The organism is Pelagerythrobacter marinus (assembly GCF_034375205.1).
GTDB classification, from domain to species: Bacteria; Pseudomonadota; Alphaproteobacteria; order Sphingomonadales; family Sphingomonadaceae; genus Pelagerythrobacter; species Pelagerythrobacter marinus.
In genome coordinates this window covers 2,352,604-2,461,506 of record NZ_CP139719.1, presented here as the reverse complement: position 1 = coordinate 2,461,506, position 108,903 = coordinate 2,352,604, and the positions used below count along the sequence as shown (strand labels likewise).

Annotated in this window: 114 protein-coding genes, 1 pseudogene and 1 riboswitch (2 of these 116 cut by a window edge); of the genes and pseudogenes, 64 read left to right on the top strand and 51 right to left on the bottom strand. The window is 69.6% G+C overall.

Translation table 11 applies throughout. The features are described from left to right. The 17 genes from fliF to T8T98_RS11990 form a co-directional block, all read left to right on the top strand. Positions 1-1,450: the 3' portion of a flagellar basal-body MS-ring/collar protein FliF gene (gene fliF / locus T8T98_RS12070; RefSeq protein ID WP_251105006.1), read on the top strand. 188 nt of this gene lie to the left of the window's left edge; 1,450 of the gene's 1,638 nt are visible here — the last part of the coding sequence; its start codon lies beyond the left edge, outside the window; the stop codon is at positions 1,448-1,450. Further along, positions 1,450-2,466, top strand: a complete 1,017-nt coding sequence (gene fliG / locus T8T98_RS12065; protein WP_160734312.1) for a flagellar motor switch protein FliG — start codon at positions 1,450-1,452, stop codon at positions 2,464-2,466. Before fliF ends, fliG begins: the two co-directional genes overlap by 1 nt. Continuing rightward, on the top strand, positions 2,459-3,070 hold the full coding sequence (locus tag T8T98_RS12060; protein WP_251105007.1) for a FliH/SctL family protein: 612 nt from the start codon (positions 2,459-2,461) through the stop codon (positions 3,068-3,070). The genes fliG and T8T98_RS12060 overlap by 8 nt, the downstream gene beginning before the upstream one ends. Next, positions 3,064-4,395, top strand: a complete 1,332-nt coding sequence (locus T8T98_RS12055) for a FliI/YscN family ATPase (protein WP_251105008.1) — start codon at positions 3,064-3,066, stop codon at positions 4,393-4,395. The genes T8T98_RS12060 and T8T98_RS12055 overlap by 7 nt, the downstream gene beginning before the upstream one ends. After that, positions 4,385-4,810, top strand: a complete 426-nt coding sequence (locus T8T98_RS12050; RefSeq protein WP_251105009.1) for a hypothetical protein — start codon at positions 4,385-4,387, stop codon at positions 4,808-4,810. Before T8T98_RS12055 ends, T8T98_RS12050 begins: the two co-directional genes overlap by 11 nt. 63 nt (positions 4,811-4,873) lie before the next feature. Further along, positions 4,874-6,169, top strand: coding sequence for a hypothetical protein (locus tag T8T98_RS12045; protein WP_322295680.1), 1,296 nt, complete (start codon positions 4,874-4,876; stop codon positions 6,167-6,169). Positions 6,170-6,205: 36 nt separating this feature from the next. Then, positions 6,206-6,787: a flagellar basal body-associated FliL family protein gene (locus tag T8T98_RS12040; protein WP_160734317.1), complete on the top strand. Its 582-nt coding sequence runs from the start codon at positions 6,206-6,208 to the stop codon at positions 6,785-6,787. Further along, positions 6,784-7,704 (top strand): FliM/FliN family flagellar motor switch protein, encoded by a 921-nt coding sequence (locus T8T98_RS12035; RefSeq protein WP_251105011.1) that lies wholly within the window; start codon positions 6,784-6,786, stop codon positions 7,702-7,704. Before T8T98_RS12040 ends, T8T98_RS12035 begins: the two co-directional genes overlap by 4 nt. Then, on the top strand, positions 7,701-8,027 hold the full coding sequence (fliN, locus tag T8T98_RS12030; RefSeq protein ID WP_251105012.1) for a flagellar motor switch protein FliN: 327 nt from the start codon (positions 7,701-7,703) through the stop codon (positions 8,025-8,027). Before T8T98_RS12035 ends, fliN begins: the two co-directional genes overlap by 4 nt. After that, positions 8,027-8,326: a flagellar biosynthetic protein FliO gene (locus T8T98_RS12025; RefSeq protein WP_251105013.1), complete on the top strand. Its 300-nt coding sequence runs from the start codon at positions 8,027-8,029 to the stop codon at positions 8,324-8,326. Before fliN ends, T8T98_RS12025 begins: the two co-directional genes overlap by 1 nt. After that, positions 8,323-9,078: a flagellar type III secretion system pore protein FliP gene (fliP, locus tag T8T98_RS12020; protein ID WP_251105014.1), complete on the top strand. Its 756-nt coding sequence runs from the start codon at positions 8,323-8,325 to the stop codon at positions 9,076-9,078. The genes T8T98_RS12025 and fliP overlap by 4 nt, the downstream gene beginning before the upstream one ends. Before the next feature lie 16 nt (positions 9,079-9,094). Continuing rightward, complete coding sequence (locus tag T8T98_RS12015; RefSeq protein ID WP_160734322.1) at positions 9,095-9,367, top strand: flagellar biosynthetic protein FliQ; 273 nt, start codon at positions 9,095-9,097, stop codon at positions 9,365-9,367. Continuing rightward, positions 9,364-10,149, top strand: a complete 786-nt coding sequence (gene fliR, locus T8T98_RS12010) for a flagellar biosynthetic protein FliR (protein WP_251105015.1) — start codon at positions 9,364-9,366, stop codon at positions 10,147-10,149. Before T8T98_RS12015 ends, fliR begins: the two co-directional genes overlap by 4 nt. Beyond that, a complete protein-coding gene (locus T8T98_RS12005; protein ID WP_251105016.1) occupies positions 10,146-11,276 on the top strand; it encodes an EscU/YscU/HrcU family type III secretion system export apparatus switch protein in 1,131 nt (376 codons plus the stop codon). The genes fliR and T8T98_RS12005 overlap by 4 nt, the downstream gene beginning before the upstream one ends. Positions 11,277-11,322: 46 nt before the next feature. Continuing rightward, the gene (gene fliD / locus T8T98_RS12000) at positions 11,323-12,741 is read left to right on the top strand and encodes a flagellar filament capping protein FliD (protein WP_160734325.1); all 1,419 of its coding nucleotides are present in this window, start codon (positions 11,323-11,325) and stop codon (positions 12,739-12,741) included. 1 nt (position 12,742) lies between these two features. Then, complete coding sequence (locus T8T98_RS11995) at positions 12,743-13,117, top strand: flagellar protein FliS (protein ID WP_160734326.1); 375 nt, start codon at positions 12,743-12,745, stop codon at positions 13,115-13,117. A 179-nt stretch (positions 13,118-13,296) separates the two neighbouring features. Continuing rightward, positions 13,297-13,929 (top strand): response regulator transcription factor, encoded by a 633-nt coding sequence (locus tag T8T98_RS11990; protein WP_160734327.1) that lies wholly within the window; start codon positions 13,297-13,299, stop codon positions 13,927-13,929. Here the strand turns inward: T8T98_RS11990 and T8T98_RS11985 are convergent. Further along, positions 13,896-14,336 carry a hypothetical protein gene (locus tag T8T98_RS11985; RefSeq protein ID WP_251105017.1) on the bottom strand — a complete coding sequence of 147 codons (441 nt, stop codon included), beginning with the start codon at positions 14,334-14,336 and terminating at the stop codon, positions 13,896-13,898. The genes T8T98_RS11990 and T8T98_RS11985 overlap by 34 nt on opposite strands. Before the next feature lie 275 nt (positions 14,337-14,611). On the opposite strand from T8T98_RS11985, the gene T8T98_RS11980 reads away from it, so the two are divergent. The 5 genes from T8T98_RS11980 to T8T98_RS11960 all read left to right on the top strand — a co-directional run bounded on the left by T8T98_RS11980 (position 14,612) and on the right by T8T98_RS11960 (position 18,278). Then, positions 14,612-15,943 carry an alkaline phosphatase PhoX gene (locus tag T8T98_RS11980; RefSeq protein ID WP_251105018.1) on the top strand — a complete coding sequence of 444 codons (1,332 nt, stop codon included), beginning with the start codon at positions 14,612-14,614 and terminating at the stop codon, positions 15,941-15,943. Between the two features lie 57 nt (positions 15,944-16,000). Further along, on the top strand, positions 16,001-16,564 hold the full coding sequence (locus T8T98_RS11975; RefSeq protein WP_251105019.1) for a hypothetical protein: 564 nt from the start codon (positions 16,001-16,003) through the stop codon (positions 16,562-16,564). Between the two features lie 101 nt (positions 16,565-16,665). Then, positions 16,666-17,127 carry a Dps family protein gene (locus T8T98_RS11970; protein WP_251105020.1) on the top strand — a complete coding sequence of 154 codons (462 nt, stop codon included), beginning with the start codon at positions 16,666-16,668 and terminating at the stop codon, positions 17,125-17,127. Between the two features lie 75 nt (positions 17,128-17,202). Next, positions 17,203-17,823: a 6-phosphogluconolactonase gene (locus T8T98_RS11965; protein WP_251105021.1), complete on the top strand. Its 621-nt coding sequence runs from the start codon at positions 17,203-17,205 to the stop codon at positions 17,821-17,823. Beyond that, the gene (locus tag T8T98_RS11960; protein WP_251105022.1) at positions 17,811-18,278 is read left to right on the top strand and encodes an NUDIX domain-containing protein; all 468 of its coding nucleotides are present in this window, start codon (positions 17,811-17,813) and stop codon (positions 18,276-18,278) included. The genes T8T98_RS11965 and T8T98_RS11960 overlap by 13 nt, the downstream gene beginning before the upstream one ends. Here the strand turns inward: T8T98_RS11960 and dinB are convergent. After that, positions 18,273-19,427 carry a DNA polymerase IV gene (dinB, locus tag T8T98_RS11955; protein WP_251105023.1) on the bottom strand — a complete coding sequence of 385 codons (1,155 nt, stop codon included), beginning with the start codon at positions 19,425-19,427 and terminating at the stop codon, positions 18,273-18,275. The two genes, T8T98_RS11960 and dinB, sit on opposite strands and share 6 nt — an antisense overlap. A gap of 64 nt (positions 19,428-19,491) precedes the next feature. On the opposite strand from dinB, the gene T8T98_RS11950 reads away from it, so the two are divergent. After that, entirely contained in the window at positions 19,492-20,766 is a 1,275-nt protein-coding gene (locus T8T98_RS11950; RefSeq protein ID WP_407675033.1) for a multidrug effflux MFS transporter, read from the top strand. 18 nt (positions 20,767-20,784) lie between these two features. On the opposite strand, the gene T8T98_RS11945 is transcribed toward T8T98_RS11950, so the two are convergent. Genes T8T98_RS11945 through crtY form a run of 5 tightly spaced genes read right to left on the bottom strand, consistent with a single transcriptional unit; the run spans position 20,785 to position 27,190 of the window. Beyond that, the gene (locus tag T8T98_RS11945; protein WP_251105024.1) at positions 20,785-22,674 is read right to left on the bottom strand and encodes an acetyl/propionyl/methylcrotonyl-CoA carboxylase subunit alpha; all 1,890 of its coding nucleotides are present in this window, start codon (positions 22,672-22,674) and stop codon (positions 20,785-20,787) included. A 48-nt stretch (positions 22,675-22,722) separates the two neighbouring features. Then, entirely contained in the window at positions 22,723-23,784 is a 1,062-nt protein-coding gene (locus tag T8T98_RS11940; RefSeq protein WP_251105949.1) for a phytoene/squalene synthase family protein, read from the bottom strand. Positions 23,785-23,824: 40 nt separating this feature from the next. Beyond that, the gene (locus T8T98_RS11935; protein WP_251105025.1) at positions 23,825-24,406 is read right to left on the bottom strand and encodes an LOG family protein; all 582 of its coding nucleotides are present in this window, start codon (positions 24,404-24,406) and stop codon (positions 23,825-23,827) included. Between the two features lie 43 nt (positions 24,407-24,449). Continuing rightward, positions 24,450-26,012, bottom strand: coding sequence for a phytoene desaturase (locus T8T98_RS11930; RefSeq protein ID WP_251105026.1), 1,563 nt, complete (start codon positions 26,010-26,012; stop codon positions 24,450-24,452). Next, on the bottom strand, positions 26,009-27,190 hold the full coding sequence (gene crtY / locus T8T98_RS11925) for a lycopene beta-cyclase CrtY (RefSeq protein WP_251105027.1): 1,182 nt from the start codon (positions 27,188-27,190) through the stop codon (positions 26,009-26,011). The genes T8T98_RS11930 and crtY overlap by 4 nt, the downstream gene beginning before the upstream one ends. Before the next feature lie 163 nt (positions 27,191-27,353). Here crtY and T8T98_RS11920 point away from each other — a divergent pair, with 163 nt between their 5' ends. After that, positions 27,354-28,214, top strand: coding sequence for a MipA/OmpV family protein (locus tag T8T98_RS11920; RefSeq protein ID WP_251105028.1), 861 nt, complete (start codon positions 27,354-27,356; stop codon positions 28,212-28,214). A 71-nt stretch (positions 28,215-28,285) separates the two neighbouring features. Here T8T98_RS11920 and T8T98_RS11915 read toward each other — a convergent pair whose 3' ends face one another. Next, positions 28,286-30,325, bottom strand: coding sequence for a S9 family peptidase (locus T8T98_RS11915; RefSeq protein WP_251105029.1), 2,040 nt, complete (start codon positions 30,323-30,325; stop codon positions 28,286-28,288). Positions 30,326-30,458: 133 nt separating this feature from the next. Here T8T98_RS11915 and T8T98_RS11910 point away from each other — a divergent pair, with 133 nt between their 5' ends. The 6 genes from T8T98_RS11910 (at position 30,459) to T8T98_RS11885 (ending at position 37,579) form a co-directional block, all read left to right on the top strand. Next, on the top strand, positions 30,459-31,739 hold the full coding sequence (locus T8T98_RS11910) for a metal-dependent hydrolase family protein (RefSeq protein WP_160734343.1): 1,281 nt from the start codon (positions 30,459-30,461) through the stop codon (positions 31,737-31,739). Between the two features lie 103 nt (positions 31,740-31,842). Then, a complete protein-coding gene (locus T8T98_RS11905) occupies positions 31,843-33,723 on the top strand; it encodes a DUF885 domain-containing protein (protein WP_251105030.1) in 1,881 nt (626 codons plus the stop codon). Between the two features lie 68 nt (positions 33,724-33,791). Then, a riboswitch (TPP riboswitch) is annotated at positions 33,792-33,903 on the top strand. A gap of 44 nt (positions 33,904-33,947) precedes the next feature. Next, complete coding sequence (thiC, locus tag T8T98_RS11900; RefSeq protein ID WP_251105031.1) at positions 33,948-35,783, top strand: phosphomethylpyrimidine synthase ThiC; 1,836 nt, start codon at positions 33,948-33,950, stop codon at positions 35,781-35,783. Positions 35,784-35,786: 3 nt separating this feature from the next. After that, positions 35,787-36,326, top strand: coding sequence for a HEPN domain-containing protein (locus tag T8T98_RS11895; protein ID WP_251105032.1), 540 nt, complete (start codon positions 35,787-35,789; stop codon positions 36,324-36,326). Position 36,327: 1 nt separating this feature from the next. Next, complete coding sequence (locus T8T98_RS11890) at positions 36,328-36,990, top strand: DUF5343 domain-containing protein (protein WP_251105033.1); 663 nt, start codon at positions 36,328-36,330, stop codon at positions 36,988-36,990. Between the two features lie 13 nt (positions 36,991-37,003). Beyond that, the gene (locus tag T8T98_RS11885; RefSeq protein ID WP_251105034.1) at positions 37,004-37,579 is read left to right on the top strand and encodes a Swt1 family HEPN domain-containing protein; all 576 of its coding nucleotides are present in this window, start codon (positions 37,004-37,006) and stop codon (positions 37,577-37,579) included. A gap of 69 nt (positions 37,580-37,648) precedes the next feature. Here the strand turns inward: T8T98_RS11885 and T8T98_RS11880 are convergent, their stop codons facing one another. Both T8T98_RS11880 and T8T98_RS11875 read right to left on the bottom strand, forming a co-directional pair. Further along, positions 37,649-38,050: a DUF2442 domain-containing protein gene (locus T8T98_RS11880; protein ID WP_251105035.1), complete on the bottom strand. Its 402-nt coding sequence runs from the start codon at positions 38,048-38,050 to the stop codon at positions 37,649-37,651. Beyond that, positions 38,043-38,213 (bottom strand): DUF4160 domain-containing protein, encoded by a 171-nt coding sequence (locus tag T8T98_RS11875; protein ID WP_251105036.1) that lies wholly within the window; start codon positions 38,211-38,213, stop codon positions 38,043-38,045. Before T8T98_RS11875 ends, T8T98_RS11880 begins: the two co-directional genes overlap by 8 nt. Before the next feature lie 116 nt (positions 38,214-38,329). Between T8T98_RS11875 and arr the strand changes: the two are divergent. Both arr and T8T98_RS11865 read left to right on the top strand, forming a co-directional pair. Next, a pseudogene (gene arr, locus T8T98_RS11870) lies at positions 38,330-38,755 on the top strand (NAD(+)--rifampin ADP-ribosyltransferase). 84 nt (positions 38,756-38,839) lie between these two features. Then, the gene (locus tag T8T98_RS11865) at positions 38,840-39,580 is read left to right on the top strand and encodes a hypothetical protein (RefSeq protein WP_251105037.1); all 741 of its coding nucleotides are present in this window, start codon (positions 38,840-38,842) and stop codon (positions 39,578-39,580) included. Between the two features lie 61 nt (positions 39,581-39,641). On the opposite strand, the gene T8T98_RS11860 is transcribed toward T8T98_RS11865, so the two are convergent. Continuing rightward, the gene (locus T8T98_RS11860; RefSeq protein ID WP_251105038.1) at positions 39,642-39,884 is read right to left on the bottom strand and encodes a DUF2061 domain-containing protein; all 243 of its coding nucleotides are present in this window, start codon (positions 39,882-39,884) and stop codon (positions 39,642-39,644) included. 218 nt (positions 39,885-40,102) lie between these two features. On the opposite strand from T8T98_RS11860, the gene T8T98_RS11855 reads away from it, so the two are divergent. Beyond that, the gene (locus T8T98_RS11855; protein WP_251105039.1) at positions 40,103-40,447 is read left to right on the top strand and encodes an HPF/RaiA family ribosome-associated protein; all 345 of its coding nucleotides are present in this window, start codon (positions 40,103-40,105) and stop codon (positions 40,445-40,447) included. A gap of 16 nt (positions 40,448-40,463) precedes the next feature. Here T8T98_RS11855 and T8T98_RS11850 read toward each other — a convergent pair whose 3' ends face one another. Next, entirely contained in the window at positions 40,464-40,919 is a 456-nt protein-coding gene (locus T8T98_RS11850) for a GFA family protein (RefSeq protein ID WP_251105040.1), read from the bottom strand. A 138-nt stretch (positions 40,920-41,057) separates the two neighbouring features. On the opposite strand from T8T98_RS11850, the gene T8T98_RS11845 reads away from it, so the two are divergent. The 4 genes from T8T98_RS11845 to T8T98_RS11830 all read left to right on the top strand — a co-directional run bounded on the left by T8T98_RS11845 (position 41,058) and on the right by T8T98_RS11830 (position 42,602). Next, positions 41,058-41,393, top strand: coding sequence for an antibiotic biosynthesis monooxygenase family protein (locus tag T8T98_RS11845; protein WP_160734351.1), 336 nt, complete (start codon positions 41,058-41,060; stop codon positions 41,391-41,393). A 54-nt stretch (positions 41,394-41,447) separates the two neighbouring features. Beyond that, entirely contained in the window at positions 41,448-41,882 is a 435-nt protein-coding gene (locus T8T98_RS11840) for a DUF6491 family protein (protein WP_251105041.1), read from the top strand. Between the two features lie 200 nt (positions 41,883-42,082). After that, entirely contained in the window at positions 42,083-42,295 is a 213-nt protein-coding gene (locus tag T8T98_RS11835; protein WP_160734353.1) for a cold-shock protein, read from the top strand. Between the two features lie 82 nt (positions 42,296-42,377). Then, positions 42,378-42,602 (top strand): hypothetical protein, encoded by a 225-nt coding sequence (locus tag T8T98_RS11830; RefSeq protein WP_160734354.1) that lies wholly within the window; start codon positions 42,378-42,380, stop codon positions 42,600-42,602. Here T8T98_RS11830 and T8T98_RS11825 read toward each other — a convergent pair. Then, entirely contained in the window at positions 42,596-42,976 is a 381-nt protein-coding gene (locus tag T8T98_RS11825) for a hypothetical protein (protein ID WP_251105042.1), read from the bottom strand. The genes T8T98_RS11830 and T8T98_RS11825 overlap by 7 nt on opposite strands. Positions 42,977-42,986: 10 nt before the next feature. Beyond that, the gene (locus T8T98_RS11820; RefSeq protein ID WP_160734356.1) at positions 42,987-43,271 is read right to left on the bottom strand and encodes a DUF3175 domain-containing protein; all 285 of its coding nucleotides are present in this window, start codon (positions 43,269-43,271) and stop codon (positions 42,987-42,989) included. A gap of 131 nt (positions 43,272-43,402) precedes the next feature. Between T8T98_RS11820 and T8T98_RS11815 the strand changes: the two genes are divergently transcribed. Continuing rightward, entirely contained in the window at positions 43,403-43,843 is a 441-nt protein-coding gene (locus T8T98_RS11815; RefSeq protein WP_251105043.1) for a COG3650 family protein, read from the top strand. Here the strand turns inward: T8T98_RS11815 and T8T98_RS11810 are convergent. Next, positions 43,821-44,165: a DUF962 domain-containing protein gene (locus tag T8T98_RS11810; RefSeq protein WP_160734358.1), complete on the bottom strand. Its 345-nt coding sequence runs from the start codon at positions 44,163-44,165 to the stop codon at positions 43,821-43,823. The two genes, T8T98_RS11815 and T8T98_RS11810, sit on opposite strands and share 23 nt — an antisense overlap. 58 nt (positions 44,166-44,223) lie before the next feature. After that, entirely contained in the window at positions 44,224-45,702 is a 1,479-nt protein-coding gene (locus tag T8T98_RS11805) for a S41 family peptidase (protein ID WP_251105044.1), read from the bottom strand. Between the two features lie 249 nt (positions 45,703-45,951). Between T8T98_RS11805 and T8T98_RS11800 the strand changes: the two genes are divergently transcribed. The 4 genes from T8T98_RS11800 to T8T98_RS11785 all read left to right on the top strand — a co-directional run bounded on the left by T8T98_RS11800 (position 45,952) and on the right by T8T98_RS11785 (position 49,069). After that, positions 45,952-46,554, top strand: a complete 603-nt coding sequence (locus tag T8T98_RS11800) for a YbhB/YbcL family Raf kinase inhibitor-like protein (protein WP_251105045.1) — start codon at positions 45,952-45,954, stop codon at positions 46,552-46,554. 33 nt (positions 46,555-46,587) lie between these two features. After that, entirely contained in the window at positions 46,588-46,839 is a 252-nt protein-coding gene (locus T8T98_RS11795) for an SWIB/MDM2 domain-containing protein (protein ID WP_160734361.1), read from the top strand. Between the two features lie 152 nt (positions 46,840-46,991). Continuing rightward, a complete protein-coding gene (locus tag T8T98_RS11790) occupies positions 46,992-47,795 on the top strand; it encodes a DUF72 domain-containing protein (RefSeq protein ID WP_251105046.1) in 804 nt (267 codons plus the stop codon). Further along, positions 47,792-49,069, top strand: coding sequence for a dipeptidase (locus T8T98_RS11785; RefSeq protein WP_251105047.1), 1,278 nt, complete (start codon positions 47,792-47,794; stop codon positions 49,067-49,069). Before T8T98_RS11790 ends, T8T98_RS11785 begins: the two co-directional genes overlap by 4 nt. 28 nt (positions 49,070-49,097) lie before the next feature. On the opposite strand, the gene T8T98_RS11780 is transcribed toward T8T98_RS11785, so the two are convergent. From T8T98_RS11780 to T8T98_RS11750, 7 genes are all read right to left on the bottom strand, one after another. Continuing rightward, the gene (locus T8T98_RS11780; RefSeq protein WP_251105048.1) at positions 49,098-49,283 is read right to left on the bottom strand and encodes a DUF3008 family protein; all 186 of its coding nucleotides are present in this window, start codon (positions 49,281-49,283) and stop codon (positions 49,098-49,100) included. 47 nt (positions 49,284-49,330) lie between these two features. Beyond that, positions 49,331-49,639, bottom strand: coding sequence for a hypothetical protein (locus T8T98_RS11775; protein WP_251105049.1), 309 nt, complete (start codon positions 49,637-49,639; stop codon positions 49,331-49,333). Between the two features lie 99 nt (positions 49,640-49,738). Next, positions 49,739-50,560, bottom strand: coding sequence for a 2,3,4,5-tetrahydropyridine-2,6-dicarboxylate N-succinyltransferase (dapD, locus tag T8T98_RS11770; RefSeq protein WP_251105050.1), 822 nt, complete (start codon positions 50,558-50,560; stop codon positions 49,739-49,741). Between the two features lie 67 nt (positions 50,561-50,627). Then, complete coding sequence (locus T8T98_RS11765) at positions 50,628-51,698, bottom strand: phosphotransferase family protein (RefSeq protein WP_322295679.1); 1,071 nt, start codon at positions 51,696-51,698, stop codon at positions 50,628-50,630. A gap of 78 nt (positions 51,699-51,776) precedes the next feature. Further along, on the bottom strand, positions 51,777-52,865 hold the full coding sequence (locus tag T8T98_RS11760; RefSeq protein ID WP_251105052.1) for a Zn-dependent alcohol dehydrogenase: 1,089 nt from the start codon (positions 52,863-52,865) through the stop codon (positions 51,777-51,779). Beyond that, the gene (locus T8T98_RS11755) at positions 52,865-54,151 is read right to left on the bottom strand and encodes an acyl-CoA dehydrogenase family protein (RefSeq protein WP_251105053.1); all 1,287 of its coding nucleotides are present in this window, start codon (positions 54,149-54,151) and stop codon (positions 52,865-52,867) included. Before T8T98_RS11755 ends, T8T98_RS11760 begins: the two co-directional genes overlap by 1 nt. Before the next feature lie 95 nt (positions 54,152-54,246). Then, positions 54,247-55,683 carry an MFS transporter gene (locus T8T98_RS11750; RefSeq protein WP_322295678.1) on the bottom strand — a complete coding sequence of 479 codons (1,437 nt, stop codon included), beginning with the start codon at positions 55,681-55,683 and terminating at the stop codon, positions 54,247-54,249. Between the two features lie 320 nt (positions 55,684-56,003). Here T8T98_RS11750 and T8T98_RS11745 point away from each other — a divergent pair, with 320 nt between their 5' ends. The 3 genes from T8T98_RS11745 (at position 56,004) to T8T98_RS11735 (ending at position 59,369) form a co-directional block, all read left to right on the top strand. Next, entirely contained in the window at positions 56,004-57,167 is a 1,164-nt protein-coding gene (locus T8T98_RS11745) for an acyl-CoA dehydrogenase family protein (protein ID WP_322295677.1), read from the top strand. 138 nt (positions 57,168-57,305) lie between these two features. Continuing rightward, positions 57,306-58,445, top strand: a complete 1,140-nt coding sequence (locus T8T98_RS11740) for an acyl-CoA dehydrogenase family protein (protein ID WP_251105055.1) — start codon at positions 57,306-57,308, stop codon at positions 58,443-58,445. Between the two features lie 126 nt (positions 58,446-58,571). Beyond that, entirely contained in the window at positions 58,572-59,369 is a 798-nt protein-coding gene (locus tag T8T98_RS11735) for an SDR family oxidoreductase (RefSeq protein WP_160734371.1), read from the top strand. Between the two features lie 1,078 nt (positions 59,370-60,447). On the opposite strand, the gene gmk is transcribed toward T8T98_RS11735, so the two are convergent. The 3 genes from gmk to T8T98_RS11720 are packed head-to-tail and all read right to left on the bottom strand — an operon-like array spanning position 60,448 to position 62,132. Further along, complete coding sequence (gene gmk / locus T8T98_RS11730; protein ID WP_160733965.1) at positions 60,448-61,083, bottom strand: guanylate kinase; 636 nt, start codon at positions 61,081-61,083, stop codon at positions 60,448-60,450. A gap of 50 nt (positions 61,084-61,133) precedes the next feature. Beyond that, positions 61,134-61,580, bottom strand: coding sequence for a hypothetical protein (locus tag T8T98_RS11725; RefSeq protein ID WP_251105056.1), 447 nt, complete (start codon positions 61,578-61,580; stop codon positions 61,134-61,136). A gap of 48 nt (positions 61,581-61,628) precedes the next feature. Next, on the bottom strand, positions 61,629-62,132 hold the full coding sequence (locus T8T98_RS11720; protein WP_251105057.1) for an SspB family protein: 504 nt from the start codon (positions 62,130-62,132) through the stop codon (positions 61,629-61,631). An 85-nt stretch (positions 62,133-62,217) separates the two neighbouring features. Here T8T98_RS11720 and hisB point away from each other — a divergent pair, with 85 nt between their 5' ends. From hisB to T8T98_RS11680, 8 genes are all read left to right on the top strand, one after another. Then, a complete protein-coding gene (gene hisB / locus T8T98_RS11715) occupies positions 62,218-62,811 on the top strand; it encodes an imidazoleglycerol-phosphate dehydratase HisB (RefSeq protein WP_251105058.1) in 594 nt (197 codons plus the stop codon). Further along, entirely contained in the window at positions 62,804-63,424 is a 621-nt protein-coding gene (hisH, locus tag T8T98_RS11710) for an imidazole glycerol phosphate synthase subunit HisH (RefSeq protein ID WP_251105059.1), read from the top strand. Before hisB ends, hisH begins: the two co-directional genes overlap by 8 nt. Beyond that, complete coding sequence (gene hisA, locus T8T98_RS11705) at positions 63,421-64,149, top strand: 1-(5-phosphoribosyl)-5-[(5-phosphoribosylamino)methylideneamino]imidazole-4-carboxamide isomerase (RefSeq protein ID WP_160733960.1); 729 nt, start codon at positions 63,421-63,423, stop codon at positions 64,147-64,149. Before hisH ends, hisA begins: the two co-directional genes overlap by 4 nt. Next, positions 64,146-64,949: an imidazole glycerol phosphate synthase subunit HisF gene (gene hisF, locus T8T98_RS11700; RefSeq protein ID WP_160733959.1), complete on the top strand. Its 804-nt coding sequence runs from the start codon at positions 64,146-64,148 to the stop codon at positions 64,947-64,949. The genes hisA and hisF overlap by 4 nt, the downstream gene beginning before the upstream one ends. A gap of 119 nt (positions 64,950-65,068) precedes the next feature. Next, positions 65,069-65,239 carry a PEP-CTERM sorting domain-containing protein gene (locus T8T98_RS11695; RefSeq protein WP_251105060.1) on the top strand — a complete coding sequence of 57 codons (171 nt, stop codon included), beginning with the start codon at positions 65,069-65,071 and terminating at the stop codon, positions 65,237-65,239. A gap of 49 nt (positions 65,240-65,288) precedes the next feature. Then, positions 65,289-65,993: a guanitoxin biosynthesis heme-dependent pre-guanitoxin N-hydroxylase GntA gene (gntA, locus tag T8T98_RS11690; RefSeq protein WP_251105061.1), complete on the top strand. Its 705-nt coding sequence runs from the start codon at positions 65,289-65,291 to the stop codon at positions 65,991-65,993. Further along, positions 65,990-66,592 (top strand): DUF1989 domain-containing protein, encoded by a 603-nt coding sequence (locus T8T98_RS11685; RefSeq protein WP_251105062.1) that lies wholly within the window; start codon positions 65,990-65,992, stop codon positions 66,590-66,592. The genes gntA and T8T98_RS11685 overlap by 4 nt, the downstream gene beginning before the upstream one ends. Positions 66,593-66,635: 43 nt before the next feature. Then, positions 66,636-66,932, top strand: a complete 297-nt coding sequence (locus tag T8T98_RS11680; protein WP_251105063.1) for a hypothetical protein — start codon at positions 66,636-66,638, stop codon at positions 66,930-66,932. Here the strand turns inward: T8T98_RS11680 and T8T98_RS11675 are convergent. Further along, positions 66,887-67,630: a Crp/Fnr family transcriptional regulator gene (locus tag T8T98_RS11675; protein ID WP_251105064.1), complete on the bottom strand. Its 744-nt coding sequence runs from the start codon at positions 67,628-67,630 to the stop codon at positions 66,887-66,889. The two genes, T8T98_RS11680 and T8T98_RS11675, sit on opposite strands and share 46 nt — an antisense overlap. Before the next feature lie 86 nt (positions 67,631-67,716). Beyond that, complete coding sequence (locus T8T98_RS11670) at positions 67,717-69,009, bottom strand: sugar MFS transporter (RefSeq protein ID WP_160733954.1); 1,293 nt, start codon at positions 69,007-69,009, stop codon at positions 67,717-67,719. Between the two features lie 149 nt (positions 69,010-69,158). Here T8T98_RS11670 and T8T98_RS11665 point away from each other — a divergent pair, with 149 nt between their 5' ends. Next, positions 69,159-71,270 carry a glycoside hydrolase family 97 protein gene (locus T8T98_RS11665; protein ID WP_322295676.1) on the top strand — a complete coding sequence of 704 codons (2,112 nt, stop codon included), beginning with the start codon at positions 69,159-69,161 and terminating at the stop codon, positions 71,268-71,270. A gap of 63 nt (positions 71,271-71,333) precedes the next feature. Here the strand turns inward: T8T98_RS11665 and T8T98_RS11660 are convergent, their stop codons facing one another. Beyond that, positions 71,334-71,795 carry an Rrf2 family transcriptional regulator gene (locus T8T98_RS11660; protein ID WP_251105950.1) on the bottom strand — a complete coding sequence of 154 codons (462 nt, stop codon included), beginning with the start codon at positions 71,793-71,795 and terminating at the stop codon, positions 71,334-71,336. Between the two features lie 74 nt (positions 71,796-71,869). On the opposite strand from T8T98_RS11660, the gene T8T98_RS11655 reads away from it, so the two are divergent. Then, positions 71,870-72,664 (top strand): class I SAM-dependent methyltransferase, encoded by a 795-nt coding sequence (locus T8T98_RS11655; RefSeq protein ID WP_251105066.1) that lies wholly within the window; start codon positions 71,870-71,872, stop codon positions 72,662-72,664. Between the two features lie 16 nt (positions 72,665-72,680). Here the strand turns inward: T8T98_RS11655 and T8T98_RS11650 are convergent, their stop codons facing one another. After that, entirely contained in the window at positions 72,681-73,688 is a 1,008-nt protein-coding gene (locus tag T8T98_RS11650) for an alpha/beta hydrolase (protein WP_322295675.1), read from the bottom strand. Positions 73,689-74,092: 404 nt separating this feature from the next. Here T8T98_RS11650 and T8T98_RS11645 point away from each other — a divergent pair, with 404 nt between their 5' ends. After that, on the top strand, positions 74,093-75,013 hold the full coding sequence (locus T8T98_RS11645; RefSeq protein ID WP_251105068.1) for an endonuclease/exonuclease/phosphatase family protein: 921 nt from the start codon (positions 74,093-74,095) through the stop codon (positions 75,011-75,013). Positions 75,014-75,143: 130 nt separating this feature from the next. On the opposite strand, the gene bglX is transcribed toward T8T98_RS11645, so the two are convergent. After that, positions 75,144-77,468, bottom strand: a complete 2,325-nt coding sequence (bglX, locus tag T8T98_RS11640) for a beta-glucosidase BglX (protein ID WP_251105069.1) — start codon at positions 77,466-77,468, stop codon at positions 75,144-75,146. A 211-nt stretch (positions 77,469-77,679) separates the two neighbouring features. Between bglX and T8T98_RS11635 the strand changes: the two genes are divergently transcribed. Continuing rightward, entirely contained in the window at positions 77,680-80,745 is a 3,066-nt protein-coding gene (locus T8T98_RS11635) for a TonB-dependent receptor (protein WP_251105070.1), read from the top strand. 80 nt (positions 80,746-80,825) lie between these two features. Continuing rightward, complete coding sequence (locus tag T8T98_RS11630; RefSeq protein ID WP_251105071.1) at positions 80,826-82,319, top strand: glucoamylase family protein; 1,494 nt, start codon at positions 80,826-80,828, stop codon at positions 82,317-82,319. A 39-nt stretch (positions 82,320-82,358) separates the two neighbouring features. On the opposite strand, the gene T8T98_RS11625 is transcribed toward T8T98_RS11630, so the two are convergent. The 15 genes from T8T98_RS11625 to T8T98_RS11555 all read right to left on the bottom strand — a co-directional run bounded on the left by T8T98_RS11625 (position 82,359) and on the right by T8T98_RS11555 (position 99,300). Then, positions 82,359-83,744 (bottom strand): GH1 family beta-glucosidase, encoded by a 1,386-nt coding sequence (locus T8T98_RS11625; protein ID WP_251105072.1) that lies wholly within the window; start codon positions 83,742-83,744, stop codon positions 82,359-82,361. After that, the gene (locus T8T98_RS11620) at positions 83,741-84,493 is read right to left on the bottom strand and encodes a carboxylesterase family protein (protein WP_251105073.1); all 753 of its coding nucleotides are present in this window, start codon (positions 84,491-84,493) and stop codon (positions 83,741-83,743) included. Before T8T98_RS11620 ends, T8T98_RS11625 begins: the two co-directional genes overlap by 4 nt. A 2-nt stretch (positions 84,494-84,495) precedes the next feature. After that, entirely contained in the window at positions 84,496-85,290 is a 795-nt protein-coding gene (locus tag T8T98_RS11615) for a carbohydrate ABC transporter permease (protein WP_251105074.1), read from the bottom strand. A 14-nt stretch (positions 85,291-85,304) separates the two neighbouring features. Continuing rightward, complete coding sequence (locus tag T8T98_RS11610; protein ID WP_251105075.1) at positions 85,305-86,246, bottom strand: carbohydrate ABC transporter permease; 942 nt, start codon at positions 86,244-86,246, stop codon at positions 85,305-85,307. Then, a complete protein-coding gene (locus T8T98_RS11605; protein WP_251105076.1) occupies positions 86,243-87,493 on the bottom strand; it encodes an extracellular solute-binding protein in 1,251 nt (416 codons plus the stop codon). The genes T8T98_RS11610 and T8T98_RS11605 overlap by 4 nt, the downstream gene beginning before the upstream one ends. After that, the gene (locus tag T8T98_RS11600) at positions 87,493-88,524 is read right to left on the bottom strand and encodes a LacI family DNA-binding transcriptional regulator (protein WP_251105077.1); all 1,032 of its coding nucleotides are present in this window, start codon (positions 88,522-88,524) and stop codon (positions 87,493-87,495) included. The genes T8T98_RS11605 and T8T98_RS11600 overlap by 1 nt, the downstream gene beginning before the upstream one ends. A 49-nt stretch (positions 88,525-88,573) precedes the next feature. After that, positions 88,574-89,686, bottom strand: coding sequence for an ABC transporter ATP-binding protein (locus T8T98_RS11595; RefSeq protein WP_251105078.1), 1,113 nt, complete (start codon positions 89,684-89,686; stop codon positions 88,574-88,576). A gap of 116 nt (positions 89,687-89,802) precedes the next feature. Then, entirely contained in the window at positions 89,803-91,161 is a 1,359-nt protein-coding gene (locus T8T98_RS11590; protein ID WP_251105079.1) for a methyl-accepting chemotaxis protein, read from the bottom strand. Beyond that, on the bottom strand, positions 91,158-92,687 hold the full coding sequence (locus T8T98_RS11585) for a putative bifunctional diguanylate cyclase/phosphodiesterase (RefSeq protein WP_251105080.1): 1,530 nt from the start codon (positions 92,685-92,687) through the stop codon (positions 91,158-91,160). The genes T8T98_RS11590 and T8T98_RS11585 overlap by 4 nt, the downstream gene beginning before the upstream one ends. A 34-nt stretch (positions 92,688-92,721) precedes the next feature. Next, positions 92,722-93,600 carry a CheR family methyltransferase gene (locus T8T98_RS11580; RefSeq protein ID WP_251105081.1) on the bottom strand — a complete coding sequence of 293 codons (879 nt, stop codon included), beginning with the start codon at positions 93,598-93,600 and terminating at the stop codon, positions 92,722-92,724. Next, positions 93,591-94,688 carry a chemotaxis-specific protein-glutamate methyltransferase CheB gene (cheB, locus tag T8T98_RS11575; RefSeq protein WP_251105082.1) on the bottom strand — a complete coding sequence of 366 codons (1,098 nt, stop codon included), beginning with the start codon at positions 94,686-94,688 and terminating at the stop codon, positions 93,591-93,593. The genes T8T98_RS11580 and cheB overlap by 10 nt, the downstream gene beginning before the upstream one ends. A gap of 7 nt (positions 94,689-94,695) precedes the next feature. After that, positions 94,696-95,061, bottom strand: coding sequence for a response regulator (locus T8T98_RS11570; RefSeq protein WP_160733944.1), 366 nt, complete (start codon positions 95,059-95,061; stop codon positions 94,696-94,698). A 55-nt stretch (positions 95,062-95,116) separates the two neighbouring features. Next, entirely contained in the window at positions 95,117-95,551 is a 435-nt protein-coding gene (locus T8T98_RS11565) for a chemotaxis protein CheW (RefSeq protein ID WP_251105083.1), read from the bottom strand. Further along, the gene (locus tag T8T98_RS11560; protein WP_251105084.1) at positions 95,551-97,896 is read right to left on the bottom strand and encodes a chemotaxis protein CheA; all 2,346 of its coding nucleotides are present in this window, start codon (positions 97,894-97,896) and stop codon (positions 95,551-95,553) included. Before T8T98_RS11560 ends, T8T98_RS11565 begins: the two co-directional genes overlap by 1 nt. A 57-nt stretch (positions 97,897-97,953) precedes the next feature. Continuing rightward, positions 97,954-99,300 carry an MATE family efflux transporter gene (locus T8T98_RS11555; RefSeq protein ID WP_251105085.1) on the bottom strand — a complete coding sequence of 449 codons (1,347 nt, stop codon included), beginning with the start codon at positions 99,298-99,300 and terminating at the stop codon, positions 97,954-97,956. Between the two features lie 103 nt (positions 99,301-99,403). On the opposite strand from T8T98_RS11555, the gene T8T98_RS11550 reads away from it, so the two are divergent. Next, positions 99,404-99,958, top strand: a complete 555-nt coding sequence (locus T8T98_RS11550; protein ID WP_160733940.1) for a (2Fe-2S)-binding protein — start codon at positions 99,404-99,406, stop codon at positions 99,956-99,958. Between the two features lie 30 nt (positions 99,959-99,988). Here the strand turns inward: T8T98_RS11550 and T8T98_RS11545 are convergent, their stop codons facing one another. Beyond that, positions 99,989-102,082, bottom strand: coding sequence for a TonB-dependent receptor (locus tag T8T98_RS11545; protein ID WP_251105086.1), 2,094 nt, complete (start codon positions 102,080-102,082; stop codon positions 99,989-99,991). Positions 102,083-102,253: 171 nt separating this feature from the next. Here T8T98_RS11545 and arsC point away from each other — a divergent pair, with 171 nt between their 5' ends. Beyond that, positions 102,254-102,598, top strand: a complete 345-nt coding sequence (gene arsC, locus T8T98_RS11540) for an arsenate reductase (glutaredoxin) (protein ID WP_251105087.1) — start codon at positions 102,254-102,256, stop codon at positions 102,596-102,598. On the opposite strand, the gene T8T98_RS11535 is transcribed toward arsC, so the two are convergent. Then, positions 102,595-103,989 carry an MFS transporter gene (locus T8T98_RS11535; protein WP_251105088.1) on the bottom strand — a complete coding sequence of 465 codons (1,395 nt, stop codon included), beginning with the start codon at positions 103,987-103,989 and terminating at the stop codon, positions 102,595-102,597. The two genes, arsC and T8T98_RS11535, sit on opposite strands and share 4 nt — an antisense overlap. Positions 103,990-104,099: 110 nt before the next feature. Between T8T98_RS11535 and T8T98_RS11530 the strand changes: the two genes are divergently transcribed. Further along, on the top strand, positions 104,100-104,735 hold the full coding sequence (locus T8T98_RS11530; RefSeq protein WP_251105089.1) for a class I SAM-dependent methyltransferase: 636 nt from the start codon (positions 104,100-104,102) through the stop codon (positions 104,733-104,735). Between the two features lie 72 nt (positions 104,736-104,807). Here T8T98_RS11530 and T8T98_RS11525 read toward each other — a convergent pair whose 3' ends face one another. Further along, the gene (locus T8T98_RS11525; RefSeq protein WP_251105090.1) at positions 104,808-105,623 is read right to left on the bottom strand and encodes a glycerophosphoryl diester phosphodiesterase membrane domain-containing protein; all 816 of its coding nucleotides are present in this window, start codon (positions 105,621-105,623) and stop codon (positions 104,808-104,810) included. Between the two features lie 67 nt (positions 105,624-105,690). Between T8T98_RS11525 and lipB the strand changes: the two genes are divergently transcribed. After that, a complete protein-coding gene (gene lipB / locus T8T98_RS11520) occupies positions 105,691-106,362 on the top strand; it encodes a lipoyl(octanoyl) transferase LipB (RefSeq protein ID WP_251105091.1) in 672 nt (223 codons plus the stop codon). A gap of 17 nt (positions 106,363-106,379) precedes the next feature. Beyond that, on the top strand, positions 106,380-106,772 hold the full coding sequence (locus tag T8T98_RS11515) for a hypothetical protein (protein ID WP_251105092.1): 393 nt from the start codon (positions 106,380-106,382) through the stop codon (positions 106,770-106,772). A gap of 2 nt (positions 106,773-106,774) precedes the next feature. Here the strand turns inward: T8T98_RS11515 and T8T98_RS11510 are convergent, their stop codons facing one another. Beyond that, the gene (locus T8T98_RS11510) at positions 106,775-107,881 is read right to left on the bottom strand and encodes an alkene reductase (protein WP_251105093.1); all 1,107 of its coding nucleotides are present in this window, start codon (positions 107,879-107,881) and stop codon (positions 106,775-106,777) included. Positions 107,882-107,933: 52 nt separating this feature from the next. Here T8T98_RS11510 and T8T98_RS11505 point away from each other — a divergent pair, with 52 nt between their 5' ends. Then, a complete protein-coding gene (locus T8T98_RS11505; protein ID WP_251105094.1) occupies positions 107,934-108,854 on the top strand; it encodes a DMT family transporter in 921 nt (306 codons plus the stop codon). Between the two features lie 6 nt (positions 108,855-108,860). Here the strand turns inward: T8T98_RS11505 and T8T98_RS11500 are convergent, their stop codons facing one another. Then, a protein-coding gene (locus tag T8T98_RS11500) for a DUF2254 domain-containing protein (protein WP_251105095.1) crosses the window boundary here: on the bottom strand, positions 108,861-108,903 show its end. The gene runs 1,277 nt beyond the window's last position; the window shows 43 of its 1,320 coding nt (coding positions 1,278-1,320); the start codon falls outside the window, past its right edge — the gene reads right to left on this strand; the stop codon is at positions 108,861-108,863.

Sequence of the window (108,903 nt, the reverse complement as noted above, 5' to 3'; positions counted from 1 at the left end):
CGCGCCGCAGCGGATGCTCTACTCCTCGCTCGGCGATGCCGAGCGTGCCGGCGTCGTCAGCGCGCTCGACGCGGCATCGATCGACTACACGATCGACAACGACACCGGGGCGCTGAGCGTCGGCGAGGACGATCTCTACCGCGCGCGCATGGTCGTCGCCTCCGACGGCGCGCTCGCGACGCCGGAGACCGGCCAGCAACTGCTCGATTCGCTGCCGATGGGGGCCAGCCGCACGCTCGAGGGCGACCGCCTGCGCGCGGCGCAGGAACGCGACCTGATGCTGACGATCAAGGAAATCGACGGGGTCGAATCGGTCCGGGTCCACCTGGCCAAGGCCGAACGCTCGGTCTTCGTGCGCGACAGCGTGCCGCCGACCGCCTCGGTCATGCTGCGCATGGCGCGCGGCCGCCAGCTTTCGGATTCGCAGGTCACCGCGATCGCCAACCTCGTCGCCGGATCGGTGCCGGGGCTGTCGATCGATTCGGTCCGCATCGTCGACCAGCACGGGCGGCTCCTGTCCGAACCGCAGGGCGGCGACAGCGACGGGCTGGAACTCCAGAGCCGGATGGAGGCGAAGCTGCGTTCGCAGATCGACCAGCTGCTGACCCCGATGATCGGGGCGGAGAACTTCTCCAGCGAGATCCAGGTCGCGCTCGACATGAACGAGGTGACCTCGGCCCGCGAAAGCTACGACAAGGACGGCGCGGTGCGCCGCGAGACGACGCAGACCTCGACCGCGGCGGCGATGGGCCCGGCGGCCGGCGTTCCCGGCGTCCTCGCCAATACCCCGCCGCCCGCGCCCGAGGCGGTCGAAGGCGCGCCCGAGGGCGGCCCGGCCCAGGGCGCGGCCAACGAGATCGGCGAAAGCCGCGCGACCCGCACCTACGAACTGGGGCGCGAGGTCGCCGTGTCGAACATCGCGCCGGGCAGCGTGAAGCGCCTGTCGGTCGCGGTCGCGCTGAACCAGGATGCGCTGAAGGATGCCAAGCCCGCGGACCTGCAGAAGTTCGAACAGCTCGTGGCCGCCGCGGTCGGCGCCAATCCCGACCGGGGCGATACCGTCGCGGTCGTCGTCCGCCCGTTCGAACCGGTCGTGGCGGAAGAAATCCCGTTCTGGGAACAGTCGTGGTTCGCGATGGTCGTGCGCAACGGCGTGGCCCTGATCGCGGTCCTCCTGGTGCTGTTCTTCGTCGTCCGTCCGATCATGCGCAGCGTGACCGGCAAGGGCGAGGGCGAAAGCGACGAGGCCCCGGCCGAGGGCGAGGACCCGACGATGATCACCCAGACGCCGCGCACCGCGCTGCCGGCCCGCCCCGATGAGCCGAGCCGCGAGGAACTGTCGGCCCAGATCGAGCTGGCCCAGCGGATCGCGCGCGAACAGCCGGACGACGCGCTGCTGGCCCTGCGCCGGATGCTGGGCGAGAACCGCAGCACCGAAGGGGTCGCGTGATGAGCGTTCCGATCGAATTCGATGGCGCCGATCGCGCCGCCGTCATGGTCATGCTGCTGGGCGAGGAAGACGCCGCCCGGCTGCTCGCCGGCCTTTCGCCCGAGGAACTGCGGACGCTGGGCGCGAAGATGTGCGAGATGGGGGAGATCGGGCCGAGCGCGATCGCCGATGCCATCGCCAGTTTCGCCAGCACCGCCGGCAATGCCGGGATCTCGGCCCATGGCCGGGTGGACGAAGTGCGCAAACTGATGACCGGCGCGCTCGGCGAAGTGAAGGCCGACAGCATCATGCGCCGCGTCGCGCCGCCGGAAAACGCCCCGCGCACCCCGGCGCTGGAAATCGCCCAGTGGCTGGAACCCGAAGTGCTGATCCCGCTGGTGCAGGACGAGCACCCGCAGGCGATCGCGGTTCTCCTGGTCCAGCTGGAGCCGGCGACCGCGGCCGCGGTCCTCGCCGGCCTGCCCGAGCCGCTCCATACCCCGGTGGTGCACCGCATCGCCAAGCTCGGCCCGGTCTCGCCCGAAGCGATTGCGATCCTCGAGGAAACGCTCGCCGCGCGCATTGCCGGCGTCCACGGGATCAAGCGCCTGGAGATGGGCGGCGTGCGCGAGGCGGCGGAAATCATCAACAGCGCCGCGCGCAGCGTCGAAAAGCGCGTGATGCCCGGCCTCAACAAGCTGGACAAGAAACTGGCCCGCGACCTGGAGAGCGAGCTGTTCAAGTTCGAGCACCTGCTGGAGCTGGACCCGCAGATGATGGGCCAGCTGCTGCGCGAGGTCGAAAGCGAACTGCTGATCGACGCGCTCAAGGGGCTGGAGGAGCCGCAGCGCGAGGTGTTCTTCGCCGCCATGTCGAGCCGCGCGGCCGATGGCCTGCGCGACGAGATCGAGGAACGCGGCCGGATCAAGCGCGCCGACGTGGAGGCCGCGCAGAAGGCGATCATCGCGGTGGCGAAGAAACTTGCCGCCGACGGCACGATCGTGTTCGGCGGCGGGGGAGACGACGACTATGTCTAGCGCCGCCGCGCTCAGGGCCACCCTGCCGCTCGACCGCTTGCGCGGCGGCGGCGGGTTCGCCCGCGATCCGCGCTTTTCCGGCCTGTTCAAGGGGCCGTCCGAGCGCGCCCAGGACCCCGCACCGGAGCCGGCGCCCGACCCGGTGGCCGAGGCCTATCGCCGCGGGTTCGAGGAAGGCCGGGCCGAGGCGGAAGCCCACGCGGCCCAGCGCGCCGCCGAGGAGGAGGGCCGGCGCGAGGCGATCGAGCTGGCTTTCGCCCGCTTCGACGCGGCCAGCGCCAATGCCCTGCGCGAACGCCTGCGCCAGACCGTCCTCGCCCTGTGCGAGGACGCGGTCCTGCCGCTGGCGATCGACCCGCAAGGGCTCGCGGCGCGGGTGGAAAAGGCCGTGGCCATGCTCCAGCGCGCGCAGGACGAACGGCGCGTGCTGCTCCATCCCGAAGACCTCGCCCTCGTCGAAAGCCGCCTGCCCGAAGGGATCGCGCTCGTGCCCGATCCCGCGATCGAACGCGGCGGCTTGCGGATCGACAGCGAGGACGGCGGGATCGAGGACGGGCCGGCGCAATGGCGCCGGATCCTGGCGGAGGCGTTCGGCGAGTGCTGACCCTGGCCGAGGCGACGCTGGGCGAGCTTTCGGCTGCGCCGCTCGATCTCTCCCCCCGACGGTTCGGGCGGGTGGCGGCCTGCGACGGCGGCCTGATCGAGGTGAGCGGCCTCTCGGTCCCGATCGGCGGCCTGTGCCGGATCGACGACGGCAAGGGCACGACGCTGACGGCGGAGGCGATCGGGTTCCGCAACGGGCGCACGATGATGATGATGCTGGGCGACAGCGTGCTGCTGCGCCCGGGCGTGGCGGTAAGGCCGGAAGGGCGGCCCGGGATGCTCCCGGTCGGCCCGGCCTACCTCGGCCGCGCGGTCGATGGGCTGGGGGAACCGATCGACGGCGGGCCGCCGCTGCACGCGGGGGCCCAGTGGCCCGCGGGGGGCAAGCGCACGGGCGCGCTGGACCGTGCCAGCGTGCGCGAACCGTTCGATACCGGCATTCGCGCGATCAATGCGCTGACGACTTTCGGCGTCGGTCAGCGGGTCGGCATCATGGCCGGTTCGGGCGTGGGCAAGTCGGTCCTGATCGACATGATCGCGCAAGGGGCGCAGGCCGACGTGGTCGTCGTCGGCCTGATCGGCGAGCGCGCGCGCGAGGTTTCCGATTTCGTCGAACGGCACATGCAGGGGGAGGCCGCGGCGCGCACCGCGGTCGTCGCCGTGCCCGCCGACCATGCCGCCAACCTGCGGCTGCGCGGGGCCCTGCTGGCCACGTCGCTGGCCGAGTATTTCCGCGCCCAGGGCCTGCGCGTCCTGCTGATCCAGGACAGCCTGACCCGCATTGCCCACGCGGCCCGCGAAATCGGCATCCTGCTGGGCGAACCGGGCGCCGCGCGCGGCTATCCCCCCTCGGCCCTGTCGACGGTGACCAAGCTGGTCGAACGCGCCGGCAATTCGGCGGAGAGCGGCGGCTCGATCACCGGCATCTATACCGTGCTGGCCGATGGCGACGACCAGAACGATCCCGTGGTCGATACCGCGCGATCGATCCTCGACGGGCATATCGTCCTCTCGCGCGATCTCGCGCAGCGCGGGCAATATCCGGCGATCGACGTCGGCGCCTCGCTCAGCCGGGTCATGTCGGACGTTGCCGATGCCGGCCACAATGCCTGCGCGCGCAAGCTGCGGGCGCTCGTTTCGGCCTATGAGAGCAATCGCGATCTCGTGCTGATGGGCGCCTATCGCGCCGGCGCCGATCCGCTGATCGACCGCGGGATCGCGCTCCAGCCGCAGATCGCGGCCTTCCTGGGGCAGGCGGTCGGCGAGCGGGTCCCGCTGGGCCGGGCGCGGGCCGAACTCGAAAAGCTGATCGGCGATGACCAGTGACGCCGCCCGCCTTCGGCGTGCCCGCCTGATCGAGCGGATGCGCTGCGCCGAGCAGCGCCAGGCCGCGGCCGAGGCGCACCGGGCGGAAGCCGTCCGGCAGAAGCTGGAGCAGCTTTCGGACCGGACGCGCACGCTGGCGCAAGTCTATGCGCTGCGCGACGGTGCGCGCGACGGGGCGGACCTGCGCAGCGCGAGCGTGCTCGGCTCGCACCTCAACGAACTGGGCGCGACGGCCGCGCGCCAGGCCGCCGATGCCCGGCGCACGGCGGACGACCGCCTGGCCCAGCTGGCGGTTGCCGACCGGCGCCTGCAACGCGCCGAAGAGGGGCGCCGCGACCTCGCCCGCGCGATCGGGGAGAAGGCGGCGCGCGACGACGTTCCCCGTGCAAGGAAAACTGGCACGCATCTTGAATAACGGCCTGCGTAGCAGACGCAGAACGGCAGGCCCATGATTTCGCAGCTCCTTTCGCAAACGCAGATGTCCGCGGGCCCGGCGGGCGGCGAACCGCGCCCCGCCGCAGGCGAGGCTCCTTCCGCGGAAGGGGGGTTTTCCGCGCTTCTCGCGATGCTCGGCACCGCGCTCGTCCCCGTCGCGCCGCAAGACGGCGAGGGGGCGGGGCAGGGCAAGGGCGAGGCCCGGGGAGAGGTTGCAGGCGGCGAGACTGCCGACGGCGGCACGGGCGGCGAATTGCCGGTTGCGCTTGCCGGCGTGCCGGCAATTGCCGGAACCGGCAAGACTTTGCCGGCCGGGGGCGGCGAGTTGCCGCCTGCCGCCTTGGCGAATACCCCGGCGACCCCGGCCAGCCCTGCCATCCCCGCCACAGCCGATGGCGTGAACCTGCATCCAGCCGGCAAGGCCACCGGGCAGACCGCCGACCAGGGCCAGCCCCAGGCAACCGGCCAGCCCGCACCCGGCCAGCCCGCATCCGCCCAGGCGCAGATCCCGGCCAGCCGCCCGATGGTTGCGCTCGAAGTCGCGCCGCGCGCGCAGGCTCCGCAGGGCGAAAGCGCGGCCGGCGGCTCTGCGACCGGCCCGGCCAACGGCGCATCGGTTCAGGCCAAGACGCTCGCCGCCGACACGGCGGGCGGGCGCGAGGCGGGTCAGCGCGATGGCGCCGGCCATGCCCGGGCCGCGCAGGGCGAAGCGCCTGTCGCCGCGCCCCGCGCCGCCGCCGAGGCAAGCGCCTTCGCCGCCGCCGCCCCTGCCGCACCGGCCGGCGCGACCACCGCCGTCCAGCCGCTTTCGCCCATGGCCGCGCCCGCCGCGCCGGGCGAGGGCGCGACCCCGTTTTCCGCCGACAAGCCGGCGATCGAGACCCAGCTCGCCCGTGAACTGGGCCGGATCGTCGACAGCCTCGCCTCCGCGCGCGAGGCGGTGACCGCGAAGGCGGCCACGCTGGCGCTCGACCATGCCGAGTTCGGCGACCTGTCGCTGCGGTTCGACCAGCGCCGCGACGGGCAGCTCTCGGTCCAGCTTTCCGCCGCCGATCCGGAGGCGCACCGGGCAATCGCCGCCGCGGTGGCCGAGCGCCCGGCGCCGGCTTTCGCCCAGGGCGACGGCGCGCCGGCCAACGGCACCGGCCAGGCCGGCAGCGGCCCATCCGCCCGTGCCGGGGCGGAGCGCGAGGGCAACGCCGACGGCCACGGGCCCGACGGCAATCCCGCCGAGGGCAATGGCCGCGACCGCCGCGACGGCGGGCGCGATGCCGGGCCCGACGGCGGCAGCCAGCCCGGCACGCCGCGCAGCGACGGGCGCGCGGCGGTCTACGCCTGAACCCGAACAGACAGCCAGAACCGAGGAACCGAAGGAATGAGTGACAAGAAGGCAAAACAGGACAAGCCCGCCAGGGGCCGCGGCGTGATGAAGTTCGCGCTGCTCGGCCTGGCGCTGGTCGGCGCCGGGGGCGGCACCGTGTTCGGCCTGATGGCCGCGGGCGTGATCCAGACCGCCGATGCCACCGCGCGCGAGGCCGGGCCGCAGTTCGTGCTGAAGGGGGAGAAAGACCCCTATGCCCTGCCGGCCGCCAAGGGGAAGGACGCGGTCGAGCTGGTCCACGGCGAAGGCGGCACGAAGTACCGCACCGCCTATTTCAGCTTCGCGGAGGATTTCACCTCCAACCTCAAGGATACCAGCGGGCTGATCCAGGTCAGCCTGGCCGCTTCCACCCGCCGCGACGGGCGCGTGCTGATGTGGCTGCACGAACACCAGCTCGCGATCCGCTCGCGCATCCTCGTCGAACTGGCCGACACGCCGGAAGAAGAGGTGATTTCGAGCGCCGGCAAGGTGCGCCTGCAGAAGCGGCTGACCGACGCGGTCAACGAAGTCCTGGTCGAGCAGGAAGGCTTCGGCGGCGTCGACAACATCTATTTCCGCACTTTCATCGTCCAATGAGCAAGGCCGCGCCTTCCCCCTCCGCGCGCCGCGCGGCGAGCCATTGCGACGCGCTGCTGAGCCAGCGCGAGCCGATCGCCGACCTCGGCCCGGAGTTCGAGCGTTTCGGCGCCCGCCTGTGCGGGGCGCTGCATTCCTGCGTCGCCGAACTGGCCGAGGATGCCGGCGTGCGGATCGCCTCGCTCGGATCGCAGGCGATCGAGGGGGCGCAGCTGGCCGCGCAGTGCCCGCCGCTCGCGGCGATCAGCCGCCACCGCTTCGGCGTGGCCGGCCACGTCCTGGCCCTGGCGGTGGACGGGCGCGCGATCCTGGAACAGCTCGATCGCACGTTCGGCGGCCCGGGCCAGATCGGCGAGGAACTGCCGCCTGCCCTGCCGCATACCGCGCGCCTGCTGTCGCGCCGGTTCGAACGCAAGGTGATCGCCGCCGTGGCCGGGGAACTGGCCGGGCTGGAGTTCAAGGCCGAGGACGACGCCTCGCCCGCCGACCTGCTCGCGCCGTTCGCGCCGGAGGCGGAACTGACCGCGCTGACCCTGGCCGTCACCGGCTCCGACGGGCGCGAATGGCGGCTGGTCCTCGCGCTCGAGACCGCCGCGCTCGCCTCGCTCCTGCCCAAGCGCGCCTCGGCCCGCCGGGCCCCGGTTTCGCGCCGCAAGCGCGGGATCGACGAGGCGCCGTTCTGCGACCTGCCGCTGGCCGCCAGCGCGCGGCTGGTGGACATGCAGATGCCGCTCCACCGCGTCGCCGCGATCCAGCCGGGCACCGTCCTGCCGATCATGGTCGCGCGCAACGTGCCGCTGCAGATCGGCGAAGCGGTGATCGCGCGCGGCACCGTGGGCGAAGTGGACGACCAGGTCGCCCTGCAGATTACCCAGACTTTCACCGGCCAGATAACCCCCGGAAAGGATTCCCAATGACCGATGCAAACCAGGGCTTCGGCCTGATCCAGGACATCGACGTCCGCCTCACCGTCGAACTCGGCCGCACGCAGATGAACCTGCGCGAAGTGCTCGACCTGGCGGAAGAAAGCGTCGTCATGCTCGACCGCCTGACCGACGAACCGCTCGACGTGCTGGTGAACGGCAAGATGATCGCCAAGGGCGAAGTCGTGGCCGAGGGCAACCGGTTCGGCCTGCGGATCCTCGAACTGGTCGGCGAAGGGCGCGGCGGCGCTCCGCGCGAACGGCGCGCGCCGCCGATCGAGGTCACGCCCCGCCAGCCGGAGGGGAGCGCGGCCTGATGGGCTGGTACATCCTCAAGCTGCTGATCCTGCTGCCGCTGATCGGCCTGATGATCTGGGGCAGCCTGAAGCTCGCCCAGAAGATGCAGGGCCAGTTCGGCGCGCCGCAGGGCGGGGGCGCCAAGGCCGTGCGCGTGGTGGAAACGACGATGCTGTCGCCGACGATGCGCCTCGCGGTGATCGAGTTCCACGGGCGCGAGATCCTCGTCTCCACCTCGCGCGCCGGGCTGACCCGCCTGGCCGAGGCGCCGGCCCGCCAGTCGCCTGAAGGCCCGGCGATCGCGGAGAATGGCAAATGAAGCGTCTCCCGGCGATTGCCGCCGCGCTGGCGGCCCTCGCGCTGCCGGCCGCCGCGCGGGCCCAGGCGGCCGTTCCCGGCGCGCTCGACCGGGCTTTCGGCGAACTCGGCGGGGCCGGCGGCGAACCGCTGAGCATGTCGCTCCAACTGCTCCTGGTCATGGGGCTGCTGACGATCCTGCCCGCGCTGGTCCTGATGATGACCAGCTTCACCCGGATCATCGTCGTCCTCGCGATCCTGCGCCAGGCGCTGGGCCTGCAGCAATCGCCGCCCAACCAGGTCCTGATCGGCCTGTCGCTGTTCCTGTCGCTGTTCGTCATGGCGCCGACGCTGGAACGGGTGAACGAGGCCGCGATCGCGCCCTATGCCGCCGGCCAGGTCAACGCCGAGGAGGCGATCGAGCTGGCGGGCGACGAGTTTCACGCCTTCATGATCCGCCAGACGCGCGAGCGCGACCTGCAGATGTTCGCCGACATTGCCGATGCACCGCAGTTCGCCAGCCCGGCGGACGTGCCGTTCTCGATCCTGCTGCCGGCTTTCGTCACCAGCGAGCTGAAGACCGCGTTCCAGATCGGCTTCATGCTGTTCCTGCCGTTCCTCGTCATCGATCTCGTGGTGTCGAGCGTGCTGATGAGCCTGGGCATGATGATGATGAGCCCGATGCTCGTCTCCCTGCCGTTCAAGCTGCTGCTGTTCGTCCTCGTCGACGGGTGGGCCCTGCTGATGGGCTCGCTGGCATCGAGCTTCGTCTAGCGGGGAGGGCGATACGATGGACGAAATGCCCCTTCTCCTGGCGCTGGCGGACCGGATGCTGTGGATCACCGCGCTGGTCGCCGCCCCGGTCCTGCTTGCCAGCCTCGCGATCGGCCTCGTCGTCGGGCTGATCCAGGCGGCGACCTCGGTCAACGAACAGACGCTGACCTTCGTGCCCAAGCTGGCCGCGGTGGCGCTGGTGCTGGTCCTGTTCGGCGCCTCGATGATGGCGCTGCTGGGCGACTTCATGCAGGAAATCTTCTTGGAAATCGCCAGGATCGGGCGGTGATCGCACTCGATCTCGGCCTTGGCGCGATAGAGCAGGATTTCTGGCGCATCGTGTTCCTGATGACGCGCATCGGCGCCGGCCTGCTGGCCGCTCCGTTCTTCGGCGCCGCCTCGGTCCCGATGACGGTGCGCGTGTGCCTTACCGGCGCGCTGGCGATCTTCGTCGGGGTCTGGATGCCCGCGGTCGAGCCGCCCGCGGCGCTGCTGTCGGCCGAAGGGATGCTGGCGGTGGCGGGCGAGGTCGCGATCGGCCTCGCGCTCGGCTTCGTCCTGCAGATCGCCTTTGCCGCCCCGGCGATCGCGGCCGAGGTGATCGGCGGCGCGATGGGGATGAGCATGGCGATGGCGGCCGATCCCAACGGCGGCGGGCAGACCACCGCCTTCGGCCAGTATTTCACCATCGTCCTGACCCTGATCTTCCTCGCGCTGGGCGCGCACCTGCAATGGATCGCGCTGCTCGCGGAAAGCTATCGCACGTTCCCGCCGGGTGACACCTGGATGGGGGCGGACGGTTTCGCCCAGGTCGCGGGCTTCGCCGGGGCCATGTTCGAAACCGCGGTGCGGATCGCGCTGCCGGTCACGCTCGTCCTCCTGCTGGTGCAGATGGTGACCGGCGTGCTCAGCCGCTCGGCCCCTTCGCTCAACCTCTTCGCGCTCGGCCTGCCGGCCGGCGTCCTGGCGGGGATCGCCGCGCTGATCATCGCTGCGCCGATGATCTACGACCAGTTCGGCGACATCGTGCAGATGTCGATCGACCAGACGACCGGGGTGCTTGTGCGATGAGCGAGACCGCCGGCGAGAAGAGCTTCGCCCCGACCGACAAGCGCAAGCGCGACGCCGCGCGCAAGGGCGACGTCCTGCGCTCGCGCGAGATCACGACCGCCGCGGCGATCCTGTTCGGCGGTGCCTGGCTGATGTTCGGCGGCCCCTGGCTGCTGGAGGAAATGACCGGCATCGTGCGCGATGCGCTGGTGTTCGACCGGGGGGAGATGATCGATTTCCAGCCGGGCCAGATGATGCTGACCGGCCTGCTCGCCGCGCTGCCCCCGATCCTCACCATTGCCGGGCCGATGATCCTGATCGCGCTCGTCACCCAGTTGGGGCCGAGCGCGGACGGGCGCTGGGTGAACGAGAACCTCAACTTCAAGGGATCGCGCATCAACCCGCTTTCGGGGCTGAAGCGGATGTTCGGCCCCAACGGCTGGATCGAGATGGGCAAGGGCATCCTGAAGGTCGCGCTGCTGGGCGCTATCGCCTGGCTCTGGGCGCGCAACTGGCTCGACACGATCGTCGGGCTGGGCGGGGGCAACCTGTCGCAGCAGCTTTCCGCCGCCTGGGGCGCGGTGATCTCGCTCCTCCTCGCGCTGGGCGGGGGGCTGGTGGTGATCGCGCTGGTCGATGCCCCGATCCAGTGGGTGCGCCGCAACCAGCGGCTGAAGATGAGCCACCAGGAAATGCGCGACGAGCACAAGGAAGCCGAAGGCTCGCCCGAGGCGCGCGCGCATCGCCGCCAGCGCCAGCGCGAGATTGCCGCCGGCGGGGTCGCCCACGCCATGCGCGAGGCGCAGTTCGTGTTGACCAACCCGACCCATTTCGCGGTCGCCATGGTCTACGATCCCGACAAGGCGGCGGCGCCGCTGGTCCTGGCCAAGGGGCGCGGGGACAAGGCCCAGGCGATGAAGGAGCTGGCGCGCGAATACGGCGTGCCGATGCTCGAATACCCGCAGCTCGCCCGCTCCGTCTATTTCACCACGCGCGAGAACCAGACCATTCGCGAAGAGCTCTATGCCGCGCTGGCGGCGGTGCTGGCCTTCGTCTTCTCGCTCAAGCGCGGGGAGGAGCGGCCCGCCCCCGCGATCGAGGTGCCGGTGGAGCTGCGCTTCGACGCCCAGGGGCGGCGCGCGCCGTGAGTCCCGGGGGGCTTAACACCGGCCACTGGCGGCCGTTCTGGTCGGCATGAGCGAAGTATCGTCCATCATCGCCGGCCTCGGCGCGGGCAGCGGCGTCGACATGGTCAAGCTGGCCAGCGACCTTGCCGACGCGCAGTTCGCGCTGCGCAACGACCGCCTCGCGGCACGCAGCGAGGAGCTGGAACGGCAGATCTCGGCCGCGTCGTCGCTCAAGAACACGCTCTCGCTGCTGGCCAGCGCGCTGGGCGACCGCGTGCGCGCGGGCGACCTGGCGGTCCGGCCGCAGATCGCCAATCCCGCGGTGGCGACGGCGAGCAGCCCCGCCGGGACGATGGGATCGGGGTCCTACAGCCTCGAAGTCACCGCGCTGGCGCGCCGGCAGACGCTGGCCAGCCCGGCTTTCGCCGACCCGGCGGCCGCGGTCGGTTCAGGCACGCTGACGATCCGCTTTGGCGAAACCGACGGCACCGCCTTCACCGCCGACGCGGGGCGGGCGGCGCTGGACATCGAGATCGCAAGCGGGGCGACGCTGGACGACGTGGCCGGCGCGATCAACGCGCAGAAGGCGGGCCTGACCGCCTATGTCGCGCAGACCGACCAGGGCGCGCAGCTCGTCGTCAAGGGCCCCGAGGGCGCGCAGAGCGGCTTCGTGATCGAGGCGACCGAAACGCCGGGCGAGGAAGGGCTTGCCGCACTGGCCTGGGACCCGGGCGCAGGGGGCGACCCGGCGCGCCTGCTGGCCGCTTCGGCCGATGCCGAGTTCCGGCTCGACGGGCTGGCGATGACGAGCGCGACCAACGATGTCGGCACGGTCGCACCGGGCCTGTCGCTCAAGCTTACGGGCACCAATGCCGGCGCGCCGACGACGATCGACTTTCCCAGCCCGGTGGGCACGATCGCCAGTGCGATGCAGGACATTGTCAGCGCGCTGAACGAAGTCGTGACCGAGCTGAATGCGGCGACCGATCCGCTGTCGGGCGATCTCGCGCGCGACAGCGGCGCGCGCACGCTGAAGAAGACGCTGTCCGGCCTCGCCGGGATGGAGATCATGCCCAATGCGCCCGAAGGGGCGCCGCGCACCCTGTCGGACCTGGGGCTGGCGATCGAGCGCGACGGCACGTTCCGCCTCGACACGACCCGCCTCGACGCCACGCTCGCGCGCGATCCCGGCGGGGTCGCGGCGATGTTCACCACCGGCCTCTACGGCGTCTACGCGACGGTGGACAAGATCTCGCGCGCGGCCTCGCGCACCGGCGATCCCGGTTCGCTCGCCGGGTCGATCGCGCGCTACCAGTCGCAGTCGTCCGACATCTCGGACCAGGCGACCAAGCTGGCCGACCAGCAGGAACGCCTGCGGGCCAACATGATTGCGCGCTTCGCCAAGGCCGACACGCGCATCGCCTCGTCGCAATCGACGCTGTCGTTCCTGCAGTCGCAGATCGACGCCTGGAACGCGCGCGATTGACATGCTGGCGCTGACCGATCCGCACGAGGCCTATCGCCGCAGCGCCTTCGACGCGCGCGTCCAGGGCGGGGATTCGGCCGCGCTGGTCCAGCTGTGCCTGGAACAGGCGATCGCCGGGCTCGGCTCCGCGCTTTTCGCGCAGGAACGCGGCGATGCCTCGCTGCGCAGCAAGGCGCTGACGCGCACGCTGACCGCGATCACCGCGCTGGAGATGGGGGTCGATCGCAACGCTCCGCTCGCGCAGGCGCTGCTCCAGGTCTACGGCGCGGCGCGCAAGGCCGTGCTCGACAGCGTGACCGATTTCAACGCGGACCTGCTGCAATCGGTGCGGCAGGATTTCCTCGACATCGAATCCGCGCTGCGCCCCGCCGGGTGACGACAGAAAGTTACCGATCCGGACGATGAAACGATTGCGGCTTACTTACCGTTGGGTTAATTAACCCCGCGTTGGACGGGGTTCGATCGGGCTTGGGGGCACAGACCTGCCTATCTTCCTCATATAACAATGCGTCGCATTATCTGTGCGGGAACTGGGATCGATCAGTGAAGCCGGCAATGCAAGTGACCGACGCGGCGAGCGGGGGCCTCGTCCATGTGATTGACCGCGATTCGCGGCGCCGGGCGGAGGTGTCGCGCGAATTGCTGGCGCTGGGCGTCCATGCCGAGATTTACGAGGATGCGGGCGAGTTCCTGCGCATGCTGCCCACGCGCGGCGCGGTCCTGATGGTCGAATCCGACGAAGGCACGCTGCCCGAATTCATGGGCCGGCTGCGCGCGCGGCAACGCTATTACCCGGTCTCGCTCTATGCCGAGGCGCCAAGCCCCGACCGGGTCGTGCGCGCGATGCGCGAAGGGGCGATGGACTATCTCGCCTGGCCGTTCGAGCCGGGCCTGTTCCAGGACACGCTTCGCCGCCTGAGCGAGGAAGGCGACCGGCAGCGCCGGATCGAGCGCGCGCGCGCCGATGCACGGGGTCGGGTGGAACAGTTGACCGGGCGCGAACGCGACGTTCTGGTCGCCCTGCTGGACGGCAATTCGAACAAGCAGATCGCCGCGCTGCTCGACCTCAGCCCGCGCACGGTCGAGATCTACCGCAAGAACGTGATGCGCAAGTTCGACGCCAAGTCCACGTCCGAAGCCGTGCGGATCGGCATCTATGCCGACTTGTGGGAGGCGCCGCCGGGCTGACCCGTCCCCCCGGGGGCGAGGTTCAGCAGGAAGGCGCACCAGGCCAGCGCCAGCGCCCGCGCGGGTGACGAGGCGCGCACGCGCGCTTCGCCCGATTGCCCTTCCAGCCACACCCGCGCGCCGGCTTCGCGCGCGCCGCGGGCCACGATCTCGTGCCGCAGCGTCCCGCCGACCAGCGCCGCCGCGGCCGTTTCCCATGCCCCGCGCTCCAGCAGTTGCTCGAAAGCCTCCTCGTCCATCGGGCAGGCGGTCAGCCGGTCGAACGGGGGCGGGGTCAGGGCGGCGAGATGGAACGCGTGGCGCAGGCAGTTTTCCAGCCGGGCCTCGCCCTCCATGCGGGCGGACAGGCGGGCGATGCCGTCGAACCACGTCGCCGCGTCGAGGCGGGCATTATCGTACGCTTCCATCAGGGCAGGCCCCTTCCGGCTTGGAATCGAACATACACCGATAGGGGGGCGAGGGTTAGCGTTCTGTTTCGGGCGGAGTTGCGGGCGCATTCCGGGTGGAATCCCCCAGGCGGCCCAATGTTCCCGAAAAGCGCGGCGTTTCCGCAAGGCGCGGCGAAAATCTGTTCATGGCCCTCCCCAAAGCCCGCAAAACGCTGTTCGGCGCATTGCTGTCACATGGCGTTCATGCTGCTAGGGCAGTCCTGTCCGCAACGCCACGCAGGATAACTTTACTTATGTCATATTCCGCCAGCCGCCGCACGTTCCTCGCCGCCACCGGTTCCGCCTTCGCCGGGCTCCTGGCATCGGGCTGCACGACCACCGGCGCCCGCGCCGGGGGCGCCGCCATGGCCGCCGGCTACGGGCCGCTGCGCCCCGATCCGGCCGGGGTGATGGACCTGCCCGAAGGCTTCACCTACCGCGTGATCTCCAGCTTGGGGGATGCGATGGACGACGGCTTCACCGTGCCCGACGCGGCCGACGGCATGGGCTGTTTCGACCTCGGCGGCGGCAGGCTCGCGCTCGTGCGCAACCACGAGCTGGTGCCGGGCAAGGACGGGGGCGGGGTCGCGGGCCCGGCCTTCGACACCGTGGGCAGGAGCCTGGTGCCCCTGCCGGGCGGCACGACCACGCTGGTCCTCGATGCCGAAACCCTGGCGGTCGAGCGGCAGTATCGCTCGCTCGCCGGGACGATCCGCAACTGCGCCGGCGGGATCACGCCCTGGGGCAGCTGGCTGACGTGCGAGGAGGCGCCGGCGCGCGCCGGCGGGCGGATAAACCAGGATCACGGGTGGACGTTCGAAGTGCCCGCCGATGCGCCCGGGCTGGTCGACCCGGTGCCGCTGAAGGCCATGGGTCGCTTCAACCACGAGGCGGCCTGCGTCGATCCGGCGACCGGCATAGTCTACCAGACCGAGGATCGCGACGACAGCCTGCTCTATCGCTTCATCCCGAACGTGCCGGGCAAGCTGGCCGAGGGCGGGCGGCTCCAGGCGCTGGCGATCGTCGGCGCACCGGCGGACACGCGCAATTGGGCCGACGCAGGCGCGCCCTGGCCCACCGGTAGCTGGGCCGATGCGCGCTGGATCGACCTCGACGACGTGGAATCGCCCGAAGACGATCTGCGCCGGCGCGGCGCGGCGGACGGCGCGGCATTGTTCGCGCGCGGCGAAGGCATCCACATGGGCGATGGCGAGCTCTATTTCTGCTGCACCAGCGGCGGCGCGGCCCGGCTGGGCCAGATCTTCCGCCTCGTCCCCGGGCGCGGCGGGGCGGCCGACCGGCTGCAGCTGTTCTTCGAATCGACCAGCCCCGACCAGTTCAACTACGGCGACAACCTGACCGTGGGCCCGAACGGCCACTTGGTCGTGTGCGAGGACCAGTACACCGAGGTCGTGACCAACCACCTGCGCGGGATCACGCCCGAGGGCACGGCCTATCCGCTCGCGCTGCTGCACATGCAGACCGAGTGGGCGGGGGCCTGTTTCTCGCCCGACGGGCGGACGCTGTTCGTCAATGCCTACAGCCCCACGCGCACGTTCGCGATCACCGGCCCCTGGATAGCCTGATCCTCGATTCGGCGCGGTGGCTTGCCACTGCCGCGCCGCCCCCGCATGACGGGCGCCATGTCCTCGCTGTTCTTCGGTTTCATCGCGGTTCTCCTGGGCACGATCGGCGCGCGCGACCAGCTGACGGTGGCGCAGGTTTCCGCCGTTTCGCGGCGCGGGCCCGGCGTGCTGGCCGCGGCGGCGATCAGCGCGACCGTTTCGGCCATGGCCATGGCGCTCGCGGGCCAGGCGATGTCCGGCCTCCTGCCCGCGGCGGGCAAGACGATGCTGGTCGCCTTCGCGCTCGGCTTCGCCGCGATCGAGCTGGCGCTGCCGGTGCACCTGGCACGGGCGCGCGAGCCGACCCGGTCGGTCGCGGCGATCGCGATCGTCCTCTTCGCCCGGCAACTGGGCGACGCGGCGCGTTTCATCGTCTTCGCCATCGCGGCCGCGACCGGGGCGCCGCTCTGGGCCGGGGTCGGCGGAGCGCTCGGCGGGATACTGGCGCTGGCCGCCGGCTGGGCCGCGGGCGAGGGCGGTCTCGCCGCGCTGCCCCTGCGCGCGATGCGGCTGGCGCTGGGGGCTATCGTCCTCGCCGCGGCGGTTGCCATCGGCCTCGGCGCGAGGGGGATCATCGGTTGATCGACCCACTCGATCACACAGAGCGGCCGACCTCGCGAAACCGTTTGCCGATCCGGCCGTTGGGATAACAAGTATCAACGCGAAGGAGGGATATTCTTGCAATGAGCACGACGGGCGACAATTCGAAGAAGGCGCTGGTGAGCGCGCTGAACGGCGCGCTGGCGGACACGCTGGCGCTCTACGTCAAGACCAAGAACTTCCACTGGCACGTCGCGGGCCCGCGCTTTCGCGACCTGCACCTGCTGTTTGACGAGCAGGCGGCCCAGCTGATCGGCACGGTGGACCTGATCGGCGAGCGGGTGCGGAAGAACGGCGCGCCGACGCTGACCTCGATCGGCTCGATCGGCAATGCCACCGGCGTATCCGATCAGGACGATACCTCGCTGGAAGCCGATGCGATGGTGAAGGAACTGCGCGACGACAACCGCAAGCTCCACGACCGGCTGAACGAAGTAAAGGAAGCGGCCGAGGAAGCCGGCGACAATGCCACCAGCGGGATCGTGGACGACTGGATCGACCAGGCCGAAGAACGGATCTGGTTCCTTTCGCAGACGCTGAAGTAACGCCTGCCCCTTTTTTGCGATGAAGCCCGCACGCGGCGCTTGGCCGCGGCGGGCTTTATGCTATTTGCTGCGGCCGTGAAGAACGCGAACGTGATCGAGGGGGCCGGCGATGCGCGCGTGGCCGAGTGGCTGGGCGAGAGGCTCGACGCCGCGCTGGGCGCCACCGCCGGGACCGTGGCGGTTACCCTGCCCGGCGGATCGACCCCCTTTCCCATTCTCGAACGGCTGCAGGAACGCGCGATCGACTGGTCGCGGGTGGAGGTCTGGCCCGGCGACGACCGGATCGTTCCCGAAGATCACCCGGCCAGCAACACCGGCCGCATCCGCGCCGCGCTGGAGCCGCTGGGCGCGCGGATCGTCCCGCTGGAAGAAGACGCCGCGCCGCCGCGCTTCGCGATCGCCTGGCTGGGCATGGGGGCGGACGGGCACATCGCCTCGCTGTTTCCCAATACCGATCCGCGGCCCGACGATCCGCGCCCGGTGCGCCGCCTGACGCCTGACCCCCTGCCGCCGGAGGCGCCTTTCGACCGGATCACGCTGACGATCCCGGCGCTGCTGGCGAGCGAGGAGATCATGTTCGTCATCCGCGGGGCGGACAAGCGGGCGGTGTTCGACGGCGCCCTGCACGGCGAGCACGACCTGCCCGTGGCGCGCCTGCTGGCCGCGGCCGGGCAACCCGTTACGTGCTTCGCCTGATCCCCCCCCCGGCGCACCGCCTCGCGCTGCGCCTGGCCCATGCCGTGCGCAAGCGCTGGTGGCGCCTGACCCGGCCGACGCTGGAAAGCTGCGCGGTGATCGCCTGCGATATCGAGGGGCGGCTGCTGCTCGTGCGGCTCAGCTACGGCACCGGCAACTGGTCGTTGCCGATCGGCGGGGTGAAGCGGCGCGAGACGCCCGAGGAAGCGGCCCGGCGCGAACTGCGCGAGGAAACCGGGGTCGAGGCCCATGCCATGGCCCTGCTCGGCGTGCGGAACGAGGAACTGCACGGCGCGGTCCACCGGCTGCACATCTTCGCCACCCAGGTCGCCGGGCATCCCCGGCCCGACCGGCGCGAAGTGCTGGAGGCGCGGTTCTTCCCCCCGCATTCGCTGCCCGAGCCGCTCGACGAGCGCACCCGCCTCAAGATCGCGCTCTGGCGCCAGCGATCATAGCAGCGACAGCTGGGCGCTGTCGCGCGCGGCCTCTTCCTCCGGCATCCCGGGCCGGTCGAGGCCGGACAGGGTCAGCCCCATCAGCCGGATCGGCAGCGGCAGGGGCAGCAGGTTGTCGAGCAGCTCGTGCCCGATCCGGGCGAACTCGCGCTTGTCCGCGACGTCGCGCGGCAGGCTGCGCGAACGGGTCACGATGCGGAAATCGGTATATTTCATCTTCAGCGTGACCGTGCGCCCGCGCGCCTCGGCCCGCTCGATCCTGTCCCACACGATATCGACGATCCCGTCCAGCGCCGCGCGCAGGGCATGGCCGGTCGAAATGTCCTCGCGGTACGTCCGCTCTCCGCCCACCGACTTGCGGATGCGGTTGGTCCGCACCGGGCGCAGGTCCACCCCGCGCGCCGCGCGATAGAGGTAATCGGCGAAGCTGCCGAAATGCGCGCGCAGGAAGGCGATGTCCTTCGCCGCCAGGTCGGCCCCGGTCTCGATCCCCAGCCGGGCCATCTTCTCCGCCCCCTTGGGCCCGACCCCGTGGAACCGGCGCACCGGCAGGCGCGCGACGAAGGCCGCCCCTTCGCCCGGGCGAATCACGCACAGGCCGTCGGGCTTGTTCTGGTCGCTGGCGATCTTGGCCAGGAACTTGTTGTACGAAACGCCGGCACTGGCGGTGAGGCCCGTTTCCTCGCGGATCGCGGCGCGGATCATCTGCGCGATCCGGGTCGCCGAACCGATGCCGTGCAGGTCCTCGGTCACGTCGAGATAGGCCTCGTCCAGGCTCAGCGGTTCGACCAGCGGGGTATGGTGGCGGAAGATCGCCCGGATCTGCTGCGAAACCTGCTTGTAGACGTCGAACCGGTGGCGCACGAAGACCAGGCCCGGGCACAGCCGCCGCGCGGTGACCGACGGCATGGCGCTGCGCACGCCGAACTTGCGCGCCTCGTAACTGGCGGCCGCGACCACGCCCCGGCCGCCCGCGCCGCCGACGGCGACCGGCTTGCCGCGCAGTTCCGGGTGGTCGCGCTGCTCGACGCTGGCGAAGAAGGCATCCATGTCGACGTGGATAATCTTGCGCAGCCCCGCGGCCTCGTCGGATTCGGGCTCCTGCCCGTCGGGCCCGTCGCCGGCCGGATTGTCGATCGCGTGATCCATCCGTTCCGGATTACTTCACCGGGTTGCAAAGCGGAACCGTTCGCCGCACAGGCCACCTGTGCAGATGCGGAATCGAACCCTGGCCGGCGAAGAGCACGAGGTCCGACGCCATTCCAGCCTGGCCGGGCGGCCCCCGATCGGGGAACGCGAGCTGATCTGCATGATGGCCCTGCTGATGGCGCTCAACGCGTTCGGCATCGATGCCATCCTGCCCGCGCTCGACGATCTCGGCGGCGACCTGGGCGCGGCGGGCAACGACCGGCAGTTCGTGGTCGGCGTCTACCTGCTCGCCAGCGGCGTCGGCACGGTGCTGCCCGGCAGTTTCGCCGACCGTTTCGGCCGCCGCCCGGTCCTGTTCGTGGCGCTCGGGGCCTATATCCTCCTCTCGGTCGCCTGCGCGCTGGCCAGCTCGTTCACGATGCTGGTGGCGCTGCGCGCGGTGCAGGGCATCTTCGCCGCCGGGATCATCGCGCTGCCGCCGGCCATCATCCGCGACCGCGTGGGCGGCGACCGCATGGCTCGGATGATGAGCCTGATCTTCGTCATCTTCCTGCTGGTCCCGGCGATCGCGCCCAGCATCGGGCAGGGGATCATGGCGGTCATGGGCGGCTGGCGCTGGATCTTCGCCGCGATGGCCGCGCTGGGGCTGGGGATGACGGCCTGGGTCTACCTGCGGCTGCCGGAAACGCTCCACGCCGCCGACCGGCAGGAAATCCGCCTGCGGCCGATCGTGCGCAACATGACCAGCGCGCTGACCCTGCGCGAGACGATCGGCTACACGCTGGGCAGCGCGTTGGTGTTCGGCGGTCTGTTCGGCTTCATCAATTCCAGCCAGCAACTGATCGGCGAGGCTTTCGGCGCCGGCGACGACTTCCCGCTGATATTCGCCATCTGCGCGGGCTGCATGGCGATATCGAACTGGTCCAATTCGCGCATCGTCGAACGCTTCGGCGCGCGCCGGGTCAGCCACGTCGCCCTGTTCGCCTTCATCGCCGTGGCCGCGGCGCAGCTGTGGTTCGCCAGCCAGCCGGACGAGAGCCTGTGGACTTTCGTGCCGCTGATGGCCGCGAACATGAGCCTGCTCGGCTTCATCGGGGCCAATTTCGGTTCGATCGCGATGCAGCCGTTCGGCCATATCGCCGGGGCCGCGGCATCCGCGCAAGGCTTCGTGCGCATGACCAGCGGCGCCGCGCTGGGCGGGTTCATCGGCTATGCCTACGACGGAACGGCGCGGCCGCTGGCGCTCGCCCTGCTGGCGACCGCGGTGCTGAGCCTGCTGTTCGTGCTCTTCAGCGAGAAGGGCGAGCTGTTCGGCCCGCCGGTGCGCGACACCGACTGAGCGGCGCGGGGCCGCGCGCTATGCCTCGCGCGGCTCGACGATCGCCAGCACCGCCTCCACCTGCACTTGCGCGCCCTGGCTGGCGGCGAGTTCGGTCACCGTCCCGTCGAACGGGGCGGTCAGGGCATGTTCCATCTTCATCGCTTCCAGCACCATCAGCCGCTGGCCGGCGGCGACCGCGTCCCCCTCGGCCACGTCGAGCGCGATGACCTTGCCCGGCATCGGCGCCAGGATCGCGCCGTCGGCGGCCGAAGCCGCCCCGGCGGCCGGGCGCGGCAGGTCGAAGCGCAGGGCATGGCCGGCTTCGAACACGACCAGGCCGCCGTCCATCGCCGCCCATTCGAGGAACTGCACGTCCGCGTCGTCCTGGTCGGCGCAGATATCGACCACGTGGACCGCCCCCTCGTGGGCCAGCGCGACCGGCGAGCGATGCGGCGCGTTGAGCCGGAACCCCTCGAGGCCGAACCAGGTCGGGTGGTGATAGCTGCCGTCGATCTCGTCGCGGGCCATGGCCGCGGTATAGAGCGCGGACGGCGAAGGTTCGCCCTTGCGGACCAGTTCGTCGATATGGTCGCCGATGAAGCCCGTGGTCAGCGCGCCGGCGCGGAAATCCTGCGCCAGCAAGCATTCGCGCAGGAAGGCGGCGTTGGTCTTCACCGGCCAGACCTGCGCGCTGTCGAGCGCCTCGGTCAGTTCCTCGATCGCGGCCATCCGGTCGGGCGCGGTGGCGATGACCTTGGCGATCATCGGGTCGTAGAACGGCTGGACCGTGTCGTCGGTGGTGACGCCGGTATCGACGCGCACGTCCTCGGGCAGGTTGAACACCCGCAGCCGGCCGATGCTCGGCAGGAAGCCGCTGGCCGGATCTTCGGCATAGAGCCGCGCCTCGATCGCGTGGCCTTCGATGCGCAGCTCCTCCTGCGCCAGCGGGATCGGCTCGCCCCCGGCGACGCGCAGCTGCCATTCGACCAGGTCCACCCCGGTGATCTCCTCGGTCACCGGGTGTTCGACTTGCAGGCGGGTGTTCATCTCCATGAAGAAGATCCGGTCGGCGCGCAGCCCTTCGCTGGCATCGGCGATGAACTCGATCGTGCCCGCGCCTTCGTAATCGACCGCTTTCGCCGCGCGCACGGCGGCGGCGCAGATCTCCGCGCGCGTGCTCTCGTCCATGCCGGGGGCGGGGGCTTCCTCGATCACTTTCTGGTGGCGCCGCTGGAGCGAGCAGTCGCGTTCGAACAGGTGAACGACGTTGCCGTGGCTGTCGCCGAAGACCTGGACCTCGATATGGCGGGGGGAGGTGATCCACTTTTCCAGCAGGACCTCGTCGTTGGAGAAGCTGGCCCGGGCCTCGCGCCGGCAGGATTCGAGCGCGGCCTCGAAATCGGCCGCGGCATCGACCTTGCGCATCCCCTTGCCGCCGCCGCCCGCGACCGCCTTGATCAGCACCGGATAGCCGATCGCGTCGGCTTCGCGCTTCAGCCGTTCGGGCGACTGGTCTTCCCCCTCGTAGCCCGGCGTCACCGGGACGCCGGCCTCGCGCATCAGCTTCTTGGCCGCATCCTTCAGGCCCATCGCCTCGATGCTCGACGGTTTGGGCCCGACCCAGGTCAGCCCCGCGTCGATCACCGCCTGCGCGAAGCCGGCGTTCTCCGACAGGAAGCCGTAGCCGGGGTGGATCGCCCCGGCCCCGGTCTGCCGCGCGGCGGCGATGATCTTCTCGCCGACGAGGTAGCTCTCGGCCGCGGGGGCGGGGCCGATGTGCACCGCCTCGTCCGCCGCGCGCACGTGCAGCGCCCGCGCGTCGGCGTCGGAATAGACCGCGACCGTGGCAATTCCCATGGCGCGCGCGGTGCGGATGATACGACAGGCGATCTCGCCGCGATTGGCGATCAGGAGCTTGGTGATCATGGCGCGAGGGCTAGCCCAAAATCCAGGCCATGGCGAGGGCGCGAGAGATCAGCTTTCGTCGGGCAGCGGGTCCATCGGCGGCTTCGCCACCGGGCCGGCCATGCGCACGTCGATCAGGATCGACCCGCGGGTCCATTCGGGCATCGGGTCGGGCCGGGGCGGGCGGTTCTTCACCGCTTCCCAGAAGGCGGCGGCGATGTGGCGCGCCTTCTCGCGCCGGCCGATCGCGACCCGCCGGTCCCACGCGGCGGTGCCGCGGGCGCGCACCTCGCGCCCGATCGCGCCGTAGATCCGCGCCGCCGCCAGCACGGCCCAGCGGCGGCGGAAGGGCAGGCGCGCCGCGCCCAGCCGGGCGGCGGCCTCGTGTCGTTCCATCCGCTCGACCAGCTGCGTCGCCATTGCCGCCAGCTCGCGCCGGTGGTGCGGCTTCATGTGCTGGCCCGGCTCGATATCCTGTTCGACCAGCCAGTCCACCGGGAGGTAGCACCGCTCGGCAGCGTCGTCCTCCCCGATGTCGCGGGCGATATTGGCAAGCTGGAACGCGATGCCGAGGTCGCAGGCCCGGTCGAGCGTCTCGCCGTCGTCGCGCGCGACCCCCATGACGACGGCCATCATCACGCCCACCGCGCCCGCGACGTGGTAGCAGTAGCGGGCAAGGTCGGCCTCGGTCCGCGGGCGCCAGCCGGTCGCGTCCAGCTCGAAGCCCATGATCACGTCCTCGGCCATTTCGCGCGTCAGCCCGCTTTCGCGCGCGACGAGGCCGAAGGCGTCGAAGGCCGGGTCCGCCGTAGGCAGCCCCTCGAACGCGCGCTCGGTCAGCAGGCGAATGGCGCGCAGGCGCCGCTCCGCCCCGGCCCGGCCCTCGGGCGCGGGGCCTTCGGCCGGGCGGCCGTGGTCCTGCCCGTCGGCCAGGTCGTCGCACCGCCGGCACCAGGCATAGAGCAGCCAGGCCTTCTCGCGCGCGGGGCGGTCGAACAGCAGGCTGGCCGCGTGGAAGCTGCGCGATCCTTCCTCGATCGCCTCGCGCGCGCGTTCGACCAGCGCCTCGCGGCTGCGGCCGCCGCCCGCCTGGGCCGGCGTCGTGCGCAGGATGCGCGACGGCGCCAGCATTCGCGGGACTATGCGACGCGCCCGTGCCATCAGCCGCCCTTCACAGCTCGCTCGCCTTCATGCGGAAGATTGGCGTGTGCGGGCGATAGGCGGCCATGCGGTCGAGCAGGCCGGGCAGGGTGCTTTCGGCGATCACGATGTTCTGGTGCGCGGGCCGCACGAAGCCCACTTCGGCCATGTGGCGGTTGAACGCGATCAGGTGGTCGTAGAACCCGAAGGCGTTGAGCAGGCCGACCGGCTTGGTGTGATAGCCGAGCTGCGCCCAGCTGACCGCTTCCCACAGCTCGTCCATCGTGCCGACGCCGCCCGGGATCGTGACGAACCCGTCCGAAAGGTCGGTGAAGCGCTGCTTGCGCTCGTGCATCCCGCCCACGGTGTGCAGCTCGGTGCAGTCGGTATTGGCAACCTCGCTGCCGGCCAGCGCCTCGGGGATGATCCCGATCACTTCGCCCCCGGCCTCGAGCGCGGCGCCGGCCACGGCCCCCATCAGGCCCAGCCGGCCGCCGCCGTAGACGACCCCGATCCCGCGCTGCGCCAGCGCGGCGCCGACGTCGCGGGCAAGTTCCATGTAACGCGGATCGGCGGGGGTCGCGGACCCGCAATAGACAGCAAGACGTTTCATCCGCGCCCCTTTGGCGGCAAGCGCGTTCCGGGGCAATCCGCTATCACGCGCTGAGGTCCGCGATCATCAGCCCGGCGGTGGCCTTGGCACTGCCGACGACGCCGGGAATGCCCGCCCCGGGGTGGGTGCCCGCGCCCACCAGGTAGAGGTTGGCGATCGCGTCGTCGCGGTTGTGGGCGCGGAACCAGGCGCTCTGCGTCAGGATCGGTTCGAGGCTGAAGGCGCTGCCGAGATGGGCGTTGAGGTCGAGCGCGAAATCGCGCGGGGCGTAATGGAAACTGGTCACGATCCGGTCGTGGATGTCGGGGATCAGCCGCCGGCCCACTTCGTCGAGAATGCGCCGTTCCAGCATCGGGCCGACCTGGTCCCAGTCCACCGCCAGCTTGCCCTGGTGGGCCACGGGGACGAGCGCGTAGAAGGTCGATCGGCCCGGTGGCGCCATCGCCGGGTCGGTAACGGTCGGGTGGTGCAGGTAGATCGAGAAATCGGCCGGCAGGACGCCGTTCTCGTAGATGTCGTCGAGCAGCCCCTTGTAACGCGGGCCGAACAGGATCGTGTGATGCGGGATTCCCGGCCAGGTCCCTTCCAGCCCGAAGTGGACGACGAAGAGGCTGGGGCTGAACCGCTTGCGCGCCAGCGAACGCGCCCGGGCCGGCCCGCGCTTCGTGCCGCGCAGCAGGTCGCGATAGGTATGGACGATGTCGGCATTGCTCGCCACGGCGTCGAACGTCTCGCGCCAGCCGCCGGCGGTTTCGACTTCGGTCGCGCGGTTGCCGACGGTGTGGACCCGGCATACCGCCTCGCCCAGCCGCACCGTCCCGCCGAGCCGTTCGAAATGACGCACCATCCCGGCGACGAGCCGGTTGGTCCCCCCGCGCGCCCACCAGACGCCGCCGTCCTTTTCCAGCTTGTGGATCAGGGCGTAGATCGCGCTGGTCTTCATCGGGTTGCCGCCCACCAGCAGGGTGTGGAAGCTGAACGCCTCGCGCAGGCGCTCGTCCTCGATATAGCGCGAGACCATCGAATAGACCGAGCGCCAGGCCTGGTGCTGCAGCAGGGCCGGCGCGGCGCGGATCATGGCCCGGAAATCGAGGAACGGCACGCTGCCCAGCCGCAGGTAGCCTTCGCGATGGACGGCTTCCGAATAGGCGAGGAATTCCTGGTAACCGGCGACGTCGGCCGGGTTGAGGCGCGCGATCTCGGCATTGAGCTGCGTCTCGTCGTTCGAATAGTCGAACACCGTCCCGTCGGGCCAGTTGAGGCGATAGAACGGCGCCACCGGCATCAGCTCGACATCGGCGTCCATGTCGCTGTCGCTCAGCGCCCACAGCTCGCGCAGGCAGGCGGGATCGGTGATCACGGTCGGGCCGGCATCGAAGGTGAACCCGTCGCGTTCCCAGTAATAGGCCCGGCCGCCGGGCTTGTCGCGCGCCTCGACCACCGTCGTCGTGATGCCCGCCGATTGCAGCCGGATGGCGAGCGCCAGCCCGCCGATTCCGGCCCCGATCACGCAGGCGCGCTTGCCGGTCGCCGGTTCCGCCGTGCCCGGCGGGGCGGGGGCGGGTTCCTGCTCGAGGAAGGAGGTCTGCCGGTCGCTGTCGATCATTGCCCCGGACCCTGCAACGGCGGGCCGGCCCGCGCAAGCGCGCCGAGCGCGCGCAGCACCGGAACCGGCGGTTTTCCCACCAGGACGCGGGCCTTGTCGCGCGCGGTCGAACGCGCGGCGTAGAACCGCTCGATCAACCCTTCGTCGAGGCGATAGAACCGCTCGAACACGCGATATCGCGTTTCCGGGGCGGCCGCGCCGAACAGCATCGCGCCCAACCGCCGGTAGAACCGCGTGCGCCGCCAGGCCTGCCGCGCGCGGGTGGCGAGCAGCGCGGCGAGCTGGTCGCCCGGCAGGTCGGCCTCGGCGGCGACGGCCAGCGCCGTCTCGACCGCGAAGGGCAGGGTATAGCTGGTCAGCGGGTGAAAGAACCCGCCCCCCGCGCCGGCCCGGGCAACGCCCTCGATCGCGCCGGCGCGCTGCCATCGGGCGAAGTCGCCCCCGGTCACGACCGGCAGGACGCCCGCCTCGCGGCCGAGGATGTCCCCTTCCAGGCCGTGCCGAGTGCAATAGTGGTCGATCCGGCCCGACAGGGCCCCGCGGTCGAGCGTCGGGCGATCCTGGTAATAGGTATCCTCGACGAAGATCTCGTCCGCCCCCAGCGGCAGCAGGTAGACGAAGCGATAGCCGCCATGCTGGGCGACCGCGGCGTCCATGATCACCGGCCGCGCGATGCCGTGCGGGCGCGGGGTCCGCAGGTGGCGACCGAGGAAGACCTGCCAGCCGCCGGTGAGCGCGCCTTCCGCCGCGAAGCCGCGGCAGTCGATCACCGCGCGGGCCGAAATCCGTTCGCCCCCGTCCAGCGTCACGCCGCCCCCGTCGAGCGCGGCGACCGCGCGGCCGGCGACGATCGAGGCGGCCGGCAGCTCGCGCCGCAGCCCGGCGTCGAAGTCGGTCGAGGCGAGCGAGGCATAAGTGCTGCCCAGCCGGCGGCGATAGGCGGGGAAACGCACCTCGTACCCGTCCCACGCGGTCGTGCGGAACCGGCCCAGCAGCTCGCCGCCGCCCGGGGGCAGGTCGCTGGCGAACCAGCTCCACCGGTGGTTGCCGCCCAGCACCGCGTTGCGCTCGATCAGCAGGGTCGCGACGTCGGGCCGGGCGCGGTGCAGCGCCAGCGCGAGCAGCCCCCCGGCCAGCCCGCCGCCCACGATCGCGATTTCGACACGGCGCCCGCTCATGCGGCCAAGCGGTACGGGCAAATCACCCGCCCGGCAATCGCGCCCGGGGCCTGCACGGCGCACCGGGTCGGGCGCAACCGGTTCGGGGGCACCGGCCCGCGCGCGGAACATGCGCCGCCCCCGCACGTTCGGGGAACAACAATCGCGGGGGATATCTCACGTCATGAAATCGCTTATCACGCTTGCCGGTGCGGGCCTTGCCGCGCTGGCCGCCGGCCCGGTGCTGGCGCAGGAGGGCGAGGCCGCCGGCCCGCCCGAGATCGAGGACAGCGTCTATTCGGGCGACTGGATCACCGTCGGCGGGGGCGCCGTCTATTCGGCCAGCTACGACGGTTCGGACGATTACGTCGTCTTCCCGATCCCGATGGTCATGGGCAAAGTCGGCCCGGTCAGCATCTCGCCGCGCGCGGGCGGGATCGCGCTCGATTTCGTCGAGAACCCGCCCGACCGCGTGGGGCTGGACCTGGGGCTGGTCGCCGGCCTCAATTCCAACCGCGCCAGCAGGATAGAAGACCCGGTGGTCAAGGCCGCGGGCAAGCTCGACCGCGCGGTGGAGATCGGGCCGACCGCGGGGCTGAGCTTCCCCGGCGTGCTCAATCCCTACGACCGGGTCTCGATCGGCGTCGATGCCCGGTGGGATGTCGCGGGCGCGCACGAAGGCATGGTGGCGAGCCCCAGCGTGTCCTACTTCACCCCGCTCAGCCGCGGCATGGTCGGCCTGCTCTCGCTCAGCGCCGAATATGCCGACGACGACTATGCCGATTACTACTACTCGGTCTCCCCCGGCCAGGCCGCGGCCAGCGGGCTGCCGCTCTACCAGGCGGACGGCGGCTTCACCAAGGCCGGGGCGACCGTGCTCCTCGGGGCCGATCTCGACGGCAATCTCGCCAATGGCGGCTTCGCGCTATACGCGCTGGGCGGCTATTCGCGGATGCTCGGCGACGCCAGGGACACGCCCTATACCAGCGTGCGCGGCGACGCGGACCAGTGGTTCGCCGCGCTCGGCGTCGGCTACACGTTCTGAACCGCCTCGCGGGGCGGGGGGCCAGCCATGCAGGCGGGGGCGCGGGCTGAACGCCGCGCCCCCGTGCGCCGTCAGTCCTCGCCCTCGGCGATCTTGAGCTCCGGCCGCGGCGGCGGCAGCGGCGCGTCGCGGTCGCCCGGCTTCAGGTAGGTGTCGAACCACTCCATCATCCGCACGCTGTAATCGTAGCGCGCGGCGGCCTTCTGGTTGCCGTGCCCCTCGCCCGGGTAGAGCACGAGGCGCACCGGCGTTTCGGGCTTGCGCGTCTTCATGTGGCGATAGAGCTCGTAGCTCTGCGTCGGCGAGACGCGCGTGTCGGCATCGCCGTGCATGATCAGCAGCGGGGTTTCGGCCTTGTCCACGTGGTAGATCGGGCTGCGTTCCATCAGGTGGCCCCATTCCTCCCACGGCCACTTGCGCTCGTGGACGAGATACATCTCGTTGGGAATGTCGGTCGTGCCGAACTTGCTGATATTGTTGGAAATGCCGACGAACATCACGCCCGCGGCGAATTCCTGCGAGTAGTAAGTGGAGCCCCAGGCGGTGGCGAAGCCGCCGTAGGAACCGCCGGTCAGGCCCACGCGGTCGGGATCGGCGATCCCGGCTTCGACCAGCGCGCGCTTGCCATCGACCAGGTCGTCGAACTCCTTGCCCGCGTAATCGCCCTGGTGCTGCTTCGAAAAGGCCGTGCCATAGCCGGTCGAGCCGCGGTAATTGGGCAGGAACACGGCATAGCCGCGCCCCGCCGCGACCTGGCCGGGGGAGCTGTAATAGGTCTGCCAGCCGTTCGATTCGTGCGCTTCCGGCCCGCCGTGGACGTCGAAGATCACCGGCGCGCCGCCGCGCGGGATATCGCCGACCGGCTCGATCAGCACGCCTTCGATTTCCTGCCCGTCGCGCGCGGTATAGGTGAAGGTGCGCTGGGCGCCCATGTCGATCTCGGCCAGCCAGGGGTTGTGCCGGGTCCAGCGCGTGAACTGGCCGTCCGACACGACGTAGAGCTCCGGCGGATGCTCGGGCGAATGGGCCTCGACCGCGATCGTGCCGCCGCCCACTTCCAGGTCGCTGAGGATCAGCGCGCCCGGATCGTGCTCTTCCAGCACCTCGCCTTCGGCCGAATAGATCCGCAGCACGCTCTGCGCGCCGACATCGACGATCGCCGCCAGCCGGCCGTCGGGCAGGAACTCGGCGTCGCTCGTCGCCTCGGGCGCGTCGGCGTTGAGCGCGCGATAGGCGCCGGTCGCGACATCGGCCAGGTGCAGCGTGGTCGCCGCCGGGTCGTTCGCGTCGACCGCCGCGATCAGCGACAGGCGGCTGCCGTCGGGCGAGATCTCGACATCGCCGAGCTTGCCCGGCGTTTCGACCGCGCGCAGCACGCGCCCGCGGGCAAGGTCCACGACATGGACCCGCTTCGACGTGTAGCTGTCGTCCACCAGCGGGCTGGGCGCGCTCTCGACGATCGCGGTCGTCCCGTCGGGCGCGACCTGGATATTGCTGACGTGACCGGGCACCTCGATCGCGCGCGGCGATTCGTCGATCCCGGCGCCGACGCGCGCCGCGAAGAGGCGGTTCAGCCGCGCCTCTTCCTCGTAGACCACCGCGTCGAAGCCGGCCTTCTTGCGCTTGTCGAGCGCCTCGTCGGGCGCGGCCCCGGCGAGGAGGTAGAGGCTCGCGCCGTCGGGCGACCAGGCATAGCCGCGCACGTCGCCGTCCTCGATCGCGGCCAGCTTGCGGTGGCCGCCGCCGTCCACCGGGATCCCCCAGACCGCGCGCTTTTCGTCGTCGGCCTTGTAGAGGAAGCTGACCATGCGCCCGTCGGGCGAGAAGCGGACCGCCGAAACGTCGATGTCGTCGGGCAGGAAATCGCGCGCGCTGTCGGGGCCGTAGGCAAGCTTGAGCTGGTCGGTGCTGCGCCCGTCCTTCTCCCCCTCGGTGACGTCGGGCCAGCGCGAAGTGGTATAGGCGACGCGGTTGCCATCGGGCGAAACCGCCAGTTCGCCGACCGTTTCCAGCTTGGCGACATCCTCGGCCGTCATCGGCCGCGCGGCGGCCGTGGCGGCGAGCGAGACCGATGCGAGCAGGGTCGCGGCGCTAACCAGTGTCCGGGTCATGGAAATCCTTTCGAATGAAACTGCCTGCACGGTCATACAGCCTGTGGCGCGCAGGGCAAACGGCGGGCCGTGCCCCCCTTGCGCCGGGCGGCGCGCGCGGGCATCACCCCCGGCCAAGAGGGAGGATTGCTCGATGACGTTCAAGGTTCCGCTGGCGGCCGCCGCCGCTTTCGCCGCCGTGCTGGGTGCCGCGCCGGCGCTCGCCCAGACGATCGTGATCCACGCCGGCGCGGTCGTGACCGATGCCCTGAGCGACCCGCGCGGCCCCTCCACGATCACGGTCGCCGACGGGCGGATCGTCTCGATCGAGGGAGGGCACCAGCCCGCGCCCGAAGGGGCCGAGGCGGTGGACCTGTCGGACCGCACCGTCCTGCCCGGCCTGATCGACCTGCACGTCCACCTGACCGGCGATCCGGGCGGCGATTTCTGGAAGGAAGCGGTCGAGCCCGACGAATGGGGCGTCGTGGTCGGGGCCAAGAACGCGCGGCTGACCGCGCTCGCCGGGTTCACCACCGTGCGCGAAGCGGGCAGCGCGCAGCACACCGCCTTCGCGCTGCGCCGCGGGACCGAAGAAGGCATGATCCCCGGGCCGCGGATCGTCGCCGCCGGCCCCGCGCTCGCGATCGTCGGCGGCCATGGCGACGTTTCGGGCTTCCGCCCGGAGATCAACCACGTCCTCGCCTCCGGCTATGCCTGCACCGGCGCGGTCGAGTGCGCGGAGAAAGTCCGCCGCGCGAGCCAGAACGGGGCGGACTGGATCAAGATCACCGCGACCGGCGGCGTGCTGAGCCAGCAGGGCCGCGGGCTCGACGCGCACTTCACCAGCGCGGAGATGCAGGCGATCGCCGACACCGCGCATTCGCTGGGCCTCAAGGTCATGGCCCATGCCCACGGCGCGCGCGGGGTCGAGGCGGCGAGCGCGGCCGGGATCGACACGATCGAGCACGGCACTTACCTCGACGACGGCGCGATTGCGGCAATGAAGAAGAACGGCACCGTGCTCGTGCCCACGCTGATGGCGTTCCAGGGCATTTCCGAAAGGCTCGGCACCGGCACTTATACCCCGGTGGTGGAGGCGAAAGTGCGCGCGGTGGCCGATGCCGCGCGCGTGTTCATGGGCAAGGCCTACCGCGAAGGGGTGCGGATCGCCTTCGGCACCGATGCCGGCGTGTTCGAACACGGCCGCAACGCGGGCGAGTTCCGCCTGATGATCGGGCAGGGCATGTCGAGCCGCGAGGCCCTGGCCAGCGCGACCACGGTGGCCGCCGAAGTGCTGGAGATGGAGGGGGAGATCGGCCGCCTCGCCCCCGGCTATTCGGCCGACATCATCGCGGTCGCCGGCAACCCGCTGGACGATGCGACCGTGCTGGAGCACGTCGACTGGGTCATGGCCCGCGGGCGCGTGATCGAATAGCCTTGCCCAACACCGGTCGAGCCGTGGGGCCGGCTCGTCGAAGCGGGCCCCACCCGGGCGCGGCCGGGCCTAGAGTGACGTGCCTGTCCAGGGGAGTTTACGCATGACCAGCCTTCGCCTCGCGCTTGCCGCGACCGCCGCCGCCACCGTCGTCGCCACCGTCGCACTCGCCGCGCCCGCCGCCGCGCACACTGCCGCGAACACTGCCGCGAACACCGGCACCCAGCCGCCCGCCTCGCCCGGGGCGGCCGCCGGCGCCGCGCAGGCGGCGCAGAGCGAGCACGACAAGCTCTTCGCCCTGTTCGCCGCGGCGGACGAGAAGGACATGCAGCTCAACCCGATCATGGCGCTGTTCCGCGGCGACATGCGCTATGCCGACCGGCTGGGCGATTACCTGACCGACGATTACAACGCGCGCACGCTGGCCAATGCGCGCGACAACCTGGCCGCGCTGGCGCGGATCGACCGCTCGGCGCTCAGCCCGACCGACCGGCTGGCCTACGACGTGTTCGAATACAACCAGCGCAACACGCTGAAGGACTACGCGCCGGAGATCCTCGCGCTGACCGAAGTGCGCCCGATCAACCATTTTTCCGGCTTCCACACGTTCTACCCGACGTTCGCCAGCGGGCAGGGCGCGGCCCCGTTCAAGACGGTCGAGGATTACGAGAACAACCTCAGCCGCCATGCCGACTACGTCGAACTGATCGACCGCTCGATCGCCAGGTTCCGCGAAGGGCAGGCCAGCGGCGTCTATGCCACCCGGCTGACGATCGGCAACGTGATCGAACAGCTCGATACCCAGCTGGCCATGCCGATCGAGGAATCGCCGCTCTGGGGCCCGGTGACGATGCTGCCCGACAGCTTCGACGCGGCCGAGAAGGACCGCCTGACGCGCGAGCACCGGGCCGCGGTCGAGGCGATCTACGCCGCGCACACGCGCCTGCGCGATTACTTGCGCGACGAGTACCTGCCCCAAGCGCGCGAAACGGTCGGCCTGTCGCAGATGAAGGGCGGCGACCGGCTCTACGCCCGGCTGATCGAGGGGACGACCACGCTGCCGCTGTCTGCCGATTACCTGCACGACCTGGGCCTGGCCGAAGTCGCCCGGATCAAGGCGGAGCTGGAGAAGATCCGCCGCGAAGTCGGCTTCGAGGGCACGCTGAACGCGTTCTTCGACCATGTCCGCACCGATCCGCAGTTCAAGCCCGAAAGCCGCGAGGCGCTGACGCAGAGCTATTACGACATCGGCGAGGAAGTCGATGCGAAGATCGGCGAATACTTCTCGCTCGTCCCCGAGACCCCGCTGGAGATCAAGCCCTACGAACCCTTCCGCGAGAAGTTCGAGGCCGGCGGCTCCTACATGCCCGGCGCGCCCGACGGATCGCGCCCCGGCACGTTCTATTTCAACGCCTACGACCTGCCCAGCCGGCTGACGACGGGCAATGTCACGCTCTACCTCCACGAAGGGGCGCCGGGGCACCATTTCCAGATCAGCCTGGCGCAGGAGAACGAGGCGCTGCCCGCCTTCATGCGCTTCGGCGGCAATACCGCCTATGTCGAGGGCTGGGCGCTCTATTCCGAGACGCTGGGTTACGAGATGGGGTTCTTCGACGACCCCTGGAACCGCTACGGCACCTTGCAGGACGAACAGCTGCGGGCGATGCGGCTGGTGGTCGATACCGGCCTCCACGCCAAGGGCTGGACGCGCGAGCAGGCGATCGACTTCATGCTCGAGAACTCCGGCATGACGCGGACCGAGGTGGTTGCCGAAGTCGAGCGCTATATCGCGATTCCCAGCCAGGCCCTGGCTTACAAGACCGGCGCGCTGAAGATCCAGGAACTGCGCGAGAAGGCCGAGGCCGCGCTGGGCGAGGATTTCGACATCCGCGCCTTCCACGCGCAAGTGCTGGGCACCGGCGCGCTGCCGCTGCCCGTGCTGGAGGAGAAGATCGACCGCTGGATCGCCGCCGGCGGGCAATAGGCTTCTCCGGTGCCGGCCGGGCCATGCGACAGTGCGCTGGACGGCGTGCGGCGGATGGCCTAGACACCGGGCCATCCCCGGGGAGCCTGTCGCGCGATCGCAGGTTGAGAGCGGAATATGCCGCGACCCGTCGAACCTGATCCCGGTAATACGGGCGGAGGGAGGGAACGGCTTTCGCTCCAGGAATCCGTGGCCTCGCTCCGACTGAATGGAGAGCGAGTTTCATGGCCGACATCAATTCCCAGTTCGAAATCGGCGTCACCACCGGTCCGATCCGCGGCAGCCGCAAGATCCACGTCGGCCCGCGCAAGGTCGCCATGCGCGAGATCGACCTGGAGGGGGGCGAGCCGCCGGTGCGGGTTTACGACACCTCCGGCCCCTATACCGACCCGGCGGCGCAGATCGACATTCGCCAGGGCCTGCCCGCGCTGCGCCGCGAATGGCAGCTTTCGCGCGGCGACGTGGAGGAATACGAGCCGCGCGAGGTGAAGCCGGAAGACAACGGCCAGCTCGGCCCCGACCGCAGCGGCGGCGTGCCCGCCTTCCCCACCGCGCTGCGCAAGCCGCTGCGCGCGAAAGCCGGCGGCAACATCAGCCAGATGCACTATGCCCGCCGCGGCATCATCACGCCCGAGATGGAATACGTGGCGGAGCGGGAGAACCTCGGCCGCGAGCGCCTGCGCCAGGAGCGCGACGGGCAGGACTGGGGCGCATCGATCCCCGAATACGTCACCCCCGAATTCGTGCGCGACGAAGTGGCGCGGGGCAGGGCGATCATCCCCAGCAACGTCAACCACCCGGAAAGCGAGCCGATGGCGATCGGGCGCAATTTCCTGGTCAAGATCAACGCCAATATCGGCAACAGCGCCGTGGCCTCCGACGTCGCGAGCGAAGTGGACAAGATGGTCTGGTCGATCCGCTGGGGGGCGGACACGGTCATGGACCTCAGCACGGGGCGCAACATTCACGACACGCGCGAATGGATCATCCGCAACAGCCCCGTCCCCATCGGTACCGTGCCGATCTACCAGGCGCTGGAGAAAGTCGGCGGCATTGCCGAGGACCTGACCTGGGAGATCTTCCGCGACACGCTGATCGAACAGGCCGAACAGGGCGTCGACTATTTCACCATCCACGCCGGCGTGCGCCTGCCCTATGTCCCGATGACCGCGAAACGCGTCACCGGCATCGTGTCGCGCGGCGGCTCGATCATGGCGAAATGGTGCCTCGCGCATCACAAGGAGAGCTTCCTTTACGAGCGCTTCGACGAGATCACCGAGATCATGAAGGCCTACGATATCGCCTACAGCCTCGGCGACGGCCTGCGCCCCGGCTCGATCGCCGACGCCAATGACGAAGCGCAATTCGCCGAACTCTACACGCTGGGCGAGCTGACCAGGCGCGCCTGGGAGCAGGACGTGCAGGTGATGATCGAAGGCCCCGGCCACGTGCCGATGCACAAGATCAAGGAGAACATGGACAAGCAGCTCGAAGCCTGCGGCGAAGCGCCGTTCTACACGCTCGGGCCGCTCGTCACCGACATCGCGCCCGGTTACGACCATATCACCAGCGGCATCGGCGCGGCGCAGATCGGCTGGTACGGCACGGCGATGCTCTGTTACGTCACGCCCAAGGAACATCTCGGCCTGCCCGACCGCGACGACGTGAAGGTGGGCGTGGTGACCTACAAACTCGCCGCCCACGCCGCCGACCTCGCCAAGGGCCACCCCGCCGCCAAGGTCCGCGACGACGCGCTCTCCAAGGCGCGCTTCGAATTCCGCTGGCGCGACCAGTTCAACCTCAGCCTCGACCCCGACACCGCCGAGCAATACCACGACCAGACCCTGCCGGCGGAAGGCGCCAAGACCGCGCATTTCTGCTCGATGTGCGGCCCGAAGTTCTGCTCGATGAAGATCACGCAGGAGGTGCGGGATTTCGCGGCGCGGCAGAATTCCGGGGCGGAGACGTTCGTGGCGGCTGAGGAAGCGGAGAAGGGGATGGAGGAGATGGCGGAGAGGTATCGCAACGGCGGGGACCTCTACGTATCTGCGGAGGACTGAGATTTGGCCGACCTCGTCTTGACCTTCGTCGACGAAGTGATCGAAGTGCGTAAGGAGAAGCATGGCGGCAGGAGGGGTGCCCCATACGTTCGAGATGACGGGTCGAGAGAGGGGCAAGCGCTCAACCGAGCAGCCATCGCGCTACTTTCTGCGACTCTCCAAACATTCTGTGAAGATGTCTTTTTCGAGACCTCAAGAGCCGTCTTGAATATGACAGACCAACAACTCGAGGATTATCGAAGCCTGTATGATCGATGGGGCAACCCTGGTTCAGGAAATATAAAAACTCATTTTAGGCGATTGGGCATACCCGACGTCATAGACGGTCTCAGTTGGCAAAAGAGCAGCTCAGAAACCATTAAGAGGAAGCTTGATGACTTGAATCAGTTGAGGAACGGCATTGCGCATGGTCGTGAGCAACTGGTTATCAGAGGTTCGAACGTATCCCTGTCTCTCGCCATAGTGATCAACTACCGCAACTTTGTTGACCAATTCGGCCGGAGGTTCCAAGCTCATGTCAATCTGAAAGCGGGGGTGCCGTGAAATGGAGAAGCTTCCACCGTTCATGAATTCGACGGGGCTGGTGACAAAGATCTTTGGCAAGATTCAGGAAGCCAAGGAACCAGATGATCGTTACACGCAAAATTTCCAAGAAGCGGTTCTGGGATATGGGAGTGGTCCTGCTAAGACATTCATCCCCTTCCTGAAGCGTTTAGGATTCCTTGAATCCGACGGACGGCCCACGAAGTTGTATCGCCAGTTCCGAAATCCGGATAGCTCTGGAGCCGCGATGGCTGAAGCCATGCGCATCGGATATCATGATGTATTTGCTAGAAATGAATATGCTCAAAATCTTAGCGACGAGAAGCTGAGGAACCTTCTGGTTGAGATGACGGGAAAGGACAAGAACGCGTCCTCTATTCAGAAAATTGTCGCGACTTGGAAAGCGTGTAAGGCCTTTGCCAACTTTGAAGAAAGGTTAGATAACGACTACGGCCAAGACGACTCGGAAACGGGTGGTGCCGATCAGCCTCTGCCGCATCCACAGGAAATGTCTACTGAGCACCTCCCGGCTAGACGCCAATTACCGCCGTCCGTGGGGATGTCGTTCGGCTACAACATTCATCTGAACCTTCCAGCGACAAGCGACCCCAAGGTATACAACGCAATCTTCTCTGCGTTGCAGCAGACATTGCTGAAGGAGTGATGTCGTGACTCCGATGAGCCAAGTGAAGAGATTTGGATCGAACAATCTATTGATTGAGGCGGCCATCGCGCAGGTTCAGAATGAGCTCAAAATTCGCTTATCAGAAACCGTCTCTGTAGAGGAGGTGTTGGACGAAACGTACTATCCACAGTTTGACGAGCGGGTCAGGGAAGAAGCAGCCTCGATGGCTGCAAATTTTCGCATCTTCTATTGCTTAGAAAATTCCATTCGGGAACTGATCGAAGATGCGCTCAGAGAAGCGTTTGACGACGAATGGTGGAAAGAAGGCGTTCCTGAAGACATCGGCAAAGAAGCTGAGAAACTAAGGCAAAGGGAGATTGATGCTGGCGCCGTGCCTAGATCGGAAAATCTTCTCGACTACACGACGTTCGGTCAACTTGCACAGATCATCGAGCAGCGCAAAGATGCTTTCGAAGGCAAGTTCACGAGCTTTAAGGCTGTTAACCGAGTACTTTGGCAATTAAATATGCTTCGCGGGCCAATTGCGCACTGCAAGCCGCTGGCCGAGGATGAAGTAATGAGGCTTCACCTCACGCTTAGAGATTGGTTCCGCGCGCAGGGCGAGTAGGCTCGCGGGAAGTCGCGTGAACTCCGCGAACTCCGGGGACAGGGGAATTCCGGGGACAGTATACTCAATTCACCCCGTCTTCCTCGGCCTCCCGCCTTTCGCCCCGTTCGCCCGCGCCGCCGCCGCCTTGGCCGCGGAGGTTGTCCGTCCCGCCTTGGCCGCCATCCAGCGCGCCGTGTCGAACACGCCATTGACCAGCCCGGGCACGGTGTAGTCGAGGTCGAGCGCCTCCCAGTGCAGGCCATAGCCGCCGCCGATCACTTCCACTGCGGCGATCTCTTCGGGGCTCGCATCGTGCAGCCCTTCGACCAGGCGGGGCGGGAAGGCGAAGGTGGCGCCGTTGGTCAGCTCCACGACCACGCGCTCCGTCTTCGCGTCGTAGCGCGCCGCTTTGGCATGCGGCTGCGTCTCGCGAACGATCCGTCCGCGCTCGTTCGCCGCCCTGATCTGCTCGCTCGTCAGTTCACCCATGAATGTCTTCCCGTCGCTGAAGCATCGTCGCCCGCCGCTCGGCCACGATCCGCATTGCTTTCCTGAGATCGCCAGCCTTCAGGCCGCTATTGCTGACCAGTTCGGGCTTGCCGTCCGATCCGATCAGGTTGATCTTCGCATCGCCGTCACCGACCACATGCACATGCGCGGGCTCGTGATCGTCGGTATAGATGACAACCTCAGCCCGGCTTCGCGATGCGCCGTTACCATTGCCTCACTTAACCTATCATGTTGGGTTTTTCAAGCCTCGGAGCCTCCATGACCTACGCCAAAGACGCCACCGGCCCCTTCTACCACGGCACCCGCGCCGATCTCGCGCCGGGCGACCTGCTTACGCCCGGCTTCACCTCCAACTACGCCGACCGCAAGCTGTCGTGGATCTACTTCTCCGGCACGCTCGACGCGGCGATCTGAGGGTGTGAGCTGGCGAAGGGTCCCAAAGGAAATGAGAACGCGCGGGAGCGCATCTATATCGTCGAGCCGACCGGGGCGTTCGAGGACCATCCGAATCTCACCGACAAGCGCTTCCCCGGCAACCCGACCGAATCGTACCGCTCGCGCGAACCGCTCCGCATCGTGGGCGAGGTCGAGACGTGGGAGCCGCATCCGCCCGAGCGGCTGACGGAGATGAAGGCCGCGCTCGCGCGGATGGAGGCCGAGGGCGGGCCCGAAATCATCGACTGAGGCGTCCCACCGCCTCCACCCGCCACGCCCCCCAAACTAAAAACCATTTTCCTACAGGCCCCCATCTGTGCCTTATCCTGCGCGATGAGCACGCGTCCCGATCCGTCCGCCTTCGCCGCTGGTGCCGCCAGTGCGCCGGACCGCGGCGACAGTTCCTCCGCCTCGCCTGCCGGCGCGCGCCCTCGCGGGGCCGGTGACGCCAGCGGGGCCGGTGAGACCGGCAGGTCCGGCAGGGCCACCCGCCACGATGGCTGGTCGCTCGACAAGCAGGTCGCTTTCCTGCGCGCGCTGTCGGCCACGCATTCGGTCAGCGCCGCGGCCCGCTCGGTCGGGATGAGCCGCCAGTCGGCCTATCGCCTGCGCTCGCGCATGAAGGGCAAGGCGTTCGACCTCGCGTGGGAAGTCGCCTTCCACCACAGTTACGACGTGCTCGCCCATGCCGCGCTCGAACGCGCGCTCAACGGGGTGGAGATGCCGGTCTATTACCAGGGCGAGCAGGTCGGCTCCTACCGCCGGTACGACGAGCGGCTGACGGTCGCGCTGCTCAACCGCTTCACGCTCGGCGGCAACCCGGTCTTCGGGCGGCTCGGCCCGCGCGCCGAGCTGCACGCGCGCGATTTCGAGGCGCTGCTGGCGCGGATCGGCGCGGGCGAGGCGGTCGATACCGGCGCCCCGGGGCCGGGCGATCCGGGCGAGCTGGAGACGATCCTGCGCCAGAGCAGCGCGAAGGCGACATTCCGCCCCGCCGCCCCCTGTCCGTCCGCGCCCGGCGACGAGGAGATTATCGCGGCCCTTCAGGCGCTTGCGGAGGAAACGGAAAAGTGACGCCCTGTCACTTTCGTCACCCGCGCCCCGGCGGTCGAGGGACACGGTCGGGCAGGCGCGGTCAGGCTGGGGCCGAGCGTTCCTGCGCCCCCCGGCGATGGAGCAGGACGTCGAGCGGCGCGGGGCGGCTTTCCCGGCGCCAGGCGCGCTCGTGGAAGAAGAACACCACCGCGTTCACCAGCGGCTCGACCAGCGCGATCCCGCCGGCGATCATGATCGAGCCGGTGAACAGGTACGCGACCGAAAAGCCCACCAGCAGGTGGAGGGCGAGGAAGCTGCACGTCTTGGTCAGATCGCGTTTCATCGGGCCGGCCTAGGCGCGGCCGATGATCGTGCAAAGCGATGAAAAGCGGGCAGTGTGATCGGTTTTGTCTTTCGTGGCCGCGCTTCCGGGCGGCCGGGGGCGAGCGGGCCGGGGCGGTGCCGGGCCGGATTATCGCGCGGCCCGTCGCGCAGGGCGGGAAATCGCGGCGGGTTCGCTCGTTGTTGTCGCACGGTCAATCAAACGAGAGGGCAATTCCCATGCAGGTCCAGTTCAATTCCGACTCCTCGGTCATGGGCACGGAGAACGTCGCCGAGCGGATCGAGGCAAGCGTGCGCGAGAAGCTGGCGCGGTTCGACGAGCGGCTCACCCGGGTCGAGATCCACGTCCGCGACGAGAACGCGCGCAAGGGCGGGGCGGACGACAAGGCCTGCACGATCGAGGCCCGCCCGCGCGGCGGCCGCGCGATCGGGGTGACCGGGCGCGCCGACAAGGTGGACGATGCCGCGCGCCGCGCCGCGAGCACGCTGGCCCAGCGGCTGGAGCGGCATTTCGGGAAGGAATCGCGCCACGGCCACGATCCGCGGCCCGAAAAGGTGCTGTGAGCCGCGGCGCCGGTGCTCAGTCGAAGCTGAAGCCGGCGGCCCTGGCTTCCGCGATCACTTCGGCGCCGGTCTTCTTCGGGGTGTCCGCCGCCAGCGCGTTGTGCGGCGGCATCTCGTCGATGAAGATCTGCTCGTCCAGCGGCCAGCTTGCGGGCAGGTCGAACAGGCCGGCCATGAACGAGAACGTGCCGGCCGGCCGGAAACTGTACCACAGCGCGCTGCCGCACCGCGCGCAGCTCGCCCGTTCGGCCCAGTCGGACGAGGCATAGCGGTTCACCGCGTCCTCGCCCGAAAGGGTGAAGGCGTCGGGCGCGACGCCGTGGAGCGAGAAGAACGTGCCCCCGGTCCACCGGCGGCACATGTCGCAGTGGCAGGCCTCGATCCCGGGCTTCGCCTCGCGCAGACTGACGGTGACCGCGCCGCACAGGCAGCGCCCTTCGAGCGGCGGGTCGAGCGGGACGGGGTCGGCCATGGCAGGCTCCTCGGCTGGAAAGGGGAATCGGATGGCCGCGCAGGATAGCGCCGCGCGTGCCCGGCCCAAAGCGCTTTCCCCGCCGGCGGAACGGCGGCGCGCGGCGCGGGTTGGTGGGGGGAAGAGGAGGACTGGCCGATGTTCGTCGCCGCCTACTGGTGGAAAGTGCACCCGGGCAAGGAAGAGCAGTTCCGTGCCGCCTGGCGGCGCGGGACCGAGCTGATCGCGCGCAAGTACGGCTCGCTCGGCTCCCGCCTGCACTGGGACGATGACAACGCGCGTTTCGTCGGCGTGGCCGAATGGCCCGACCGCGACACCTGGCAGGCGGCCTACGATGCGAAGATGGCATACGACGAGCCGGAAACCCGGCGCGCCTTCACCGACGCGATCGCCGACACGGCCGACGATCCCCTGCTGTTGATGGAGGTGACCGACGATCTCCTGGCAAGGCCGGCGGCGAGCGGCGCCGTCTGACAAGGGCCTTCTGAAAGGGCCGTCTGACAAGGAAAGAGCGAACGGAGGTTTCGAATGACCGGTTCCCACAACCCCATCCCCGCCGCGCTGGGCGCCTTCGGCCTCGCGCTGATCGCGGGGTGCACCCCGCCGGCCGATGGCCCGGGCGGGGCCGAAAGCGCGTCCGCCGCCGGGCGCGAGTGCTTCAGCGCGCGCTCCGTCACCGGCTATCGCTCCGCGCCGCGCGATCCGGGCGCGGGGGAAAGGATCTACGTCGATGTCGGCGCGCGCGACACCTACCTGTTCGAGACGTTCGGCGCCTGTCCGGAACTCGATTTCTCGTGGCGGATCGGGCTGCGCGACCGGGGGATCGGGCGGATCTGCCGCGGGGTCGACGTGGACCTGGTCGTGCCCCACCCTGCCTTCGGCACGCAGGTCTGCCCGGTGCGGATGATCCGCAAGCTCGGCCCCGGGGAAGAGGGCGCGCGGCGCAGTCGCAGCGAGGATTAGGTGAATCGGCGCAGGCGTGCTACATGGCCTGCGCTGACGTCGAAAATTGCGACGGACTTCGGCTTTTGACGACCGCCTCGCCGCCTCCGCGCGGCTTCGGCGCAACCCAGACGGCGACTTCCTTTCATTTGACGACCCGACGCACGACCGGCGGGCAATTCCGTCCGCGGGCAATATCGTTTCTTGAAAGGAAACACCGCATGGCCAAGACTGGCACCGTGAAATTCTTCAACGCCGACAAGGGCTACGGCTTCATCCAGCCCGACGACGGTTCGTCCGACAGCTTCGTCCACATCACCGCCGTCCAGGCGGCCGGGATGCAGTCGCTGGACAAGGACCAGCGCCTCAACTTCGAAGTGGAGCGCGGGCGCAACGGCAAGGAAAGCGCCGTCAACCTGTCGGCTGCCGACTGATCCGGCCGGCCGGGCGCTGCCCCCGCGGTGGCGCCCGGCCCGTCACCCGCCCTGTCATCCGCCTCGCTGCAAGGAACGATCCATGAGCCAGGGTTTCGAATTCTACCAGGCACGGGCCGAGGAATCCGCCGCAGAGGCGCGCGCCGCCGTGCTCGACAACGTGCGCGACCGGGCGCTGCGCTCCGAGGCGACCTGGCGGGCCCTGGCAGACCAGGCGCGCGCCGTCGCGAAGGAACGCCTGCGGGTCGAGAACGAGAAGGCCGTCCGCCGTGCGGAAGAGGCCGCCGAAGCCGCCGCGCTTCAATAGGGCCAGCGCGCCGCTGTCAGGCGAAACCGCTCGTCCTCCCGCTCCAGCGGCTGCCAGCCGCGGGCGGCAATCACCTCGTTGCTTTCGCGCGCTTCGCGCCCGGGGGCCAGCGACCAGGTGACGTGGTACGTCCCGCCGGTCGGCCTGTCGGTCGATCCGTCGATCGCGACGACCATCGCCTCCACCCCTTCGCCGTCATCCGCGCGGCCGACGATCCGGGCCGACGACGCCCGGGGCATGTCTTCGCTCTCCCCGGCCGGGCCGAAGGTCACGTGATCGGCCACCGGGCGGGCATAGCGCGGCGGATGGCGCCCCAGCAGCGCCTCGCGCTCGTCGCGGTCGAGCTTCCACCCGCACCAGAGCTGCCGCGTCATGCCGGTGCCCTCAGTCGTCCTGCGGTTCGCGGTCGTAGAGCTTGCGCAACTCGTCCTTCGCGTCTTCGAGCACCTGTTTCTGATCGGAATCGAGATCCTTGCCCGCGCGGTTGATGTAGAATGTCAGCATCGACATCGCGGAACGGTAGGGATCGGTCTTGCGCCGGTCGCTCGCCTCGGCGGACCGCTTGAGGGACTTGGCGACCTCGCGCGGGTCGTCCTTGGTGAAGACGCCGTCCTCCAGGTCGAGCGCATCGGAATTGTCGGTAACGTCCTGCGACCATTTCTCGCTCATGCCAGGCTCCTTTCATCCGACCAATCGCGAGCGGGGGCGCCCGTTCCCGCTGCCCGCGCAGCCGGTTCGGCCGTGGCCACCGCCCCCGTACCCACTGGCAATCGGGCGGCCGATGGCATAGAATGCCCGCCATGACGCGCACGACGATCGCCGCTGCCGCCCTGCTTTCCCTCGCCGCCTGCCAGTCCGGCCCCGAGGGGCCCGGCGGCACGTCGAGCGAGGCGCCGGGGACGGCCTTTTCCGCCATCGCGATGGACGAGACGGTGAACTTCACCGGTACCGAGCCGTTCTGGGGCGGCGAAGTGACCGGCGAGACGCTGACTTATTCGACGCCCGAAAATATCGAAGGCACGACGATCCGGGTGGAACGTTTCGCCGGCAACAACGGTCTCGGCTATTCCGGCACCCTCGACGGGGAGTCGTTCGACATGACCGTCACGCCCGGCGAATGCTCCGACGGGATGAGCGACCGCACCTATCCGTTCACCGTCACGCTGCAGATCGGGGCGGAGCAGCGTAACGGCTGCGCCTGGAGCGAACGAACCCCGTTCAGCGGTCCGGAGAGCCCCTGACCCCGGCCCGCTCCAGCTCGGGCGCGAGCCGCCCGGTCAGCCACAGCCACCACATCCGGAAGTCCGCGGCGAGGCTCCAGAGCGGATAGGTGAACGTCGCCGGGCGGTTCTTCTCGACCCCGAAATGGGCGATCCAGGCGAAGAAATATCCCGCCAGCGGCAGCGCCAGCAGCCACCACCAGCGCCCGGTCGCGAGCGCGAAGGCGGCGATCAGGACGACGAGCGTGGTGCCGACGTAATGCAGGGCGCGCGTGCGCGGTTTCGAATGTTCGCGCAGATAGAACGGCCAGAACTCGGCAAAAGTCGAATAGGCGCGGGTCATGGCGGCGAATATGCCATGCGCGGCAGGTGCAGGCAATTCGCCGCCGTTCGCCGGCCGGTCAGAACAGGCCGGGCGTTTCGCGCTGCGCAGGGGTCGGCCGTGCGGGCTGCAACACCTCGCGCCGGGCAGTGATCGCGCGGCTGGTCGGGTCGCGCCGCATGGCGGTGGCGTCCCGGCCGCTGATCGGGCTGCACACGCCCGCCCCGCCGCGCAGGAAGGCCAGCGCCTGGGCGATCGACGATTCGGCCGGATCGCCAAGTTGGGTGCTGATGTCGTCGGAGGCGCGGCAGGTGACCGGCACGACGCTGGCGAGCCCAGTGTAGTACTCGCCCTGGCGATCGGCGTTTTCGGTCTTGAAGGTTACCGCACGCAGCCGCAGGTCGCATTCTTCCTCGGGATGATCGAACCCGTACTGACCCACCGGCTTGCCGTAGGTGTTGGTCCCGACCAGAGCCATGTTCGTGTCGAGGTAGGGAATAAAAGCATTGGTGACCAACTCGCTAGCGGAAGCCGTGCCGCCCGTGCCGATGAAGGCGATCTTGGTCGGGGCGATGGCCTGGGATTGGCTGCCGAACAGGTCGGTCTCGTTCCTGTCCGACTTGGACGGGCGCAGGGTCGTGTGGCTGAAGACCTGCCCGACATAGGCCCGTCCCATCAGGTCGCCCATCAGTTCCGCGATCCGGACCAGCCCGCCGCCGTTGTAGCGGAAATCGACGATCACCTCGCTCACGCCCTGCGCGCGGAAATCGTCGAAGGCTTCGCGCAAGTCGGTCTCGGCCGGGCCGATGAAGGTCCGCAAGTTGAGGTAGCCGACCTTCTTGCCGCCGTCGTCGATGATCTTCGCGCCGTAGCGGTCGGAAACAGGGTCGAGCGGATACTCGGCCTTGGTCACCGTGACCTGGCGCTCCGTCCCGCCGAGTTCGCGAATGCGGAAGACGCGCTGCACGCCCGGGTCCGAGGGGCCGAGCGCCTGGATCACCGCCTGCGGCCCGCCGGTGGCCATCAGGGTGGCGATGTCCTGCATCGAGGACGCGGTCGGCCCGACGGCCAGCAGTTCGACCCCGCGATCGAGCCCTTGCGGCAGGCCGGGGCCACCCTCGAACCCCTCGATCACGAAGACGCGGTTGCTGCCGGTGTCGTAGCCGAGCCGAATGCCGAAGCCGGCGTTGGAGCCGGAGTTGTAGTAGGCTTCTTCCTCCGCGATCGAGGTGACGTAGGTGAAGAAGCGATCCTTCGACTGCGCGCGCGCCGGCGCGACCAGCGCGTCGATATAGGATTGCAGGTCGTTGTAATTGCCCTGGTTGACCGAAGTGTCCAGCAGGTCGGGGAACAGGTACCATTCGTCCAGCACCGCGCGGACGAAATCCTGCCGCGCCGGGAGCGAGCATTCCGACGAGCTCGGCGGCGGCGTGGGGGTCGGCGTCGGCGTCGGGTTGCCGCCGATCGGCCCCCCGCCGCCCGAATTGCTCCCCCCGCCGCCGCAGGCGACGAGCGATCCCGCCAATACGATGCTGAGTGCGGTGCGACCTCGACCCATTTTCCTGTCCCCCCCGTGGCCCCGGCGCGGCGCCGGGGCGATGCCGTGATGACGGCAAAATGCCGCGCCCCGGCAGGGCGCGCAAGCGCGATGGGACGGGCCGAGGGGGAAAATTGGCACGGTTTTCGGGGTGAATCGGCCCTGTCGGGCCGTCAGAGCGGTGGAAAACCCGGGATTTGCGCCCCCGCGCCCTCGCGGGCGCCTGCCGATCGCCCTAGATTGCCCGGCTCGAAACAACAGGAGTTCCACGTGCCGAATACCGTACCGTCCTGGCTTTCCGGAGCGCTCAAGGGCACGGGTCCGGGCGACGGGCGGCTGACGGTGGCCCGCCTGGCCGACGAACGCACGCTGGGCCGGGGCGGCTTCGCGCTGACGAGCCCGGCCTTCGGCGACGGCGAGGCGCTGGACCCCTGCTTTACTGCCGACGAGGAAGACGCGGTCGCGCCGCCGCTCGAATGGTCCGCGCCCCCGCCCGGGACGCAGGAACTGGCCCTGGTCGTCGAAGATGCGGATGCCGGCGAGGAGCCGGTCTGTCACTGGCTGGTGTGGGGGCTGGCCGGCCAGCGGGGGAAGCTGCTGGAAGGCGAGGTTCCGCCGCGGGTGGGGAAGAATGCCCACCGCAACTCCGAATGGCTCCTGCCGGAGCCTCCGCCCGAGGACGAGGCCCATAGATACGTGTTCCAGCTTTTCGCGCTGGACCTGCCGCTGACCCTGATGCCCGGCGCGAGCCGGGAAGACCTGGTGAAGACGATGGAAAACCACGTCGTCGCCGCGGCGGTCCTGACCGGGAAGTACAAGCGCCAGCCGGAGGATGCAGGGGAAGGGGCTTGGGACGAAGACGATTTCGTGTAACCAGCAACAAGCCAAGAAGGAAAGGACCTTAAAATGGCTGGCAAGAACAATGCACTGCAGAAGCCGGTGAATCTCTCATCGGACCTTGAGAACGTGGTCGGCAAGGGGCCGATGACGCGCGCCCAGGTCACCTCCAAGGTGTGGGACTACATCAAGGCCAACAACCTGCAGGATTCGCAGGACAAGCGGATGATCAATCCCGACGCCAAGCTGGGCGCGGTGATCGGCAATTCGCAGATCTCCATGTTCAAGATGACGGCCGCGGTGTCGAAGCACCTCAGCTGATCGCGTTTGCCGGCGGCGCGGCGCCTTCGTCGCGCGCGCCGCCGGATTGCCGCGCGGGGGCGCCCCCCGCGCGCGAGGGGCCGGGGCGATCGTGCCCGGCCGATCCCCGTCGCGGCATACGCGGCGCCCCGGCGGGAAGCGGGCGAGGGCCTATGACGATCCGGACCGGCATCGGCGGCTGGACATATCCCGACTGGCGCAAGGGCGCCTTCTATCCCGACGGGCTGCGCCAGGCGGACGAGCTTTCCCATGCCGCGCGGCGGGTGGGCGCGATCGAGATCAACGGCACGTTCTACCGCCTGCAGAAACCGGAAAGCTTCGCCCGCTGGCGCGAGGAGACCCCGCCCGGCTTCGTCTTCGCGATCAAGGGATCGCGCTACGTCACCAATCGCAAGGACTTGTCGCAGGCCGGGGAATCGGTCGACACGTTCGTCGCCCAGGGCATCGCCGAACTGGGCGACCGCCTGGGCCCCGTGCTGTGGCAACTGGCGAAGACCAAGCGGTTCGACCGCGACGAGATCGCCGCCTTCCTCGCCCTCCTGCCCCGCGAGACCGCGGGGCTGCCGCTGCGCCACGCGATCGAGGCAGGGCACGAGAGCTTCGCCTGCCCGGCCTTCGTCGATCTCGCGCGCGACGCCGGGGTCGCGATCGTCTGGTCGGAAGACGAGGGGCGGCCCCGGATCGCCGACCGCACGGCGGACTTCGCCTACCTGCGATGCCAGCAGATGCGGAGCGAGATCGCGACCGGGTACGACGAGGCCGGGCTGGAACGGATCGCCGCGATGTGCCGCGCCTGGTCGGAAGGCGCGGCGCCCGAGGGGTTGCCATATGCAGGCGATCCGGGCGACAGCGCCGGCGGTGGCGGGGATGTCTTCGCCTTCATGATCAACGGCGCGAAGGAACGCGCACCGGCGGCCGCCATGGCACTCGCCGAAAGAGTGGAAGGATCGGAATGAAACTGTTGTCTTCGCTGCGCCCGAATACCCTGGTCCCCGGCACGCTGGCCTTCGCCGCGATGGCCCTCGCGCCCGCGGCGCTGGCGCAGACGCCCGAACAGGTCGCCGAGGCCGCGCTGGAGGCCGCGCCCGTGTTCGACGGGCACAACGACGTGCCGATCCAGCTGCGCGCGCGCCTGCAGAACATGATCGCCGATTTCGACTTCGTCGACACGACCGATACCGGCGCCGAGGACGGGAGCACGATGCATACCGACCTCACGCGCCTGCGCGAAGGCAAGGTCGGGGCGCAGTTCTGGTCGGTCTACGTCTCGCCCGCGATGGAGGAGCCGGAAGCCGTCCAGGCGACGATCGAGCAGATCGACGTCACCCGCCGGCTGATCGATCGCTATCCCGACGACCTGGCGCTGGCGCTGACCGCCGACGACGTCGAGCGCGCGGTGCGCGAAGGGCGGATCGCGTCGCTGATGGGGATGGAAGGCGGCCATTCGATCGGCTCCAGCCTGGCCGTCCTGCGCCAGATGTACGCGATCGGCGCGCGCTACCTGACGCTCACCCATTCGCGCAACACGCCCTGGGCGGACAGCGCCACCGACGATCCCGAGCACGGCGGGCTGACCGATTTCGGCCGCCAGGTCGTGCGCGAGATGAACCGGCTCGGCATGCTGGTCGATCTCAGCCACGTCAGCGAAGCGACGATGGCCGACGTGCTCGATATCGCGAGCGCGCCGGTGATCTTCAGCCACTCGGGCGCGCGGGCGATCAACGGCCACGCGCGCAACGTGCCCGATTCGATCCTCCGTCGCCTGCCGGAAAACGGCGGCGTGGTCATGGTCGTCGGCCTGCCGGGTTACCTGAGCGAGGACATGCGGCAGTGGAACGCCCGCCGGCAGGCGGAGCGGGCGCGGCTGGAATCGCTCTGGCAGGGGCAGCCGGACAGCGCCGCCGCCGCGCTCGAGGCATGGGACGCGGCGAACCCCGCGCCGACCGCGACGATCGCCGACATGGCCGATCATATCGATCACGTCCGCCAGGTGGCGGGGATCGACCATATCGGCATCGGCGGCGATTACGACGGGATGCCCACCGGCCCGCAGGGGATGGAGGACGTTTCGGGATACCCGGCGCTGTTCGTCGAACTGGCGCGCCGCGGCTATAGCCAGGCGGACCTGGAAAAGATCGCGATGGGCAATGTCCTGCGCGCGATGCGGCAGGCCGAAGCGGTCGCCGCGGCCCAGGCGGACATGGACCCGATCGAAACCCCGGCATCGTAACCGCCGGGCGAGGGCGGCAGCGCGAGGGTCAGTCGGACTTCCTGTCGGGCAGGCCCTCGCGATCGGTTTCCGCGAGCTCTTCCAGTTCGCTCTCGCTCATCGAATCGTACATCTGTTTCGACGCGCCCTGCAGGTCGGACACTTTCGTCTCCCCGCGCTTGGCGGAAAGCGCGGCACCGGCCGCCTTCTGCTGGGCTTTCGATTGGGCGGGCATGGCCAGCTCCTCCTGTAATCGGGCCGGGGGTCGGCCCCCGGCGCGGATCAGGTGCCGACGCGGCCCGGGTCGTCCGCCGGGCTGTCGTTGCCTTCTACCGCGCCCTCGATATCCTCGAAGCGATCGTCGACGATGCTGTCGGTGTCGGTGTCGCGTTCCTGGGCCTCGATCCGGCCGCTGACATTGCCCTCGCTCTCGACGTCGCCCTGGGTCAGGGCGCCGGTGACCCAGATCACGGTGAGCGCCGCAATCGCGAGGAAAGTGCCGACGATCAGGACCCAGCGCACGACGCCTTCCTTCGAGCCGCCGCTCGCCTCGGTTTCGTTCATGTGAACTTCGTCGCCCCGTCGTTCCATCGTTCTTGCTCCCGTAAACGCGACCCAGATGGGCCAACTACGCACGGGAAGGGCGAATGTTCCTGTTCCGTGCGCGGGGGCGTGCCCCGCGCCGGGGCGTCAGTCGCGCAGCAGGTCGTTGATCCCGGTCTTCGCGCGGGTCTGCGCGTCGACGGTCTTCACGATCACCGCGCAGGCCAGCGACGGGCCGCCGTCGGGATCGGGCAGGGTGCCGGGCACGACGACCGAGTAGGGCGGGATCGCGCCGCGGGTGATCCGGCCGGTCGCGCGGTCCACGATCTTGGTCGACTGGGTGATGAACACGCCCATCGCGACCACGCTGCCTTCGCCGACGATGACCCCTTCGACGATTTCGGAGCGCGCGCCGATGAAGCAGTTGTCGCCGATGATGGTCGGGTTCGCCTGCAGCGGCTCGAGCACGCCGCCGATTCCGGCGCCGGCGGAAATGTGGCAATTGCTGCCCACTTGCGCGCAGCTGCCGACCGATGCCCAGGTATCGACCATCGTGCCGTCGCCGACATAGGCCCCGATGTTGACGAAGCTGGGCATCAGCACCACGCCCTTGCCGATATGGCTGCCGCGGCGCACGATCGCGCCGGGCACGACGCGGAAGCCGCCGGCGGCGAAGCGGCCTTCGTCCCAGCCATCGAACTTGCTCGGCACCTTGTCGTAGGCGGGCGCGCCCACCGCGCCTTCGATCACCGCGTTGTCGCGCAGGCGGAAGCTGAGGAGGACGGCCTTCTTCAGCCACTGGTTGACCTTCCAGCCGCCTTCCCCGTCAGGCTCCGCCACGCGGGCCTTGCCGCTGTCGATCAGCTCGATCGCGGCTTCGACCCGGTCGCGGATGGCGGTCGAGCCGGGGCCGACCTCGGCGCGGTTTTCCCAGGCGGCTTCGATGGCGGATTCGAGTTCGGCGGACATGGCGGCGCTCCGGTCGGTTGCAGTTGGCCCCGGCTGCTAGCGGCCCCGCGTCCGCGCGGCAAGAAAGCTAATCCAGGCCCGCTGCTTGCGCGAATTGATAGGCGCGATCGACCAGCGGCCCGACGCGTTCGGACATCGTCTTCGCATGGGCGGAGGAGGCCGTGCCGTCGATCACGCGCTTCTTGATCCCCTGCATGATCCCCGCCAGCCGGAACAGGTTGTAGGCGAAGTACCAGTCCATCGGCGGAACCGGGTAGCCGGTGCGCGCGACATAGCGATCGACCGCCTGATCGACCGTGGGAATGCCCAGCGCCGCGAGGTCAAGCCCGCCCAGGCCCGCCCGCCCGTCGGCCGGGCTGTACCAGTTGAGCATGAGGTAGGCGAAGTCGGCCACCGGGTCGCCCAGCGTCGAAAGCTCCCAGTCGAGCACGGCGATCACGCGGTTTTCGGTCTTGTGGAAGATCATGTTGTCGAGCCGGTAGTCGCCGTGGACCACGCTCGATTCATGCTGCGGCGGGACGGTCTGCGGCAGCCATTCGATCAGCCGGTCCATCTTGGGCAGCGGCTCGGTTTCCGAAAGGCGATACTGCTTGGTCCAGCGGGCGATCTGGCGCGCGCAGTAATCGGCCGGCTTGCCGAAATCGCCCATGCCGATGGCCTGCGGGTCCTTCAGGTGGAGATCGGCGATCGTGTCGATCATCGCGTGGTAGATCTCGCGCCGCTGGTCCGGCGTGCAGCCGGGCAGCGCCCCGTTCCACAAGGAACGGCCATCGGCGAGATCCATCACGAAGAACTTCGACCCGATCACCTCCGGGTCTTCGCACAGGCCGTAAGTCCGCGGCACGGGGAAGCCGGTGGGCCCCAGCGAGGACATGGCCTTGTATTCGCGGTCCACCGCGTGCGCGCTGGGCAGGAGCTTGCCGAACGGCTGGCGCCGCAGGACGTAAGACCGCCCCGGCGTGTCCACGCGGTAGGTCGGGTTCGACTGGCCGCCCTTGAACTTGGACAGCGAAACCGGCCCGGCGAAGCCGGCGACGTTCGCCTCCATCCACGCGGTCAGCGCGGCCTCGTCCAGCCGGTCGCGCTCGGGCACGGCGATCGTGCCCACCATTTCCTTCTCGTAATCGATTTCGGCCATTTCACCTCGTCCCTTGGGGCGGGGCGGCGGAACCTGCCGCCGCCCCGCCGGGTCTTTTCGCCGCCTTGGCGTTCGCCGCTAGTCGAACACGATCACGCTGCGGGCGCTGTGCCCGGCGCGCATCTTGTCGAACCCGGCGTTGATCTCCTCCAGCGGGATGCGCTCGGCAATGATCGTGTCGAGATCCAGCAGCCCGCGCATGTAGAAATCGACCAGCCGCGGCAGGTCCACCGGGAAGTGGTTCATCCCCATGATCGCGCCTTGCAGCTTCTTGCCCGAGAGCAGGTCCATCGCGCCGAGGCCGACCTTGCAGTCGAGCGGCATCATGCCGAGGATCGTCGCCGTCCCGCCGCGCCGCAGGACCTTGACCGCGAGATCGGCGCTCGCCTGGCGCCCGACCGCCTCGATCGCGTGATCGACGCCGTCGCCCGAAATGCGCACGACCTGTTCGGCCGCGTCGTCGGCCAGGGCATCGACCGTGTGCGTCGCGCCCAGCGTTTCGGCCAGCGCGCGCTTTTCGGGCAGGGGATCGACCGCGATCACTTTCCCCGCCCCGGCGATCCGGGCGGCGTTGACCGTCGCCAGGCCCACGCCGCCGCAGCCGATCACCGCGACCGTTTCGCCCGGCACCAGCTTGCAGGCGTTGAACACCGCGCCCGCGCCGGTCGTGACCGCGCAGCCGATCACCGCGGCGCGATCGAGCGGCATGTCCTTGTCGATCGCGACGCAGGCGTGCTCGTGGATCAGCATCTGTTCGGCGAAGGCGGACAGGTTCAGCAACTGCATCACCGGCTCCCCCCCGTCGCGGGTCAGGCGCGGGGCCTGCCCTTTCCCGCGCCGGGTATCGCCGCCCAGGCACAGCGCCATGCGCCCGGTCACGCAGAATTCGCAGTGGCCGCAGAAGGCGCTGAGGCAGGTGACCACGTGATCGCCCGGCTTCACCGTCTTCACCTCGCTGCCGACCGCGCGCACCACGCCGGCCGCCTCGTGCCCGGGCACGAGCGGCAGGGCGTGGGGATAGGCGCCGTCGATGAAGTGCAGGTCCGAATGGCACAGGCCGCAGGCCCGCGTGTCGATCAGCACCTCGTGCGGCAGCGGGTCGGCCACCGCGATCTCGCCGATCACCAGCCCTTCGCCGGGCTTTTCGAGGATTGCCGCCTTCGCCATCAGCGCGTGGCCCCCATGTCGCCCGAGCTGACCGCGTCGCTGGCCGGCTGGGGGGAGTGCTTGGCGAACTCCATCCGCGCGATCGACCGCGCGTGGACTTCGTCCGGCCCGTCCGCCAGGCGCAGCGTGCGCTGGTGGGCATAGGCCTTGGCGAGGCCGAAGTCGTTCGACACCCCGCCGCCGCCGTGGGCCTGGATCGCGTCGTCGATGATCTTCAGCGCCATGTTCGGCGCCTGGACCTTGATCATGGCGATTTCCTGCTTGGCGGTCTTGTTGCCGACCTTGTCCATCATGTCCGCCGCCTTCAGGCACAGCAGGCGCGTCATCTCGATGTCGATCCGCGCGCGGGCGACCCGCTCTTCCCAGACCGAGTGCTTGTAGATCGGCTTGCCGAACGCCTCGCGCGCCTGCAGCCGCTCGCACATCCGGGCCAGCGCCTCTTCCGCGACCCCGATCGTGCGCATGCAGTGGTGGATGCGGCCCGGGCCGAGGCGGCCCTGCGCGATCTCGAACCCGCGCCCTTCGCCCAGCAGCAGGTTTTCCGCCGGCACGCGCACGTTTTCCAGCGCGATTTCCATGTGGCCGTGGGGCGCATCGTCGTAACCGAACACCGGCAGGTGGCGCTCGATCGTGACTCCTTCGGCATCGAGCGGCATGACGATCATCGATTGCTGCGCGTGGCGCTGGGCGTTGAAATCGGTCTTGCCCATGACGATCGCGACCTTGCAGCGCGGGTCGCCTGCGCCCGAGGACCACCACTTGCGCCCGTTGATCACGTAGTGATCGCCGTCGCGTTCGATCCGGGTTTCGATATTGGTCGCGTCGGAACTGGCAACGCCGGGCTCGGTCATCAGGAAGGCGGAGCGGATTTCCCCCTCCATCAGCGGCTTGAGCCACTGGTCCTTCTGCGCCCGCGTGCCGTAGCGGTGGAACACTTCCATGTTGCCGGTATCGGGGGCGGAGCAGTTGAACACTTCGCTGGCCCAACCGATCCGGCCCATTTCCTCGGCGCAGAGCGCATATTCGAGGTTGGTCAGGCCCGGGCCGTCGAACTCGAACGTGTCGTCCACGTGGCTCAGCTGGCCCTGCGGGGGCATGAACAGGTTCCAGATGCCCTGCGCCTTGGCCTTGGCCTTCATGTCTTCGACGATCGGGATCACTTTCCAGCGATCGCCCTCGGCATCCTGGCGGGCGTAAGTCTCGGCATTGGGGCGCACGTTCGTCTCGATGAAGTCGCGCACGCGGTCGCGCCAGTACTGCTGCCTCTCGGTGGGTTCGAAGTCCATCTTGCTAGCCGTTCCTCTCTAGGATCTCGTTTCGTTGCGGTGTGAAACTGGCAGAGGCGCGTGCCCGCGCCAAGCTGCAATCGCGGGTGACCGGGTCATGGCGTGCCGCCCCCGGCCTCGGGATCGGCGCGCGCCGCGGCGTCGAGCGCGGCCAGCCGCGCCTCGTGATCGGCGCGGTCGATCGGGAAACGGGCCAGCCACCAGGCGGAGAAGGCGCCGAGCAGGGCGATCATCACGCAATATTGCACGATCACCGCGTCGATCACCGGCTCGGCCACGCTGCCGGGGGTGGCGTCGGTCGGCAGGCCGGAGAGCGAGACGATGATCCCGGCGCTGAGAATGCCCAGGCCCGTCGCGCATTTCTGCACGAACCAGTTGCCCGAATAGAACGCCCCTTCCGCCCGGCGGCCGGTGCGTTCTTCGAACGCTTCGACGATTTCGGCGACCATCGACGATGCCGAAACCAGCACCATCACCGTGAAACAGTTGCTGACCAGAACGAACGCGAACAGCATCGCGGTGGACGCGGTGCCGCCGACTTCGGGCCACATCCCGGCCAGCCGCAGGCCGTAGGGGATCAGCCAGAACGCCGCGCCCAGGATCGTCGCGCCCGAAGCCACGCGGATCTTGCCGAACCGGCGATGAAGCGCGCCCAGCGACAGGAACACGACGATGACGCTGGCGAGAAGCACGAAAGGATAGATCGCCAGCGCGCTCTCGGTGAACTCCCACACGAAATAGAACAGGTAATTGGACAGCGCGAACGTCATCCCCTGGGTGATGTAGGCGGCGACGGCCCCCAGCGCGAAGATCAGGAAGGCGCGCTCGGAGAACGATTCGGCGATCTCGGCGAAGGCGGTCCGCAGGTGGAAGCGCGGCGGCCGCGCGTCGGGATAGCGGGCGACGAACTTGTGCTGGCCCAGCGCGGAAAGCAGGGTGGTGACGACGATCACGACCGCCCCGACGAGGCCGTAGGTGCGATAGCCGTCGCGGTCGAGCAGGCTCTCGCTCAGGAACACGCTGTAGGTCAGGAACAGCAGGGCGAGCCCGCCGGTCCAGCCGAACAGGTAGCGATAGCGGAACAGCGTCGTGCGTTCGTCGTAATCGCGCGTCAGCTCGGGCACGAGCGCGGCCGAGGGGACTTCGCAGGCGGACAGCAGCAGGCGGATCACGATCGCCATGCCCAGCAGGAGGGCGAAGCTGGGCGGCCCGTCGACCGGCGGCGACCACAGCACGTACCAGGCGATGCCCAGCGGCAGCGGGGCGAGGTAGAGCCAGGGCAGGCGCCGGCCCCAGCGCGAATAAGTGCGGTCCGACAGGTTGCCCAGCAGCGGATCGACGAAGGCATCGACGATCAGCGCCAGGACCAGCGCGAGGCTGACCAGCCAGGCCTCCATCCCCAGGACGAGGTTGTAGAACGTCAGCAGGAAGACGGAAAAACCGTTGTCCTTCACCCCGAAGGCGATCGAGCCGACGCCGTTCGCCAGCTTGATCCGCATCGGCAGCGGGCCGCTCCTTGCCGGCGCGCTCATGCCCGCGACGCCGCCCGTCGCGTGCCCGAGAACCGGGCCGCGGGTTGGGCCGGGATCGGGGCCGCGATTGGCGCAGGGGTGCGGGCCGCACGGGGCGTCGCGGGGCCCGTCAGGGCTCGATCGATCATGCAGGCCTCTCCTCCCGATTTCGGCCCCTGAGCTTACGGGAAGGTAAACTTGCGTCAACGCGCTTGTGATGACGTTACGGCATGGCGGAACGGCACGATCGCGCTTGCGGTCCGGGGCCGAATCACCTTAACCTGCACGTAAAGCTGGCGGCATTCGACCGTCCCCGTTTTCCCGAGAGGAGCATGCCTGAAATGTCGGATCTGGACACCTTTCGCGCCGAGACGCGCGCCTGGCTCGAAGCCAATTGCCCGCCCGAGATGCGCGAGCCCGTGCAGGGCGAGGACGACGTGTACTGGGGCGGCCGCAAGGCCACGTTCAAGAGCGAGGCGCAGAAGGCCTGGTTCGAGGCCTGCCGCGACAAGGGCTATACCGTCCCGGCCTGGCCGCGCGAATATGGCGGGGCGGGGCTCTCCCCGGCCGAGGCCAAGGTCCTGCGCGAGGAAATGGCGCGCATCAACGCCCGCCCGCCGCTGTCGAGCTTCGGCATCTGGATGCTCGGCCCGGCGCTGCTGAAATTCGGCACCGAGGAACAGAAGCGCAAGTACCTGAACGAGATCGCCCGCGGCGAGATCCGCTGGTGCCAGGGCTATTCGGAGCCGGGCTCGGGCTCCGACCTCGTCAGCCTGCAGACGTTTGGCGAGGACAAGGGCGATCACTGGGTCGTCAACGGCCAGAAGATCTGGACCAGCTATGCCGACAAGGCGGACTGGATCTTCTGCCTCGTCCGCACCGACAAGACGAACAAGTACCAGGGCATCACCTTCATGCTGTTCGACATGGAGTCGCCCGGCGTCTCGACCAAGCCGATCCTGCTGATCAGCGGCAACAGCCCGTTCTGCGAGACGTTCTTCGACGACGTGAAGGTGCCGAAGGACCAGTACGTTGGCGAGATCAACCGCGGCTGGGACGTGGCCAAGTACCTGCTGGGGCACGAGCGCGAGATGATTTCGGGCGCCGACAACTCCGAACGCGGCGCGGGCATCGGCGCGATGCTGAAGCGCCAGGCGGGCGAGCCGGACCCGGTCCTGCGCGCAGAGCTGGCGATGTTCGACGTCGACGCCCTGGCCTTTTCCGCGATGGGGGAGAAGTTCCTCGACGAGATCAAGGTCGGCAAGGCGCACCCGGCGCAGCCGAACATGATGAAATACGCCGGGACCGAGCTGAACAAGCGCCGGCACGAGCTTCTGATGGCGGCCGGCGGGTCGGCCGCGCTCGAATGGGACAGCGAGGAATCGCGCGGCGGCGCGGCCGCGCGGTCGTGGCTGCGGACCAAGGCCAATTCGATCGAGGGCGGGACGAGCGAAGTCATGCTCAACGTCATCGCCAAGCGTATTCTGGAGCTGCCGGGGGCTTGAACCGATTTCCCCTCCCGCCTGCGGGAGGGGCCGGGGGTGGGCCTCGGCCAGCAAGCCCACCCCGCCGCTATCAGGGCTTGCTGCGCAAGCGCAGGTCTCGCTCCCCCACGCAGGTGGGAGGGGGCCAGGGAGAAAGAAATGCCGCTCTATCACGATGACGATCAGACGATGCTCGCCGATACCGCCAGCCAGTTCATGGCCGAGGAAGGCGCGATCGCGAAGCAGCTGCGCCACTGGCGCGACCGCGAATGCAAGGACGGCTTCGGCCACGCGCTGTGGAAGCAGATGGCCGAAATGGGTTTCACCGGCATCCTCGTGCCCGAGGCCGACGGCGGCCTGGGCATGGGCCATGTCGAGGCGGGCATCGTGCTGGAGGAGATCGGCCGCAACCTCACGCCGTCGCCGTTCCTGACCAGCTCGGTCGTCGCCGCGACCGCGCTGGGCCAGGCGGGCGACGACTTGCGCGGCCGCTACCTGCCCGGGCTGATCGCGGGCGAGAGCGTGTTCGCCGTCGCGATCGACGAAGGCGCGAAGCACCGGCCCGAACGGATCGCGACCCGGGCCGAGAAATCGGGCAACGGCTTCCGCCTCTCGGGCCGCAAGGACTTCGTCGTCCAGGGCGCGAGCGCGGACATGATCGTCGTCGCCGCGCGCACTTCGGGCGCCGACGACGATGCCGACGGCGTGACCCTGTTCGCGGTGCCGAAGGACGCGGCCGGGCTGAACCACGATTCGGTGCGGCTGGTGGACAGCGCGATGGCGAGCCACCTGACGCTCGACGGGGTGGAGCTCGACGGCGATGCCGTGATCGGCGAAGTCGACGGCGGGCGCGAAGTGCTCAACCGGATGCTCGACGCCGGGCGCGTGGGCGCCGCTGCCGAGGGGGTCGGCGTGGCCCGCGGCGCGATGGACATGACGGTCGATTACCTCAAGCAGCGCAAGCAGTTCGGCAAGCTGATCGGCGAGTTCCAGGCGTTGCAGCACCGCGCCGCGCACCTCTATTCCGAGGTCGAGATTGCCCGAGCGGTGACGATCAAGGCGCAGCAGCTGCTCGATGCCGGGGCGCAGAACGCCTCGCTGATGGCCTCGGTCGCCAAGGCCAAGGTGGGCAAGGCCGCCGGCCTTGCGGTGAAGGAAGGGGTGCAGATGCACGGCGGCATCGGCATGACCGACGAATACGACATCGGCCTCTACATGAAGCGCGACCGCGCGCTGGCCGAATTCCTCGGCGACGTGCACTACCACGCGGGCCGCGTGGCGGAGCTGTCGGGCTACTGATACCATCCCCTCCCGATCGCGGGAGGGGCCGGGGCAGGGCCGGCCGGCCCGCCCCGCCGCGACCGGGCAGGCTGCCCGGCCTCGCTCCCCGCCCGCAGGCGGGAGCGGCAACCAGGAGAGACATTCATGACCCTCGAAGACCTGTTCAGCCTCAAGGGGCGTATCGCGCTGGTGACCGGCGGCAGCCGCGGGATCGGCCGGATGATCGTCGAAGGCTTCCTCGCCGCCGGGATCGACAAGGTTTACATCACCGCGCGCAAGGGCGGCGAGCTGCACGAAGCGGCGGAGCAGATGGGCGAGAAAGTCGTGCCGATCCAGGGCGACATCTCGACGATGGAAGGGATCGAGGAACTGGTGGCCGAGATCGCGGGCCGCGAGAGCAGGCTCGACATCCTCGTCAACAATGCCGGCGCGGCCTGGGGCGCGGACTATACCGAGTTCCCCGAAAGCGGGTGGGACAAGGTGATGGACCTGAACGTCAAGACGCCGTTCTTCCTGACCCAGAAGCTGCACGGCCTGCTGACCGCGGCGGCCAGCGCGGAGCGCCCGGCGAAGGTGATCAACATCACCTCGATCGACGGGCAGCGGGTGAACCCGTGGGAAACCTATCCCTACCAGGCATCGAAGGCGGCGCTGATCCACCTGACCCGGCGCATGGCCGCGCGGCTGGTGCGGGATCACGTCTATGTCACCAGTCTCGCGCCCGGGGCCTTCCCCTCGAACATGAACCGCGCCGCGCGCGACCACGAGGAGGAATCGGCCGCCGGCATTCCCAGCCGGCGCGTGGGCGACAAGTTCGACATGGGCGGCACCGCGGTCTACCTCGCCAGCCGCGCGGGCGACTACACGATCGGCGAAACGCTGACGGTCGACGGCGGCATCGTCAACGCGCTGCTGCCCAGCCACTTCGCCCAGCCCGGCTGAGCTGTCGGGGCAGGTCCGAACGCTCGAAACGCCGTCACCCTGAACGTGGTTCGGGGGGGGCATTCCTCCTCCCGCACCGGCGGTGCCGGGCGGCGCGATGGATGCTGAAACACGTTCAGCATGACGGGTGGGGGCGGCGGGACGGCACGCTCCCCGCAAAGCGAGCTCCTGCGAAAGCAGGAGCCCAGGCCGGCGGGCGCTGGGGCTGGGGCTGGGTTCCTGCTTTCGCAGGAACTCGGGAGGGTCGAGCCATCGTCCTGGCAGGCAGGGAGCGGCATCCCGTTCCCCTCTCCGCGCAACGCGAGCTCCTGCGAAAGCAGGAGCCCAGGATAGCGGGCGCTGGGGCTGGGGCTGGGTTCCTGCTTTCGCAGGAACTCGGGAGGGTTGAGCCATCGTCCTGGCAGGCAAGCGGGCGGCACCCCGTTCCATCTTCCCCGCAACGCGAGCTCCTGCGAAAGCAGGAGCCCAGGACGGCGGGCGCTGGGGCTGGGGCTGGGTTCCTGCTTTCGCAGGAACTCACGGGTGGAGTATCTTCCCCTGCGGAGGGTGCCCACGCCCGGTCATCCGCTGGCGCGTGCGGACGGTTACGCCGGGAGGAAAGGCAAGCGGACGGAACCGGCCGGTGCCGCCTGGGCATCACAGGATTGCCACCTGGGCGTCACAGGGTTGCCTTGGCAACATCCTTGCGAGTGGCGGGAGGGGTTGCCTTCAACCTCCCGCTCGGCCCTTCGAGGAATGCGAGGCGCGGACAGGGCCAGGGCTCGCGCTTGCCCTGTCCGCCAGAGGCTATCCCGGGAGCGTCCCCTGGAAAGGCTCGCGGCGTTGAGGTCCGCCGCGGGCCGGGCAAGGGACATGCCCCGTTACGAATAGTCCTCGCATTCCGGCACAGGGGTGCTTTATCGAGCGGTCACTAGCCCCCCGAGGCACCGGCCGTATGGACGAAGCGGCCAGACGTGACGCGTACACGCTTTGCCCCCGTCGCTGTAGCCAGCCTGGACTGGCCCTCACCACATAACCAAAACGGTTATAAATGTCAAGGAAAATGTGCCAGAGGCGGGTCGCCGCCGCGATCCGCGCGCTAGTTCATCAGTTCGCGGACGAAGCCGATCAGCCCGGTCTGGCGGGCGCGTTTCATGCGCTCGGCGTGGAGGATCTCGCGCACCTTGGCAAAGCACTGGTCCACGTCGTCGTTGACCACGACGTAGTCATAGCCGTCCCAGTGGCTGATTTCCGCCCGGGCGCGTTCCATCCGCCCGTCGATCACTTCGTCGCTGTCGGTCGCGCGGGCCTTGAGCCGGCGGTGCAGCTCGTCGAGGCTGGGCGGCAGGATGAAGACGCGCACGACGTCCTGCTGGTCCTTCTGGTAAAGTTGCTGCGTGCCCTGCCAGTCGATGTCGAACAGGAAATCCTGCCCTTCCTTCAGCCCGGCGCGGATATGGCCCTTGGGCGTGCCGTAGCGGTGATCGAAGACATGCGCCCACTCGTAGAAGTCGTCTTCCTCGATCATGCGATCGAACGCGGCATCGGACACGAAGTGGTAATGGACCCCGTCGATCTCCCCCGGGCGCATCGGCCGCGTGGTGGCGGAGACCGAGAGGCGGATCTCGTCGTCGGCTTCCAGCAGCATGCGCGATATCGTCGTCTTCCCCGCGCCCGAGGGAGAGGAGAGGATGAACATGAGTCCGCGGCGGTGGAGCGTGTCGTGATCGGCCATGCGCGCTCATGCGCCGAGCGATGGCGCGAAATCAAGCCCGCGGGGGGAGATCAGTCCTCTTTCGCCTGTTCGCGCAGCGCCCGGTCGCCCTTGCGCCGTGCGCCGTGGCGCGACTGGCGCCGATCGAGCAGGGTCTTGGCGACGAGGCCCCCGCCGACGACGATGGCCCCGGGGATCGAACGGGTCGCGAGCCGCGCGATCGCGAATGTCGCCAGGGTCTGCACCATCGTGCGGTTTTCGACCATCTGCTTGGCCTGCGATCCGCCGTAACGGTTGCTGAGCAGGCCCTTCTCCAGCCCGAGCCGCAGGAGGCGGCCGCCGCTGCGCAGCAGGACATCGTGGATGAGGAGGTTGGTCGCGGGGTTGGGGCTGGGGCCGGCCACTTCGCGGTTGCCGGGATTCATCCGGTCGCCGGCCGCGTCGATCGCCGCGCCCAGCCGGTCGGTCGCGTGCTTCCCGCCCGACGCTTTCGTACCAGATCCGTTGGTTCTTGCCATGTCCTTGCGCCCTTTCACCGCGGCCGGGTGGAAGGTGGCCCGGTCGCCTTACTTCTTGCGGCCGAAATCGACCGTGACGACGTTGGAGCCGTCCTCGCTACCGGTAACGGCCGGCTCGTCGCGCTGTTCCGGGCCGTCGTTCTCGGCATCGTCGTGCGCCTCGGGCGCCATGTCGGCCACGCTGGCCTGGAACTGGAGGCCGAAATCGACCGCCGGATCGACGAAGGCCGTGATCGCGGAGAAGGGAATGTCGAGCTTGGCCGGGACCTGGTTGAAGCTGAGCCCGACGGTAAAGCCGGCCTCGTCCACCGCGAGATCCCAGAACTTGTTCTGCAGGACGATCGTCATCTCGTCGGGGAACCGTTCGCGCAAGTGGGCCGGGATCGTCACGCCGGGCGCATGGGTCTTGAACGTGATGTAGAAATGGTGGTTGCCGGGCAGCTCGCCGCCGCCGGCCTGGATCTCGCCCAGCACGCGGCCGACCACGGCACGCAGCGCCTCCTGGACGATCTCGTCGTAAGGGATCAGGCTGTCGGGTGTTTCGTCGCTCATCTTGCCCGCTTGGTGGCGGCCCTCGGCCCGCCGGTCAAGCGCCAATGCTTGCGCCGTGCCCAGCCTTGCGTATAGCGCCGCTGGCATGCGTACTGGCAGGATCGAGCGGAAGACGGCGGAAACCGCCATCGAGATCGAGGTGAACCTCGACGGGACGGGCACCTATGCGGTGTCCACGGGGATCGGGTTCCTCGATCACATGGTCGAACAGTTCGCCAAGCATTCGCTGATCGACGTGACGATGAAGGTCGCCGGCGACCTGCACGTGGACCAGCACCACACGACCGAGGACAGCGCGATCGCGCTGGGCCAGGCGCTCGCCCAGGCGCTGGGCGACAAGGCGGGGATCGCGCGATACGGCCATGCCTATTCGCCGATGGACGAGACGCTGGCGCGGGTCGCGCTCGACATTTCCGGGCGGCCCTACCTCGCCTGGCGGGCCGGTTTCACCCAGCAGCGGCTGGGCGAATGGGATACCGAGCTGATCGAACACTGGTTCCAGTCGGTCGCCCAGGCGGCGGGCCTCACCCTGCATGTCGAGCTGCTCTACGGCCAGAACAACCACCATATCTGCGAGGCGATCTACAAGGGCTTCGCCCGGGCCATGCGCGCCGCGGTCGAGGTCGATCCGCGCAAGGGCGGGGCGGTCCCCAGCACCAAGGGCATTCTCGGTGGCTGAATCGGTCGCGCTGATCGATTACGGCGCCGGCAACCTGCACTCGGTCGAAAACGCGCTGCGCACCGTCGGCGCGCGGGTCCGGGTGACGGCGGAGCCGGACGCGGTGCGCGCGGCGGACCGGGTGGTCCTGCCCGGCGTCGGCTCGTTCGCCGCCTGCGCTGGCGGGCTGCGCGCGATTCCCGGCCTGGTCGATGCGCTGGAAGAGCGCGTCCGGGCGGGAGGCGTGCCGTTCCTGGGGGTCTGCGTCGGGATGCAGCTGCTGGCCGATCGCGGGCTGGAACACGGCACGACCGTGGGACTGGGCTGGATCGCGGGCGAAGTGCGCGCGATCGAGCAGACCGACCCGGCGATCAAGGTCCCGCACATGGGCTGGAACGACGTCGCCCCCACGGCCCATGCAGGCCCGGTGATCGAGGCGGGCGAGGCCTATTTCCTCCATTCCTATCACTTCGCCGCCGACGATCCGCAGGCGATTGCCGCGATGACCGACCACGGCGGCGGGATCGTCGCCGCGGTCGCGCGCGACAACCTGCTGGGCGTGCAGTTCCATCCCGAAAAGAGCCAGGCCTACGGGCTGGCCCTGCTGACCCGTTTCCTGGAGTGGCGCCCGTGATCGTATTTCCCGCAATCGACCTCAAGGCCGGCCAGGTCGTGCGCCTGGCCGAAGGCGACATGGACCGCGCCACCGTCTACGGCGACGATCCGGCCGCGCAGGCCATGCTGTTCGCCGAGGCGGGGGCGCAGCATCTCCACGTCGTCGACCTCGACGGGTCGTTCGCCGGCCGGGCCGAAAACCGCGAGGCGGTGGAAGCGATCGTCGCCGCCTTTCCCGGGTACGTCCAGCTCGGCGGCGGCATCCGCACGCGCGAGGCGGTCGCGGGCTGGTTCGATCTGGGCGTGGCGCGCATCGTCATGGGCACGGCCGCGCTGAAAGACCCGCAGTTCGTGAAGGACATGGCGGCCGAATTTCCCGGCGGGATCGTGGTCGCGGTCGACGCGCGCGACGGCATGGTCGCGACCGAGGGCTGGGCCGCGGTGTCGGACGTGCCGATGGTCGATCTCGCCCGCCGGTTCGAGGATGCCGGGGTCGCGAGCCTGCTGTTCACCGACATCGGGCGCGACGGGCTGCTGAAAGGCTGCAACATCGATGCCACGGTCGATCTGGCGCGCCGGGTCGATATCCCGGTGATCGCCAGCGGCGGGGTCAAGGGGCTCGACGATATCCACCTCCTCGCGCTCCACGCGCATGAGGGGATCGAGGGCGTGATCACCGGCCGCGCGCTTTACGACGGGCGGCTGGACCTCGCCGCCGCGATCGCGATGGCGAACCGCGCATGACCGTTCGCGTACGCGTGATCCCCTGCCTCGACGTGGCCGACGGCCGCGTGGTCAAGGGCGTGAACTTCGTCGACCTGAAGGATGCCGGCGACCCGGTCGAGCAGGCCCAGGCCTACGACGCGGCGGGCGCGGACGAGCTGTGCTTCCTCGACATCTCGGCCAGCCACGAAGGGCGCGGGACCCTGCTCGACATCGTGCGCCGCACGGCGCAGGTGTGCTTCATGCCCTTCACCGTCGGCGGCGGGGTCCGCACGGTGGAGGATGCCCGCGCGCTCCTGCTCGCGGGCGCGGACAAGGTCGCGGTCAACTCGGCCGCGGTCGCCCGGCCCGAGCTGGTCGGGGAAATCGCCGCGCGGTTCGGCAGCCAGTGCTGCGTCGCCTCGGTCGATGCGCGCCGCGTGGGCGAGGGGGCGACCGAATCCGGCTGGGAAGTCTTCACCCACGGCGGCCGTCGGGCGACCGGGATCGATGCCGTCGCCCATGCCCGCCGCCTGGCCGAACTGGGCGCTGGCGAGCTGCTCGTCACCTCGATGGACGGCGACGGGACGCAGGCCGGATACGACCTCGCGCTGACCCGCGCGATCGCCGATTCGGTCAGCGTGCCGGTCGTCGCCAGCGGCGGGGTCGGCACGCTCGACCACCTGGTCGAAGGGGTGAGGCAGGGCCATGCCAGCGCGGTCCTGGCGGCCTCTATCTTCCATTTCGGCACGCACTCGATCGCGGAAGCCCAGGCCGCCTTGCGCGCCGCGGGGATTCCCGCCCGCGGGCAGTCCGGCGAAGGCTGGCGCCGGCCGCGGTAGGAGCCAGCCCCGGACGGGCCGGTTCCGATTCGGCCAGTTCCAAACCGGCCAGTTCCACTTCGGGACGCAGCCGATCGCGCGCTTGCCAGCCGGCGCGGGGCGGGCAAGGGGCAGGATCGATGCGCCTTCCCGCCGCCTTCCTGCTGTTCCTCGCCACACCGGCCGCCGCGGCGGAGGCCGTTGCGTTGCCCGAACCTTCCGGCCTGTCGCTCTTCGGCCTGGGCCTGGCCTGCCTCGCCATGGGCCGCTGGCTGGGAATGCGCGCGCGCGGCAGGGGTTCGCGCGACTGATAAAAATCGGCCGGCGGAACCCGGCGCGCTTCCTGCGAGTAGTTAGGGCATGTCCCTGACCCTCGATTTCGATCGACCCCTCATCCCCCTGGACGCCGCGCGCCTCGAAGATTCGCTCCGCGAACATGTCGCGGCATCGGACTTCCCCTGCGTCGGCGCGAAGTCGGCGCTGGCCAAGGGAACCTTGCAGATCGAGCCGGCCTGGTCGCTCGTCAGCGCCTGGGACGACTTGCGCATTCACCGCAGGCTGCTGGAATGGAGCGCCGACTACAGCCGCGATCCGCAGGGGCTGCGCAGTTTCGCGGTCGTCTTTTCCGAACCCGGCGACCTCAGCGAACGGGCGTTCGAGCGGGCGATGTGGGAACGGCTCCAGTCGCTTTCCGACAAGGACGGCTGGATCGGGCACCCTTACGACGACAGCGTCAGCAGCGATCCCGACGATCCGCACTTCTCGCTCTCGTTCGGCAAGCAGGCCTATTTCGTGGTCGGGATGCATCCCAATGCCTCGCGGCCCGCGCGCCGTACCCCGCACCCGACGCTGGTGTTCAACCTCCACGACCAGTTCGAGCAGTTGCGTGCCGCCAACCGCTATGAACGGATGCGCGAGCGGATCCTCGCCCGCGACGAGGAACTGGCCGGGTCGATCAACCCGATGCTCGCGCGGCACGGCGAAGGCAGCGAGGCGCGCCAGTATTCGGGCCGCCAGGTGGACGAGGACTGGCAGTGCCCGTTCCGCGATCCGCGCTCGGCATGACGGAGCGTATCGCGCCCCGCAGCGGCACGGCCTTCGTCCTCGACCAGGGGGACGAACTGGTCGTGATCGACCCCGATGGCGGCCAGGTCAGCGACCTGCTCGCCTATGCCCGCGACGACGTGCGCGAGGCGATCTCGAACGGCCGCACCTTCGATTACGAGGAAACGATCAGCCTGACGACCGGCAATGTCCTGTGGTCCAATCGGTCGCGCAGGATGCTGGAGATCGTCGAGGACACCGCCGGGCGGCACGATTTCCTCCTCACCCCCTGTTCGGTCGATACTTTCCGGCATTTCTATCCCGACAAGCCCGAACATCGCGGGTGCTTCGGCAACCTGGCCGAGGCGCTGGCCCCTTACGGGATCGGCGAAGAGGCGATCCCGACCGCGTTCAACGTGTTCATGAACGTGCCGGTGGAGCCCGAAAGCGGGCGCATCGCCGTCCTGCCGCCGACGACCGAGCGGGGCGACCGCATCCGGCTGCGCGCGCTGATGCCGCTGGTGATCGGGCTGACCGCCTGTTCGGCCTATGCCTCCAACGGGGGGACGTTCAAGCCGATCGACTACCGGATCGAGAAGCCTTCGGGGCCGGCGCGGTGATCGGCCGGTATTGCCCCGCCCGCGGCGCGCGGAGATAGGGCGCGTGTTCGTCCAGTTGCAGACCCCGCTGCCCGTCCACGTGATCGAACGCGGGCCGGGCCTGGCCTTCGCGGTGATCGATTACGGCCCGGAACACGACCTGATCTGGGTCACCGCGCTCGACGCGTCTGGGGAGATCTGGTGCGCGCCCAACCCGAAAGTGCGCCTGGCCCGCAACTGGACGATGGGGCGCGGGCCGGACCCGGCGGCGGCCAACGGGGCCGGGGGGGATGGGGCCGGGCGGCCCGGTCCGCATCACGCGTCGTCGAGCGCGCCCGGGGCAAGGTCCCCTTCGCCGTAGAGATAGGACGCGTCGAACTGCGCCACTTCGCGCAGGCCCGCCTCGTCGTGGATGTCGAGCTGGCCGTCGCCCAGCGGGGAGAGGAGCCCGCGTTCCTTGAGGATGCGGAAACTGCGATTGGCGTGGACCGGGGTGATGCCGCATGCCTCGGCATAGTCGCGCTGGAGCAGGGGCACCGTCAGCACCCGGCCGTCGAACAGGTCCACGAAACGCAACCGGTCGAGCAGCTCGCAGATCAGGTGCGCGATCCGCCCTTCGGCATTGAGCCGCCCGAGGCGGAAGATCCATTCGCGGTGCATCGCCGCGTCGAGCAGCGTGGAAAACCACAGCGCGCGCGCCAGGTGCGGATGGGCGGCCACCAGCGCGGTGATCGCCGTGTGCGGGACGGTCGCCAGCGTCGTCGCGGTCAGCGTCGAGATGCTGTGGTCGAGCCGCTTCATCGGATAACCGTGCAGGTCCACGAAATCGCCCGCGATGTTGACCCCGACCAGCTGCCGTTCGCCGCGCCGGTCGTCGAGATGGCGCAGCACCGCGCCTTCGACGACATAGTAACTGCGATCCAGCCGGTCGCCGCGCGCGACGATCCGCGTGCGCGCCGGCACCTCGATCGTGCCGGAAACCGCCTCGTCCAGCGCCCGCTTCTCGGCATCGTCGAGGTCGTGCCGCAGGCGGCCTTTCAGGAACAGGTCGGTCAGCAAGAACAATCCCCCTTCGCAAGCCCGGGGGTACCGCCTTCGCCGCCCCCGGTCAAAGCCGGGGGCGGGGCGCACGAGCCGGGCGGGCGCTAGGCCGGGCGGCGGGCGAAAATGCCGAAGCCGGCGATGATCGCGTAGCACGCGGCCGGCAGGGCCAGGGCCATGGCGAGGCTGCCGGTTAGGTCGGCCAGCGCGCCGAAGGCCACCGGCACGACCGCGCCGCCGAAGATCGCGACGTTGATGATCCCCGACCCGTCGGCCGCGCGCGGGCCCAGCTTCTCGCAGGCGAGCGAGAAGATCGTCGGGAACATGATCGAGTTCATCAGGCCCACGGCGAGCAGGCTGTAGCCGGCGAGCGCGCCGTCGGTATTGGCCGAGACCAGGATCAGCAGGATCGCGCCGGTGGCGTTGAAGGCGAGGATCTTGCCCGGGCTGAACACGCGCAGCGCGGCCGAACCGATGAAGCGGCCGACCATCGCGCCGAACCAGTAGATGCCGACCATCCAGCCGATCGCGCTTTCCGGCTGGCCGAGCACGCGTTCCTGCGCGAGGTAGTTGATGACGATCGACCCGATCGCGACTTCGGCGCCGACGTAGAGGAAGATCGACAGCGCGCCATAGCCGAAGCGCGGCCGCTTGAGCAGGTCGAACCCGCCGAGGCCCGAGGACGGGGCGTGTTCTTCCCCCTTCAGCCGGTTGCGGAACAGCCACACGGCGAGCGCGACCAGCGCGATCAGCGCGGCGACGCCGAGGTAACCCTGCCAGATCGCCTCGCTTTCCGCCTGGCGATAGGCGAGCAGTTCGGCGCCCGAAAGCTCGTCCGCCGTGACATTGGCCAGGCTGCCGAGGATCACGATCGAGCCGACGATCGGGAAGACGGTCGTGCCCAGCGAGTTGAAGGCCTGGGCGAAAGTCAGCCGGCTGTGCGCGGTGCGCGGCGGGCCGAGCAGGCTGATCAGCGGATTGGCGACGACCTGGACGATCACCACCCCGCTCGCCAGGATGAACAGCGCGAACAGGAACAGCGCATATGTCGCGGTCTGGCTGGCCGGAATGAACAGCAGGCAGCCGACCATCATCGTCAGCAGGCCCGCGACGGCGCCGCGCATGTAGCCGATCCGCTTGACCAGCTTGGCCCCGGGAATGCCGACCAGCAGGTAGGCGGTGAAGAAGCAGAACTGGACCAGCATGGCCTGGGTGTAGTTGAGCGTGAACAGCTCCTTCAGCTTGGGGATGATCACGTCGTTGAGGCTGGTGATCCCGCCGAAGATGAAGAACAGGCCGAAGACGAAGTACTGCAGGCCCGGCGCATCCACCGGCGGCGCGTTGTCTTCCACCGGGTTCGGATCGGTGCTCGATGCGGTTTCGGGTACCACGGCCATGTCTCTCTCACTCCCCAGGGTCCAAGCGGTTTTGCGGCGGCTTAACCGATCATGTAACCGGTTGCACGAGGTTTCTTCTTCGCGCACAAGCCATGCCACGGAATCGGCCCGGCGGCGACCCGCAACGGTCGCGCGGCGGGCAGGGAGAGATGAGGACCATGGACCACGACAGCCCCCGCCATCCGTTCGCGCGCCTCGCCATCCTCGCGCTGGGCCTCGCGCTGGGCCTCGCGCTGGGCCTCGCGCTCGGGCTCGCGCTGCCGCTCGCCGCGGCGCGGGCGCAGGAACCGGTCGCGCACCGCGCCTGTTCGCCCGACGCGCGCACCTGCTTCGCGCTGACCACCCGCGACGGCGTGCCGACCTACAGCGTGACGCGCGACGGGCAGCCGGTGATCGCGCCGTCCACGTTCGGCTTCATGCTGCGCGGCGCGGGCAAGTGGCAGCACGGCGTCGAACTGGGCGCGGCCAGCCGCGCCAGCCACAGCGACACCTGGGAACAGCCGTGGGGCGAAAGCCGGCTGGTCACCAACGATTACAACGAACTGCGCGTGCCGATGGTCGAGCGGGTGCGCGATCGCCGCACGATCGAGCTGGTCGCGCGGGTCTTCGACGCGGGCGTCGGCTTCCGCTTCGTCTTTCCCCGGCAGGAAAGCCTTGCCGATGTCAGGATCGACGAGGAACTGACCGAGTTCAACCTCGCCGCCGCGGGGGGCGAGGTTGAGGCATGGTGGATCCCGGGCGGCGAGTGGAACCGCTACGAATACCTCTATCGCCGCACGCCCGCGCGCGAGGTCGGCACGGCGCACAGCCCGATCACCTTCCGCCGCGCCGACGGGTTGCACGTCGCGATCCACGAGGCGGCGCTGGTCGATTACGCGGCCTTCTGGCTCCAGCGGATCGAAGGGCAGCGCTTCCGCACCCGGCTTGCCCCTTCGTCGCAGCCGTGGAAGGTGCGGCGCACAGCGCCATTCGCGACCCCCTGGCGCACGATCCTGATCGGGGAAGACGCGCCCGCGCTCCATGCCGCGTCGGACCTGATCCTCAACCTCAACGCGCCGAGCCGGATCGCCGACATGAGCTGGTTCACCCCGCACAAGTACATCGGGATCTGGTGGGGGATGCACCTCGACACCTGGAGCTGGAACGACGGGCCGAAGCACGGCGCGACGACCGAGAACGCGCTGCGCTACATCGACTTCGCGGCCGAACACGGCTTCGGATCGGTCCTGGTCGAAGGCTGGAACAAGGGGTGGTGGAGCGAGAGCGGCCGCAATTTCCGCTTCGCCGAGGCCTATCCCGATTTCGACATCGAACGGGTCGCCGCTTACGCCCGGGCGCGCGGGGTCGAGATCATGGGCCACCACGAGACCGCGGGCAACGCCGGCCTCTACGAACGCCAGCTCGAGGAAGCGCTCGATTACTACGCGCGCCACGGCATCCACGCGGTCAAGACCGGCTATGTCGCCGATGCCGGCATGGTCCTGCGCGAGGATGCGGACGGCAGCGAGCAGTGGGAATACCACGACGGGCAGTTCATGGTGCGCCACCACGCGCTGGTCGCCGAGCGGGCGGCCGCGCACCGGATCGCGATCAACGCGCACGAACCGGTCAAGGACACCGGCCTGCGCCGCACCTGGCCCAACCTCGTCACGCGCGAGGGGGCGCGGGGCAGCGAGTACATGGCCTGGGGCGAGCCGCCCAACCCGCCCGAGCACGAGCCGACCCTGCTGTTCACCCGGATGCTGTCGGGTCCGTTCGACCTGACGCCCGGCATCGTGAGCCTCGAGGGGCGCGACGGGCGGCCGCTGCCCAATACGCTGGCGCGGCAGCTCGCCGCCTATGTCGTGATCTATTCGCCGCTGCAGATGGCGGCCGACCTGCCGGAGAACTACGCCCGGTTCCCCGATGCGCTGGCCTTCATCGAACAGGTCCCGGTGGACTGGGAGCGGACCCGCGTCCTCGCCGGCGAGATCGGCGAATACGCGGTCGTCGCGCGCCAGCGCCGCGACGGGCGCGACTGGTGGATCGGCGGGGTGACCGACAGCGCGCGGCGCACGATCGCGATCGACCTCGGCTTCCTGCCCGCCGGACGCAGCTACCGCGCGGAGATCTGGCGCGACGGCGACGGCGGGGGGATCGACGGCGACCGCTTCGCCATGGTCCGCGAGACGCGGACCGTCCGCGCGGGGGACCGCCTCTCGCTGACGATGGAGGCCGGGGGCGGCTTCGCCCTGTCGCTGCGCCCGGTCGAGGCCCGGTGACAGGGCCGCGACCGGGCCGGCGACCGGCCCCGGGCACGTCCCCCGCGCGAACGCGGCGGGCCGTTAGCCGGTCGGTTCGCGCTCGGCGCACTGGCCGGGCAGGGCGCCCATGCGCCGGTCGAACCGCCGCGCCAGTTCGGCCAGGCTGACTTGCGCCAGCCGCGCGGTCAGCAGGGCCTCCGCCTGGCGCATGGCATCGTCGAGCGTCTCGTTGACGACTTTCTCCACCAGGCAATCGGGGTGCGGGTGCTCGTTGCCCATCGCGAAGACGCGCGGGCCGCCGACCGCGCGGTGGACATCGAGCAGCGAGATCGTCGCCAGGTCCACCGCGATCGACCAGCCGCCGCCGTGGCCCTTGGCCGATCGGACGTAGCCAGCCTCGCGCAGGCCGGCCATCGTGCGGCGCACGACGACGGCATTGGTGCCCAGCATCCGCGCGATCGCTTCCGACGTCATCGGCTCGTCGCGCCGTGCCATGTGGAGCAGGACGTGGAGCATACGGGAAAGGCGGCTGTCGTTGCGCACGGCGGCCATCTTCGGCCGCGCGGAAGCGATTGGCAACAGGCGCGCTTCATGTAATATACAAAGTTACATGATTCGTGGAGAGCCTCACCGTGTCCGCTTTCGAACAGCCCGCCCACTGGGACGATGCCGCGTTGCAATACGAGCGCACCGCGCACCGTTTCACCTCGCTCTATGCCGAAGATGCCGCCGCCATGGTGCCGCTGGGGCCGCGGTCCACCGTGCTCGACGTGGCCGCGGGCACCGGGGCGCTGGCCTTCGTCGCGGCGCGGAAGGGCGCGCGCGTGCTCGCGACCGACTTCGCGCCGGGAATGGTCGCGCGGATCGCCGCCGCCGCCGTTCCCGGGGTCGAGGCGCGCGTGATGGACGGCCAGGCGCTCGACCTGCCCGACGCGCATTACGATGCGGTCTTCTCGCTCTTCGGCGTCATCATGTTCGCCGACTGGCGCAAGGGGCTGGCGGAGATGGCGCGCGTCACGCGGCCGGGCGGACACGGCGTCGTGGGCACGTGGGCGGACCGCGGGGCGGCGACGTTCCTCCTCCTCGGCGAGGTGCGGCGCAAGCTGTTCCCCGGGCGCGCGGAGATGGCGATGCCCCCGGCGATCGCGGCGCTTTCCACGCCCGAGGGCTTCGTGCGCGAACTGCGCGCCGCCGGATACCGCAGCGCGGAGGTGCGCAGGGTGACCCACGATTTCGCGCTGGAAACCGCGGCCCTCGACCAGCCGGACACGCTGTTCGGCATGTCGCCCGACTGGAAGGACTTGTCCGCCGCCGAACAGGCGGCCGTGATCGCCGAGGTGCGCCGCATGGCCGCCGGGCGGCCGGTCCTGCCGGTCCCTTCGACCGCGCTGATCGGCCTCGCCCGGCGCTGATCGCGGCCGCGCCCGCTCAGTTGCGCGACGCGCGCGGCGGGCTGCCGGCGTGGCGGTGAGCGAAGGCCGCCATCCGCTCCAGCGCCTCGGCCCCGGCGGGGTCGTCGAGGTTGAACTGATATTCGTGCGGCAGTTCGGGCCGGCGGCCGGCGGCAAAGAACAGCGTTTCCACCGCCACGCCCTCGCCGCGCAGGCGCTGCGCGAGGCGGCGCGCCTGCGGCTCCAGCGGGTCGCCGTTGCCCGAGGAGACGAAGCTCGGCGGAAAGGCCGGGCCGACATGGTCGGTGACCGAGGCGAGGGCGAAGCGTTCGTCCTCCAGGAAATCGCGGCTGCCCGAATAGGCCCAGAGCACGCTGCGCACGAACCAGCCGTAGTCGCCTTCGAGATCGACCGAGCCGAGATCGTAGGCGCCCGAGAGCAGCAGCAGCGCCCGGATCGCCCCGCGATCGACCTGCGGCGCAATGCCCAGCGCCCGGGCATAGCGATCGTCGGTGGTCAGCAGCGCAACCTGGGCCGCGATCTGCGCCCCGGCCGAATCGCCGGCGAGGACGATCCCGTCCGGATCGATCCCCAGCGCGCCGGCATTGGCGACAATGTGGCCGAGCGCGCGGTTCACCTGTTCCACCGGGCGGGGATAGCGCGATCCGCGCCCGGTCGAATATTCCACCGCCACGGTCGTGAACCCGCAGCCCGCCAGCACTTTCATGTAATTGGCGATCCCGTCCTTGCTCCCGGCGATCCAGGCCCCGCCATGGACCCACACGATCGCCGGCTGCGGCCCCGGGGATTGCGCCCTGCGATTGATATCGAAGCGCTCGTCGCGCCCCGGACCGTAGGCGAGGTCGCGGCGGGTCTCGATCCCCGGCGGGACGTGGCGGGCCAGCGCGGCCTCGGACACGCGCTCCCCGTCGGAGAAGGCATAGGCGATCACCGCGACCGAGGGCCACGGGCTGAACCGGAAGGCGAGGAAGGTCGCGAGCGCCAGCAGCGCCAGGGCGATCGCGATGCGTTTCAGCCAGCGCATCGCGCCTGCCGCCCTGCCCCATGCCCCTCGCTCGCCGGTGCTGCCATTCGTCCCCCGCTCGCGCGCCGTGGCGCCTTCGGTGCCGTCCCGTCGCGCATCCTATCGCGGGCGCCGCGGGCGAGGAAGGGCTGAGGGGCCGAACGCTTGAAACGGGCGGGCGCTCGTGTTTTCCTGCGCGCCGCAGCGGCAAGCGCAACGGCAGGGAGTAAAAGCCTATCTCCGGCGATCGCGACCAGGCACGGCAGCGGGGCGGCACGGCCCGCGGCGCGGCGCGCCTCGGGCTGGCGGCGGCATCGGCGCTGGCGCTCGCCGCCTGCGGCACCGCGCCGCCGCTGCGGATCGCGAGCTGCGAGGCGAGCCCGCGCCCGGCGATCGAGCTGTCGGAAGACGGCCGGACCGCGCGGATGGAGCTGTCCGTCCTCACCTACAATATCGAGGGGCTGGGCTGGCCGGCGCGGGTTTCGCGCGCGGGCGACCTGGCCGCGATCGGGGAGACGCTGGCCCGGATGCGCGCGGCGGGGACGGCGCCCGACGTGGTCCTGTTCCAGGAAATGTTCAGCGGCCCGGCCAAGCGGGCAGTGCTCGCCAGCGGCTACCCGGCCGTCGTCAGCGGGCCGCGCCGCACGACCCGCCCGCAGGGCTCGACGCGCAGCGCGCTGCCGGGCAAGTCCAATATCCGGCGCGGCGAGATCGGGATGCACCTGACGGGCAGCGGCATCGCGGTCGCCTCGCGCTATCCGGTCACCCATGTCGATCACCGCGCCTTCGGGCGCCGTTCCTGCGCCGGGATCGACTGCCTTGCCAACAAGGGCGTGATGCTGGCCCGGATCGCCATTCCCGGCGTCCCCGTGCCGGTCGATCTCTACAACACGCACATGAACTCGCGCCGCGCGGCGAAGGTACCGGAAGAACGAAGCCTCGTCGCCCATGGCCGGCAGGCGCTCGAAGCGTCCGAGTTCGTCGATCGCACGCACGACGATCGCTTCCCGGTCGTGTTCGGGGGCGATTTCAACATGCGCCACTCGGAAGATCGCTGGGCCCATTTCTCGCGCTACCAGCCGCTGACGCTGGTTCACCGGGTCTGCGCCGATCCGGCTTCGGGCTGCGAGGTGCGGATGTCGTGGGACGGCGACGAGCCCTGGGTCGATACGCAGGACCTGCAGTTCTTCGCCGACGGCGGGCTGGTCAAGATCCGCCCGATCCGGGTGGAGGCGATGTTCGACGGCAGCCACGCGATGCCGCGGCTGTCCGATCACGATGGTTTCGCGGTCACGTACGAGCTGCGCTGGCCGGCAGGCACGGTGCGCGACGGCGGCTGCCCCTGACCGGCGCCCGGTGCGGCCCGCAGGGGGGGGCGGCCCGCTCGCACCCCGCCGGGCGGTTTCAGCCGCCGGCAGGGCGCTCGCGGGCAGCGCGGCGAGGGCGGCGCAGGCGGCCGGCGGCCGGCCCGTCGCCTCACTCGGTCAGCGTGAAGGTGACCGGCGTGCTCGCCTTCGCGCCCGAGGACGGGGCGATCCACAGCTGGAATTCGCCCGGCTCCCACCCGTGCGACATGTCGGCGCGGGTGAACGCCAGGTCCCGCGGGGTCAGGGTGAAGCTGACCGTGCGCGATTCGCCGGGTTCGAGCATGATCTTCTCGAACCCCTTCAGTTCCTGCACCGGGCGGGTGACCGAGCCCACGAGGTCGCGGACGTAGAGCTGGACGACTTCCTCGCCCGCGCGGTCGCCGGTATTGGTGATCGTCGCGCTGGCGGTGATCGATCCGCCCGGCCCCATCGAAGCGGCCGAGAGCGTCGCCGGCGAATAGGCGAAAGTCGTGTAGCTGAGGCCGTAACCGAAGCGGTAGAGCGGGTCGTTCGGCGTGTCGAGATAGCGCGAGACGTACTTCGCGCCCGGCGCGCCCAGTTCGATCGGGCGCCCGGTGTTCTTCATGTCGTAATGGATCGGCACCTGGCCGACATTGCGCGGGAAGGTGACCGGCAGCTTGCCCGAGGGATTGTAGTCGCCGAACAGCACGTCGGCCACCGCGTGGCCGCCCTGCGTGCCCGGGTACCAGGCGTGGAGGATCGCCGGAACGTTCTCGTCCGCCCAGGCAATCGCGTTCGGCCGCCCGCTGAGCAGGACGAGGACGACCGGCTTGCCGGTCGCCACCAGCGCCTCGAGCAGGGCCTGCTGGTTTCCGGGCAGGTCGAGCGTGGTGCGGCTGGCGGCCTCGCCGGTCATGTCCCATTTCTCGCCCATCGCCGCGACAATGACGTCGGAGCGCTCGGCCAGGGCCAGCGCCTCGGCGAAGCCGTCGGTCTTGCCGGCGTCGGCGAACTCGTAGCTCGCGCCCTTCGCGTGTTCGACGCTGACGCCGTTGCCCGCGCGCGCCGCGATCCCTTCGAACACGGTGACCGGGCGCGTCTCGCGGTCGCCGCCGGCGGCCCAGCTGCCGATCATGTCGGCCTTGCTGTCGGCCAGCGGGCCGATCACGGCGATCCGCCCGGCGTCGGCGGCAAGCGGCAGGACATTGCCCTCGTTCTTGAGCAGGACCATCGACTTGCGCGCCACGTCGCGCGCGGCCTCGAGGAACTCGGGCTTGTAGAGCGTGGCCTTCTCGCGCGCCGCGTCGACATAGCGATAGGGATCGTCGAACAGGCCGAGGCGGTATTTCATTTCCAGCACCCGGCGCACGGCCCGGTCGATCTTCGCGGTGTCCACCCGCCCTTCCTCGACCGAGCGCGCCAGGTTCTCCATGAAGACAGCGCCCTGCATGTCCATGTCCACGCCCGCGTTCAGCGCCTGCTCCCCCGCCTGCGCGAGGTCGCGGGAATAGCCGTGGGGCACCATCTCGTTGATCGACGTGTAATCGGTTACCACGAACCCGTCGAAGCCCCATTCGTGCCGCAGCACGTCGGTCAGCAGGAACTTGCTGCCGCTGGCGGGCACGCCGTCGTACTCGTTGAACGCGGTCATGAAGGTCGCCACGCCCTCGTCCACCGCGGCCTTGAACGGCGGCAGGTACACGTCGCGCAGCGTGCGTTCGGAAATGTCCACCGTGTGATAGTCGCGCCCGGCCTGGGCCGCGCCATAGGCGGCGAAGTGCTTGGCGGTGGCGAGCATCGTGTCGACCGCGCCGAGGTCTTCGCCCTGGTAACCGCGCACCCGCGCGCGGGCGATCTCGCTGCCGAGGAACACGTCCTCGCCCGCGCCTTCGGACATGCGGCCCCAGCGCGCATCGCGCGAGACGTCGACCATCGGCGAGAAGGTCCAGTGGATCCCCTCGGCCGTCGCCTCCTGCGCGGAAACGCGGGCCGACGTCTCGATCGCGTCGAGATCCCAGCTCGCCGCTTCGCCGAGCGAGATCGGGAAGATCGTGCGATGGCCGTGGATCACGTCGTAGCCGAAAAGGAGCGGGATCTTCAGCCGCGTCCCCTCGACCGCCATCTCCTGCAGCTCGCGCGTGTAGGCGGCGGTATAGGCGTTGAAGATCGCGCCGACGCGGCCCGCGGCGATATCCTGCTTGTAGCCTTCGCGCATCGTCGGGCCGGTCGATTCCCAGTCGCTGGTGAGCAGGGTGAGCTGGCCGATCTTCTCCTGCAGCGTCATGCGCGCCAACAGGTCGTCGATGAAGGCGTCCATCTGCGCGTCGGGGCGGGCCCAGTCGGGCTCCGCCGGGGCAACCGGGACCTGCGTCTGCGGGCTGGTCTGCGCGGCGGCGGCGGAAGCATGGGCGGTGCCGCTCGCGAAGGCGAGCGCGGCAGCGCCGGCGAGCAGGACTCTGGCGGATCTGGTCATGTTTCTCTCCCTGCGCCCGGCCGCGGTGCGGCGCGGGCAGTAAAACGGCTGTGCCGGATTCGGCAACGTGGTGCAGGCTATACAGGCCATATGAAACCGGTTACAAGACCCCAGATCGAGTTGATTCGGCGGCTCGGGCGACAAGGCCCGCCGTCACGCAGGCAGCTTTTCGGATCGACCCTCAAGGGGCGGCCGACGTGGGGAGGAAACCATGACCAAGTTCGAATCTCGCAATCCGTTCACCCAGACCCGCCTGGCCCGCAGGCTCGCCGCCGCGCTGGCGATCGGCGTTGCCGGCGGGGCCATGTCGGTCGCGCTCGTCGAGCCTGCCCACGCGCAGGAATCGACCGCCTCGCTGCGCGGGCAGGTGACCGGCGCGCAAGGCATCAGCGAGGTGACCGCGGTGGAAGTGAACACCGGGGTGCGCCGCACCGTCGCCGCCGGGGCCGGGGGCAATTACAACTTCGCCTCGCTGCGCCCGGGCACCTATCGGCTGGAAGTGACCACGGCCGACGGCGTGCGCACGACCGATTCCTTCACCTTGCGCGTGGCGCAGAACGCCGTGCTCGATTTCGACCTCGGCCCGCAGCAGGCCGGCGCCGGGCAGCCGGCGGCCGGCGCGCCGGCCGGCGGAAACGAGATCGTCGTCGTCGCCGATCGCATCCGCACGATGGAAGGGGGCGAAGTCGGCGCCAATATCTCGCTGCGCCAGATCGAGACGCTGCCACAGAACAACCGCAACTTCCTCGCCTTCGCCGATCTCGCGCCCGGCGTGCAGTTCGTCACCGGGGCGAACGGCCAGTCGCGCCTGCAGGGCGGCGCGCAGGACAGCCGCACGGTCAACATCTTCATCGATGGCGTCGGCCAGAAGGACTATGTCCTCAAGAACGGCGTGACCGGGCAGGATTCGACCCAGGGCAACCCGTTCCCGCAGATGGCGATCGGCGAATACCGGGTGATCTCGTCGAACTACAAGGCGGAGTTCGACCAGGTCAGCTCGGTCGCGATCACCGCGGTCACCCGTTCGGGGACCAACGAGTTCCACGGCCAGGGCTTCATCGACTATACCGACCAGAGCATGCGCGCCGCGACGCCGCTCGAGCTTTACGGCAGCAATCCGGGCAAGGTGGAAACGAAGGACTTCCAGTTCGGCGGCGCGCTGGGCGGGCCGATCATCAAGGACGTGATGCATTTCTTCGTCACGTACGAAGGGAAGCGCCAGGAACGCCCGGTCGAGATCACGCCCGGCCTGGCGCTGCCGGTCTCGTTCTTCCCGGCCGAGTACCAGGACGAGTTCGGGCCGACCAATTCGACTTTCAATGAAGACCTCTATTTCGGGAAGATCGATTTCGTCCCGAGCAACAGCGACCTGTTCGAGGTCTCGGCCAAGTACCGCGACGAAAGCGGCGAGTTCCTGGGCAGCGGGATCAACGCCCGCTCCACGATCAGCTCGCAGGATGTCGAGGAACTGCGCCTGACGGGCCGGTGGGAGCACACGACCGACAACTGGATCAACGATCTCAAGCTTACTTACGAAGATGTGAAGTGGGCGCCGACCCCGGTCGAGTTCTCCAACGCCTCGCTCTTCGCCTATGCCGGCCCCTCGCCGACCGATCCCCAGCCGGGCGAGGTCGTGCGCGACAACCTGCTGCGGATCGGCGGGGGCGGCAATTACCAGGACAAGGGCCAGAAGGGCTGGGCGATCCAGAACGATTTCACCTGGACCGGCTTCGAAGGCCACACCATAAAGCTGGGGGTGAAGAGCAAGTGGGTGGAGCTGAACACGCTCGAGCTCAACAACTTCAACCCGGTCTATACCTATAACGTCGCCTACAACCCGGGCGGCGGCACGTTCAACGACACGATCCCCTATCGCGTGCAGTTCGGCGCTCAGACCGGGACCGGCAGCCCGATCGTCAATTCGAAGAACTGGCAGTTCGGGATCTACGCCCAGGACGACTGGGAAGTGACCGACCGGCTGACGCTGAACATTGGCGTGCGCTGGGATTACGAGGAAACGCCGGCCTTCTTCGATTTCGTCCACCCGCAGGACGCGGTCGAGGCGGTTTCGCCCGAGAACTATCCCAACCTCGTCAACGCGAACTACGACATCAACGACTACATCTCGACCGGGACCGAGCGGAAGGCCTTCACCGGTGCGATCCAGCCGCGTCTCGGCTTCACCTACGAACTCGACGAGGACGGCCGTTTCGCCCTGTTCGGCGGCTATGGCCGGTCCTACGATCGCAACCAGTTCGATTTCCTCCAGCAGGAAATCAGCGTCGGATCCTACACCACGCGCACGTTCAACTTCATCACCGGCGATCCGAACAACACCTGCGACCCGAGCCCGACTTGCGTGCCGTGGGACCCGGTCTACCTGACCGAGGAAGGGCGCCAGCAGCTCCTGGCCCAGGCCGGGACCGGCGGCGGGCGCGAGTTGCGCTTCATCGATAACGACCTGAAGATGCCCTATTCGGACCAGTTCAGCCTGGGCCTGCGGGGGCGGCTGACGTCGAACTTCGACGCCGAAGTCGGCTTCAGCCATATCGAGAGCAAGGACGGTTTCGCCTACCTGCTCGGCAATCGGCGCCCCGACGGTTCGTTCTTCGAGCCGGCACCGGCCGCGCCCAATTCGCCCTGGGGCTTCGCGCCGGCGGGCTATGGCTCGATCATCATCGGGACCAACGGGCTCGAGACGAGCGCCGATTCGGCCTACCTCAAGCTGAACAAGAACTACACGCCCGCCTCGCCCTGGAGCCTCTCGGCGACCTATACCTACACCGAGGCGGAGGAGAACCGGAACTTCGGCGAAGTCTTCGCGCTCGACTTCCCCTCGCTGGAGGATTACCCGGTCACCCGTTCGAGCGGGGTGCGCAAGCATCGCCTGGTGATGACCGGCTCGGTCGACCTGCCGATCGACATGGTCCTTTCGGGCAAGTTCCAGATCGCCTCGCCGCCCTATCTCAAGAGCTTCATTTCCACCGGCGGGCCGAACCCGTCGCGCGACGTGATTGCGAACGAGGCGAATGCGAACGGCGATCGCTGGGGCTTCCGCCAGATGGACCTGGCGGTGACCAAGTACCTCTCGCTGCCCTTCGTCACCGACGAAACGCGCATCTGGATCCGCGCGGACGTGATCAACCTGTTCAACGATCGCAACTACGTCGATTATAACGCCGATCCCGCTTCGCCCGATTACCTGACCATCTCGGGCCTGGGCGTGGGCGGGAATCCGCCGCGCACCATCAAGGTGTCGGCCGGTTTCGAATTCTGACCGGTCACGATCGGGCGCCTGGCCACCCCATCTCCCCCCTCCCCCGGGGTGGCCAGGCGTCCTTTGCCCTGGGAGCTGAAATGTCCGTCCGCTTCGCCGCTTTCACCCTGCCGCTGCTCGCGCTGGCCGCCTGCACGGCCGGGTCGCCGCCGCCTGCGCCCGCCGGCCAGGCCGGCCATTCGCCCGCCGCGCAGGCCGCCTTCGCCGAAGACCTGTCGCAGCGCACCTTCCGCTATTTCTGGGAAACCACCGATACCCGGCGCTGCCTCGCGCCCGACCGGTGGCCCAGCAACCCGTTCTCCTCGATCGCGGCGACCGGCTTTGCGCTCACCGCCTACGGCATCGGGGCGGAGCGCGGCTACGTCTCGCGCGCCGAGGCTGCCGCGCGCACGCGCGACTGCCTGGACTTCTACTGGAACGCGCCGCAAGGGCCGGCGGTGTCGGGCACGGCCGGGCACAAGGGCTTCTTCTACCACTTCCTCAACAACGAGGACGGCACCCGCCGCGGCCGGACCGAGCTGTCGACGGTCGATACCGCGCTGCTGCTGGGCGGCGTGCTGTTCGCGCAAAGCTACTTCGATCGCGACGACGCGGTCGAGGCGGAAATCCGCGCGCTGGCGGAGAAGATCTACCGCCGCGTGGACTGGACTTTCGTCCAGCGCGAAAACAGCACGATCCCGTCGGCCAACGGCGGCAGCGGCAAGGCGATCGTGATGGGCTGGTATCCCGAGCGGGGCGAGGGGGGCGATTTCGGCACCCACGACTGGGTCGGCTACAACGAGGCGATGCTGGTCTACGTCCTCGCCGCCGGCTCGCCCACGCACCCGGTCGGCAAGGATGCCTGGGACACCGGCTGGGCCGCCCACCTCGAGGAGGACTGGGGCGATTACTACGGCTACGAGCACCTGCAGTTCGAGCCGCTCTTCGGCCACCAGTACAGCCATGTCTGGATCGATTTCCGCGGCATTCGCGACGATTTCATGCGCGCCAAGGGCATCGACTATTTCGAGAACAGCCGCCGCGCGACCTTGAGCCAGCGCGCCTATGGCGCGGACAATCCGAACGACTGGACCGGCTATTCCGCCGATATCTGGGGCTGGACCGCTTCCGACGGGCCGACCGGCGCGGCCAGCGGGCGCGAGGTGAACGGCCGCCCGCGCGAATTCATGGGCTATTCGGCGCGCGGCGTCAGCGCCGAACGGGTGGTGGACGACGGCACGATCGTGCCGACCGCGGCCGGCGGGTCGATTCCCTTCGCCCCCGAGGTAACGATCCCCGCGCTGATGAACATGCGCGCCGCCTACGGCGAAGCGCTCTATACCCGTTACGGGTTCAAGGACGCGTTCAACCCCAGCTACACCTTCACCGATGCCGGCAGCGATACCGGCACGGTCGATCCCGAACGCGGCTGGATCGCGGGCGACCACCTGGGCATCGACCAGGGGCCGATCCTCGCGATGCTGGAAAACCACCGCAGCGGCCTCGTCTGGCGCACGATGCGCAAGAACCCGCATGTCCGGCGCGGGCTGGAACGGCTCGGCTTCGCCGGGGGCTGGCTGGACGAGGGCGAGTAACGGCCTGCCGGCCCGGCGCCGGTGCGCGCCGGGCCGCCGTCAACCCGCCCCGGATATTTTCGACGCGCTGCTCGATACGTCGCCGATCGCCGCTCCGTTGCTCTCGACGATGCGGCGATAGAGATCGGCCGATTTCTTCGGCGTGCGTGCCAGCGTGTCGTAATCGACGTGAACGATCCCGAAGCGCTTGGCATAGCCGAGCGCCCATTCGAGGTTGTCGAACAGCGACCATACCATGTAGCCGCGCACGTCCACGCCGGCCGCGATCGCATCATGGACGGCGCCGATGTGCGCGGCGAGATAGCGGCACCGGTCCTCGTCGGCGATCGGGCCGTCGGCGCTGCTCGCCGGGTCGGCGAAGGCGGCGCCGTTTTCCATGATGTAGAGCGGGATCTCGCCGTAGCGTTCGCGGAACCACAGCAGGGTGCGCGTCATCGCCGGGGGGAAGACTTCCCAGCCGGTTTCGGTGTGCTGCGCCCCTTCCTGCACCACCGCCTCCGCCCGCAGCGGCCAGGCGCTCTCGCTGGCCCGCACGACCGAGCGGGTGTAGTAGTTGATGCCGACGAAATCGACCGGCTGGCACGCCAGGGCAAGGTCGTCGGCGGACCAGTCCTCCCACGCCTCGCCATAGACGTCGCGCAGTTCGGGCGGGCAAGCGCCCAGCAGGGCCGGGTCGGCATACTGGCGGTTCATGTAGGCATCGGCGCGCGCGGCGGCGGCGACGTCTTCCGGCCGGTCGCTGGCCGGGTACTTGGGCTCGATATTGAAGACCACGCCGACTTCGTGCCGCCCCGTTTCGCGATAGGCCTGCACCGCCCGGCCGTGGGCGCGCATCAGGTTGCGGCTGGCGATCGCGCATTCGAAGATGCTGCGATGGCCCGGCGCGAGCACGCCGTTGAGATAGCCGCCGTCGGCCACGACCCACGGTTCGTTCAGCGTCGCCCAGCGGCGGACCTCGCCGTCGAGCGCGCGGTACATGACGGCGGCATATTCGCCGAACCATTCGGCCACGTCGCGGTTGAGCCAGCCCCCGCGGTCGTCGAGCGCGGCGGGAAGATCCCAGTGGTAGAGCGTGGGCAGCGGCACGATCCCCGCATCGTTCAGCCGATCGACCAGGCGACGATAGAAGTCGAGCCCGGCCTGGTTCACCCGCCCCGTGCCCTCGGGCAGAATCCGGCTCCACGAAATGCTGAAGCGATAGGCCTGCAGGCCCAGCTGCTTCATCAGTTCGACGTCGCCTTCCATCCGGTTGTAGTGGTCGCAGGCGACGTCCCCGGTGTCGCCGCTGGCGATCATCAGGCGCGGATCGTGGGTGAAGCGGTGCCAGATGCTGGCCCCGGCCCCGTCGGCCAGCGGCGAGCCCTCGACCTGGTAGGCGGCGGTCGCCGCGCCCCACAGGAACCGGTCGGGAAAGGTCCGGCTCATCGTGCGCCTCCCTCGATCCGGTGGGACAGGAGCCAGAGATAGAGCGCCGGGTCGTCGTAGGCCGGGTCCCAGGCGTTATGCCCCAGGTCGGGGTAGATCGTCAGGCGGCTGCTGCGCCCGCCGCAGGCGCGGATCGCACGGGCCATGGCGAAGCTGCCTTCGGGCGTGACGACATCGTCGCGGTCGCCGTGGAAGGCCCAGGTGGGGGTATCCGTCAAGGCGCAGGCGCTGGCGGGATCGCCGCGCCCGGCAACCGGGGCAATCGCGGCGAAACGCCCCGGTTCCGCCGCGGCCCAGCGCCACGTGGCATGGCCGCCGCGGCTGAGGCCGGTGAGGTAGATCCGCGCCGGATCGACCGGCAGCGTGGCCAGGGCATGATCCAGCAGCGCGTCGAGCCGGGCGAGGTCCCAGTCCTCCCCGGCCGGGAGCTGGGGGGACACCAGGATGAAGGGGAAGGCAGGGTCGCACTCGGCGATCCTGGGCGGGCCATGGACCTTGACCCGCGCGATGTCGCTGCCCCGTTCGCCCGAGCCGTGGAGGAAGATCATCAGCGGCCAGCGCGGGCCCCCGTCCTCGTCCGCGCGCGCCGCGCCCGGCGGCAGGTGGAGCTGGTATTCGTAGCCGCCCGGCGCGACCGGGGGCCGGGGATGCTGCCCGGCCTGCAATGCCGGCGCGCGCGCATGAAGGGGGCCGGGCGCGGTGCAGGCCGCGGCGCAACAGGCAAGAGCGAGAGGGATCAGTCGTTTCATCGTCATCCTTTGACACTTCCGGCCAGGAGGCCGCCGACGAACTGGCGCTGAAGCGCCAGGAACAGGACGAGGACGGGGACGGTGGTGACCACCGATCCGGCCATCATCAGCTCGATATCCTGCGAACGTTCGCGCCCGAGCGCGGCGAGCGCGACCGGCAGGGTGTAGAGGTCGTGATCGGACAGGACGATCAGCGGCCAGAGAAAGTCGTTCCAGCTGCCGAGGAACACGAACAGCGCGAGCGTCGCGATCGCCGGGCGCATGACCGGCAGGGCGACGTGGCGGAAGATGCGCCACTCGCTCGCGCCGTCGATCCGCGCGGCCTCGACCAGGTCGAGCGGGATGGCGAGGGCATATTGCCGCACGAGGAATATGCCGACGATCCCCGCCAGCCAGGGCACCAGGACCCCGGCGTAGGAGTTGACCAGCCCCAGCGCCTTCAGTTCCAGGAACAGCGGCAGCATCCCGATCTGCCCGGGAACCAGCAGCAGCGCCAGAAGCACCCGCACCGTCGTGTCGCGACCCGGGTAGCGCAGGCGGGCGAAGGCATAGCCGGCCGGCAGCGTGAAGATCAGCGCGAGGACGGTGGCGAGGGTAGAGATCGCGAGGCTGTTGAGCAGGAACAGGCCCATGCCCTGGTCCGCGAACAGCGCGCGGTAATGGGCGAGAGTCGGATCGGCGGGCACCAGCGGCGGCGGGAACCGGCCCGCCTCGCCCGGCTGCATCAGGCTGACCGCCACCATCCACAGCAGCGGCGCGAGGGTGATCGCGGCGAACAGCGCCGCGAGCGCGGTCATGGCAAGGCGCGCCTTCATCCGCCGCGCCCGCGAAAGAGCCGCAGCGCGGCCGCCGGGGCGAGCGCGGCGACGAGGATGCAGCCGAACAGGACCACGGCCACTGCCGCCCCCAGGCCCAGGCTCCACCACTGGAACCCCTGGTCGAACATCAGATAGAGCACGGTGATCGTCGATTGCGCCGGCCCGCCTTCGGTCATCACGTATGGCTCTGCGAAAAGCTGGAACATCGACACCACGGCGAGCACGGCGACGAGGCCCGCCGCCGGGGCGATCGCGGGCAGGGTGACGTGGCGCAGGCGCGACCACCAGCCGGCGCCGTCGATCCGGGCGGCTTCCTCCAGCTCGCGCGGGACGGTCTGCAGCGCGGCGAGGAAGATCAGCATCGAGTAGCCGAAGCTCTTCCACACGACGAACAGGGTGATCGCGGGAATCGCCCAGCGCGGGTCTCCCAGCCAGTCCACAGGCGGCAGGCCGATGGCCGCCAGCGCGTGGTTGAGCAGGCCGTAGCGCGCGTGGAGCAGGTATTTCCACACGACCGCCGCGGCGACCAGGGTGGCGACATAGGGGGCGAAGAAGACCGCGCGCCAGAGCGGCCGCCAGGCGACGAGCCGCTCGTTCACCAGCACCGCGGCGGCAAAGGCGACGAGCATGATCGCCGGGACGCCGAGGGCGACGAACCACAGCGTGTTGCGCAGCGCGGTCCAGAACAGCGGGTCGCCCAGGAGGGCGGAATAGTTGGCCAGCCCGACGAAACGCAGATTGCCGATGTCGGCCAGGGCATAGATGTCGAAATCGGTCAGGCTGAGCGCGAGCGAGGCGATCGTCGGCAGGACGAAGAACAGCGCGATCGCGAGCAGCGCGGGCGCGCTGAACAGCCAGCCGGCGCGCCGCTCCGCCCGCGTCGCCGCGGCGACGGTCGTGGCAGCGGCAGTGCCTGGCCCCGCGCCTGCGCTCACGCCTTGCCCCTCTCGGCCATCCAGCGGCGCTTGGCCAGGATGCGATCGACCCGCCGGTCCATCTCGCGCGCCGCGCCGCGAACGGTGAACTCTCCGCGCACCATGCGCTCTGCGACGACCTGCATCTCGGTGACGATCCGTTCCCACTCCGGCACCTTGGGCAGGGGCCGCGCGTGGTCGATCTGGCGGGCGAAGGGGGCGACGACCGGGTCCGCCGCGAGCGCGCCGCCGGTCCAGGCCGAACGCATTGCCGGCAGGTCGCCGGTCGCGCGGTGCAGGGCGAGCTGGGCATCGGGGCGCAGCAGGCGGCGCACGACGTCCCATGCCTCGCGCTGGCGCGCGCCGCCGGCGAAGACGACCAGGCTCGATCCGCCCGGGGCCGAGGCGCCGATCCCATCGGGGCCGGGATGGGGGGCGGTCGCCCACTTGCCCTGCATGGCCGGCGGCAGCCGTTCGCGCATCTCGCCGATCATCCACGGGCCGGAGGGATAGACCGCGAACCAGCCGCGGGCGAACTCGGCCCAGCGGTTGGCGATCTGCGCGCCGGTGACGACGGGGGCGAGACCATCGTCGAACAGCGACTTGTAGAAACCCAGCGCCTCGACGAACTCGGGCGCGCCGAAGGCCCCGCGCGTGCACCCCTCGCGCAGGAAGCCGGCACCGGCGGAGAGCGCGAAAGTCTGCAGGTGCTCGAACTCGTCGAGCGGGAGGAGGACGCCGAACGTCTCGCCCCCGGCCAGCGCGCGGACCCGGACGAGCGCGCGCTTCCAGGCCGCCCATTCCAGCGGCGGGGCCGCGTAGCCGGCGCGCGCGAACAGGTCGCTGCGATAGAACTGCACGCGGGTATCGACATACCACGGCACTGCGATCAGCCGCCCGGCAATGCGATTGCTGCCGATCACCGCGGGGAAGGGGTCGCTGTCGCCGGTGACATCGCCGGGGGCAGGGGCGAGCGCGCCGATCGCGTCGAGTTCGCCCAGCCAGCTGTTTCCCACCTGGGCCAGGTCGGGCAGGGATTCGCCCACGAAGCCGGTCAACAGCTTCTGGTGCGCGCCAGACCAGGGAAGGGGCTGCACCCGGACGGTGCCGAGGCCGTGGCGATCGAGCAGCGCGGGCAGCGCGGCGGCCTCGTTGCCGATGGCCCAGAAGGTCAGCGCATCGGACCGTCCGCAGCCGCCCAGCGCGAGCGCGGCCGACCCGGCGGCGACCGAGGCGAGCAGGCGGCGGCGCGAAAGCCCGGGCCCCATTACCCGCGTCCGGCGGACGATCTGGCGGTGCCCGCTTCGGGGCCGAGGGTCGATTCGCGGCCGGCGAGGCTGGGCGACAGGACGACCCCGTGCGCCATGCCCAGCTGTTCGCCGCGCAACATGCGCAGGAGCAGCATGGCCGCGGTGGAGCCGAGCTGCGCCATGTTCGATTGCATCGTGGTCAGCCGCGGCGTGATATGGCGGGCGAGCGGGATGTCGTCGAAACCGGCGACGAGCATGTCGCGCCCGATCGCCACGCCCGCTTCGTCGAGCACGGAGATCAGGCCCACCGCCATGACGTCGTTCGACGCGAAGACCGCGTCGGCCGGCACCTGCCCCGCCAGCAGCAGGCGCGCCGCCTCGCGCCCCGCGCCCTCGGTGAAATCGCCGGGAAGGACGACCGGCTGCGTTTCACCGGCCTTTTCGCGCATGGCATCGGTGAAGCCGCGCAGCCGCTCGCGCGCGTCGCGGTTGTGCTTGGGCCCGGCGATGTGGACGATCCGCCTGCGCCCGCAATCGATCAGGTGTTCGGTGATCGTGCGCGCGCCGTGATAGTTGTCGACCGCGACGAAGGGCACGTCGCTGCCGCCCGCCTGGGCGTTGAGGAGCACGGTCGGCATCCCCGGGTCGAGGTGATCGGTCAGCAGCTCGGCCGTCGAATCGGGCGGCATCAGCAGCAGCCCGTCGACCCGCCCGCGCATGGCCCGGATCGCGCTGGTCGTTTCGTGCGAGCTGCCGTGCATGTTGCCCAGCAGCAGGTGCTTGCCCGCGCCGTGGGCGATCATGTCGATCCCCCGGATGATCTCGGAGAAGAATTCCCCGAACAGGTCGGGCAGGATCACGCCGATCGTGTCGGTCTGGCGAATCGTCAGGCTGCGCGCGCCCGAATGGGGCACGAAGTTGAGCGCCTTGGCCGCGGCCTCGATCGCCTCGCGCGTTTCCTTGGTAACGTTGGTATGGCCGTTGAGCGCGCGGGAAACGGTGGCAACCGAAACGCCCGCTTCCTTCGCAACATCCCGAATCGTGACCATGCCACCCCTCTCCGGCACCAACCCTCTCCGGCGCCAAGTGTAACCGTTTTCACACACGGGGCAATGGCGCGCTCGCCATTGCCTGCCCGTCGGGCGCGAAGACCAGGACGTCGTGCGCCTCGGCCCAGAGGGTGACGGCGGCCCCGGTTTCGGGCGCCGGGCCGCCCATCGCGCGCCACGTGAGCGCGCCGTCGCCCGTGCCCAGGCCCACGTGCCGTTCGCCCCCGAACCACTCGGCATAGGCGACGGCGCGCGGGGCGAAGCGGACCCGGCCGTCCCCCGGCGCGGCGGCCAGTGCCTCGGGCCGGACGGCCAGGGTCACGCGGCTGCCGGCCGGCAGGGGGCCGGCGGCGCGCGGCGGCAGGACCAGGCGTTCCCCCTCGTGCCCGGTCGCCACTTCCATCCCCTCCGCGGCCGCCTGCACAACGCGCGCGGGCAGGGCGTTGATCGCAGGCTGGCCGAAGAACCGCGCGGCGAAGAGCGATGCCGGGCGATGATAGAGCTCCTCCGGTGTGCCGTGCTGTTCGATCCCCCCGTCGCGCAGCAGGACGATCCGGTCGGCCAGCGCCATCGCCTCGGCCTGGTCGTGGGTGACGTAGATCGTGGTCGTGCCCAAGCGCGCGTGAAGTTCGGCGAATTCGCGCCGCATCCGCGCGCGCAGGCCGGCATCGAGGTTGGAAAGCGGCTCGTCGAACAGGAACAGGTCCGGCTCGCGCACGATCGCGCGGCCGATCGCCACCCGTTGCCGCTGGCCGCCCGAAAGCTGGGCCGGGCGCCGCCCGGCGAGGTCGGACAGGCCGAGCATGTCGCAGGCGCGTGCGACCGCGCGTTCGATCGCCGCGCGCGGCCGGCCCGCCATGCGCAGGGGGAAGCCGATGTTCTGGGCCACCGTCATCTGCGGGTAGAGGGCGTAGGACTGGAACACCATCGCCACCCCCCGCTCGCCGGGAGGCAGCCGGTCGATCCGCCGCGCGCCGATGTGGATCGTGCCCTCGTCCGGGCTTTCCAGCCCGGCGACCAGGCGCAGGAGGGTGGACTTGCCGCAGCCCGACGGCCCGACGACGACCACGAACTCGCCGTCGCCGACCGAGAGGTCGAAGCCGTCGAACAGCTGCACCGCGCCGAAACGCTTGCCGATCCGGGTTAGGGTTGCCCCCGGCACGTCTCTCTCCCCGTCCGCGGGCATCGCCGTGCCCGGTCGGGGTCACATAGCGCCGCGATGCGCGCGGCAGCAATCTCTAGTTGCGGCCGGCCTTTGCCGGCGGGGCGGGCGGCGCGTCAGTTGCGCTTCTGCACCGCATCGAGCACGCGGGCGACCTGTTCGCGCAAGGTCGAGGCCTGGCCTTCGAGCTCGGTCGCGGAACTGAGCACCTGCGAGGCGGCGGCCCCGGTCGAGAGCGCGGTTTCGCGGATCTGCTCGACATTGGAGCGCACTTCGCTGGTCCCGCGCGCGGCGAGATCGATATTGCGCGCCAGTTCCTGCCCGGCGACCGATTGCTGGTCCACGGCCGAGGCGATCGAGATCGCCGTCGATTCGAGCTGCTGGACCTGTTCGGCGACCGCGTGGAGCGCGCCCACGCTGGCCCCGGTCGAATCCTGGATCGCCTGGATCTGCCGGGCGACCTGCTCGGTCGCGCGCCCGGTCTGGGCGGCCAGTTCCTTCACTTCGGAAGCGACGACGGCGAACCCGCGCCCCGCCTCGCCCCCGCGGGCCGCCTCGATCGAGGCGTTGAGCGCCAGCAGGTTGGTGCGCTGCGCGATGGTGGAGATCAGTTCCACGACCTGGCCGATTTCCTCCGCGGTCTTCGACAGGGCGGAAATCGTGTCGTTGGCCTTCTGCGTGGAGCCCGTGGCCTCGCGCGCCAGCTCGGCCGACTGGGCCGCCTGGCGGCTGATCTCGCCGATCGACATCGCGAATTCGTCCGACGCGGCCGCGGCGGCGGTGACGCCGGAAGACGCCTCGGCCATGGCCTGGGCCACGCGCGAGGTCTGCCCCGCGCCGCGCTCCGCGGCCTCGGCCATCGAGCTGGCCGTCTGCTTCAGTTGCACCGATGCCGTGCTGACGCCGTTGACGACGTGGCCGACGTTCGATTCGAACGACCGGATGAGCGCGCGCATCTCCTCGCGCCGGCGCCTGCGTTCGGCGCGGCGGGTTTCGAACATCTCGTCGAGCTTGCGGCCCGACTTGACGAAGACCTCGAACGCGCGGGCGATCTCGCCCACTTCGTCCTGCCGCTCGGTGCCCTTGATGGTGAAGTCGCGGTGGCCGGCGGCGAGCGCGGTCATGTCGCCCGCCAGCTTGCGCAATGCGTTCGACGTGCCCGCCAGGACCAGGCGTATCGCGACGATGCCGAGCACGATCAGCACGGCCGTGACCGCGACGATGACCCACCGCAGGCTGGCCGCGGTCCCGGGATCGTTCGTGCCCAGCGCCACCCAGGCCAGCCCCGCGATAGCGGCGAGCGCGGCCAGCGGCACGCCGCTGAGCAGCGCGAGCTTGCGGCCCAGCGACTGGTCGTTGAGCCGCCGGAAGAGGGCCGAGCGCACAGGCCGCGCCGGGCCCGCGTGATCGAGCACGACCTGCTCGATCTCCTCGCGCATTTCGTCGGGGACGATGATCTTTGTCTGGGCGGTCATGCTACTTTCCTTCCCGGCCTTTTCCGGGCGCCGTTTGCTGAAGCTGGGCGTGAGAGATGGGGCGCAATGTCGCGCGCGGGCATCGGCGCGAAGTAGAGCCAGCCCTGCAGGTGGTCGCAGCCCGCGCTGCGGACCATGGTTGCCTGGTCTTCGGTCTCGACCCCCTCGGCCGTGACGCGCATGGCGAGCGCGCGCGCCATCGAGATGGAGGAGAGCATCATCGCGCGCGAGCTTTCGTCGCTGGCGGCATCGACCACCAGCGACCTGTCGAGCTTGAGCTTTTCGAACCGGAACTGGCGCAGGAACCCGATCGACGCATAGCCGGTGCCGAAATCGTCGAGCACGACATCGACGCCGAGCCCGCGCACGAGGTCGAGCGTGCGCTCCGCCACCACCGGGTCGAGCACGAGGCAGGTCTCGGTGATCTCCAGCTCCAGCCGCTCGGGCGGCAGGCCCGTTTCCTCCAGGATCTGGCCGAGCTGGAATGGGAATTCCGGGTTGCGCAGCTGCGCGGCGGATATGTTGACCGACAGCTGGATGTCCCACGACAGCGCATCGGTGCAGGCCCGGCGCAGGACCCACTGGCCGATCGAGTTGATCAGCCCCGATTCTTCCGCCACCGGCACGAAGACGTCGGGGCCGATCTCGCGCCCGTCGGGCCGCGCCCAGCGCAGCAGCGCCTCGACCGCGACGATCTCGTGCGTGCGCGCATCGACCAGCGGCTGGTAATGAACCTCGAACTCGTTGTTGAGCAGGCCGGCGCGCAGCTCGTTGTCGAGATCGCGCAGCGCCTCCAGGCTATGGTCGAACTCGGGCTTGAACCAGGTGCAGCGCATCTTCCCGTCGCGCTTCGAAACGTACATCGCGACGTCGGCGCGGCGCAGGAGCTCGGACGAATCGAGCGGCTCCCCGGCGGTGCAGCGGGCCAGCCCGACGCTCGCCCCCACCGGGATCTTCTTGCCTGCCACCCCGACCGGGTGGGTCAGCGTTTCGAGGAACCCGCGGCAGATCCCCTCCAGCAGCGTGCCGGCGAGCGGGCCGATCAGGCTGATCGCGAACTCGTCTCCGCCCAGGCGATAGGCGACCGCGTCCTCGCCGCACAGCTGGCGCAGGTTGGCGGCCACTTCCTTGATCAGCTGGTCGCCCATCCCGTGGCCATAGAGGTCGTTGATCGTCTTGAACCCGTCGAGATCGATCAGGGCGACGGCGATTTCCTGGTTCGGCCCCGAACCCGAGGCGATGTTGCGGTGGAGCGCGCGGCGATTGGGCAGCTGGCTGAGGCTGTCGGTGATCCCCAGCCGTTCGAGCCGGGCGACATGCGCGAAGCCGAACCGCAGCAGCAGAAGCACGGCGATCGCGTAGATCGCGCTGCCGCCCAGGATCAGGTGCGATGTCCGGGCAAAGCCGTAGTCGTCGCCGAGCAGGAGGGCGAGGCAGATCGCGGCGTAGATCGCGGTCAGCACCACCAGGGGCACGATGACCAGCAAACGCGGTGCGAAGCCGTGCTGTTCTGCCTCCAGTGTCACCGCCTGTGCCCCAACCCCTCTTATCGCGAACGCTTTAGCCGCGCTGCACTAACGAAGCGTTAAACGCGGGTTTACCTTGCTGTTCGGCGGCCAGGTGCCCGGCGCGGCGATAGAGGCCCTGGACCTCGGTCGCGGATTCGAACAGGTCGGACCGGCCGCCCACGCTTTCGCCGGAACCGAGCATCAGCCACCCGTCGCCGCGCAGGCTCGAAGCCAGCCGTGCGAACGCGGTGTCGCGCGTCGCGTGGTCGAAATAGAGCAGGACGTTGCGGCACAGGACCAGGTCGAAGCGTTCCGGCCGGGCCTGCTCGTCGAGGATATTGCCGACGCGGTAGCGGATCGGCGCGAGCAGCGCCGGGTCCGGTTCCCACCCGTGGGCGGTTTCGCGGAAATGCTTGAGCATCTGCACGACGCCGAGCCCGCGCTGGATCTCGAACTGGCTGTAGCGCGCGCGGCGGGCGGCGGAAATCGCCTGGGCGGAGATGTCGGTGCCGAGGATGTCGATCGTCCAGCCGCGCCAGGCCTGGGGCCGCTCGGCGAAGATCATCGCCAGCGACAGCGCCTCCTGCCCGGTCGAGCAGCCGGCGGACCAGATCGACAGGCGGCGCGTGGCGGCCCGCGACCGGGCGAGATCGGGCAGGACCGTCTCGGTCAGCTGCTGGAACAGCTGGCGGTCGCGAAAGAAATAAGTCTCGTTGTTGAGCAGGGCCTCGACCACGCGCCGGGCCAGCGCGTCGGCGTCGGGGCCGTCGAGCAGGCAGACCAGCTGGTCGGCATTGGCGATCCCGTATTCGCGGAACAGGCCGGCCAGTGCGCTCTCGATCCGCCATTCGCGGCCGCTCGTCAGCTGCTGGCCCGTCCGCCGCATCAGCAGCTCCGCGATGATCCGGTGCGATGCCCGCGTCACTTCCACGCCGCATCTCCGGCATGGACCGCGATCCTGAGGGCGATCTTGTCGGGCGGCAGGATGGCCGAGGCCAGCCCGCTTTCCGCGACCGCGCGCGGCATGCCCCAGACGGAGGAGCTGGCTTCGTCCTGGGCGATGATATTGCCCCCCGCATCGACCAGGCTCCGCGCGCCCAGCGCGCCGTCGCGGCCCATGCCCGACAGGACGATCCCGAGCGCGCCGGCCCCCGTCGTTTCGGCCATGCTCTCGAACATCGGGTCGACCGAGGGCAGGCAGCCGCTGGGGGCGCGGAAGCTGGCCGGGTCTGCGACGAGCCGGTCCTCCTCCCGCCGCAGGACGAGATGGGCATCGCCCGGGGCGATCACGATGCAGCCCGGCCGCAAGGCCATCGGGCCGGCGAGGACCCGCGCGCTGCGGCCGCTGGCCAGTTCCAGCTGGTGTGCGAAAACGGCCATGAAATTGGCCGGCAGGTGCTGCGTCACCAGGATCGGGGCCGCCAGCTGCCGCGGCAGGTTGCGCAGCAGGACGCAGAGCGCGTGGATGCCCCCGGTGGAGGCGCCGATGCCGATCACTTCGAGCGGCCCCGCGCGGTTGCGCGAACGCAGCGTCGGCGGCGCCGGCCGCGGTGCTTCCGCACCGGGATGGCCGCGCCGGCCCAGCACGCGGATGCGCTGGAGCAGCGCCTGGCGATAGGCCTCGTCGAATTCGCCGCTGCGCGGCTTCAGCATCGTGTCCGCCGCGCCGGTGGAAAGCGCGGCCAGCGTGTGTTCGGCCCCCGCCCTGGTCAGCGAGGAGACGACCAGCACCCGGCAGCCCGGGCAGATCGAGAGGATCCGCGGCAGGGCGTGGAGACCGCCCATTCCCGGCATTTCCAGGTCCAGCAGCACGACGTCGGCAGGCGTGCGGGCGAGGCTTGCCAGCGCGGTTTCCGCGCTGCCCGTCTTTCCCACCACGGCCATGTCGCGTTCGGCCGAGATGATCTTGGAAAGGACGGTGCGCACGATCAGCGAATCGTCGACGATCATCACCCTGGTGGGCGATGCCGCGCCGTCCGCGCCCCCGTGCGAGGCCGTGATCGTGCCCTGCGCCGTCATGGCCCCGTCAGGCCATGCCGACGAGCTGGAGCTTGATCTGCAGCGTTTCGTGGTCGAACGGCTTCATCACGTATTCGTCCGCACCCGCGCCGATCGCCTCGCGGATATGTGCGACGTCGTTCTCGGTCGTGCAGAAAACCACCTTCGGCTTGTCGCCCCCCGGCATCTGGCGCAGGTGGTTGATGAACTCGATGCCGTTCATGATCGGCATGTTCCAGTCGAGCAGGATCAGGTCCGGCATGCCCGATTCGCACTGGGCGGCCGCCGCCTGGCCGTTTTCGGCTTCCTCGACGGCGAAGCCCAGCGATTCCAGGATATGGCGCGATACCTTTCGGATCACGCGGGAATCGTCGACGATCAGGCAGGTCTTCATTGGTGCGATCCTTAGTTTGCGGTTTGCCGGTTATACCGTCCGGGTAACCATGAGTTTAAGCGGCGGCCTTCTGCGGGCCGGTTATCAGGGCGGGCACGTCGATCACGATCGCGGGCCCGGCGGCAGTTTCGACCATGCCCTGGGCGCAGGCGCTCCAGCGCGGGCCGAGGGTGGGGCCGACCGGCGAGAGCGCGCCGACCCCGGCGACCACGTCGGCCACCTTGTCGACCAGTAGGGCGTAGGAATGGCCGGCGATGTCCACCACCGGGCTGCGGTCGTCGGCGCTGTCGCGACCGCCCCGGGCGCCGAGGATCCGGCGCGCGTCGATCACGGTCAGCGCGCGGCTGCGCAGGGCGGTGATCCCGGCGACGAAATCGGGCGCGCGCGGCACCGGGGTGATCGTGCCGAGTTCGATGATCGAGCGCACGTCCACCGCGCGAAAGGCGGCCGGGCGCCCGGCGATCCGGGTGAGGAGGAGGAGATCGTCCATCAGGCGCCTTTCGCGTGCGTGCCGGCGAGGGCGGAGAGCAGGCCGTCGCGGTCGTATCGATAGATGCTGTCGGGCGCGTCGTTCGACGGTTCCGGGCGCGAACGCAGCCGCAGGATGCGGCCCGCGGCGGCCCCCGGCGCGCTTTCGTCGAGAACCACCGCGACATCGGCCGGCCGCGGATCGCCGTCGCCCAGGACGTCGTAGCCGGCGCCCTGCAGCAGCGGGGCGAGGAAGCCGGTCGCCCAAGCATCGCCGGCGGGAATGCGGCAGGTCGGTCGCCGCGTGGTGACGGCCCTGCGCCCGTGGCGGGCGAAGAGCCGGTGGGTATCGACGAGGCCGACGATCCGGCCTTCCACCAGCACGCTGCCTTCGAGCGCGTTGTCGCCGTCGAGCGGGACGACGTCTTCGCCCAGTTCTACCGTGTCGACGATCGCGCGCGCGGCGTGGAGCAATTCCGCCTCTCCGTCGCTCAGGCGAAGCGCGATGATGGTCTCGCGCTCCTGCGGAACGGCGTCGATCCCGGTCAGCGGCAGGATCGCCCCATCCACGTTGGCCAGCATGGCCGAACCGGTGCGCTCGATCGCCGACACCGGGACCGTGTGGATGTGCCGGATCGGCTGCATCCGCAGGCCGAGACGGCGCCCGTCGAACCCTTCGAACACGACGATGTGCTGCGCCTGCGCCTGGATCGGCGCCTGCGCCGGTTCCTCCACTTTCGCGCGCACCCGCCCGGGGCCCGCCAGTCCGTGCCGTTCGGCCAGGGCGGGCACGTCGAGCTTCAGGATCGGCTGCCCGTCGTCGAGCAGGGCGGTTCCCCCGAACAGCCCGATTTCCTCCAGCGCCGGGGGCAGGGGCTTGAGAACGAAATCCTCGTTGTCGAGCACCCGGTCCACCGCCAGCGCGAACAGGTCGCCGCTGACGAGCCGCAGGAAGACGAACGTCGCGCGTTCGAGGTCCACCGGCGCATCGAGGTCGAGCACTTCGGCGAGGTCGAGGCACGGCACGCGCTGGTCGCGGAAGGTCAGGAAGATCCCGTCGCCCAGGCGATCGACCGAGATCGCGCGCGAGACGCTGCGCGCGATCTCGACGATATAGGATCGCGGCAGGCCCAGCGTGTGCTCGCCGACGCGGACCGTCAGCCCCTCGACGATGCTGAGCGTCAGCGGGACGTAGAGATAGACGATCGTGCCCTGGCCGGCCTTGCTGGACACGGTGACCGAGCCCCCGATCCGCTCGATATTGGCGCGCACCACGTCCATGCCCACGCCGCGGCCGGACACCTGGCTGACCGCGTCGGCGGTGGAGAAACCCGGCGCGAAGATGAGGTCGAGCGTCGCCTCCTCGCCCAGGGCCGCGGCCTCGGCCTGGCCAAGGATGCCGGCGGCCACCGCCTTCTCGCGCAGCCGGTCGAGCGCGATGCCCCGGCCGTCGTCGCTGACGGCGACGACGATCCGGTTGCCCGTGCGGCGCGCGGAAACGGTGATCGTGCCGATCTCGCGCTTGCCGGCGGCGATCCGTTCGGACGGCGGCTCTATCCCGTGGTCGATGGCATTGCGCAGGATGTGGGTCAGCGGATCGCGGACCGATTCGATCATCTCGCGGTCCAGCTCGACGTCGCCGCCGTCGAGATCGATCATCACCTGCTTGCCCAGTTCGGCCGAGAGGTCGCGCACCATGCGCGGCAGCGTGCCGAAGAGATGCTCCAGCCGCTGCATCCGCATCCGCGTGGCGCCTTCGCGCACGCTGTCGAGGATCGAGGACAGGCGTTCGAAGGGCGCCTCCAGCGCGGGATCGGCCCCCTGTTCGCGCAGCCTGCGCGCCAGCTCGTTGCGGGCCAGGACCATGTCCGAAACCCCCACCATCATCCGGTCGAGCAGTTCCACCGGCAGGCGGATCGAGCGGGTTCCGCTGGCCGCGCGGGCCGCGCGCTGGCCGGTTTCCCCCTCGCTGCGCAGGGCCTCGCTGTCCGGTTCCTCGCCGTTCGGCTCCAGCGCGGCGACCAGCAGTTCGTCACCCCCTTCGGGCAGGGGCTCGCCGGCATCGATCGCCTCCACCATGTCGCCGATGCGATCGATGACCGCCAGGACCCCGCTGACCAGGCCGGAACTGGCCTTGCGCTGGCCCGCGCGCACTTCGGACAGCGCGCTTTCGGCCGCGTGGCTGAGTTTTTCCAGGCGCGGAAAGTCGAAGAAGCCGCAGTTTCCCTTGACCGTGTGGACGAATCGGAAAATCGCGTCGAGCCGCTCGCGGTCCGCGGGATCGGCTTCCCACGCCACGATCTCGCCCTCGATCGCTTGAAGCATCTCGCGGGTTTCGGCCACGAAATCTGCCAGCAGGTCGTCCATCTAAGTCCATGCCCCCGATATCGCCCGGGGGTATGGCCAATGATGGTTAACGAAGCGTCACCCGCGGCCGCTAAAGTTCCGCAGGGCGTGCATGACGACGAGCGCGGCGATCGCGCCGCCGATCACGTTCGCGGCCAGCTCCGCGGCATAGATCGCCGGCGCGCCCCAGGCCGGCCGCAGCAGCCAGCCGAACGGCAGCATGATCAGGAACACCCGGGCGAAGCTCTGCGCCATCGCCCAGCTCGCCCGGTCCACGGCGTTGAGCGCGCCGTTGGCCACGATCAGCAGGCCGAACCCGGCAAAGCCCCAGGCGGCGATCCGCAAGTAGCGATCGAACTCGGCCACCACCGCCGGATCGTCGGTGAAGAACCCGGCGAACCATTGCCCCGCGGCAAACAGGACCAGCGCCAGCGCGAGGCCGTAGAGCAGGCAGAAGGCCCCCGCCTCGCGCATGGCGCGGCGGGCCCGGTCGGGCCGCCCGGCGCCCCAGTTCTGGCCCACGATGGCGCCGATCGAACCCGACAGGCCCAGCAGCGGGACGACCGCGAAGCTCTGCAGCCGGCCCGCGGCGCCGAACCCGGCGACCGCCGCTTCCCCCTGCGAGGCGAGCAGGGCGGTCAGGATCGACAGGCCGATCGGGTTGATCGCGTTGGAAAAGGCGGCCGGCGCGGCCACGCGCGAAATGGCGCGCGCCGATTCGGCGAAGCGGCACTGGCGGATCAGCCCCGGGCGGATCGGCAGGGCGGTGCGCCCGATCAGGCCCAGCGCGACGACGATCGCCAGGCCGTAACCCGCCAGCGAGGCATAGGCCGCACCCGCAATGCCGAAGCCGGCAAACCCGAAAGCGCCCGAGATCAGCGGCGGATCGAGCGCCCAGTTCGCGGCGGCATAAGTCAGCGAGACGAGGAAGGTCTTGCGCGCTTCCCCCTGGCCGCGCAGCACCCCGTTGAGCGCCATCTGCAGCAGCAGGACCGGCATCCCGAGCGAGAACGGCGCCATGTAGGCGCGGATCAGGGGCAGCAGCCGGTCGCTCGCCTGCATCAGGCGGAACAGCGGGTCGAGCAGGGCGAAGAGCGCCAGCCCGAGCGCGAGGCCCAGCGCCACCGCGAAGACGACGCCGAAATTCGCCCGCCGCGCCGCCCGCTCGACATCGCCTTCGCCCAGCGCGCGGGCGATCACGGCGTTGACGCCGACCATGACCCCGACGCCGAGGCTGGAAAGCGCGATCGTGACCGGGAATACGAAGGCGACGGCCGCCAGCTGCGCGCTGCCGAGCTGCCCGATGAAATAGGCATCGACCAGCCCGACCGACATGATCGCCGCCACGCCCACCGTCATCGGCAATGTCTGGTGCACGAGATGGCCGCGGATCGAACCGCGCGTCAGCTTTGCCGCCTCGCTCATGCCCCGGCCGATAGCCGCCCGATCGCGATCTGCCTAGCGCCAAGCTTGTGCCCGTGGCCCGCTGTGCGATAACGGCGGGCATGGACCTGGCCCCGGACACCGAATGACTGCGCTTACCGTCAACGACCGGCCCGTCGAATTCGCGATGGACCCCGAAACCCCGCTGCTGTGGGCCCTGCGCGACGCGGCCAACCTGACGGGGACCAAGTACGGCTGCGGCGTGGGCGACTGCGGGGCCTGCATGGTGATCGTCGACGGGGAGGCGCTGCGAAGCTGCCTGATCACGCTGGCCGAGGCGGAAGGCCGCTTCGTGACCACGATCGAGGGGCTCAGCCGCGATCGCTCGCACCCGGTGCAGCAGGCGCTGGTCGCCGAACAGGCGATCCAGTGCGGGTTCTGCACCCCGGGGATCGCGATGGCCGCCGCCGCGCTGATCGGGCGCAACCCGGACCCTTCGGACGAAGAGATCGCGGCCGCCGTTCCCAACTTGTGCCGCTGCGGCGTCCAGCCGCGCCTCGTCCGCGCGATCCGGCGGGCCGGCCGGGTCGCGCGGCGGGTCGAACGGATCAGCGCCGCCCCGGCGCCCGGGATCAGCGCCGAAGACGCGGCGAAGGACGTGCCGGCCCTGGCCGCGCCCGGCCCCCCGGAAGGGGACTGAGCGCCGCCCGGCGGCCCGGACGCCCCCGGCCTAGAACGCGAAGCGCAGGCCGATCCGCGCGCTGAACGGCTCGGCCGGCTGGATGTTGTTGTTGCCGTGGGCGCTGGGATAGTAAGACTCGTCGAACAGGTTTTCGACGTTCAGCTGGACGGAGAGATTGTCGCTGACCGTGTAGTAGGCCGCGGCATCGACGCGCCAGTAGGCGGGCAGCACGACCGTGTTCGAGAAGCTGGCATACTGCTTCGACTGGTGGACGACGCCCAGCCCGAAACCGAGGCTGGGGTTGATGTCGAAGCGGTTCCAGGCGGCGACCTGGTGGCGCGGAAGCTGCTGCAGCCGCGCGCCCGCCGGGCCGAAGCTGGACGTCGTCAGCAGTTCGCCGTCGAGATAGGTATAGCCCAGGTTCGCCTGCCAGAAATCGGTCACCGCGCCGGCGGCGCCGATCTCGAACCCTTCGACCCGGCTTTCGCCCGCGAGGACGACGAGGCCCGGCTGGTCGGGATCGGGCGCGCGAGTGTTCGTCCGGTCGAGGCGGAACGCTGCCGCGGTGACCAGCACGTCCTCCACCGGCGCCCACTTCAGGCCGATCTCGTAATTGGTGAACTTTTCCGGCTCGAACTCGCTGTCGCCCGGGCTCAGGATCAGGAACTGGTCGCCGGCCTGGGGCAGGAAGCTTTCGGCAAAGCTGGCATAGAGCGACAGGCCGGTGACCGGCTTGACGATCAGGCCCAGGCGGGGGCTGACTTTCTCGTCCACCCGGCCGCCCGGGGTGCCGCCGATCAGGTCGCGCGTGTCGAGATCGAACCGGTCCCAGCGCAGCCCGGCGACCAGTTCCACGTGATCGCCGATGCGCAGCTGTTCCTGCAGGTAGGCGGACAGCGTTTCGAGCTGGCTGTCGCGCGAGCGGCTGGCAGGGGCGAGGGTGTAGGGCGGCACGACGATGCGGTCGGCCAGCGGGGTCTCGTTCGTGTCGTCGAAGGCCACCGTGCGGCGGGCGTTCTGCGTGTCCTGCCGGACCGCCTCGACGCCGATCAGCAGGGTCGAGCCGATACCCTCGCCGCCGGCCTGCCAGACGAGGTTGGCCTGGCCGATCACGTTCTCGCGCGCGGTCGTGTCCTGGTATCCGCCGAGGGTGACCGTCTCGCCGTCGGTCCCCGAGGGGACGATATTGGCGTAGATCTTGTCGTAATCGGCATATTGCACCGTGGCATTGGCGGTGAGGCCGGCGCCGAACGCGTGGTCCAGCCGCAGTTTCGCGATGTGGACTTTCGCCCGCGCGCGGTTGAAGTCCGGATCGCCGAAGAACGTCTCGTCATGGCCGCGCAGCGGGCCGCCCTGGAACGAGGGGACGCCGCGGTCGGTCACGCGCCGGTCGTCGTCGTAGCTGTAGCTGGCGGTCACCCGCGTCTGCGGCGCCAGCTGCGCGGTCAGGGTGGGGGCGATGCCGATGAAGCGCCCTTCGTAGAAGTCGCGGTGGCTGTCGAATTCCTCGTAAGTGCCGTTGATCCGCAGCGCGACGTCGCCCGAAAGCGGCTGGTTCAGATCGCCGAGGAGGGCGAAGGCGCCGAACGTATCGACCGAGGCCTGTCCGCGCGCGAAGACCTCGCCCGGGCGGGCGGTCTTGCTGACGCGGTTGATCGCGCCGCCGCCCGCGCCGCGCCCGAAGATCAGGGCATTGGCGCCCTTGAGCACCTCGACCCGCTCGATGTTGTAGAGCGAGCGATAGTACTGTGCATCGTCGCGCAGGCCGTCGAGGTAGAAGTCGGCCGTCGTCTCCTGGCCGCGAATGAAGACCTCGTCGCGGTGCCCTTCGCCCGTCTCCATGCTCACGCCCGGGACATAGCGCAGGGCCTCGTTCAGCTGGCGGATCGACTGGTCTTCCAGCTGGTCGGCGGTGAGGAAGCTCACGCCCTGGGGCACGTCGATCAGCGGGGTCGGCGTCCTGGTCGCGCTCGACCCGTCTTCGAGGCCGTAGCCGTCGGCCGCGCCGGTCACGACGATTTCGCGGGGCAGATAGTCGCGCTCGCCCGCAGGATCGCCGTCGGCGGCATCGGAGGCGAGGGCGGGGGCGGCCATGCCCGCTGCGCCGGCCAGGAGCGCGATGCGCAGTGTCAGGTGGGTCATCGATCGGTTGTCCTGTGCTGAATAATCCCGGCCGCGCCGCTATTGCAACAAAGTCGCATTTGCAATGAGCATGGTCCGGCAAACCGGTCGGAAAGGGCGGCGCTGTGGCTTTTCGGCCACCCCTCAGCACGTTAGAGGCAGGGCGAACCGACCGAAGCGGAGACGAGAACGATGAAGGCGACGATCTGGCACAACCCCAAGTGCGGCACTTCGCGCAACACGCTGGCCATCCTCGAGGCGCGCGACGGCGTCGAGGTGAGCGTGGTCGAATACCTGAAGGAGCCGCCTTCGCGCGAGAAGCTGGCGCAGCTCTATCGCGATGCCGGTATCTCCCCGCGCGAGGGCCTGCGCCTGCGCGGCACCGACGCGGCCGAGCGCGGCCTGACCGAGGCGAGCGACGATGAGGTGCTCGATGCCATGGCCGCCGAGCCGAAGCTGATCGAGCGGCCCCTGGTCGAGACCGCCAAAGGCGTCAGGCTTTGCCGCCCGAAGGAGAAAGTCGAGGAAATCCTCTAGCCATCGTCGGGCGCGCGCCCTTCCAGCACGGCATCGGCATCGAGCGAGCGCCAGCCAAGGACGAAGACGGCCGCGCAGAGCAGGCAGATCGCGGCGAAGCCGATCCACTGGTGGTGGCCGTAGAGCCAGACGCCCACCGCCGGCGCGATGACATAGGCCGCGCCGTTGATCGAGGCGACGATGCCGCCGATCTGCCCCTGTTCCTTGCGCGTCACGGCGAGCGAGGCCCCGGCGGTGAACCCGGGGCGGTAGAGCCCGAAGCCGAGCGAGGCGACCGCGAAGCCCAGGGCGATCGCGTGAAGATCCTGCGCCAGCGAGAAGCCGAGCACGCCGACGATCGCCAGCGCCATGCCCCACAGCGTGGACGCGCGCGGCCCCAGCCTGAGCATCGGGATCAGGCCCCATTGCGCGAGCAGGGTGGCGATCGCGCCGCACATCAGGATCAGCCCGATCGGGCCGGTGCCGGCCGCCGGGTCGCTGCGCAGGCCCAGCCGGTCGAGGATGAAGAAGCCGATGATCCCCAGCGTCGCGGCCTGGGCGTGCCCGCCCAGAAGCCCGGCGATGACCCAGGGGCGAAGCCGCCGGTCGCGCCAGGTGAGGTCGGGGATCGTTTCCGGGTCGATCGCCTTTTCGCCGGCCGCGCCGACGGCTTCGCCCTCGTCGCTCTCGTCCCGCTCGACGCTGGGATTGGAATTGGCGCTGAACGGCGCGGCCACGACGTCGCCGCGCGCGGCGAAGCTGGGCGCATCGTTGGGCAGGCGCAGGCGCAGGGCGACGAGCACCGCGACCCCGACCGCGGCGAAGGCGAAGAACGGGCCGACCAGGCCGGTCGCGGGGAAGATCAGCAGCGGGGCCAGCGCCGGCCCGATAACGGTGCCGAGGCCGAAGCTGGAGGCGATGAGGGCCATCGCCTTGGTCCGCTCGCTGCGCGGGGTCCGGCTGGCGACATAGGCCTGGACCGCGGGCGGCGCGGCCGAGCCGAACCCGCCGTAGAGGCTGCGCGCGGCGGCGAAGAAGATCAGCGTGGCCGCCGCGGGGATCAGCCCGGCCAGCCCGAACATCAGCACGAGACCGCACAGCGCGAACGAGGCGATGAAACCGGCAAGCCCGATGGCCATCATCGCCTTGCGCCCGCGCCGGTCGGACCGGCGGGCCCAGATCGGCGCGCAGATCACCCACAGGAGCGCCGACCAGGTATAGGCGATGGAGATCCACACGTCGGCCACGCCCAGCGCCGTCCCGATCGAGGGCATGACCGATTGCATCGCGGTATTGCCGGCGGCCGTCACCAGCATGACCAGGAACAGCAGCACCATCCGCCCGCGCGAAATGCCGAGCGGCGGGGCCGGCTGGAATATCTGCGGGGCGGGGTCGGGTTCGCGGTCGGCCATCGCGACTTGCGCTAGGCCGGGCGCGCGACGCTTGCAATATCGCGGTCGATTTGCAAACGGCGCGCGATTGCGGCAGCTTGGCACCAACGCAATCGAGCGAGGCACTTTTCTTGTCGAACAGTAACGATCTGGCGGTTACCCGCCGCACCCGGCTCCGCGACCACGTCGGCCGCCTGCTCGGGCAATGGGGCGTGTTCTTTCGGGGCTTTGTCGAACATCCCAGGATGGTCGGGTCGATCATCCCCTCTTCGCGCTTCACCATCCGCAAGATGCTGGCCCCGGTGAAATGGGAAGAATGCAAGCTGTTCGTCGAATACGGCCCCGGCGTCGGCACGTTCTGCCGCCCGGTGCTGGAGCGCCTCCCGCGCGACGGCAAGCTGCTGGTGATCGATACCAACCCGCTTTACATCGATTACCTGAAGCGCACGATCACCGACAGCCGCTTCGTCGCGGTCCACGGCTCGGCCGCCGACGTGGAGGAAATCGTCCGCGCGATCGGGTATGAAGAGGCGGACTACGTCCTTTCGGGCCTGCCCTTTTCCACCCTGCCCGAAGGGGTCGGCCCGGCGATCGCGAAGGCGACGCACGATGTCCTGCGGCCCGGCGGCGCTTTCCTGGTCTACCAGTTCAGCGCCAGGGCGCGCGAATACATGACGCCGCACTTCGCGCGCATAGAGCAGGGGTTCGAGCTGTGGAACGTCCTGCCCTGCCAGCTCTTCTGGGGCTGGAAGGACGAAGCGGCCTGATCCCGCCGGGGGACCGGGCCGCTCCGCGTTCGCGATCGGGCGCCGGGCGCCCCGCCCTTTCGGGGCAGATCCCTACTCGAAAGTCTCGCTGACCGCCTCGGTCGAGGGGCCGGACAGCTGCCGGTAAACGGCCGCCAGAACGCAGACGAACACGACGCTCCAGATCGTCGTGAGAATGCCGTTCAGCACGCCCCCGACCAGCAGGCCGGCCGTGGTCTCGCCCAGCATGGCGACGAACAGGCCGATCACCATGGTGATCACCATCGCCGCGATGACGATCGCGATCAGCAGCAGCAGGTAGAAGGCGAAAAGCCGCAGGCTGTTGCCCTTGGTCAGCTGCCACGAATCGCGCAGGGCCCGCACGGGATTGAGCGTATTGCCAAGGACCATGACCGGCGAAACGAGCGACACCTTGACCATGACGTAGATCGCCACGACGACCGCGAGAAGGCTCAGCACCACGGCTGCGGTCGTGCCGCCCAGGAAGCCCGCAACGCCGATCGGAACGCCCAGGGCGATCGCGAGACCGATGACCAGCAGCACCTGCGCCGCGAAATAGGGCAGCAGGACGATCAGGCCTGTGCGGATCGCCTCGCCCACCGTGGGCCGCCGATCGTGCAGCAGCGCCAGCAGCGACAGCGTGCCGATCGACTGGACGATCGCGACGAGGAAGAACCAGAGGCCATTGGCGGCATAGAAACCCTGGACCGCCGCCATCGGGTCTTCCGGGTCGAGCGCGGCCGGGCCCTCCATCGCTTCCGGCACGAACAGGGCCAGGGCAAGGTTGGGCAGGAAGATGAAGATCCCGGCGATGACCGCGAGGAGTTCCTTGTTCGCGCTCAGCAGCGAAACGGCTTCGCTCCAGGCGCGCCCCATGTCGAATTTCATTGATCTGCCCCTCTCGTTTTACGCTGCCCCCTTGATAAGCCCGGCAAGGCGCGCCACGCAATCGGCAATGTCGGGAAATCTGGACCACGATATCGAATGGCGCCGCGAAGGGGGGCAGGTCCCCTATCGCGCCGCGCTCGCCGAGATGGAGGCGCGCAATCGGGCCATTGCCGCGGGCGAGGCGCGCGAACTCGTCTGGTCGCTCGAACATCCGCCGGTCTATACGGCGGGGACGAGCGCCGCCCCGGCCGAGATGCTCGACCCCCGGTTCGAAGTGGTCGAAACGGGGCGCGGCGGGCGCTACACCTATCACGGCCCGGGCCAGCGGGTCGGCTACGTCCTGCTCGACCTCAACCGGCGGGGCAGGGACGTGCGCTGTTTCGTCCATGCGATCGAGGGGTGGGTGATCGACACCCTGGCCGATTTCGGGGTCGAGGCCTGGCGCGCGGAAGGGCGCATCGGCATCTGGACGCGCGATATCGACGGGACCGAGGCGAAGATCGGCGCGATCGGCGTGCGGGTGCGCCGCTGGGTGACGATGCACGGCTTCGCGGTCAACCTCGCGCCCGACCTGTCGCATTTTGCAGGGATCGTTCCCTGCGGGATTTCCGACTATGGGGTGACGAGCCTCGAACGGCTCGGCGTCGCGGTGGCGCCGGCCGAATGGGACGAGGCGCTGGAACGGCGCGCGGAGGGCTTTCTCGATGGCCTGTCGCGCGCCTGCAAAGCGAAGCGATGAAGCGGAAGGATGCGAACATGAAGATCACGGCGCGGCGGGGCGTACTTGCGGTGCGGGTGAAAGGCCAGGTTCGGGGCGCGGGGTTGGCCGGCGCGCTGGCAATCGCGCTGGCCGCCTGCGGCGGGGAACCGGCGGGCGAGGCCGAGAGCGATGCCGCGCGCGGGGAAGTGCTGGGCGGCACGATCAGCGACGAGATGCTGCCGCTCGACACGGTCCGTTCGCAGTCGCCGCCACTGGAAGAGCGCGGGGAAAGCGCCGGCGCAGGGCAGGCGGCAACCGCCGCCGCCCCGGCCGGGCCCGCCGCGCGGGAGGCCCCGGCCGGCGACGCGGAAGCGGACGAGGCGGGCGGCGACGAAACCGCGCCCGCTGCGCCGCCCGCCACCGGCGAGGCCGGCGACGGGCCGGACTGACCTCAGGCGTCGACGCTTGCCTCTTCGAGGGCGGGATAGTCGATATAGCCTTCGGGACCGCGCCCGTACCAGCTGTGCGGCACGTTGACGTTGGGCGCCAGTTCGGCGCCGCGCGCGATGCGGGCGGGAAGGTCGGGGTTGGAAATGAACGGCCGGCCGAAGCTGACCGCATCGCACCGCCCGCTGGCGACATCGCGCGCCGCCTCTTCGGGCGTATAGTCCGAATTGAGGATCAGTGGCCCCTTGTAGATCCGGCGGATCAGCGCGTCCTGCTGCGGCACCTCGGTGCTGCCGAAAGTGCCCTCGGGCCCCGGCTGGCGCAGTTCGAGGAAGGCAATGCCCAGCGCCTGGGCGACTTCGGCCGCGGCGCCGAACGTCGCCGCCGGGTCGCTGTCGTCGCAGCCCTGCGTTTCGCCGTTGGGGCTGAGGCGCAGGCCGACGCGTTCCGGGCCCCAGACGTCGACCAGCGCGGTCAGCACTTCGCGCAGGAAACGGACGCGGTTCTCGGGCGGGCCGCCGTATTCGTCGTCGCGGTGGTTGGTTCCGTCGCGCAGGAACTGGTCCACCAGGTAGCCATTGGCGCCGTGGAGCTGGACCCCGTCGAACCCGGCTTCCTTCGCGTTCTGCGCGGCCTTGCGATAATCCTCCACCACGCGGGCGATCTCCTCGACCGACAGCGCGCGGGCGGGCTCGTAGTCCTTGCGCCCTTCGTAGGTATGGGCGTGGCCCGGGGCCGTGGTCGCGCTGGCCGAGACCGGGGCCTCGCCGCCGAGGAAGTCGGGGTGGACCAGCCGCCCCATGTGCCAGAGCTGGAGGACGATCTGCCCGCCTTCCTCGTGCACCGCGCGGGTCACGGCCTTCCAGCCTTCGACTTGTTCCCGGCTCCAGATCCCGGGCGCGGCGGGCCAGCCGGCCCCTTCGACGCTGATGCCGGTCGCCTCGCTGATGATCAGTCCGGCGCTCGCGCGCTGGCGGTAGTAAGTCACCATCATCTCGTTCGGCACGAGGCTGGGAATGTCGGCCCGCGCGCGGGTGAGCGGGGCCATGTGAATCCGGTTGCGCGTCTCGATGGCGCCCATCGTCAGCGGTTCGAACAGGTTTTCGTGCATCTGGGGTAGCCTTTTTGCTGTGGCCTGGAGCGATTGGAGCTAGGGGCGGCCCATGGCGGTGACAACCGAATCGGTGGCAGAGAAAAACTTTCAGGCCAGGGCCTGGCACTTCGCCGCGCTGATGGCGGGGAACTTCGTGCTGGCGCTGGGGCCGTGGCTCGTGCGGCTGGCCGACACCGGCCCGGTCGCGGCCGGCTTCTGGCGCATGCTCCTGCCGCTGCCGCTGCTCGCCGTACTGGCGTGGCACGGGCGCAGGCGCGGGCCGCTCGACCGCAAGAGCGCGCTGCTGGTTGTCGCCGCCGGCCTGTTCTTCGCCTTCGATCTTGCCAGCTGGCACATCGGGATCGAGCGTACGCGGCTTGCCAATGCGACCCTGTTCGGCAACGCGGGCAGCGTGATCCTGATGATCTGGGGGTTGCTCGCGCTTCGCCGCGCGCCCCGGGGCCGCGAATGGCTGGCGCTGTCGGCCGCGCTGGGCGGGGCGGCGATCCTGATGGGGCGCAGCCTCGAGATATCGACGGCCACGCTGGTCGGCGACCTGCTGTGCCTGCTGGCCGGCGTTTTCTATGCCTTCTACCTCCTCCCCGCGCAGCGCGCGCGGGCGACGCTGGGGCAGTGGAGCGTGCTCCTGCTCGTCGCCCTCGTTTCGGCGCCCGTCCTGCTGGCTTTCGCGCTGCTCATGGGCGAGCCGGTCTGGCCGGGGGAGGCCGGGTGGGGGCCGGTGGTCGCGCTGGCGATATCGAGCCAGCTGATCGGGCAGGGGCTGCTGGTCTTTTCGCTGCGCCATTTCCCGCCGCTGGTGATCGGGGTGGCCCTGCTGACCCAGCCGGCCGTGGCCGCGCTGGTCGGCTGGCTCGCCTTCGACGAGGTGCTGGGCCTGCCCGACATGGCCGGGATGGTCCTCGTCGCCTGCGCGCTCCTGCTCGCCAAGATGGCCGAACCGCGAGTGACCGGCGCGATCCGCACCAGATAACGCCGGTCAGCCGGCGAAATCGCAGCGGAAGGCGGTATAGCGTTCCTCC

What these genes read in the sequence shown, in the direction of transcription:
- fliG (WP_160734312.1), top strand. Translation starts at nt 1,450, where the DNA reads ATGAGCGTTCCGATCGAATTCGATGGCGCCGATCGCGCCGCCGTCATG.
- T8T98_RS12060 (WP_251105007.1), top strand. Translation starts at nt 2,459, where the DNA reads ATGTCTAGCGCCGCCGCGCTCAGGGCCACCCTGCCGCTCGACCGCTTG.
- T8T98_RS12050 (WP_251105009.1), top strand. Translation starts at nt 4,385, where the DNA reads ATGACCAGTGACGCCGCCCGCCTTCGGCGTGCCCGCCTGATCGAGCGG.
- T8T98_RS12045 (WP_322295680.1), top strand. Translation starts at nt 4,874, where the DNA reads ATGTCCGCGGGCCCGGCGGGCGGCGAACCGCGCCCCGCCGCAGGCGAG.
- T8T98_RS12040 (WP_160734317.1), top strand. Translation starts at nt 6,206, where the DNA reads ATGAGTGACAAGAAGGCAAAACAGGACAAGCCCGCCAGGGGCCGCGGC.
- T8T98_RS12035 (WP_251105011.1), top strand. Translation starts at nt 6,784, where the DNA reads ATGAGCAAGGCCGCGCCTTCCCCCTCCGCGCGCCGCGCGGCGAGCCAT.
- fliN (WP_251105012.1), top strand. Translation starts at nt 7,701, where the DNA reads ATGACCGATGCAAACCAGGGCTTCGGCCTGATCCAGGACATCGACGTC.
- T8T98_RS12025 (WP_251105013.1), top strand. Translation starts at nt 8,027, where the DNA reads ATGGGCTGGTACATCCTCAAGCTGCTGATCCTGCTGCCGCTGATCGGC.
- fliP (WP_251105014.1), top strand. Translation starts at nt 8,323, where the DNA reads ATGAAGCGTCTCCCGGCGATTGCCGCCGCGCTGGCGGCCCTCGCGCTG.
- T8T98_RS12015 (WP_160734322.1), top strand. Translation starts at nt 9,095, where the DNA reads ATGGACGAAATGCCCCTTCTCCTGGCGCTGGCGGACCGGATGCTGTGG.
- T8T98_RS12005 (WP_251105016.1), top strand. Translation starts at nt 10,146, where the DNA reads ATGAGCGAGACCGCCGGCGAGAAGAGCTTCGCCCCGACCGACAAGCGC.
- fliD (WP_160734325.1), top strand. Translation starts at nt 11,323, where the DNA reads ATGAGCGAAGTATCGTCCATCATCGCCGGCCTCGGCGCGGGCAGCGGC.
- T8T98_RS11995 (WP_160734326.1), top strand. Translation starts at nt 12,743, where the DNA reads ATGCTGGCGCTGACCGATCCGCACGAGGCCTATCGCCGCAGCGCCTTC.
- T8T98_RS11990 (WP_160734327.1), top strand. Translation starts at nt 13,297, where the DNA reads ATGCAAGTGACCGACGCGGCGAGCGGGGGCCTCGTCCATGTGATTGAC.
- T8T98_RS11985 (WP_251105017.1), bottom strand. Translation starts at nt 14,336, where the DNA reads ATGGAAGCGTACGATAATGCCCGCCTCGACGCGGCGACGTGGTTCGAC.
- T8T98_RS11980 (WP_251105018.1), top strand. Translation starts at nt 14,612, where the DNA reads ATGTCATATTCCGCCAGCCGCCGCACGTTCCTCGCCGCCACCGGTTCC.
- T8T98_RS11975 (WP_251105019.1), top strand. Translation starts at nt 16,001, where the DNA reads ATGTCCTCGCTGTTCTTCGGTTTCATCGCGGTTCTCCTGGGCACGATC.
- T8T98_RS11970 (WP_251105020.1), top strand. Translation starts at nt 16,666, where the DNA reads ATGAGCACGACGGGCGACAATTCGAAGAAGGCGCTGGTGAGCGCGCTG.
- dinB (WP_251105023.1), bottom strand. Translation starts at nt 19,427, where the DNA reads ATGGATCACGCGATCGACAATCCGGCCGGCGACGGGCCCGACGGGCAG.
- T8T98_RS11950 (WP_407675033.1), top strand. Translation starts at nt 19,492, where the DNA reads ATGCGGAATCGAACCCTGGCCGGCGAAGAGCACGAGGTCCGACGCCAT.
- T8T98_RS11945 (WP_251105024.1), bottom strand. Translation starts at nt 22,674, where the DNA reads ATGATCACCAAGCTCCTGATCGCCAATCGCGGCGAGATCGCCTGTCGT.
- T8T98_RS11940 (WP_251105949.1), bottom strand. Translation starts at nt 23,784, where the DNA reads ATGCTGGCGCCGTCGCGCATCCTGCGCACGACGCCGGCCCAGGCGGGC.
- T8T98_RS11935 (WP_251105025.1), bottom strand. Translation starts at nt 24,406, where the DNA reads ATGAAACGTCTTGCTGTCTATTGCGGGTCCGCGACCCCCGCCGATCCG.
- T8T98_RS11930 (WP_251105026.1), bottom strand. Translation starts at nt 26,012, where the DNA reads ATGATCGACAGCGACCGGCAGACCTCCTTCCTCGAGCAGGAACCCGCC.
- crtY (WP_251105027.1), bottom strand. Translation starts at nt 27,190, where the DNA reads ATGAGCGGGCGCCGTGTCGAAATCGCGATCGTGGGCGGCGGGCTGGCC.
- T8T98_RS11920 (WP_251105028.1), top strand. Translation starts at nt 27,354, where the DNA reads ATGAAATCGCTTATCACGCTTGCCGGTGCGGGCCTTGCCGCGCTGGCC.
- T8T98_RS11915 (WP_251105029.1), bottom strand. Translation starts at nt 30,325, where the DNA reads ATGACCCGGACACTGGTTAGCGCCGCGACCCTGCTCGCATCGGTCTCG.
- T8T98_RS11910 (WP_160734343.1), top strand. Translation starts at nt 30,459, where the DNA reads ATGACGTTCAAGGTTCCGCTGGCGGCCGCCGCCGCTTTCGCCGCCGTG.
- T8T98_RS11905 (WP_251105030.1), top strand. Translation starts at nt 31,843, where the DNA reads ATGACCAGCCTTCGCCTCGCGCTTGCCGCGACCGCCGCCGCCACCGTC.
- thiC (WP_251105031.1), top strand. Translation starts at nt 33,948, where the DNA reads ATGGCCGACATCAATTCCCAGTTCGAAATCGGCGTCACCACCGGTCCG.
- T8T98_RS11890 (WP_251105033.1), top strand. Translation starts at nt 36,328, where the DNA reads ATGGAGAAGCTTCCACCGTTCATGAATTCGACGGGGCTGGTGACAAAG.
- T8T98_RS11885 (WP_251105034.1), top strand. Translation starts at nt 37,004, where the DNA reads ATGAGCCAAGTGAAGAGATTTGGATCGAACAATCTATTGATTGAGGCG.
- T8T98_RS11880 (WP_251105035.1), bottom strand. Translation starts at nt 38,050, where the DNA reads ATGGGTGAACTGACGAGCGAGCAGATCAGGGCGGCGAACGAGCGCGGA.
- T8T98_RS11865 (WP_251105037.1), top strand. Translation starts at nt 38,840, where the DNA reads ATGAGCACGCGTCCCGATCCGTCCGCCTTCGCCGCTGGTGCCGCCAGT.
- T8T98_RS11860 (WP_251105038.1), bottom strand. Translation starts at nt 39,884, where the DNA reads ATGAAACGCGATCTGACCAAGACGTGCAGCTTCCTCGCCCTCCACCTG.
- T8T98_RS11855 (WP_251105039.1), top strand. Translation starts at nt 40,103, where the DNA reads ATGCAGGTCCAGTTCAATTCCGACTCCTCGGTCATGGGCACGGAGAAC.
- T8T98_RS11850 (WP_251105040.1), bottom strand. Translation starts at nt 40,919, where the DNA reads ATGGCCGACCCCGTCCCGCTCGACCCGCCGCTCGAAGGGCGCTGCCTG.
- T8T98_RS11845 (WP_160734351.1), top strand. Translation starts at nt 41,058, where the DNA reads ATGTTCGTCGCCGCCTACTGGTGGAAAGTGCACCCGGGCAAGGAAGAG.
- T8T98_RS11840 (WP_251105041.1), top strand. Translation starts at nt 41,448, where the DNA reads ATGACCGGTTCCCACAACCCCATCCCCGCCGCGCTGGGCGCCTTCGGC.
- T8T98_RS11835 (WP_160734353.1), top strand. Translation starts at nt 42,083, where the DNA reads ATGGCCAAGACTGGCACCGTGAAATTCTTCAACGCCGACAAGGGCTAC.
- T8T98_RS11830 (WP_160734354.1), top strand. Translation starts at nt 42,378, where the DNA reads ATGAGCCAGGGTTTCGAATTCTACCAGGCACGGGCCGAGGAATCCGCC.
- T8T98_RS11825 (WP_251105042.1), bottom strand. Translation starts at nt 42,976, where the DNA reads ATGACGCGGCAGCTCTGGTGCGGGTGGAAGCTCGACCGCGACGAGCGC.
- T8T98_RS11820 (WP_160734356.1), bottom strand. Translation starts at nt 43,271, where the DNA reads ATGAGCGAGAAATGGTCGCAGGACGTTACCGACAATTCCGATGCGCTC.
- T8T98_RS11815 (WP_251105043.1), top strand. Translation starts at nt 43,403, where the DNA reads ATGACGCGCACGACGATCGCCGCTGCCGCCCTGCTTTCCCTCGCCGCC.
- T8T98_RS11810 (WP_160734358.1), bottom strand. Translation starts at nt 44,165, where the DNA reads ATGACCCGCGCCTATTCGACTTTTGCCGAGTTCTGGCCGTTCTATCTG.
- T8T98_RS11805 (WP_251105044.1), bottom strand. Translation starts at nt 45,702, where the DNA reads ATGGGTCGAGGTCGCACCGCACTCAGCATCGTATTGGCGGGATCGCTC.
- T8T98_RS11795 (WP_160734361.1), top strand. Translation starts at nt 46,588, where the DNA reads ATGGCTGGCAAGAACAATGCACTGCAGAAGCCGGTGAATCTCTCATCG.
- T8T98_RS11790 (WP_251105046.1), top strand. Translation starts at nt 46,992, where the DNA reads ATGACGATCCGGACCGGCATCGGCGGCTGGACATATCCCGACTGGCGC.
- T8T98_RS11785 (WP_251105047.1), top strand. Translation starts at nt 47,792, where the DNA reads ATGAAACTGTTGTCTTCGCTGCGCCCGAATACCCTGGTCCCCGGCACG.
- T8T98_RS11780 (WP_251105048.1), bottom strand. Translation starts at nt 49,283, where the DNA reads ATGCCCGCCCAATCGAAAGCCCAGCAGAAGGCGGCCGGTGCCGCGCTT.
- T8T98_RS11775 (WP_251105049.1), bottom strand. Translation starts at nt 49,639, where the DNA reads ATGGAACGACGGGGCGACGAAGTTCACATGAACGAAACCGAGGCGAGC.
- dapD (WP_251105050.1), bottom strand. Translation starts at nt 50,560, where the DNA reads ATGTCCGCCGAACTCGAATCCGCCATCGAAGCCGCCTGGGAAAACCGC.
- T8T98_RS11765 (WP_322295679.1), bottom strand. Translation starts at nt 51,698, where the DNA reads ATGGCCGAAATCGATTACGAGAAGGAAATGGTGGGCACGATCGCCGTG.
- T8T98_RS11760 (WP_251105052.1), bottom strand. Translation starts at nt 52,865, where the DNA reads ATGGCGAAGGCGGCAATCCTCGAAAAGCCCGGCGAAGGGCTGGTGATC.
- T8T98_RS11755 (WP_251105053.1), bottom strand. Translation starts at nt 54,151, where the DNA reads ATGGACTTCGAACCCACCGAGAGGCAGCAGTACTGGCGCGACCGCGTG.
- T8T98_RS11750 (WP_322295678.1), bottom strand. Translation starts at nt 55,683, where the DNA reads ATGAGCGCGCCGGCAAGGAGCGGCCCGCTGCCGATGCGGATCAAGCTG.
- T8T98_RS11745 (WP_322295677.1), top strand. Translation starts at nt 56,004, where the DNA reads ATGTCGGATCTGGACACCTTTCGCGCCGAGACGCGCGCCTGGCTCGAA.
- T8T98_RS11740 (WP_251105055.1), top strand. Translation starts at nt 57,306, where the DNA reads ATGCCGCTCTATCACGATGACGATCAGACGATGCTCGCCGATACCGCC.
- T8T98_RS11735 (WP_160734371.1), top strand. Translation starts at nt 58,572, where the DNA reads ATGACCCTCGAAGACCTGTTCAGCCTCAAGGGGCGTATCGCGCTGGTG.
- gmk (WP_160733965.1), bottom strand. Translation starts at nt 61,083, where the DNA reads ATGGCCGATCACGACACGCTCCACCGCCGCGGACTCATGTTCATCCTC.
- T8T98_RS11725 (WP_251105056.1), bottom strand. Translation starts at nt 61,580, where the DNA reads ATGGCAAGAACCAACGGATCTGGTACGAAAGCGTCGGGCGGGAAGCAC.
- T8T98_RS11720 (WP_251105057.1), bottom strand. Translation starts at nt 62,132, where the DNA reads ATGAGCGACGAAACACCCGACAGCCTGATCCCTTACGACGAGATCGTC.
- hisB (WP_251105058.1), top strand. Translation starts at nt 62,218, where the DNA reads ATGCGTACTGGCAGGATCGAGCGGAAGACGGCGGAAACCGCCATCGAG.
- hisF (WP_160733959.1), top strand. Translation starts at nt 64,146, where the DNA reads ATGACCGTTCGCGTACGCGTGATCCCCTGCCTCGACGTGGCCGACGGC.
- T8T98_RS11695 (WP_251105060.1), top strand. Translation starts at nt 65,069, where the DNA reads ATGCGCCTTCCCGCCGCCTTCCTGCTGTTCCTCGCCACACCGGCCGCC.
- gntA (WP_251105061.1), top strand. Translation starts at nt 65,289, where the DNA reads ATGTCCCTGACCCTCGATTTCGATCGACCCCTCATCCCCCTGGACGCC.
- T8T98_RS11685 (WP_251105062.1), top strand. Translation starts at nt 65,990, where the DNA reads ATGACGGAGCGTATCGCGCCCCGCAGCGGCACGGCCTTCGTCCTCGAC.
- T8T98_RS11670 (WP_160733954.1), bottom strand. Translation starts at nt 69,009, where the DNA reads ATGGCCGTGGTACCCGAAACCGCATCGAGCACCGATCCGAACCCGGTG.
- T8T98_RS11665 (WP_322295676.1), top strand. Translation starts at nt 69,159, where the DNA reads ATGAGGACCATGGACCACGACAGCCCCCGCCATCCGTTCGCGCGCCTC.
- T8T98_RS11650 (WP_322295675.1), bottom strand. Translation starts at nt 73,688, where the DNA reads ATGCGCTGGCTGAAACGCATCGCGATCGCCCTGGCGCTGCTGGCGCTC.
- T8T98_RS11645 (WP_251105068.1), top strand. Translation starts at nt 74,093, where the DNA reads ATGGAGCTGTCCGTCCTCACCTACAATATCGAGGGGCTGGGCTGGCCG.
- bglX (WP_251105069.1), bottom strand. Translation starts at nt 77,468, where the DNA reads ATGACCAGATCCGCCAGAGTCCTGCTCGCCGGCGCTGCCGCGCTCGCC.
- T8T98_RS11635 (WP_251105070.1), top strand. Translation starts at nt 77,680, where the DNA reads ATGACCAAGTTCGAATCTCGCAATCCGTTCACCCAGACCCGCCTGGCC.
- T8T98_RS11630 (WP_251105071.1), top strand. Translation starts at nt 80,826, where the DNA reads ATGTCCGTCCGCTTCGCCGCTTTCACCCTGCCGCTGCTCGCGCTGGCC.
- T8T98_RS11625 (WP_251105072.1), bottom strand. Translation starts at nt 83,744, where the DNA reads ATGAGCCGGACCTTTCCCGACCGGTTCCTGTGGGGCGCGGCGACCGCC.
- T8T98_RS11620 (WP_251105073.1), bottom strand. Translation starts at nt 84,493, where the DNA reads ATGAAACGACTGATCCCTCTCGCTCTTGCCTGTTGCGCCGCGGCCTGC.
- T8T98_RS11615 (WP_251105074.1), bottom strand. Translation starts at nt 85,290, where the DNA reads ATGACCGCGCTCGCGGCGCTGTTCGCCGCGATCACCCTCGCGCCGCTG.
- T8T98_RS11605 (WP_251105076.1), bottom strand. Translation starts at nt 87,493, where the DNA reads ATGGGGCCCGGGCTTTCGCGCCGCCGCCTGCTCGCCTCGGTCGCCGCC.
- T8T98_RS11600 (WP_251105077.1), bottom strand. Translation starts at nt 88,524, where the DNA reads ATGGTCACGATTCGGGATGTTGCGAAGGAAGCGGGCGTTTCGGTTGCC.
- T8T98_RS11590 (WP_251105079.1), bottom strand. Translation starts at nt 91,161, where the DNA reads ATGACCGCCCAGACAAAGATCATCGTCCCCGACGAAATGCGCGAGGAG.
- cheB (WP_251105082.1), bottom strand. Translation starts at nt 94,688, where the DNA reads ATGACGGCGCAGGGCACGATCACGGCCTCGCACGGGGGCGCGGACGGC.
- T8T98_RS11570 (WP_160733944.1), bottom strand. Translation starts at nt 95,061, where the DNA reads ATGAAGACCTGCCTGATCGTCGACGATTCCCGCGTGATCCGAAAGGTA.
- T8T98_RS11565 (WP_251105083.1), bottom strand. Translation starts at nt 95,551, where the DNA reads ATGGACGATCTCCTCCTCCTCACCCGGATCGCCGGGCGCCCGGCCGCC.
- T8T98_RS11560 (WP_251105084.1), bottom strand. Translation starts at nt 97,896, where the DNA reads ATGGACGACCTGCTGGCAGATTTCGTGGCCGAAACCCGCGAGATGCTT.
- T8T98_RS11555 (WP_251105085.1), bottom strand. Translation starts at nt 99,300, where the DNA reads ATGAGCGAGGCGGCAAAGCTGACGCGCGGTTCGATCCGCGGCCATCTC.
- T8T98_RS11550 (WP_160733940.1), top strand. Translation starts at nt 99,404, where the DNA reads ATGACTGCGCTTACCGTCAACGACCGGCCCGTCGAATTCGCGATGGAC.
- T8T98_RS11545 (WP_251105086.1), bottom strand. Translation starts at nt 102,082, where the DNA reads ATGACCCACCTGACACTGCGCATCGCGCTCCTGGCCGGCGCAGCGGGC.
- arsC (WP_251105087.1), top strand. Translation starts at nt 102,254, where the DNA reads ATGAAGGCGACGATCTGGCACAACCCCAAGTGCGGCACTTCGCGCAAC.
- T8T98_RS11535 (WP_251105088.1), bottom strand. Translation starts at nt 103,989, where the DNA reads ATGGCCGACCGCGAACCCGACCCCGCCCCGCAGATATTCCAGCCGGCC.
- T8T98_RS11525 (WP_251105090.1), bottom strand. Translation starts at nt 105,623, where the DNA reads ATGAAATTCGACATGGGGCGCGCCTGGAGCGAAGCCGTTTCGCTGCTG.
- lipB (WP_251105091.1), top strand. Translation starts at nt 105,691, where the DNA reads ATGTCGGGAAATCTGGACCACGATATCGAATGGCGCCGCGAAGGGGGG.
- T8T98_RS11515 (WP_251105092.1), top strand. Translation starts at nt 106,380, where the DNA reads ATGAAGATCACGGCGCGGCGGGGCGTACTTGCGGTGCGGGTGAAAGGC.
- T8T98_RS11510 (WP_251105093.1), bottom strand. Translation starts at nt 107,881, where the DNA reads ATGCACGAAAACCTGTTCGAACCGCTGACGATGGGCGCCATCGAGACG.
- T8T98_RS11505 (WP_251105094.1), top strand. Translation starts at nt 107,934, where the DNA reads ATGGCGGTGACAACCGAATCGGTGGCAGAGAAAAACTTTCAGGCCAGG.